This window comes from Oceanobacillus sp. M60 (genome assembly GCF_053839645.1).
Map to the genome: position 1 here is coordinate 287,542 of NZ_JBSSNH010000001.1, position 115,343 is coordinate 402,884.

The 115,343-nt window shown below is 38.7% G+C and carries 112 protein-coding genes, 1 pseudogene and 1 riboswitch (2 of these 114 only partly in view); of the genes and pseudogenes, 40 read left to right on the plus strand and 73 right to left on the minus strand.

Annotated elements, in window-relative coordinates:
• Both ACW0TQ_RS01490 and ACW0TQ_RS01495 read left to right on the plus strand, forming a co-directional pair.
• Nucleotides 1-435, plus strand: the 3' portion of a protein-coding gene (locus ACW0TQ_RS01490; protein ID WP_042532008.1) for a QueT transporter family protein. It extends 48 nt beyond the left edge of the window; 435 of the gene's 483 nt are visible here — the last part of the coding sequence; its start codon lies off the left edge, out of view; the stop codon is at nt 433-435.
• Between the two features lie 129 nt (nt 436-564).
• Nucleotides 565-1,341, plus strand: a complete 777-nt coding sequence (locus ACW0TQ_RS01495) for a DUF3891 family protein (protein WP_226894937.1) — start codon at nt 565-567, stop codon at nt 1,339-1,341.
• A gap of 88 nt (nt 1,342-1,429) precedes the next feature.
• On the opposite strand, the gene metA is transcribed toward ACW0TQ_RS01495, so the two are convergent.
• Nucleotides 1,430-2,344: a homoserine O-acetyltransferase MetA gene (gene metA, locus ACW0TQ_RS01500; RefSeq protein WP_042532005.1), complete on the minus strand. Its 915-nt coding sequence runs from the start codon at nt 2,342-2,344 to the stop codon at nt 1,430-1,432.
• Nucleotides 2,345-2,689: 345 nt separating this feature from the next.
• On the opposite strand from metA, the gene ACW0TQ_RS01505 reads away from it, so the two are divergent.
• On the plus strand, nt 2,690-4,288 hold the full coding sequence (locus tag ACW0TQ_RS01505) for a catalase (protein ID WP_042532002.1): 1,599 nt from the start codon (nt 2,690-2,692) through the stop codon (nt 4,286-4,288).
• Nucleotides 4,289-4,336: 48 nt separating this feature from the next.
• Here ACW0TQ_RS01505 and ACW0TQ_RS01510 read toward each other — a convergent pair whose 3' ends face one another.
• Together ACW0TQ_RS01510 and ACW0TQ_RS01515 are read right to left on the minus strand one after the other, a co-directional pair.
• A complete protein-coding gene (locus ACW0TQ_RS01510) occupies nt 4,337-4,831 on the minus strand; it encodes an SRPBCC family protein (protein ID WP_042532000.1) in 495 nt (164 codons plus the stop codon).
• Nucleotides 4,832-4,920: 89 nt separating this feature from the next.
• Nucleotides 4,921-5,526, minus strand: coding sequence for a TetR/AcrR family transcriptional regulator (locus ACW0TQ_RS01515; RefSeq protein WP_042531999.1), 606 nt, complete (start codon nt 5,524-5,526; stop codon nt 4,921-4,923).
• A 171-nt stretch (nt 5,527-5,697) separates the two neighbouring features.
• Here ACW0TQ_RS01515 and ACW0TQ_RS01520 point away from each other — a divergent pair, with 171 nt between their 5' ends.
• Entirely contained in the window at nt 5,698-7,404 is a 1,707-nt protein-coding gene (locus ACW0TQ_RS01520; protein ID WP_212928593.1) for an FAD-dependent oxidoreductase, read from the plus strand.
• A 482-nt stretch (nt 7,405-7,886) separates the two neighbouring features.
• Here the strand turns inward: ACW0TQ_RS01520 and aroD are convergent, their stop codons facing one another.
• From aroD to ACW0TQ_RS01540, 4 genes are read right to left on the minus strand one after another with little or no spacing between them, the layout of a single operon-like run.
• Complete coding sequence (gene aroD, locus ACW0TQ_RS01525) at nt 7,887-8,657, minus strand: type I 3-dehydroquinate dehydratase (RefSeq protein WP_042531995.1); 771 nt, start codon at nt 8,655-8,657, stop codon at nt 7,887-7,889.
• Between the two features lie 41 nt (nt 8,658-8,698).
• The gene (locus ACW0TQ_RS01530) at nt 8,699-9,061 is read right to left on the minus strand and encodes a hypothetical protein (RefSeq protein WP_042531992.1); all 363 of its coding nucleotides are present in this window, start codon (nt 9,059-9,061) and stop codon (nt 8,699-8,701) included.
• Nucleotides 9,062-9,095: 34 nt separating this feature from the next.
• Nucleotides 9,096-9,263, minus strand: coding sequence for a hypothetical protein (locus tag ACW0TQ_RS01535; protein WP_175297032.1), 168 nt, complete (start codon nt 9,261-9,263; stop codon nt 9,096-9,098).
• Nucleotides 9,235-9,765 (minus strand): MFS transporter, encoded by a 531-nt coding sequence (locus tag ACW0TQ_RS01540; protein ID WP_175297031.1) that lies wholly within the window; start codon nt 9,763-9,765, stop codon nt 9,235-9,237. Before ACW0TQ_RS01540 ends, ACW0TQ_RS01535 begins: the two co-directional genes overlap by 29 nt.
• A 467-nt stretch (nt 9,766-10,232) precedes the next feature.
• Between ACW0TQ_RS01540 and ACW0TQ_RS01545 the strand changes: the two genes are divergently transcribed.
• Genes ACW0TQ_RS01545 through ACW0TQ_RS01565 form a run of 5 tightly spaced genes read left to right on the plus strand, consistent with a single transcriptional unit; the run spans nt 10,233 to nt 13,793 of the window.
• Nucleotides 10,233-11,111 (plus strand): ATP-binding cassette domain-containing protein, encoded by an 879-nt coding sequence (locus ACW0TQ_RS01545; protein ID WP_042531990.1) that lies wholly within the window; start codon nt 10,233-10,235, stop codon nt 11,109-11,111.
• Nucleotides 11,108-11,803: a hypothetical protein gene (locus ACW0TQ_RS01550; RefSeq protein ID WP_042531988.1), complete on the plus strand. Its 696-nt coding sequence runs from the start codon at nt 11,108-11,110 to the stop codon at nt 11,801-11,803. The genes ACW0TQ_RS01545 and ACW0TQ_RS01550 overlap by 4 nt, the downstream gene beginning before the upstream one ends.
• A 30-nt stretch (nt 11,804-11,833) precedes the next feature.
• Nucleotides 11,834-12,211, plus strand: a complete 378-nt coding sequence (locus ACW0TQ_RS01555) for a GntR family transcriptional regulator (protein ID WP_042531986.1) — start codon at nt 11,834-11,836, stop codon at nt 12,209-12,211.
• Nucleotides 12,208-13,089 carry an ATP-binding cassette domain-containing protein gene (locus ACW0TQ_RS01560; protein WP_193064022.1) on the plus strand — a complete coding sequence of 294 codons (882 nt, stop codon included), beginning with the start codon at nt 12,208-12,210 and terminating at the stop codon, nt 13,087-13,089. The genes ACW0TQ_RS01555 and ACW0TQ_RS01560 overlap by 4 nt, the downstream gene beginning before the upstream one ends.
• The gene (locus tag ACW0TQ_RS01565; RefSeq protein WP_193064023.1) at nt 13,086-13,793 is read left to right on the plus strand and encodes a hypothetical protein; all 708 of its coding nucleotides are present in this window, start codon (nt 13,086-13,088) and stop codon (nt 13,791-13,793) included. Before ACW0TQ_RS01560 ends, ACW0TQ_RS01565 begins: the two co-directional genes overlap by 4 nt.
• Nucleotides 13,794-13,869: 76 nt before the next feature.
• Here the strand turns inward: ACW0TQ_RS01565 and ACW0TQ_RS01570 are convergent, their stop codons facing one another.
• Together ACW0TQ_RS01570 and ACW0TQ_RS01575 are read right to left on the minus strand one after the other, a co-directional pair.
• Nucleotides 13,870-15,603, minus strand: coding sequence for an ABC transporter ATP-binding protein (locus tag ACW0TQ_RS01570; protein WP_256705715.1), 1,734 nt, complete (start codon nt 15,601-15,603; stop codon nt 13,870-13,872).
• The gene (locus ACW0TQ_RS01575) at nt 15,604-16,416 is read right to left on the minus strand and encodes a MerR family transcriptional regulator (protein WP_212928591.1); all 813 of its coding nucleotides are present in this window, start codon (nt 16,414-16,416) and stop codon (nt 15,604-15,606) included.
• A 385-nt stretch (nt 16,417-16,801) separates the two neighbouring features.
• Here ACW0TQ_RS01575 and ACW0TQ_RS01580 point away from each other — a divergent pair, with 385 nt between their 5' ends.
• The 3 genes from ACW0TQ_RS01580 to ACW0TQ_RS01590 are packed head-to-tail and all read left to right on the plus strand — an operon-like array spanning nt 16,802 to nt 18,953.
• Complete coding sequence (locus tag ACW0TQ_RS01580) at nt 16,802-17,254, plus strand: helix-turn-helix transcriptional regulator (RefSeq protein WP_212928590.1); 453 nt, start codon at nt 16,802-16,804, stop codon at nt 17,252-17,254.
• Nucleotides 17,251-18,168, plus strand: coding sequence for an ABC transporter ATP-binding protein (locus tag ACW0TQ_RS01585; RefSeq protein WP_256705713.1), 918 nt, complete (start codon nt 17,251-17,253; stop codon nt 18,166-18,168). Before ACW0TQ_RS01580 ends, ACW0TQ_RS01585 begins: the two co-directional genes overlap by 4 nt.
• Nucleotides 18,168-18,953, plus strand: coding sequence for a hypothetical protein (locus tag ACW0TQ_RS01590; RefSeq protein WP_193064025.1), 786 nt, complete (start codon nt 18,168-18,170; stop codon nt 18,951-18,953). The genes ACW0TQ_RS01585 and ACW0TQ_RS01590 overlap by 1 nt, the downstream gene beginning before the upstream one ends.
• A gap of 137 nt (nt 18,954-19,090) precedes the next feature.
• Here the strand turns inward: ACW0TQ_RS01590 and ACW0TQ_RS01595 are convergent, their stop codons facing one another.
• The 11 genes from ACW0TQ_RS01595 to ACW0TQ_RS01645 all read right to left on the minus strand — a co-directional run bounded on the left by ACW0TQ_RS01595 (nt 19,091) and on the right by ACW0TQ_RS01645 (nt 32,569).
• Nucleotides 19,091-20,302: an MFS transporter gene (locus ACW0TQ_RS01595; protein WP_256705711.1), complete on the minus strand. Its 1,212-nt coding sequence runs from the start codon at nt 20,300-20,302 to the stop codon at nt 19,091-19,093.
• 224 nt (nt 20,303-20,526) lie between these two features.
• Nucleotides 20,527-21,456 (minus strand): prenyltransferase, encoded by a 930-nt coding sequence (locus tag ACW0TQ_RS01600; protein WP_212928587.1) that lies wholly within the window; start codon nt 21,454-21,456, stop codon nt 20,527-20,529.
• 114 nt (nt 21,457-21,570) lie between these two features.
• Nucleotides 21,571-22,188, minus strand: a complete 618-nt coding sequence (locus ACW0TQ_RS01605) for a DUF6944 family repetitive protein (protein WP_256705710.1) — start codon at nt 22,186-22,188, stop codon at nt 21,571-21,573.
• Between the two features lie 284 nt (nt 22,189-22,472).
• Nucleotides 22,473-22,724, minus strand: coding sequence for a hypothetical protein (locus ACW0TQ_RS01610; protein WP_256705709.1), 252 nt, complete (start codon nt 22,722-22,724; stop codon nt 22,473-22,475).
• Between the two features lie 381 nt (nt 22,725-23,105).
• A complete protein-coding gene (ilvD, locus tag ACW0TQ_RS01615; RefSeq protein ID WP_256706275.1) occupies nt 23,106-24,776 on the minus strand; it encodes a dihydroxy-acid dehydratase in 1,671 nt (556 codons plus the stop codon).
• Between the two features lie 380 nt (nt 24,777-25,156).
• Complete coding sequence (locus tag ACW0TQ_RS01620; RefSeq protein WP_042531967.1) at nt 25,157-25,468, minus strand: hypothetical protein; 312 nt, start codon at nt 25,466-25,468, stop codon at nt 25,157-25,159.
• Between the two features lie 272 nt (nt 25,469-25,740).
• Complete coding sequence (locus ACW0TQ_RS01625; protein ID WP_042531965.1) at nt 25,741-27,078, minus strand: CitMHS family transporter; 1,338 nt, start codon at nt 27,076-27,078, stop codon at nt 25,741-25,743.
• Between the two features lie 159 nt (nt 27,079-27,237).
• Complete coding sequence (locus tag ACW0TQ_RS01630) at nt 27,238-27,966, minus strand: response regulator (RefSeq protein ID WP_256705708.1); 729 nt, start codon at nt 27,964-27,966, stop codon at nt 27,238-27,240.
• Nucleotides 27,935-29,614 (minus strand): ATP-binding protein, encoded by a 1,680-nt coding sequence (locus tag ACW0TQ_RS01635; protein ID WP_256705707.1) that lies wholly within the window; start codon nt 29,612-29,614, stop codon nt 27,935-27,937. The genes ACW0TQ_RS01630 and ACW0TQ_RS01635 overlap by 32 nt, the downstream gene beginning before the upstream one ends.
• Nucleotides 29,615-30,077: 463 nt before the next feature.
• A complete protein-coding gene (locus ACW0TQ_RS01640; protein ID WP_193064028.1) occupies nt 30,078-31,670 on the minus strand; it encodes an ABC transporter permease in 1,593 nt (530 codons plus the stop codon).
• The gene (locus ACW0TQ_RS01645) at nt 31,670-32,569 is read right to left on the minus strand and encodes an ABC transporter ATP-binding protein (protein WP_042531953.1); all 900 of its coding nucleotides are present in this window, start codon (nt 32,567-32,569) and stop codon (nt 31,670-31,672) included. The genes ACW0TQ_RS01640 and ACW0TQ_RS01645 overlap by 1 nt, the downstream gene beginning before the upstream one ends.
• Nucleotides 32,570-32,842: 273 nt before the next feature.
• Here ACW0TQ_RS01645 and ACW0TQ_RS01650 point away from each other — a divergent pair, with 273 nt between their 5' ends.
• Entirely contained in the window at nt 32,843-33,430 is a 588-nt protein-coding gene (locus ACW0TQ_RS01650; protein ID WP_042531951.1) for a TetR/AcrR family transcriptional regulator, read from the plus strand.
• Between the two features lie 45 nt (nt 33,431-33,475).
• On the opposite strand, the gene brnQ is transcribed toward ACW0TQ_RS01650, so the two are convergent.
• Nucleotides 33,476-34,813, minus strand: a complete 1,338-nt coding sequence (brnQ, locus tag ACW0TQ_RS01655; RefSeq protein WP_042531949.1) for a branched-chain amino acid transport system II carrier protein — start codon at nt 34,811-34,813, stop codon at nt 33,476-33,478.
• A gap of 257 nt (nt 34,814-35,070) precedes the next feature.
• Here brnQ and ACW0TQ_RS01660 point away from each other — a divergent pair, with 257 nt between their 5' ends.
• The 6 genes from ACW0TQ_RS01660 to ACW0TQ_RS01685 all read left to right on the plus strand — a co-directional run bounded on the left by ACW0TQ_RS01660 (nt 35,071) and on the right by ACW0TQ_RS01685 (nt 40,495).
• Nucleotides 35,071-36,240, plus strand: a complete 1,170-nt coding sequence (locus ACW0TQ_RS01660; protein WP_368901523.1) for an aminotransferase class I/II-fold pyridoxal phosphate-dependent enzyme — start codon at nt 35,071-35,073, stop codon at nt 36,238-36,240.
• 61 nt (nt 36,241-36,301) lie between these two features.
• Nucleotides 36,302-36,399, plus strand: a riboswitch (SAM riboswitch).
• Between the two features lie 142 nt (nt 36,400-36,541).
• The gene (locus ACW0TQ_RS01665; protein ID WP_193064031.1) at nt 36,542-37,561 is read left to right on the plus strand and encodes a methionine ABC transporter ATP-binding protein; all 1,020 of its coding nucleotides are present in this window, start codon (nt 36,542-36,544) and stop codon (nt 37,559-37,561) included.
• The gene (locus ACW0TQ_RS01670) at nt 37,557-38,225 is read left to right on the plus strand and encodes a methionine ABC transporter permease (RefSeq protein WP_139089063.1); all 669 of its coding nucleotides are present in this window, start codon (nt 37,557-37,559) and stop codon (nt 38,223-38,225) included. Before ACW0TQ_RS01665 ends, ACW0TQ_RS01670 begins: the two co-directional genes overlap by 5 nt.
• Before the next feature lie 14 nt (nt 38,226-38,239).
• The gene (locus ACW0TQ_RS01675) at nt 38,240-39,385 is read left to right on the plus strand and encodes an alpha-hydroxy-acid oxidizing protein (RefSeq protein WP_368901521.1); all 1,146 of its coding nucleotides are present in this window, start codon (nt 38,240-38,242) and stop codon (nt 39,383-39,385) included.
• A gap of 92 nt (nt 39,386-39,477) precedes the next feature.
• Nucleotides 39,478-40,248: a 2-keto-4-pentenoate hydratase gene (locus tag ACW0TQ_RS01680; protein ID WP_042531939.1), complete on the plus strand. Its 771-nt coding sequence runs from the start codon at nt 39,478-39,480 to the stop codon at nt 40,246-40,248.
• A gap of 28 nt (nt 40,249-40,276) precedes the next feature.
• Nucleotides 40,277-40,495: a hypothetical protein gene (locus ACW0TQ_RS01685; RefSeq protein WP_042531937.1), complete on the plus strand. Its 219-nt coding sequence runs from the start codon at nt 40,277-40,279 to the stop codon at nt 40,493-40,495.
• 156 nt (nt 40,496-40,651) lie between these two features.
• On the opposite strand, the gene ACW0TQ_RS01690 is transcribed toward ACW0TQ_RS01685, so the two are convergent.
• Nucleotides 40,652-41,776 carry a tyramine oxidase subunit B gene (locus ACW0TQ_RS01690; RefSeq protein WP_042531935.1) on the minus strand — a complete coding sequence of 375 codons (1,125 nt, stop codon included), beginning with the start codon at nt 41,774-41,776 and terminating at the stop codon, nt 40,652-40,654.
• Nucleotides 41,773-43,119 carry a sodium/glutamate symporter gene (locus ACW0TQ_RS01695; protein ID WP_455725275.1) on the minus strand — a complete coding sequence of 449 codons (1,347 nt, stop codon included), beginning with the start codon at nt 43,117-43,119 and terminating at the stop codon, nt 41,773-41,775. Before ACW0TQ_RS01695 ends, ACW0TQ_RS01690 begins: the two co-directional genes overlap by 4 nt.
• A gap of 147 nt (nt 43,120-43,266) precedes the next feature.
• Between ACW0TQ_RS01695 and ACW0TQ_RS01700 the strand changes: the two genes are divergently transcribed.
• From ACW0TQ_RS01700 to ACW0TQ_RS01710, 3 genes are all read left to right on the plus strand, one after another.
• Nucleotides 43,267-44,112 carry a MurR/RpiR family transcriptional regulator gene (locus tag ACW0TQ_RS01700; RefSeq protein ID WP_042531931.1) on the plus strand — a complete coding sequence of 282 codons (846 nt, stop codon included), beginning with the start codon at nt 43,267-43,269 and terminating at the stop codon, nt 44,110-44,112.
• A gap of 345 nt (nt 44,113-44,457) precedes the next feature.
• Entirely contained in the window at nt 44,458-45,714 is a 1,257-nt protein-coding gene (locus ACW0TQ_RS01705) for a phthiocerol/phthiodiolone dimycocerosyl transferase family protein (RefSeq protein WP_212928640.1), read from the plus strand.
• A gap of 5 nt (nt 45,715-45,719) precedes the next feature.
• Nucleotides 45,720-46,379: a DUF6320 domain-containing protein gene (locus ACW0TQ_RS01710; protein ID WP_042531926.1), complete on the plus strand. Its 660-nt coding sequence runs from the start codon at nt 45,720-45,722 to the stop codon at nt 46,377-46,379.
• A gap of 69 nt (nt 46,380-46,448) precedes the next feature.
• Here the strand turns inward: ACW0TQ_RS01710 and ACW0TQ_RS01715 are convergent, their stop codons facing one another.
• On the minus strand, nt 46,449-46,901 hold the full coding sequence (locus ACW0TQ_RS01715) for a hypothetical protein (protein WP_455725276.1): 453 nt from the start codon (nt 46,899-46,901) through the stop codon (nt 46,449-46,451).
• Nucleotides 46,902-46,949: 48 nt separating this feature from the next.
• Nucleotides 46,950-47,603: pseudogene (locus ACW0TQ_RS01720) on the minus strand (Rpn family recombination-promoting nuclease/putative transposase).
• A 194-nt stretch (nt 47,604-47,797) separates the two neighbouring features.
• On the opposite strand from ACW0TQ_RS01720, the gene ACW0TQ_RS01725 reads away from it, so the two are divergent.
• Together ACW0TQ_RS01725 and ACW0TQ_RS01730 are read left to right on the plus strand one after the other, a co-directional pair.
• Nucleotides 47,798-48,163, plus strand: a complete 366-nt coding sequence (locus ACW0TQ_RS01725) for a YugN family protein (RefSeq protein ID WP_212928643.1) — start codon at nt 47,798-47,800, stop codon at nt 48,161-48,163.
• A gap of 58 nt (nt 48,164-48,221) precedes the next feature.
• Nucleotides 48,222-48,578: a DnaJ family domain-containing protein gene (locus tag ACW0TQ_RS01730; RefSeq protein WP_042531921.1), complete on the plus strand. Its 357-nt coding sequence runs from the start codon at nt 48,222-48,224 to the stop codon at nt 48,576-48,578.
• Between the two features lie 41 nt (nt 48,579-48,619).
• Here the strand turns inward: ACW0TQ_RS01730 and ACW0TQ_RS01735 are convergent, their stop codons facing one another.
• The 7 genes from ACW0TQ_RS01735 to ACW0TQ_RS01765 all read right to left on the minus strand — a co-directional run bounded on the left by ACW0TQ_RS01735 (nt 48,620) and on the right by ACW0TQ_RS01765 (nt 56,333).
• A complete protein-coding gene (locus ACW0TQ_RS01735) occupies nt 48,620-49,642 on the minus strand; it encodes a serine hydrolase domain-containing protein (protein WP_042531920.1) in 1,023 nt (340 codons plus the stop codon).
• 302 nt (nt 49,643-49,944) lie between these two features.
• Complete coding sequence (locus ACW0TQ_RS01740) at nt 49,945-50,796, minus strand: DUF72 domain-containing protein (protein ID WP_212928644.1); 852 nt, start codon at nt 50,794-50,796, stop codon at nt 49,945-49,947.
• A 19-nt stretch (nt 50,797-50,815) separates the two neighbouring features.
• Nucleotides 50,816-51,853, minus strand: a complete 1,038-nt coding sequence (locus tag ACW0TQ_RS01745; RefSeq protein ID WP_042531916.1) for an AbrB family transcriptional regulator — start codon at nt 51,851-51,853, stop codon at nt 50,816-50,818.
• Between the two features lie 199 nt (nt 51,854-52,052).
• Entirely contained in the window at nt 52,053-52,541 is a 489-nt protein-coding gene (locus tag ACW0TQ_RS01750; protein WP_042531914.1) for a PTS sugar transporter subunit IIA, read from the minus strand.
• Between the two features lie 37 nt (nt 52,542-52,578).
• Nucleotides 52,579-53,322, minus strand: a complete 744-nt coding sequence (locus tag ACW0TQ_RS01755; protein ID WP_042531912.1) for a Cof-type HAD-IIB family hydrolase — start codon at nt 53,320-53,322, stop codon at nt 52,579-52,581.
• A gap of 42 nt (nt 53,323-53,364) precedes the next feature.
• Entirely contained in the window at nt 53,365-54,747 is a 1,383-nt protein-coding gene (locus tag ACW0TQ_RS01760) for a class-II fumarase/aspartase family protein (protein WP_455725277.1), read from the minus strand.
• Between the two features lie 20 nt (nt 54,748-54,767).
• Entirely contained in the window at nt 54,768-56,333 is a 1,566-nt protein-coding gene (locus tag ACW0TQ_RS01765; RefSeq protein ID WP_042531908.1) for a PTS transporter subunit EIIC, read from the minus strand.
• A 201-nt stretch (nt 56,334-56,534) separates the two neighbouring features.
• Here ACW0TQ_RS01765 and ACW0TQ_RS01770 point away from each other — a divergent pair, with 201 nt between their 5' ends.
• Together ACW0TQ_RS01770 and ACW0TQ_RS01775 are read left to right on the plus strand one after the other, a co-directional pair.
• Nucleotides 56,535-58,082 carry a helix-turn-helix domain-containing protein gene (locus ACW0TQ_RS01770; RefSeq protein WP_212928647.1) on the plus strand — a complete coding sequence of 516 codons (1,548 nt, stop codon included), beginning with the start codon at nt 56,535-56,537 and terminating at the stop codon, nt 58,080-58,082.
• Nucleotides 58,083-58,212: 130 nt separating this feature from the next.
• Nucleotides 58,213-58,875: a PepSY domain-containing protein gene (locus ACW0TQ_RS01775; protein WP_212928648.1), complete on the plus strand. Its 663-nt coding sequence runs from the start codon at nt 58,213-58,215 to the stop codon at nt 58,873-58,875.
• Nucleotides 58,876-58,964: 89 nt separating this feature from the next.
• Here the strand turns inward: ACW0TQ_RS01775 and ACW0TQ_RS01780 are convergent, their stop codons facing one another.
• From ACW0TQ_RS01780 to ACW0TQ_RS01840, 13 genes are all read right to left on the minus strand, one after another.
• Nucleotides 58,965-59,576: an ABC-2 transporter permease gene (locus tag ACW0TQ_RS01780; RefSeq protein ID WP_256705697.1), complete on the minus strand. Its 612-nt coding sequence runs from the start codon at nt 59,574-59,576 to the stop codon at nt 58,965-58,967.
• Between the two features lie 45 nt (nt 59,577-59,621).
• On the minus strand, nt 59,622-60,233 hold the full coding sequence (locus tag ACW0TQ_RS01785; protein WP_042531902.1) for an ABC-2 transporter permease: 612 nt from the start codon (nt 60,231-60,233) through the stop codon (nt 59,622-59,624).
• Complete coding sequence (locus tag ACW0TQ_RS01790) at nt 60,226-61,095, minus strand: ABC transporter ATP-binding protein (RefSeq protein ID WP_256705696.1); 870 nt, start codon at nt 61,093-61,095, stop codon at nt 60,226-60,228. Before ACW0TQ_RS01790 ends, ACW0TQ_RS01785 begins: the two co-directional genes overlap by 8 nt.
• Before the next feature lie 83 nt (nt 61,096-61,178).
• On the minus strand, nt 61,179-61,469 hold the full coding sequence (locus ACW0TQ_RS01795; RefSeq protein WP_042531898.1) for a YfzA family protein: 291 nt from the start codon (nt 61,467-61,469) through the stop codon (nt 61,179-61,181).
• 318 nt (nt 61,470-61,787) lie between these two features.
• The gene (locus ACW0TQ_RS01800; RefSeq protein WP_256705694.1) at nt 61,788-62,399 is read right to left on the minus strand and encodes an ABC-2 transporter permease; all 612 of its coding nucleotides are present in this window, start codon (nt 62,397-62,399) and stop codon (nt 61,788-61,790) included.
• Nucleotides 62,392-63,261 carry an ABC transporter ATP-binding protein gene (locus ACW0TQ_RS01805; protein WP_256705693.1) on the minus strand — a complete coding sequence of 290 codons (870 nt, stop codon included), beginning with the start codon at nt 63,259-63,261 and terminating at the stop codon, nt 62,392-62,394. Before ACW0TQ_RS01805 ends, ACW0TQ_RS01800 begins: the two co-directional genes overlap by 8 nt.
• A gap of 5 nt (nt 63,262-63,266) precedes the next feature.
• Nucleotides 63,267-63,638: a GntR family transcriptional regulator gene (locus tag ACW0TQ_RS01810; protein WP_042531893.1), complete on the minus strand. Its 372-nt coding sequence runs from the start codon at nt 63,636-63,638 to the stop codon at nt 63,267-63,269.
• A gap of 158 nt (nt 63,639-63,796) precedes the next feature.
• Complete coding sequence (locus ACW0TQ_RS01815) at nt 63,797-64,093, minus strand: YfzA family protein (protein ID WP_042531891.1); 297 nt, start codon at nt 64,091-64,093, stop codon at nt 63,797-63,799.
• Between the two features lie 475 nt (nt 64,094-64,568).
• A complete protein-coding gene (glpK, locus tag ACW0TQ_RS01820; protein WP_042531888.1) occupies nt 64,569-66,071 on the minus strand; it encodes a glycerol kinase GlpK in 1,503 nt (500 codons plus the stop codon).
• A 103-nt stretch (nt 66,072-66,174) separates the two neighbouring features.
• Nucleotides 66,175-66,984 (minus strand): MIP/aquaporin family protein, encoded by an 810-nt coding sequence (locus tag ACW0TQ_RS01825; RefSeq protein WP_212928654.1) that lies wholly within the window; start codon nt 66,982-66,984, stop codon nt 66,175-66,177.
• Between the two features lie 535 nt (nt 66,985-67,519).
• Nucleotides 67,520-68,710: an AI-2E family transporter gene (locus ACW0TQ_RS01830; RefSeq protein WP_139089061.1), complete on the minus strand. Its 1,191-nt coding sequence runs from the start codon at nt 68,708-68,710 to the stop codon at nt 67,520-67,522.
• 212 nt (nt 68,711-68,922) lie between these two features.
• On the minus strand, nt 68,923-70,827 hold the full coding sequence (gene abc-f, locus ACW0TQ_RS01835; protein WP_276540066.1) for a ribosomal protection-like ABC-F family protein: 1,905 nt from the start codon (nt 70,825-70,827) through the stop codon (nt 68,923-68,925).
• A 107-nt stretch (nt 70,828-70,934) separates the two neighbouring features.
• Nucleotides 70,935-71,129: an RAxF-45 family protein gene (locus ACW0TQ_RS01840; protein ID WP_306432761.1), complete on the minus strand. Its 195-nt coding sequence runs from the start codon at nt 71,127-71,129 to the stop codon at nt 70,935-70,937.
• A 177-nt stretch (nt 71,130-71,306) separates the two neighbouring features.
• On the opposite strand from ACW0TQ_RS01840, the gene ACW0TQ_RS01845 reads away from it, so the two are divergent.
• From ACW0TQ_RS01845 to ACW0TQ_RS01875, 7 genes are all read left to right on the plus strand, one after another.
• Nucleotides 71,307-72,092 carry a helix-turn-helix transcriptional regulator gene (locus tag ACW0TQ_RS01845; protein ID WP_455725278.1) on the plus strand — a complete coding sequence of 262 codons (786 nt, stop codon included), beginning with the start codon at nt 71,307-71,309 and terminating at the stop codon, nt 72,090-72,092.
• Nucleotides 72,093-72,176: 84 nt separating this feature from the next.
• The gene (locus tag ACW0TQ_RS01850; RefSeq protein WP_139089059.1) at nt 72,177-72,524 is read left to right on the plus strand and encodes a nuclear transport factor 2 family protein; all 348 of its coding nucleotides are present in this window, start codon (nt 72,177-72,179) and stop codon (nt 72,522-72,524) included.
• 12 nt (nt 72,525-72,536) lie between these two features.
• Nucleotides 72,537-72,968: a VOC family protein gene (locus tag ACW0TQ_RS01855; protein WP_042531879.1), complete on the plus strand. Its 432-nt coding sequence runs from the start codon at nt 72,537-72,539 to the stop codon at nt 72,966-72,968.
• A gap of 202 nt (nt 72,969-73,170) precedes the next feature.
• On the plus strand, nt 73,171-73,563 hold the full coding sequence (locus ACW0TQ_RS01860) for a DUF3592 domain-containing protein (RefSeq protein ID WP_042531877.1): 393 nt from the start codon (nt 73,171-73,173) through the stop codon (nt 73,561-73,563).
• Nucleotides 73,564-73,679: 116 nt separating this feature from the next.
• Nucleotides 73,680-74,522, plus strand: coding sequence for an aldo/keto reductase (locus ACW0TQ_RS01865; protein WP_042531875.1), 843 nt, complete (start codon nt 73,680-73,682; stop codon nt 74,520-74,522).
• Between the two features lie 150 nt (nt 74,523-74,672).
• Nucleotides 74,673-75,194, plus strand: coding sequence for a VOC family protein (locus tag ACW0TQ_RS01870; protein WP_042531873.1), 522 nt, complete (start codon nt 74,673-74,675; stop codon nt 75,192-75,194).
• Nucleotides 75,195-76,310: 1,116 nt separating this feature from the next.
• Nucleotides 76,311-77,195, plus strand: coding sequence for an AraC family transcriptional regulator (locus tag ACW0TQ_RS01875; protein ID WP_193064046.1), 885 nt, complete (start codon nt 76,311-76,313; stop codon nt 77,193-77,195).
• 6 nt (nt 77,196-77,201) lie between these two features.
• Here the strand turns inward: ACW0TQ_RS01875 and ACW0TQ_RS01880 are convergent, their stop codons facing one another.
• From ACW0TQ_RS01880 to ACW0TQ_RS01900, 5 genes are all read right to left on the minus strand, one after another.
• Nucleotides 77,202-78,482: a TRAP transporter large permease gene (locus ACW0TQ_RS01880; protein WP_455725279.1), complete on the minus strand. Its 1,281-nt coding sequence runs from the start codon at nt 78,480-78,482 to the stop codon at nt 77,202-77,204.
• Nucleotides 78,483-78,971, minus strand: a complete 489-nt coding sequence (locus ACW0TQ_RS01885; protein ID WP_193064048.1) for a TRAP transporter small permease — start codon at nt 78,969-78,971, stop codon at nt 78,483-78,485. It lies immediately after the preceding gene.
• A gap of 69 nt (nt 78,972-79,040) precedes the next feature.
• Nucleotides 79,041-80,054, minus strand: coding sequence for a TRAP transporter substrate-binding protein (locus ACW0TQ_RS01890; RefSeq protein ID WP_455725280.1), 1,014 nt, complete (start codon nt 80,052-80,054; stop codon nt 79,041-79,043).
• Nucleotides 80,055-80,067: 13 nt separating this feature from the next.
• On the minus strand, nt 80,068-80,487 hold the full coding sequence (locus ACW0TQ_RS01895) for an HIT family protein (RefSeq protein ID WP_455725281.1): 420 nt from the start codon (nt 80,485-80,487) through the stop codon (nt 80,068-80,070).
• On the minus strand, nt 80,480-81,529 hold the full coding sequence (locus ACW0TQ_RS01900; RefSeq protein ID WP_193064051.1) for a zinc-dependent alcohol dehydrogenase: 1,050 nt from the start codon (nt 81,527-81,529) through the stop codon (nt 80,480-80,482). The genes ACW0TQ_RS01895 and ACW0TQ_RS01900 overlap by 8 nt, the downstream gene beginning before the upstream one ends.
• 354 nt (nt 81,530-81,883) lie before the next feature.
• On the opposite strand from ACW0TQ_RS01900, the gene ACW0TQ_RS01905 reads away from it, so the two are divergent.
• The gene (locus ACW0TQ_RS01905; protein WP_455725282.1) at nt 81,884-82,429 is read left to right on the plus strand and encodes a D-lyxose/D-mannose family sugar isomerase; all 546 of its coding nucleotides are present in this window, start codon (nt 81,884-81,886) and stop codon (nt 82,427-82,429) included.
• A gap of 61 nt (nt 82,430-82,490) precedes the next feature.
• The gene (gene xylB / locus ACW0TQ_RS01910) at nt 82,491-83,993 is read left to right on the plus strand and encodes a xylulokinase (protein WP_193065199.1); all 1,503 of its coding nucleotides are present in this window, start codon (nt 82,491-82,493) and stop codon (nt 83,991-83,993) included.
• 284 nt (nt 83,994-84,277) lie between these two features.
• Here xylB (ACW0TQ_RS01910) and ACW0TQ_RS01915 read toward each other — a convergent pair whose 3' ends face one another.
• The 8 genes from ACW0TQ_RS01915 to ACW0TQ_RS01950 form a co-directional block, all read right to left on the minus strand.
• Nucleotides 84,278-85,225 carry an AEC family transporter gene (locus ACW0TQ_RS01915; RefSeq protein WP_193065198.1) on the minus strand — a complete coding sequence of 316 codons (948 nt, stop codon included), beginning with the start codon at nt 85,223-85,225 and terminating at the stop codon, nt 84,278-84,280.
• A gap of 69 nt (nt 85,226-85,294) precedes the next feature.
• Nucleotides 85,295-86,806, minus strand: a complete 1,512-nt coding sequence (xylB, locus tag ACW0TQ_RS01920; RefSeq protein ID WP_042535988.1) for a xylulokinase — start codon at nt 86,804-86,806, stop codon at nt 85,295-85,297.
• Between the two features lie 92 nt (nt 86,807-86,898).
• On the minus strand, nt 86,899-87,726 hold the full coding sequence (gene nadE, locus ACW0TQ_RS01925; protein ID WP_042531870.1) for an NAD(+) synthase: 828 nt from the start codon (nt 87,724-87,726) through the stop codon (nt 86,899-86,901).
• A gap of 135 nt (nt 87,727-87,861) precedes the next feature.
• Complete coding sequence (locus ACW0TQ_RS01930) at nt 87,862-89,313, minus strand: nicotinate phosphoribosyltransferase (RefSeq protein ID WP_042531868.1); 1,452 nt, start codon at nt 89,311-89,313, stop codon at nt 87,862-87,864.
• A gap of 183 nt (nt 89,314-89,496) precedes the next feature.
• The gene (locus ACW0TQ_RS01935) at nt 89,497-90,279 is read right to left on the minus strand and encodes an NUDIX domain-containing protein (RefSeq protein WP_455725283.1); all 783 of its coding nucleotides are present in this window, start codon (nt 90,277-90,279) and stop codon (nt 89,497-89,499) included.
• Between the two features lie 175 nt (nt 90,280-90,454).
• Entirely contained in the window at nt 90,455-91,102 is a 648-nt protein-coding gene (locus tag ACW0TQ_RS01940; RefSeq protein ID WP_455725284.1) for a hypothetical protein, read from the minus strand.
• A 258-nt stretch (nt 91,103-91,360) separates the two neighbouring features.
• Nucleotides 91,361-92,122 carry a MerR family transcriptional regulator gene (locus ACW0TQ_RS01945; RefSeq protein WP_289584979.1) on the minus strand — a complete coding sequence of 254 codons (762 nt, stop codon included), beginning with the start codon at nt 92,120-92,122 and terminating at the stop codon, nt 91,361-91,363.
• A 120-nt stretch (nt 92,123-92,242) separates the two neighbouring features.
• Nucleotides 92,243-92,581, minus strand: a complete 339-nt coding sequence (locus ACW0TQ_RS01950) for a hypothetical protein (RefSeq protein ID WP_052484972.1) — start codon at nt 92,579-92,581, stop codon at nt 92,243-92,245.
• 254 nt (nt 92,582-92,835) lie between these two features.
• On the opposite strand from ACW0TQ_RS01950, the gene ACW0TQ_RS01955 reads away from it, so the two are divergent.
• Nucleotides 92,836-94,152 carry a lysine N(6)-hydroxylase/L-ornithine N(5)-oxygenase family protein gene (locus ACW0TQ_RS01955; RefSeq protein ID WP_042531860.1) on the plus strand — a complete coding sequence of 439 codons (1,317 nt, stop codon included), beginning with the start codon at nt 92,836-92,838 and terminating at the stop codon, nt 94,150-94,152.
• A 45-nt stretch (nt 94,153-94,197) separates the two neighbouring features.
• Here ACW0TQ_RS01955 and ACW0TQ_RS01960 read toward each other — a convergent pair whose 3' ends face one another.
• Complete coding sequence (locus ACW0TQ_RS01960) at nt 94,198-94,653, minus strand: GNAT family N-acetyltransferase (RefSeq protein ID WP_212928660.1); 456 nt, start codon at nt 94,651-94,653, stop codon at nt 94,198-94,200.
• Between the two features lie 116 nt (nt 94,654-94,769).
• On the opposite strand from ACW0TQ_RS01960, the gene ACW0TQ_RS01965 reads away from it, so the two are divergent.
• Nucleotides 94,770-95,708: an AEC family transporter gene (locus tag ACW0TQ_RS01965; protein WP_042531856.1), complete on the plus strand. Its 939-nt coding sequence runs from the start codon at nt 94,770-94,772 to the stop codon at nt 95,706-95,708.
• Nucleotides 95,709-95,787: 79 nt separating this feature from the next.
• On the opposite strand, the gene ACW0TQ_RS01970 is transcribed toward ACW0TQ_RS01965, so the two are convergent.
• The 14 genes from ACW0TQ_RS01970 to ACW0TQ_RS02035 all read right to left on the minus strand — a co-directional run bounded on the left by ACW0TQ_RS01970 (nt 95,788) and on the right by ACW0TQ_RS02035 (nt 112,182).
• The gene (locus ACW0TQ_RS01970) at nt 95,788-96,153 is read right to left on the minus strand and encodes a hypothetical protein (protein WP_052484971.1); all 366 of its coding nucleotides are present in this window, start codon (nt 96,151-96,153) and stop codon (nt 95,788-95,790) included.
• A gap of 177 nt (nt 96,154-96,330) precedes the next feature.
• A complete protein-coding gene (locus tag ACW0TQ_RS01975; protein WP_455725285.1) occupies nt 96,331-97,221 on the minus strand; it encodes a cupin domain-containing protein in 891 nt (296 codons plus the stop codon).
• Between the two features lie 133 nt (nt 97,222-97,354).
• Nucleotides 97,355-98,107 (minus strand): class I SAM-dependent methyltransferase, encoded by a 753-nt coding sequence (locus ACW0TQ_RS01980; protein WP_193065192.1) that lies wholly within the window; start codon nt 98,105-98,107, stop codon nt 97,355-97,357.
• Nucleotides 98,108-98,332: 225 nt separating this feature from the next.
• The gene (locus ACW0TQ_RS01985; protein ID WP_256705681.1) at nt 98,333-98,851 is read right to left on the minus strand and encodes a GNAT family N-acetyltransferase; all 519 of its coding nucleotides are present in this window, start codon (nt 98,849-98,851) and stop codon (nt 98,333-98,335) included.
• A gap of 123 nt (nt 98,852-98,974) precedes the next feature.
• Nucleotides 98,975-99,652: a flagellar brake protein gene (locus ACW0TQ_RS01990; protein ID WP_256705680.1), complete on the minus strand. Its 678-nt coding sequence runs from the start codon at nt 99,650-99,652 to the stop codon at nt 98,975-98,977.
• Nucleotides 99,653-100,157: 505 nt separating this feature from the next.
• On the minus strand, nt 100,158-100,859 hold the full coding sequence (locus ACW0TQ_RS01995) for a LutC/YkgG family protein (RefSeq protein ID WP_455725286.1): 702 nt from the start codon (nt 100,857-100,859) through the stop codon (nt 100,158-100,160).
• The gene (locus tag ACW0TQ_RS02000) at nt 100,859-102,283 is read right to left on the minus strand and encodes a LutB/LldF family L-lactate oxidation iron-sulfur protein (RefSeq protein WP_455725287.1); all 1,425 of its coding nucleotides are present in this window, start codon (nt 102,281-102,283) and stop codon (nt 100,859-100,861) included. The genes ACW0TQ_RS01995 and ACW0TQ_RS02000 overlap by 1 nt, the downstream gene beginning before the upstream one ends.
• A complete protein-coding gene (locus ACW0TQ_RS02005; RefSeq protein WP_332093890.1) occupies nt 102,280-103,023 on the minus strand; it encodes a (Fe-S)-binding protein in 744 nt (247 codons plus the stop codon). Before ACW0TQ_RS02005 ends, ACW0TQ_RS02000 begins: the two co-directional genes overlap by 4 nt.
• A gap of 42 nt (nt 103,024-103,065) precedes the next feature.
• A complete protein-coding gene (locus ACW0TQ_RS02010; protein ID WP_042531843.1) occupies nt 103,066-103,779 on the minus strand; it encodes a FadR/GntR family transcriptional regulator in 714 nt (237 codons plus the stop codon).
• A 70-nt stretch (nt 103,780-103,849) separates the two neighbouring features.
• Nucleotides 103,850-105,439 (minus strand): L-lactate permease, encoded by a 1,590-nt coding sequence (locus ACW0TQ_RS02015; protein ID WP_289584977.1) that lies wholly within the window; start codon nt 105,437-105,439, stop codon nt 103,850-103,852.
• A gap of 505 nt (nt 105,440-105,944) precedes the next feature.
• Nucleotides 105,945-107,033, minus strand: a complete 1,089-nt coding sequence (locus ACW0TQ_RS02020) for a glycosyl hydrolase family 18 protein (RefSeq protein ID WP_455725288.1) — start codon at nt 107,031-107,033, stop codon at nt 105,945-105,947.
• 70 nt (nt 107,034-107,103) lie between these two features.
• Complete coding sequence (locus ACW0TQ_RS02025) at nt 107,104-108,849, minus strand: polysaccharide deacetylase family protein (protein ID WP_256705677.1); 1,746 nt, start codon at nt 108,847-108,849, stop codon at nt 107,104-107,106.
• A 75-nt stretch (nt 108,850-108,924) separates the two neighbouring features.
• Complete coding sequence (locus tag ACW0TQ_RS02030) at nt 108,925-110,736, minus strand: glycosyltransferase (protein ID WP_455725289.1); 1,812 nt, start codon at nt 110,734-110,736, stop codon at nt 108,925-108,927.
• A gap of 48 nt (nt 110,737-110,784) precedes the next feature.
• Nucleotides 110,785-112,182 (minus strand): polysaccharide deacetylase family protein, encoded by a 1,398-nt coding sequence (locus ACW0TQ_RS02035; RefSeq protein ID WP_341172540.1) that lies wholly within the window; start codon nt 112,180-112,182, stop codon nt 110,785-110,787.
• A 518-nt stretch (nt 112,183-112,700) separates the two neighbouring features.
• Here ACW0TQ_RS02035 and ACW0TQ_RS02040 point away from each other — a divergent pair.
• From ACW0TQ_RS02040 to ACW0TQ_RS02050, 3 genes are all read left to right on the plus strand, one after another.
• On the plus strand, nt 112,701-113,690 hold the full coding sequence (locus ACW0TQ_RS02040) for a LacI family DNA-binding transcriptional regulator (RefSeq protein ID WP_042531836.1): 990 nt from the start codon (nt 112,701-112,703) through the stop codon (nt 113,688-113,690).
• Nucleotides 113,691-113,701: 11 nt separating this feature from the next.
• Nucleotides 113,702-114,718, plus strand: coding sequence for a Gfo/Idh/MocA family protein (locus ACW0TQ_RS02045; RefSeq protein WP_193065184.1), 1,017 nt, complete (start codon nt 113,702-113,704; stop codon nt 114,716-114,718).
• Between the two features lie 172 nt (nt 114,719-114,890).
• A protein-coding gene (locus ACW0TQ_RS02050) for an ABC transporter substrate-binding protein (RefSeq protein WP_455725290.1) crosses the window boundary here: on the plus strand, nt 114,891-115,343 show its start. It continues 546 nt past the right edge of the window; 453 of the gene's 999 nt are visible here — the first part of the coding sequence; it begins with the start codon at nt 114,891-114,893; its stop codon lies beyond the right edge, outside the window.

The following is a 115,343-nucleotide window of genomic DNA, read 5'->3' on the forward strand; positions in this document are numbered from 1 at the left end:
GTCGCCGTATCCCTACTGGTCTCCCCAGTTGCATTTGGGGCGATTCAATTTCGAATATCAGAGATGTTTAACCATTTGATTATCTTTGATAAGCGTTACTTTTTCGGCATTACGATTGGTGTATTTGCATCTAATTTATTTTCAATGGCAGGCGGATTGGATCTTTTATTCGGGACAGCACATACCGCCATATCTTTAGGAATTATTATTTTCTTAAAAAAATATATTAAAAACAAGCTGACACTGCTATTTCTAAATACATTGATTTTCAGCTTTAATATGTTTATTATTGCCTTTATGCTAAATATAGCTTTACAATTACCGTTCCTGCTGACATGGCTTACAACCGGAATCAGTGAATTGATTGTTTTACTGATCGGCATTCCGATCTTCTATACTTTATATAAACGGATACATTTTGATAAAATGATATAATACAGAGAAAAAGACGGTGGAGAATGTAATCCATCGTCTTTTTTAAGAATGGAGAAGTAATTTTTTTAATGATATGAAAAGCTTCCTGGGGCTCTTTCGTTCTCCATGCAATCAATCACAAGGAAGGGAATGAGTAAAATGATTATCCGAAATCAGAACGGCCATTTTATTTTTATAACACAGGTAGACCATGCTTCTGTATCTGGAGAAATAGTTAAAAATCTGGCCTCGGGTTATTTCGAGCATACGCCTTATAAAGATTCTGTTATCTATGCAGCTTATCAGCATGACTGCGGCTGGGAGGCCTTTGACAAGCAGCCTTTTTGGAATGATCAGGCAAATCGTCCCTATTCCTTTATCGATTTTCCAGACATACCAAAAACCGTCTTGTACACGCAGGGTATTGAGCAGGTCCAGGAAAAGGACAGGTATGCCGCATTATTATGCAGTGAACATTATAAGCGTTTTCTCGTAACATCCACGCTCCCTGAAGCAAAAGCGTTTGTTCAGCAGGAAGCAGAGCGGCAGGAATGGCTGATCAGCAGGATGGATCATTTTAATCAAGCGACGTTTGAAATGGATTATACGCTTTTACAGTTTTCCGATAATCTATCTCTGTTCGCATGTATGAATGAGCCGGGAGCCGCGGATAAAGACCTTCATCCTTTTTTTAAAAACGGGATATCCGTTTCAAACACCGCATCCTCCTTTCCATCTGCTTTTTCTGTCAGCTGGGAAGATAAGGAGACAATAACCATGGAACCTTTTCCATTCTCAGCAAACTTTCCAATTACTTTGCTGTATAAAAGTATTCCTAAAACAACCATTCAGCAGCAGGGATTGATGAATGCTTATGAGCATGCCTCTGTTTTATCAAAAACGATTAGGATAAACACCAAAAAATAAGGCTGGCAGCTGCTTCAGCCTTATTTTTTGGTGTTTTAAAAAAGGACCAGACGCATCCAGTCCCTTCTCTGCTTCATTCAATCTATTTTTACTCTTCTCCCCATACATAAGGGGTTTCTTGATACACATAATAATTCAGCCAGTTGGAAAACAGCAGGCTGGAGTGACTCTTCCAACGATGCTTCGGCTGTTTTTCCGGATCATTATTGGGATAATAATTTTCCGGCATAGCTGTATCGATTCCTCGTGCATGGTCTCTTTCATATTCTTCCTTCAATGTGTTTGCCATGTATTCTAAATGCCCGGTTGCCATAATATGCTTTCCATCCTTAGAAGCAAGTAAAAAGACTCCTGCGTCATCGGATACAGCAATCAGCTGCAGTTCAGGATGATTTTCGATTTCTTCCAAAGAAACCGTTGTATAGCGGGAATGCGGGGCTAAGAATACTTCATCAAACCCTCTTACCAGGCGTTCTTTTGGTGTTAACACATCATGTTCAAAAATCCCAAAGCATTTTTTCGGAAGCGGATGCTTATCAATGCCATAATGATGATATAAAGCAGCCTGTGCTCCCCAGCAAATATGCAGGGTGGATGTCACATGATCATTCGTCCAGTCCATAATTTCCTGCAGTTCCTCCCAATAATCCACATCGGTAAAAGACAGATGCTCTACCGGGGAGCCCGTAATAATCATACCGTCAAATGTTTTATCCCGTACCTCCTCAAAGGTCTTATAAAAAGTATCCAGATGATTCTGGTTTGTTGTTTTTGATTCATGTGAAGCCATTCGTAAAAAAGAAATGCGCACCTGTAACGGTGTATTTCCTAAATATCTTAACAATTGCGTTTCTGTTTTTTGCTTTTCCGGCATTAAATTAAGAATAAGAATACTAAGCGGACGAATTTCCTGTGCATCCGCGCGCTGTTCATCCATCACAAATATATTTTCCTCTTCCAGAATTTCTTTTGCAGGCAACTCTCTCGGAATTTTAATCGGCATTGTCTGACCTCCACTTTTTAAGCTTAACTTATTTCAAACGTTCTATTATCAATATGGAATATAACCGTACTGAATGTACAGCTTTTCCAAATTATTCGTCTATTTCTATTGTAATAGCTGGCAAGAAAAGTTCAAGTCCTCTCCCTTATTTTCCTTTAGAAAATCAAAAATGAATTGGATTTGAAAACATCAGGAGGAGCATTTTGTTCTTTTTGAAAATAGTCCAAACTCCCTTACGCTGCATTTTTTCCATCTCAGATAATAATCCTCCAAAGATACGATTAATTTTATTTGGATTGGCAATGCTAATGAGAAGAAATTTATAATGGAAATGAGGATAAATCTATGGCTGATAAAGAAAAATCCACGCACCAAACCAACATGGAAAATGATAAAACCTTAACTACCCGTCAAGGGCATCCGGTAACCAACAACCAAAATATCCGGACCGTCGGCAATCGTGGTCCTGGAACGCTGGAAAACTATGATTTCATTGAAAAAATTAGTCATTTTGACCGTGAAAAAGTTCCAGAACGTATTGTTCACGCACGAGGCGCAGGAGCGCACGGCTATTTTGAAACCTATGGAACGGTCGGTGATGATCCGGTTTCCAAGTACACCAGAGCAAAAGTTTTTCAGGATAAAGGGAAGCAGACCCCTGTATTCGTCCGCTTTTCAACAGTGGTACACGGCAACCATTCGCCGGAAACCGTTCGTGATCCGCGTGGTTTTGCAGTCAAATTTTACACAGAGGATGGCAACTGGGATCTGGTCGGCAACAATATAAAAATATTCTTTATTCGTGATGCAATGAAGTTCCCGGATATGATTCACGCTTTCCGTCCAGATCCCGTAACAAATATTCAGGATTCCGAGCGTTTCTTTGATTTTTGTTCCAATTCTCCAGAGTCCTTTCATATGGTGACCTTTATTTACTCCCCATGGGGCATTCCTGCCAACTACCGCATGATGCAGGGATCTGGTGTAAACACCTATAAATGGGTCAATGAAGCAGGTGAAGCAGTGCTGGTCAAATATCATTGGGAGCCGAAGCAAGGGATTAAAAATTTAACCGCCAAAGAAGCAGCGGAAATTCAAGGTGAAAATTTCAACCATGCGACACAGGATTTATATGACAGCATTGAAAATGGAGATTATCCAGAATGGGAGCTGCTGGTGCAAATCATGTCAGACGATGATCACCCGGAGCTTGATTTTGACCCGTTGGATGATACCAAACTATGGCCAGAGGATAAATTCCCATGGCTGCCAGTCGGGAAAATGGTATTAAATAAAAATCCGGAGAATTATTTCACCGAGGTAGAGCAGGCGTCATTCGGCACCGGTGTATTAGTTGACGGACTGGACTTTTCGGACGATAAAATGCTTCAGGGACGGACCTTCTCTTATTCAGACACACAGCGCTATCGTGTCGGAGCGAACTATTTGCAAGTGCCAATCAACGCAGCGAAAAAACGAGTGGCAACCAATCAGGAAGGCGGACAATTACGTCAGGAAAATGATAAAGCCCCGGGACAAAACCCGCATATCAATTACGAGCCGTCTGTACTCGGCGGTCTGGAGGAAGCAGAGCAGACCGGAAAAGAATATAAACCTTTTGTAGAGGGTCATCTTGTACGCGAATCCATTGACCGCAATGATAATACAAAACAGGCAGGCGAAACCTTCCGTCAGTTTGAAGACTGGGAAAAAGATGAATTATTGTCCAATCTGATTGGCGATTTATCGACCTGTGACAAGCGTATTCAAGATAAAATGATTGCACTCGCAGAAGATGCAGATGAAGAATATGGACGCCGCCTGCGAAAAGGATTAGAACAGGCGAAAAAGCATGGCACCAGTCAAAATCCATTAGGAGCAACGGATGCCGAGCAGGCTCCGAAGCACGCAGAAGAGTTAGGACATGACGCCGACCCTTATTAAAATAAAACAACAGTACCTCGACAATTTCAGTTTTGAGGCACTGTTGTTTTATTTCTCTTCATTCAGAAATGGATTAATCTTTTTTTGATATGCTTTATAATGTGCTTCCCATGATTCCTTTGGAAAATCCATTGGTTTCCCTTCCAGCGCTGCCTGGAACATCTCTAAACATACCTGCCATCCGGCTAAATCCTTCGGGATATGATCGTTCAGATCCGGAACATATTCCTTTAATAAAAGAACACATTCATTTTCTACTGGCTCCAGTTCAAACCGGACAGAACCGTCTCCCCATTCAAATTGCCAATAGGACTGCGCCTGAAAATCTAGAATAGCAATCTCAAAGGAGTTACCTGTTCCATCATTCATATTGAATTTCATTGTTCCGTTTTTACGCAGGTCTACCACTTCTAAGTTCGGCATCCACTGCTGCAGTTTATCATTTTGTGTTAATGTGCTCCACACTGCTTCAACAGAGCTTTTAAATCTTCGTTCAAAGGTTGCTAAATAGCCTTTTTCTGTTTTTTCTACAATGGCTAACATCTATTTTCCTCCAGTAACTAAGTATTAATTCAACTTGTATATATTATAACCGTTTTCCAGCTGTCTAACGATATGCTTCACTCATTTCATCAGGAATCCCCAGTAATAAATGATTCCGCCGGATAGTAATTGATTATTTTACAAAGCTGATTTGCCATATAATCCGGCGATTGTTCAAAATCGTTTTTAATCCAATCTAAAATAATGCCTAAAATCCCATAAGCGTAAAACGAGGTATACATATTATTATCCAGCCCATCATGACACGGGGTAATCAGATTAATATCCTGTTTGAAAAATTGCGTGATAGATTCCAAAAAAGTTTCATAGAATCCTGGAATATCCTCAAATTCCTTCCAAAGCCCATAAAAATGCTTGTTTTCGAGAATATGGTTAAAAATAACAATCTCTGAAGGAGCTAAGGAACTTAAGTGAATATAGTTATTTTTCTTATAAGGAATGCTGAAGGCTTGAATAAGCCCATTTGTCTGGTCCGTGATTATTTCCTTCACTAAATCTGCCTTTTGATTATAATGCCGATAAAAAGTAGCCCGGTTATAATCCGCATAATCAACGATATCTGTCACTGTTATTTGCTCATAATGCTTTTGCTGCATCAATTCAAGCAGCGCATGCTTCAGTAATTTTTTCGTTCTTCTTACCCGCCTGTCCATTATCATATCCTTCGTAACCACACAAACCACCCCAAATCCTTTTTGTTTTTAAACATATTGCAGCAATCTGTTGTTTATGTGTACAGACCATAATATATTACTGATTGAAAGCGCTTTATTAAAAATTTATACTTAGGTTAACTCGTACTTATAGCTTATCATAATTTTAAGATTGATTGGGAGGTCATAACATTGGAAAATCAGTGGAATGAGCAATATGATGTCGTTGTTGTGGGTTCAGGCGCTGGCGGATTAACAGCTGCTTTAACAGCTTGCTTGCGCGGATTATCAGTAATTGTCATTGAAAAAACTGCACTATTTGGCGGCTCCACTTCCAAATCCGGCGGAACCATCTGGATTCCCAACAACCTTTATCTGGAGGAGGCCGGGGTGAAGGACACGTATGAACAGGCAAAATCGTATCTGGATGCTACTGTCGGAGACCGCGTTCCAGATGTATTAAAATCGGCTTATCTGCAAAAAGGACCCGAAATGGTAAAGTATCTGCATGAGAATACAGCACATTTCCGGTGGGAATACACTCCTAAATACTCCGATTATTATCCTGAATCACCTGGAGGTTTAGCATCTGGGAGAGCCGTAGAAGCTCAGCTTTTTGACCTTCGCAATTTAGGAGATGATTTGAAATATTTACGTACTTCCGGCTTGCCAACAAAAGGGATGGTACTAAAATCAAGTGAATTCCACAAAGTAAATATGATCATGAGAACGTGGATTGGAAAAGTAAAGGCAATGAAAGTAGGAATGCGCCTAATTCGCACACTCCTTTCCGGGTATAAACCTACTACCTTAGGAGAAGCTGTTGTTGCCCGCCTGTATACCTCGCTCAAAGAGGCTGGCGGGGAAGTTTGGCTTAACACCCCATTTAAAGATTTGATTTATGAAAATAATCGCGTTACAGGGGTTATCGCCGAAAGAGATGGAAAGGAACTCAACATTCAGGCCCGGGAAGGTGTGGTTTTTGCTTCTGGCGGGTTTTCCCATAGTCCGGATTTACGGGAGAAATATTTACCGCAGCCTTCCAATACGGAATGGACACTGTCAGCTGAAGAGCAGACAGGTGATATTATTGCAGCAGGAGTCAAACTGGGCGGACAATTGGATTTAATGGATAAAATGTGGGGAACTCCTACATCAGCACCACCTGGAGCACCTGCATTTATGCCGGTCGCTGAACGCGCCACGCCCGGCTTGATTATCGTCAACAGCAATGGCGACCGCTATATCAACGAATCAGTTCCGTACCATGAATTTGTTGATCAAATGTATGAAAATAATCATGAAAAGAGCTCCACGATACCATCATGGATGATTTTTGATCAACGGGTGAAGAATCGTTATCTGGTATTCGGAATCATGCCGTTACAGCCGCTTCCTAAAGAATGGTTTGAGACAGGATATGCCAAAAAAGCAAAAACTCCGGAGGTATTAGCCGAGCAGATCAATGTGTCTCCAGAGAAGCTGGCTAATACCATTTCCAGATTTAATACATTTGCAGCCAATGGGCAGGACGAGGATTTTGGACGCGGGAATAGTGCTTATGACAGATATTATGGTGACCCGACACTGGATAACCCTAACCTTGCTCCGCTGAACAAAGCACCATACTATGCAATCCCAATCTACCCGGGCGATATTGGCACCAAAGGCGGTTTGGTCATTGATGCAGCAGCCAGAGTCGTCAGAAAAGATGGCAGACCAATTACAGGATTATATGCTACTGGAAATTGCACCGCTTCTGTCATGGGAGAAACCTATCCCGGACCTGGCGCAACGATTGGGGCATCGATGGTATTTGGTTATGCGGCTGCAGTGGATATAGCTGAAAATATGGGAAAGCAAGACAGGCAAATCCCTAAAGTAACCATGACAGTTTAAGTGTATTTCTGATTTCAAGATGCAGATACAAGATTTTTTGAAAGGTATCCTAACTGAATTACAGTCTAATGTAAAAAGAGGATTCCGATTTACAGATTGCTAAATCGACATCCTCTTTTTTCCTGTATTTCATTCTACTTCATCTCTCCCTTCAAACGAGCAGCGGAAGTTTTCCAGATCTTTTCTTTCTTCTTTTTTGGTTTATTTTTACAAAGCTTCCCTGACTTCCTTACATCCTCCATCCGATAATCAATATGACTTTTCATAGACTCATACGTAAAAAACATGGGATAAATCAGCTCCTGAGAATAAGTTATTTGATACATTTATTGTATCGGCTTACCCTCTCCCGCACATCGGGTCGGTGACTGATTTATCCCTTGAAATTTCCGCTGCTTCAGATGGAAGAAAAACTCCGACTTCCGGCTGAGGGCAGATCCATCCTTCTCAAATTCACGTAGATCTACCTTTCATTAAACCAGTTAGCTTACATCCATCGATTTCTCAATTACCTCCAACACCTGTCGCAGTTCCTGAACTGGAACCTGCCCGGGTGCTGAAGTTCTTTCCCCTGCCCCAAAGGTTAAAACAGATCCGAAAACCTGGCCGGACAGCCGGCTGATTACACCAAGCGGCCCCATCGCCATTGTAATCATGGGCTTCGTGGTATATTCTTTCATCTCATTAGTTGCTGTGAGCAGCTCTAAAACATCCGCAGTCTGATTCGGCATCACGGCAATTTTTAAGATATCACCGCCAAGCTCCTCTGCCCATTTTAAACGGCGGACAATTTCCGATTTAGGCGGTGTTTTTTGAAAATCATGATTGGAAACAATCACATATGTATGCTGCTGATGCGCTGCAGAAATCAGATTTTTAACTGCATCCTCTCCCTGATACAATTCCACATCTACCAAATCTGCAAGCCCTGTCTGGATCACAAATTGATTCAGAGCGATATAATCCGCCTTGGAAATCTTCTTCTCTCCTCCCTCTTGATGGCTTCGGAAGGTAAAAATAAGCGGAATTCCCTTTAAAACTGCCGTTAAATCTTTTAACATCTGTTCCACTGCTGTATGATTTTCCACTTCTTCAAATATATCGGCACGCCATTCAACAACATCTGCTCCTTCTTGCTGATAACGCTCCACCTCTTCCATAAGTGCTGCTTTGTTAGAAGATGTTAAAGGAATACAAATACTTGGTTTCCCCTCTCCTAAGGTTACGTTTCTAATTGTTAATGCTTCTGTCATCATACAACCTCCATTCTTTATTAATTAAAAACCCGATTCTATCACGCAAGATAGTTATCTTTTTTCTTCCCAAAAAAGTGAAAAACTCCCCATGCTCCTCCTACAAATAACATAACCATACTTGAAAGATAAAATACGGCAGAAATTCCATTTAAATCAATAATAATAAATGACAGTAAAGGACCAATTGCTGCGCCTAAATCAACAGCTACTGTATGCAGCGTCATCATCTTAACAGGATTTGTTTTAGCTGCAGCATCTCCTGCCAAAGTATCTGTTATCGTTATAAAATCGTTGTTATCACTTGAAAAAACATGATGATGATTAACAAAGAAATAAAAGATTCCACACTGCCTAACATTAAAAAAGCAGCGCTGCCAAGGAATAATGGAATAAGAATCCAATGATACTTTTGCTTTTGTTTATCGACAAAGCTTCCTATAACAGGGGCAAAAAAGGATCCCAAGCCCAGCGAACTGCTTGAATGATTCCAGCCAGTGTTGCTGCCCCGATAACCATGCCAAATACGGACCAATGCAGATGATACGACTGTTCAATCAAGGGGCTCAAGGTAGAGTTAAAAATACCCATGGTAATATAACCCATCGTTCCTCCGGTAATAATGATGAGAATAATATATGGCTAGACGTATCGATTGCTTCTCCTTTTCCGGCACATGACGATTTACAGCAACCGTATCTTTCTCTGCAGTCGTATTGTTTTTAGGCACCAGTTTGAAGATAAAAGGAAAAACCGCCACAGCTGCCAGCGCAAACAATGTCGTCACAAAAGATATCGGCAACTGATCTGCTAAAAACCCTCCTGCCAGCATACCGGCTAAACCTCCTAATCCCCACAAACCATTATACAATCCCATATACTTTCCTCTCGTTTGTTCCGTAGAAAACGATACAACGGTAAGCATCCCACCCAGCTTCACAAATGACCAGGCGATTCCCCATAAAATTCTGGCAAGCAGAAGGAGCCAAAATCCTTGAAATTGGCCATAGAAGAACGTGCTTAATGCTGCAAAAACCACAGAAATCAATACACCCGAACGGATATCGAACTTGTTGTAAAATATTCCTACAAATGGGGTAATCGGCAAACGGACAAAACGATTAATAGATAACAGGACACCGATTTGCCAAATAGCTGTTAATCCAAAATCCTGTCAGTGTAAGGGCAAGACGATAAAAAGCATGGCATCCCCCAGCAGCGTGATTGCTGTAATCAGGGCAATCCCGATAACTTTTCCTTTATCACTCATGCAAATTGCCCGCTAAGATTAAATGACAGCGACCTTTTTTCATCATCCGTCCCTCCTGCCTTTCTTTTAACATTTCTGCTTCTTATATGTTTAACTTATATTCCAATATATCATAAGTTCCAAAAAAATTTCTTTGTAAATTTATTATTTTTAGAAAAGCCTCGTTTCGTTTTATCGAAGCCTATTTTTCAGAAAGATTTCTATATTTTATTGACAACTAACTGTAACACTGTTATGGTTATACACATAAGTATATAACCATAACACAGTATGACTTAACTATTAATTTATAAAGGAGAATGTATATGGCTTATCCCATTGAAGTACGCCATTTAACGGTACATTATAAGAAATACAAAGCGTTAGAAGATGTAAGCTTCACGCTGTCTCCAGGGAAAGTTCACGGAATACTGGGAAGAAACGGAGCCGGAAAAACAACCCTGTTAACATATCTTGCTTCTTTCCACAAGGTAAAGCGGGGCACGATTGTCATTGACGGCGAAGACCCTTTTGAAAATGAACGAATTTTGCAGGGAACATCTTTTATTTATGATAAAGATAATACCTATGACTACGATAAAATCGCTAAAATACTCAAGGGTATGCTTTATTTCCGTCCGAATTTTGACGAAGCTTATGCCAAAGATTTAGCAGCTAAGTTTAACATTCCGATGGATAAAAGTGCCGACCAATTATCCAAAGGGCAGTATTCCGCTCTACAGGTTACCATTGGCCTGGCAAGCAGAACGCCGCTCACCATTTTTGATGAAGCCTATCTCGGAATGGATGCGCCGGCAAGAGAGTTATTTTATAAAGAAATCTTATTAGAACAGGAGAGACATCCGCGTACAATTTTATTTTCCACCCACCTTGTTTCCGAAATGGAGTACCTTTTTGATGAAGTGCTTATTATCGATAACGGGAAGGTTTTATTGCAGGAAACAAGTGAGCAGCTTCTGGAAAAAGGCTTCTCTATTACAGGGCCTGAAGAAGATGTCGATTCATTTACAGAAACATTGGAAGTGATTCATGAGAAGTCGCTCGGCGGCACTAAATCTGTAATGGTGTATGGAACGTTGACAGAACAAGAACAGCGGGAAGCGGCTGAGCTTGGCTTAGAGGTTGGTACATTATCTTTAAATAATCTATTTATTCATTTGACAAAGGAAGGTGAGGAAACATGAAACAATCTCAATTAGGCTGGTCTTTATTCGTAGAACAGCTAAAATGGGCAGCTTGGTTTTTTGGTATTATGATTATTTTGACGATTGGAATTACGGCATCAACTCAATGGGGTTTCTTGGATAATCTCGATGTCAGCAATACAACTTCGAATGTATTTTTGTTGATTATCGGATTGCTTTATTCTTATGGTTTTTTAGACTACTACTTTAAATTGGGGATCTCCCGGAAAAAGTTCTTTAAAGCTTCCTTATTCGCGTCCGTGTTGCTTTCCGTTATTTTAGCTTTTGCCATGAGTCTCATGATTGGTTTATTTGAGACACTTGTTCCAGCTTTAGGCTTTACTGTCCCATGGTCAGATTTATTGAGCAGCGGCGGCGTATTATCTTTTATAAAAAGTATAGCCGATTATTCTGTCAGTCATTTTTTCTATCTTTTAATTGGCTGGTTTATGGGGCTTGGTTTTTATCGTTTTCGCTGGAAGATTGGATTATTGTTTATCCTTCTTTCCTTTCCATTTTTCGGCGTGTCCGCATTGTTGCAGGATCAGGATGACATTGCACATACGATTAACTTTTTCACCTCTAACTCGCTCATTATCAGTATGGGACCCTATGTTATTTTCTTTATCATGATAGTCATTTTAATTATCTGTAACTACCGTCTGACCAAGGACGCACCAATTCGATTATAAAACCCTGCCAGAAAGGAGGCTATACACACGATGTCTACACAATTTCGAAGTGATAAACCTATCTTTGTTCAAGTTCGTGAACAGATTGAAGACCAGATAGTTAATAATCAGCTAAAGGAAGGTGAACAGGCTCCTTCCACCAATCAGCTGGTTCAATTTTACAAAATTAATCACGCCACCATCTCCAAAGGCGTCACACAGCTTGTAGATGAAGGCATTCTATACAAAAAGCGAGGTGTCGGCATGTTTGTCGCAGAAGGAGCAAAACAAAAACTCGTTCAAAAACGGAAGCAGGCGTTTATGAATGATTACGTTATCGGTTTAGTCCAGGAGGCAGAAAAGCTTCTTATCACTGAGGACGAAATTATTGATTTAATCAAAAAAGCAAGAAAGGGGGATAAAGCATGAGTTATGCCATCGAAGCAAAGGATGTCAGTGTACGATATAAAGATTTCACCGCCATCGATCAAGTCAGTTTTCAGCTGGAATCGGGAAAAATCCATGGTTTGCTAGGTAGAAACGGAGCGGGAAAAACCTCCTTATTATCGGTTCTATCCGCTTTTCGAAAAACAGATACAGGCAATCTTATCATCGACGGCGAAGACCCTTTTGAAAACCCAAGAATCATGCAGGACACGATTTTCATATTTGATCAGCACAAGGATTTGGAATACAGCTATGATAAGGTTGGGGAAACATTAAAGGAAATGGCTTACTTTCGTCCAAATTTTGATGAAACCCTTGCCCTTCAGTTAGCTGAAAAGTTCAAGCTTCCTTTAAATAAAAAAGTGAATCAGCTGTCAAAAGGAAAAAAATCAGCATTTCAGGCTATTATCGGCTTAGCGTCTAGAGCTCCTCTAACTATTTTTGATGAAGCTTATCTCGGTATGGATGCGCCGACAAGAGAAACTTTTTATAATGAAATTTTAAATGATCAGGAAAAGCATCCAAGAACGATTATCTTTTCAACCCATCTCGTTTCGGAAACCGATTATCTTTTTGATGAGGTGCTGATGATTCATAACGGAAAGGTTTTATTGCAGGATACCAATGAGCAGGTTATTTCCAAAGGATTCTCCATTACTGGTTCATTGGAGCAGGTGGATGATTTCACAAAAGAATTAGAAGTCTTAAACAGTCAGCTCCTTGGCGGAACAAAATCTGTCATGGTATACGGCGAACTCTCTGAACAGCAGAAAAATGCAGCAAATCAAGCCGGGCTGGACATCGGTCCCCTCTCTCTTCATGATTTGTTTGTGCATTTGACAAAGGAGGAAAAGGAATGAGTGCGATTATCTTATCACCTGCAACAATGGCTAGATTCTTATTTATGGAACAATTGAAATGGACCATGTGGTTTCTTTCCTTTATGTTTGTAATTTATATTGTTGTCGTCAGCTTTGCTTCTGGCCCCCATTCCAGTTTTATTGATTTGGTAAACTTTTCTAATGGGTCATCATCTATTTATATGTTCGTCCTTGGCATTCTGACAACATCCTCCTTCTTTTATTATTACATGCAGCAGGGAATAACCAGGAAAAATTTCTTTCTCGGTACGATGTTATCATCTGTTCTGCTCTCTATTGCCATAACGATCATCCTGGTTGTGTCAGGCTTTATCCTTCAATTCATTTCTGGGTGGGCAGGCTGGAATATCCATACACAGGAATTTGATTATACAAGCAGCTTTTCCGCATTCCTTTATGTCTTTGGCAGCCTGGTTATGTTGCACCTTATTTACTTTTTAATCGGCTGGATGATAGGTCTGACTTTCTATCGTTCAGGCTGGCGATATGGACTGCTCTCTATTGCATGCAGCATTCTTATTATCGCAATAGCAGGCATTTTTATAGAGGCCACTCATTTTTCCTTTTTCACAAATATCATCACGGTGCCGACGTTTATAGCGATGCCAGTGAGTATTGTATTAATTGTTCTGCTTCTTGGCGTTAATTATCGTTTGATTAAAGATATCACGATAAAAATATGATTTGGTACCTGTTTAAATACAGCACTAAAAAGAACAGCGCATTTCTTCGATGAAGAACTATGCGCTGCTCTTTTTTCTATTTCAACTGCTGTTCCGCAAAAGAACGATACAGTTCATGTGACTCCAGTAATTCCTGATGTGTTCCTTTCCCGGTAATCTCTCCATTTTCAATAAAGATAATTTGATCCGCATCAATTATCGTTGCTAAACGATGGGCAATCACAAATGTCGTTCTTCCCTCCATTAATCGCTGCAGGGCTTTTTGAACCACCTGCTCCGATTGACTGTCGAGACTTGCCGTTGCTTCATCAAGCAATAAAATCTTCGGATCACGTAAGAAGGCTCTGGCAATATTAATACGCTGGCGTTGTCCGCCGGATAATTTCGTACCGCGCTCGCCGACTTGCGTGTCCATTCCATTTGGCAGCTCTTGAATAAATTGTGCGGCATAAGCCATTTCCGCAACGGCCCAAAGCTTTTCATCAGCAATTTCTTCTGCATCTTCCAGGCCATAGGTTAAATTATCTCGAATCGTACCAGACATCATCGAGCTTTCCTGGGACACATATCCGAGCTGGGAACGCCAGGACGCCAATGAAATATCCTGAATTGATTCGCCGCCAAGCAGGATAGCTCCCTCATTGGGCTCATAATAGCGTTCAATCAGACCAAATACAGTGGTTTTTCCTCCGCCGCTCGGCCCGGCAAATGCCACCATTTCTCCTGGTGCCGCAGAAAATGATAAGTTGTTTAAAACCTGCTCGCCCGCTTCATACGAAAAGCTCACTTCTTCAAATGCCAGCGGAAGCTCGCTAATTTGTTTTGCAGAACCAGGCAATACTTCTTCCTCTTCTTCCCGTAAAATTTCTGAAATTCGTTCCGTAGCACCTTTTGCCTTTTGCAATTCTGTAAAGAACATCGCAAAGGTTGTAATAGGAAAGACAATCTGGAATAAATACAAGAGAAATGCGACAAGCGATCCCGTTGTCATCGTTCCCTGCTCCACGCGAATACCGCCGTAGCCGATAATCATCACGATGACAAGCATCACAACCATATACATAAACGGTGCAATGACTGAGAATATCTTCGCTTCTTTCAAGCCTGTCTGCAATAGCTTAAAAATCCCCTGTAACCCCCGCGTTTCTTCCTTCTGTTCCGCCGTGGAAGATTTCATCAGTTTGATTTCACTGACGGTCTGCTGGATCTCTCCTTGAAAATTAGCTGTTTGATCCTGCAGACTCCGGGATACTTTTGCCATCTTATTCCCAAGCGGCAGCATTACAATCAGCGTAATCGGGACAGCGATAAACATGATCAATGTCATTTTCCAGTCCATAAACAGCAGGATAATGACCGCTCCAATAATGGAAATCAGACCGGAAATAAATTGCGGAAAATGCTGAGAAACCAAATCCTTTACAATCCCCGTGTCATTGATTACACGACTGACGGATTCCCCGCTCGGCTGCTTTTGAAAATAAGAAACCGGCAGGCGAATCAGCTTTTTCCACAATATTTCTCTGAGTCTTGCCACTACTTTTTGCCCGACATAAGCCAGTGCATAAGCTGACAGCCCATCCACCAGCGCATGTACGATAAATACGCCGATGATTAGAACAATAAAGCGCCAATCTAAATCTGCAATCGAAAAACCGTCCACAAGCTCCCTTGTCAACAGTGGGATGGTCAGCCCTACCAGCGTAGTCAGCACACTTCCAATTAACCCTAAAATTAATACAAGCTTCGGTATCCTAGTAGATAGTAACAGCTTGATAAAATTACTTGATGATTGTTTCGATGCTTTCATTTAATTCTCTCCTTCTTCCTCATCCCATAATGGACCCATATAATCTATTATCATTTGCTGCAGCCAAGCTTCTTCCTCTTCTGTGATTGGTGTCGGGACAAGACGCTCTATCTCTTGAATATACGTATTTATGCGTTCTTCATTCTCTTTGTCCCCCATATCCAAGGAAAAGATATCCGCAAGTTCTTTCAACGAATTCACATCCGTTACCTCCATGATAAAGCGGTAAAAATCATCCAGCATTTGTTGGACTTCAGGATGATTTGCCGGTTTTCCACAATGTTTCCTGACTCGTTTGTAAAATGTCAGTAATCTTTGTTCAAAGAACATTTTCTCCTTCGCTGTCTGCGGAAACATTTTCTTTATAATATCATCCTTAATAATTCCTTTAGCCAGCTCTTCCTGCTTTCTCTCATTTTGCATACTTGCCAGTAAGCTGATGAGAACAGCCTGATCCACTTCTTTTTCATTTTCCAGAAGATGCACCGTGCGCTGGATGGCCTCCAAAGCAATATCAATCTGTTCCCTATCCTTGATCAGCTTCGATTCCTGCAGCCTTAACGTGTCGATAAAGCTTAAATCGAACGTATCTGGCTGCATATGATGCTTGATGTCATCCAAGCTCATCCCTAAAAATTTCATCGTCATGATTTTATGCAGCTGGATCATATCCTCTTTTTCATAAATACGATGACCTCTATATTTATCCCGTTTTGGCTTTAATATATCCTTCTCATCATAATAATGCAGTGTCCGCACAGATACGCCTGTTGATTTAGCAAATTCGCTGATGGAGAATGTTTCGTTTTTCATTTCCGCTCTAATCTCCTCTCACTTGATAGCTCTATCATACCACCTCACGTAACGTCAGGCGCAAGCATAAAATAAAACTTCATTCAGTGGGAATTTTTGCTTTTTTCCCGCTGAATGAACCTGAATGATTCAGGGAGCTAGCTTACCTGATCTCCCGCCTATATAAATTTATTTTTACGCTTTATTTTGAGGCGGGAGTTTTACGGACGATTCTCCGTGATAAATTTTTTATTATAAAGAATTGGCGGGAAAACTGCTCGAGAAGGAAGTTCGTTTTATTTATAATACGCAACTAACGTTAACATAAATCGTTACCCTGCGTTGGTTGTTTCCTTTTCGTTAACGGGTAAAATAGAAGTATACCCAAACGAAAGGGATGCATGAAATGAATAAAATCACTTTATCACGAAATCTTTCTTTTTTAAGAAGGGAAAATAATTACTCTCAAGAAGAATTAGCAGAAAGAATTGGCGTTACCAGACAATCCATTGCGAAATGGGAAAATGGAGAATCTTTACCCGATATTATCAATTGCGATGCGCTTGCCTCTCTATTCGATGTCTCTTTGGACAATTTCATTCATTACGATCAAAAAGACAGCGGCTTTCCCATCCCTCCAAAGGGAAAGCATATGTTTAACACAACCCCTTTGGAGAAGGATGGTTATGTCAAATTACCGAAAAAGGCTTTGGATATGGTTCGTATGCAGGAGGGCGATCAGTTTATGGTGTTAGGCGATGAAAATCCAGAAAGTATTGGCATCGCCCTGGTCCCGGCAGAATTTTTTACCACCATGGCAGCCGGGATTTTGAATCGTACAAAGGATACTAAAAAATGACGGAATATATTCTGGAAGCAAAAAATATCTCCAAAGCCTATAACAGCTTTCAAGCATTAGAAAATGTATCAATATCCTTGGAGAAAGGGAAAATCTATGGATTGATTGGTCAAAACGGAGCTGGTAAAACAACATTTATGCGGATTATTACCGGCCTTTCCTTCCCTACTTCAGGAGAGCTATATCTCTTTGGTCAATCCAGCCCAAAAGCATTGCTGAGCGGCCGGAAACAAATGGGGAGTATGATTGAGAACCCGAGTATTCTCGGGCATATGAGCGCAAAAGATAATCTCCGTGTCCACAAAACGATGAAAGGAATAAAAGATGAAAATGCGGAACAGCGTGTGCTCGATATTGTTGGATTAGCGTCCACTGGCAAAAAGAAAGCAAAAGATTTTTCCTTAGGGATGCGCCAGCGCTTAGGCATCGCTATCACATTGCTAGGCAATCCAGAGATATTGATGCTTGATGAGCCGATTAATGGTCTCGATCCAAGCGGCATTGCTGAGGTTAGACAGTTAATAAAGGAACTAGCAATGAAATACCAAATGACGATTCTGCTATCCAGCCATCATTTAGCCGAGCTTCATCAAACTGCGGATGAATTTATTATTGTAAACGAAGGGAAAATCCTGAAAACGCTCAGCCATGACAAATTAGACCAACAAATCGATAAGCATCTTCTAATTGCTTGCAACGAACCGGAAAAGTTGCAAAAGGTGCTGAGAGAATCGCTTCATACAGAGAATTTTATCTTGCAGCCTGATCAAAGCATTAAATTATATGACTTCACGGATAAAAAAGAGGAGCTGTCCAAATCCCTGATAGAACATGATATTATCATTACCACTTTTACAACACAGGAAGAAACGTTAGAAAGCTATTACCTCCAATTAATAGGAGGTGTAAGCTGATGCAGCTGTTAAAAGCCGATTTCTTTAAATTAAGCCGGTCGATTTCACCATGGGCACTATTTCTTTTAGCTCTTATCAGTGCCATTATTTTTGCTGCCTGCTCCCATTATGTTGCGACAGACAGCTTAAGCATAGAAACTGCGTCCGGCAGCTTGTCTTTATTTTCCGAAACGCAGATGATGGCATTATTAGGAAGTATTGCAGCAGGGATTTGCCTGACGACTGATTTTGAAAATAAAATCATCGAAAATGCCGTTTCTGGCGGACATAGCAGGAACGCGATTATTATCAATAAAATGATTTCCTTTTTTATTTTAATTGCATTATTATATCTGCCTTACGCTGCCATTACACTTCTCTTTGCTTTTACAGATGCAGCATTCAGCGGCTTTCTCCCCACACCGGCCTTAAACATATTATCTGGAGCAGCAGAACAGATATCAACAGCCGGTTTATTCGGGAAAATCTTATTGATAAACGGCTTATCCCTCTTTATTTTTATCAGCCAGCTGATGGTCAGCATCTTCTTTATGTTCCTGTTTAAAAAGGCTGTTCTTGTTATCACTGCTACGTATATGACAAGCTTGATTCTTGGACCAGTCTCCAGTTTGAATGAAACCATTCATTCCGTAATGGCTTATACTCCTTATGGAATTGATTTATCTCAGCTGACATTTCACATGAGTGGTAAATTTATCGGGGAAAGCTTTCTTATCAGTTTCGTATTTATCCTTGTTTTCTATCTGGCGAGTTTTCTTATCTTTCGGAAAGCAGAAGTAAAATGACGTTACTATTTTATCTGCAATCTTTTCATATTTGTTTTCTAGAAATCCGGACATCTGCTTTGTCCGGATTTTTTAAATGGAGCTTTTTCTATTTTCAGAGTGCTTTTGCAATACTGGAATCTATTAAACACGATGCTTTATCTGCCGGAAACCGAAGTTGATTTCTTCATTCTTTTCTGCACCATTGTTACAATGACTAAATAAGCCACAGGCAATATCCCCGCCAGCCAAACAATGGCATGCCAGCCCGCTTGATTCCAAACAGGGCCTACTGCCGTACTTCCGAATGCTACGCCGATATAATAGGAGACAAGGTATAAGCTGGATGCACTTCCTTTATGGTGTGCTGCCTGCTCAGTTACGAAGGTTGCCGTTAAAGAATGCGCTGTAAAAAAGCCGAGACAGATCACACATAAACCGGCAATGATCCAAGGGAATGAGACAATGCCTGTCATCAAAATACCTGCGGACAGGACAATAATTCCCGCAATACGAACTCTGTTCAATCCTAAAGAGCTGGCAAGCCAGCCGGCAATCGGCGCGCCGACGACTCCAAATCCATATGCCAGAAATGTATACGAAATAGCCTGCGACGAAAGAGAAAATGGCTCTCCTTCCAAATAAAACGGCAAATAAGTCCATACGGAAGTAAACGAAACCTGAAAAATAATTCCCATACCAAAAAACAAGAGCATTACCGGACTTTTGATATGAAAAAGCATCCCTTCAATATCTTTTTGGAACGGAAGATAACTGCGTTCAAAAAATTGCGATTTAGGCAGAAAGAGGATTACTGCTATTGCAATTATCAGCCCTATCCCTGCAAAGATATAAAATATCGTCTGCCAGGCTTGCTCTTCAGCTAAAAAACTCGCCAAAAATCTGCCGACCATTCCTCCAAAGGCATTACTTGCTATGTATAAAGCTGTTGCAATTCCAATACTCGAACGGTCAATTTCTTCATTGATATAAGCAAGTGATGCTGCAGGCAGACCCGCCATAGCAAATCCTTGGATAAATCGCATCAGAATGAAAAAAGTAAAGGAATCAGTCATCGGAATCAATAGAAATGGAATAACCGAAATAATTAAGGAACATTTGATAAGCGGGACCCTGCCGATTCGGTCAGAATAAAACCCAAGAATAATCAAGCCGAGAATCAATCCAAACACATTCACAGACAAAGGTAACGTGGCTTCTGACACAGACACATTAAAATCTCTGACAAACAAGGGCGCTAACGGCTGCACCACATAAAGACTAGCAAATATAAAAAAAGAAGCTGCGGCTAAGCATAAGGTGATTTTCCAAAAGTAGAAATCTTTTTTATTGTACTTTCGCTTTTCCATTCCATAACACTCCCTATATTTCATTATACTAATAAAATGGAAATATTCATCCTATTTCAAATGAAATATTTATTGAATACTTTTATATAAGAAGTGTATTTACAGTCTACTATTATGATGAAGTGGTTTACTCTTGTTTTAAAAACTTTTCCGTAAAAAAATCGCATCTTAAAAGCTGAATTTTTTGTCCAGCTCTTAACATGCGACTAAATATAATCCTTCTTTTAAACAAAGCTCCCCAGCCATATCGCGGTTACAAAAGCAAGAATAAGCAGCTTTTTCTCATCATTTGTTACTTTTTCTACGTCGTCAATATCCATTTTTATCACGAGATAAATTGCATAAGTCAGTAGAATGCCAGCTCCTATTGCTCCAGCCGGCCGTGTAAAAGCTGTCCAAATAAGCAGCAAACCAATCAAGATAAAATAAAGCATGGCAGGCAGTTTAGCACCGCTTGCTCCAAACTTATTCTCTGCCCACACCACAGAGGTTTGCTTCAGGGGCACTGCTTTTCTATCCGCATGCCGGTCTGGAATATGATGAACCATTACCCACGCCATACACCAGATTGCATTGATTATTGCATTTTGCCATGTCCAGGCAGGAACTTGTCCGAGTAAAATCCAAGGAGCAGCGATTCCCAGCATCAGCATAGTTGGGAATAAACTGAGCCATTCTCCTGCAAATGGATAGTAGGCTAACTGAAATGGTTTTAGTGAGTAAGATACTGCTCCCCAGATACCGACCAAGGTTAATACAGCAAATTCCGTAAGGCCGAGAAAAGCAAACAGGATAGCCATCAGCAATAAGAATATCGTCATCCAAATACCTAATTGCTTGAGCATTCCTACAGACATTGTGCCTGTCTGCAGCACTCTGCTGCCTCCGGAAAGTACACCGGGGCTGTATTGATCTGTGCCTGATTGATAATCTGCAATATCATTCAAGGTGTGAGTCAGCATGCCATGAATAAATACAGCGCCGATTAGTAATACGGAAGCAACGGTCATCACAGCGCCGGCCGACAAATCCGTATAAAATAAAAGCGGCAATACCGTTGATAAAATAGCTGCTATACTGGAAAAAACAACAGCAACAAGACGTAATAACATAACAATACTTTTTCGGGTGATAGCTGGTTGTGCTGGAATCATTATCATCATCCTTTTATAAGAAATCCGTTGATATTCATTTCCTTTTCTCTTAGCATACTAAACTTTTCTATCTTTTATACTAGTTCACTGCTAATAAAACAGCAACGTATCTTCTCAGGTTTCCATCCTTAACGGAAATTCAAATTTACTGCGCTGGATGTGCATACCCGAAAATGACTTTTCATAATCAATATATGATGTTTTGCTTTGTACAAGAGCTTGGATAAAGGCGCCAATGGTTTGTATCCAGCTGCCAACAAAATCAATATGTTCTCCCCGCTCCCCTTTTAGTTCAATCATGCCTGACAAACCCTGTAACGCATTTCCGATCGATTGAAGCAGTGCTCCATAGATTTCATATAGCGTATCCATAGTTATCTCAGTGGTATCCAATAAATCAGGAAGAGCCATGCTGCTTCCGACAGCTTGAAATAAATTACCTTTGATGGTTACTTTTCTCTTTGTTTCTTCAGTAAATGAAATGACTATCCCGCTAATCACAACGGAGTTTCCAATCGCTTGAACTTGGTTTCCGAATTTGTTTAAAGTGAGCTTTTTTTCACTGTCGGCTGCTAAAGCACTGCCTGTAGCCTGCATGACATTTCCTGCTAAATCCAAATTCGTTTGCAGCGTTTCATTCAGTTTAGAGGAAGGCGTACTGGCTATAGCAGAAAGAAGGGTGCCTATGGCAGCCTCCCACGAACCGAATAACGCTTTCAGATTATTATCCATATTAAACGTCCTGCCTTGGGATTATTTAATAATCTATTCTAATGAACATAATTGGCAACGACAAATAGCAGCTATTTAAGCGGCGCTCCTATCCCCCTTATTTAGGTCCCCGGCTAAATAATTGTCAGCTGTTTAAATCGTAGTCACAAAGCTTCCGAATCATTCACTTGTGCAGTCATCAATAATAAAAAAGAGATGCTGCCGCTTTCTATACACTGTTCCCTGATTAAACATGGCTCGCCTGAAAATTTATTACTCATCCAACTTCTTTAACCGTTCATTTTTCATTCCGTTTTGTTCTGAAATGCATCTAATTTCCTTTCTATTGCAGCCAGTCTTTCCTCCAGCTGCTGGTCCTTCTCATTTTGCTCTTCCGATTCCTGTAAAAATTCATCGATTGCCAAGCTGGCAGCATAGGTGCTGATAGCATCACCCAATGTAGCTAACAGACCGCCAATCAAAGCTAATTTTAAGCTATAAGAAACTTGTATATCTTGATCTGAATGGTTAGAATGATTATCCTTTTTTTCATCCATTTCCCCTCAACCTCTCGCTTCAAATCATCTTCCGTTATTTATCGCAGTGTAACTGGCTGGGACTGGGACTGCGGTTACTCGCCCCACCGAAAACCATTGCGATTACTTGCCTCATCGAAGGGCTTTTGTAAGGCTTCCACTTTAAGAATAGAAGGAACTGGAAAATTCTAAGTGGGAGACCCAACAGCCAGTAACGGCCCGATTCATTCAGCTAACAACTCTTTATGATGGGGCGGGTAATCGCAACCCCAATCAGTGGGGATGAAAAGAAAACCCCCACTGATTGAAGTTTCACTTTATATTATTCAAACTAGACGTTTATCGTTAACATCCTATCAAGAAAAAACGTCACAGCGATTAAACTGTGACGCAGATTTTCAATTATATTTCCATCACTCCGCCAGTGTTCGCAGAAGTGACAAGTTTAGAATAGCGGCCAAGCCACCCTTTTTTCACTTTTGGCTCAAAGCCTTTCCAATTTGCTTTGCGTTTTTCAAATTCTTCATCCGAAACAAGTAAATTCATTTCACGGTTTTCGAGATCTAATTCAATTATATCTCCATCCTCTACAAAGGCAATTGGACCGCCTTCTGCAGCTTCTGGTGAGATATGGCCGATAGAAATCCCTCTGGATGCGCCGGAGAAACGTCCGTCAGTAATTAAACCAACCTTCGCACCAAGCCCCCGTCCTACAATCTGTGAGGTCGGCGCAAGCATTTCCGGCATTCCCGGACCGCCTTTAGGGCCTTCATAACGTATTACCACAACATGCCCTTCTTCTACTTTGCCGGATTCAATTCCTTCTAATGCTTCTTCCTGTGAATCAAAGCAGACAGCCGGCCCTTTGAAATACCCGCCTACCTCTGGGTCAATAGCGCCTACTTTGACGATAGAGCCATTTGGAGCCAGATTCCCAAACAATACGGCCAGTCCACCTCGTTCGGAATGCGGGTTATCTAATGTATGAATAACATCTGTGTCCAGAATTTCCGAATCCTGAACGTTTTCCCGGATTGTTTTCGCAGATACACTTAAATTGTCTCCATGAAATGCCCCTGGCTTTTTCAATAATTCATTAATAATTGCACTGATTCCACCCGCTCTGTCAACATCTTCAATATGATAATTTGATGCCGGAGCAACCTTAGCCAAATGCGGCACACGATTTGCGATTTCATTAATACGTTCCAGCGGATAATCTACTTCTGCCTCATGGGCCAAAGCCAATGTGTGCAATACTGTATTCGTCGATCCGCCCATTGCCATATCTAATGCAAAGGCATTATCGATTGCTTCCTTCGTTACGATATCGCGCGGTTTGATATCTTTCTTGATTAATTCCATTAATTGTTTTGCAGAACGTTTTACAAACTCTTTACGTTCTTCTGCAACAGCAAGAATTGTCCCGTTTCCTGGAAGCGCAAGTCCAATTCCTTCTGCCAGACAGTTCATTGAATTCGCTGTAAACATTCCCGAACAAGAGCCGCATGTCGGACATGCATTTTGCTCTAACTCTAGTAATCTTGCTTCATCAATTTTTCCAGCTTGATAGGCTCCTACTCCTTCAAAAACAGAAGTCAGGGAAAGCGGATTACCAGCACTGTCTGTACCAGCCTTCATCGGACCGCCGCTGACAAAAATAGATGGGATATTTACACGAAGAGACCCCATCAGCATCCCCGGTGTAATTTTGTCACAGTTGGGAATACACACCATTCCGTCAAACCAGTGCGCATTTGCCACCGTTTCCACAGAATCGGCAATCAGCTCCCGGCTCGGCAGGGAATATCTCATTCCAATATGCCCCATCGCAATGCCATCATCTACCCCAATCGTATTCATTTCAAATGGTATCCCGCCAGCTTCCCGAATTGCTTCTTTTACAATTTTTCCGAATTCTTGTAAGTGAATATGTCCTGGAACAATGTCTATATAAGAGTTGACCACCAGAATAAATGGTTTTCCTAAGTCTCTTGTTTTTACTCCTGCAGCATGTAGCAGGCTTCGATGCGGTGCACGATCCACACCTTTTTTTATCATATCGCTGCGCAATTCCGCCAATTTCCTTACCTTCTTTCTAAGATTTTTACTAAAAGATTAGAGAATAGCTCTCTTCCCTTGCTTATTCTGGAATGCCTCAGACACATCACTTATCTGAAATAATTTTCAACAAATTAAGTTTTCTAACTATTTCAAGCTACTGCTTCTAAAAATGATTGTATCGAAAATAAACATTCTAATTTTTCTTATTTTACTACTTCTGGATAGAAATTTATATACTAAATGACAAATTAAATGAAAATATTAAAAGATTTTGGCAGATTATGTAACAAAATAGCGAAATCTTTACTTTTTATCGCAGTGTAACTGACTGGGACTGCGGTAAAGTAAATATATTCTTTAAAACCTGAATATTCTATCCGGATCAAAATTCAAACAAAATTCTTTATCGTATATTCTATTTCATCTATCCATTTCCGTCTGCCGAAAACAACAAATTGATACCTCTCCCCATTCCTTAAGGTGACTGTTAAGCCATTTGGGATAGGAATAAATAAAAGCTTATTTGCGGTTGCTTCTACCTGCTCAATCTCGTCTAAACCGATTGAGATGACACCGGATTGAATATTTACAGCATGCGGACGATGCGTTAATTCTGTTTCCGATAGAAATAACGTTCCTCCAGCTGCTTCGTACCCTTTCCAAAGGTTCGCCTTTCCTTTTTTGATTATATGTTCTGACATGCTAAACCTCCCATTTTGATTCCTCCATTTATAAAATGCAGGAATTGTATATAACTAAACAATTCCTGCATTCTGAGTAAACTAAACCCTTTCGATTCCCTTTCTTTATCGCTTAAAAAATTTATTAATCAGATAAAATTTTTCGTCTTCTGTTTCGTAATCAACGTCATTCGGTTTCACCTAATAATAAGAGGCACAAACTTCCCCATATAAAAGAGACAATCTCTGGTAAGCGATTGTCTCTTTTATATATAGTGTCAAATAGTGCCTTCCTAAATAACACCCATGAATACTGCAATAATTACTAAAACAATACTTAACCCCCACAACCAAGGAAGAGAATATTTGATATGGCGTCCCATTTCCAAACCTGACAAACCAAGCGCCAGCCAAACTGCAGGAGCAAGCGGACTAACAAAGGTCCCTACGATGTTTCCAATAATCATCGCGTATGCAGTAGATACGGATTCTACGCCAAAACCTGATGCAATCTGTTCCACAACTGGAAGTATTCCGAAATAATATGCATCTGTACTTGTGAGCAAGTCAAGAGGTACTCCTAGGAAGCCGATAATCAGATGTAAATATGGCCCGACGGCTTCCGGCATGATGGACACACCATCTTCCGCTATAGCATCCATCATTCCTGTCCCTGTTAAAATCCCCAAAAATGTTCCAGCAGCTAAAATAATCGTTGCCATCGTTAAAGCACTTGAGGCATGTGCTTTAATTCTCTCCGTTTGATCATTCATTTTTGGATAATTGATTGGTAATGCAAAACCAAGTCCAATCATAAACGCAAGTCCAGCCGGGATAATCCCAGTTACTAACAGTGCAATAACACCTAATGTAATAATCGTATTTATCCAAAGCAATTTGGGACGCGCGTTCGGATTTTTATTGGGGGAACTTTTCTCCCCGTCAGCGCTGTCAATATCTATATTTTCTGCAATATTCTCCAGTGCTGCAGCAGCCTCCATTTTCCCAAAGCGCCGTTCAATTCTCTTTTTTTCCCTAAATCCAAGAAATATAGCTATACCAATCATTAATACCATTCCAATGATTTGTACTGGTATAAGAGGATACCATAATTCCGTAATATTCATACCTAAAACAGAAGCAGAACGCCCTAAAGGCCCTCCCCACGGAACCATGTTCATGATGGCTGCACTTCCTGCAATCAAAAGAAGCAGCAAATATGGATTCATGTTCAAACGTTTATATAGCGGAAGCAGTGCGGGAATCGTAATGAGAAATGTCGACGCTCCAGAACCATCCAACTGTGCAACAGCTGCAATAAATACAGTAGCTACACTAACGGCAATAACATTCCCGCGGGAAATCGCAACCATTTTATTAATTAATGGATCAAATAATCCAGCATCCGACATCACCCCGAAGAAAAGAATTGCAAAAATGAACATAACAGCAACGTCGATTACAGTAGCAATTCCTTCATTAAAAAATTCTCCAATTTCTCCTAAACCAAAACCTGCAATAAATGCACCTAAAATAGGTATTAATACCATCGCAATAATCGGCTGAACCTTACCTCGAATCAATAAAATAACAATTGCCAGTATTGTTAAAAATCCTATTAAGCTTAACATCCCTATCTCCCCTTATTTCATACTATTGATTATCCCTCGTAATTACTAGCTAGTTACGCCCTTTTTTGAAAGCGTTAACAAATTTTTCGATTAATAAATAAAATAGCATGAAAAAAAAGAAGGCGGAACCTTCTTCTCATAAGTTGTTTATTTGTTATATTATTCATTTTGTTCATAAGTTTCACGAAGTATATATTCTCGTTCTGGTCTGCCGACAGTACCGTATTTTAATGTTGTTTGGACCTCTTTCGCAGATACCAGGTATTCCAAATAACGGCGTGCCGTAGACCTGCTCGTTCCAATTTTACTGCTCAGTTCCACGGCAGTAATCCCATTCCCTTGATCTGCTTCCAAAAGTTGTTTAATATCATTCAACGTAATCGGATCAATTCCTTTAGGCAAAGTCGTATTAATGCTGTTCAAATTAGATGGATAGCTGGCGTCTGCAGCACCTGTAAAAGCGTCAATTTCCATTTGTCCTAACGTCTCTTTAGCAGAAAAAAATTTCCGATATTGCTTATACCGCTCCAAGGACTGCGCAAAACGCTCCGCATCGACAGGTTTTACAATATAATCAAAAGCACCTCCCCTTAGTGCTTCTTCAATGGTTACTGTCTCATTAGCAGCAGTAACAGGAATCAAATCAATTTCATGATAGAGATGACGTATTTGCCAAAGCAGATTCAATCCTTTTACATCAGGAATGTATATATCAAGCAGAATCAGCTGTGGAAGATACGTACACTTTTTAAGAAAAGCAAGCGCCTCTTCTCCTGTTTTCACTACTTCCTGGACCATATATCCTTCTATCCTCTCTACATATCTCCGGTTGATTTCAGCAATTCGAAAATCGTCTTCAATAATAAGAACCTGTATGCTGTCCTTCATCCGAGTCGCCCCCATTTTTAGGTATAATCATTACAAAACAGGCACCGCCCATTTCTCCTTCTTCCAGCATGATTTGACCGCCTTGCTTTTGGACGGCATGCTGTGTCAACGCTAATCCTATTCCACGATTTTTCTCTCCTTTTGTGGAATACCCCTGTTCAAAGATATGGGCAGCTGCCTCCTCTGATATACCCTGACCAGAATCATCCACCTCTACCACAATATCGTCCCCAATATCTGTGAAAAAAAGATTAATCTGCCGCTCCTTCTCCTGATTACCTTTTACGGCTTCCAGCGCATTTTCAAGCATATTTCCAATTCCAGTAATTAATGTCTCCTGTTTATCCCCGCCGTAAACATGATTGAGTTGACTGTCCGGGTGGATGGAAATAGTCACCCCAAGCTCATTCGCCTGATTGATTTTCCCTTGTAAAAGTCCCTGAACTACCGGATTGGCTGCATGCTTCGTTAAGATTTGCGATTGCTTCTCTTGAATATTTCTTTTCTTTTTAATAAAATCGATGGCTTCTTCTCGCTCCCCTAATTGAAGCAAGCCGAGAATGGTATATAAACTATTGGAAAATTCATGTGTTTGAGCACGCTGGGCATTTGCATACTGTTTAATTTGCTGAAGCTCCTGCGTCACATGCTCTATTTCCGTTTTTTTCCGGAAAGTAGAAACCGCCCCAGCTATTTCCCCTTCCATATAGACAGGTACTTGATTTACTAAAACAATGGATTCACCAAATATCATTTCTTTGTCGTACTGGCTCTTCCCGCTTTTCAATACTTCAAATAAACCCGTATTGGGAATGAATTGATCAATTGATTTCCCAGAAACATGCCCAAACTGCTGATCCTCACGAAACAGGATTTGTTTTGCTGCTTTGTTTATCATCGTTATCATTCCATTATGATCAACCGCTATCATTCCTTCATGCGTGGATTGCAATATTGCTTCCTTTTGCAAAAGTAAATAAGAAATATCTTTTGGCTCCATATTGAATAATAGCTTTTTGATATGATGGGCAATAAAAATGGCACCTGCAATACCTAATACAACAATTCCTATCATGGTAAGCCACAGGGACTTGCTCTGATTCGCTATAATGCTTTGGACATCCTCATTTAGAAAGCCTACGGATACTACGCCGATGATATTCCCTGTCTCATCTCTTACTGGCACTTTTCCGCGAATAGACAATCCAAGTGATCCCTCGCTCTGAGATACATAAGCTTCTCCTTCTTGTAAAGCACGAGCATTATCTCCGCCAATCATTTTTTCCCCGATTCTTCCTGGGTCTGGATGGGAATAGCGGATTCCTTCCTTATTTCCCACAACAATAAATTCAGCAGCCGTTTCTTCCTGAATCGGAGCAACAATTTCCTGAATGACTGAAGCAGGATGATTTAACTCGAAGGCCGAACTGATTTCTGGTATATTAGCGACACTTTGAGCTACGCTTAGCGCACGTTTCCCAACCTGGTCTTCAATGGTGTTAGAAATAAACGAGTGGAGAAACCAAGTAAGAAGAATAAAAATACCCAAAATCAACAGGCTAATCAGAATAATCATTTTGCTTTTTAAACTCAATGTTGCTTTAGGTTCCAAATTTCTCTTATTATTTGGCTTATGAAAATGAAACATATTGTTGATCTCCTCGTTATGTAAAGCTTGCAGGAAAGATTGTGTATAGGCAGCTTTAACCAAATCTCCCTGTCTCAAGCTTTTCTAATTATCTCTGCCATTCTATTATAAGGGGAAAGAGATAAGTATGTCACTTTTTCGATAAACATACTAGCCTTGTATAATCCCCATTGCATTTATCTGATCATTGATTGTAAGTCCTTATCTCTAACTTCTTCCACAGAGTGTCCTTGACTATTTTTTCAAGGCGGCAGATGTCCTTTTCCTATGGTTTTCTCTTTCTTGACAGTACACATCATTTCGAATGCATATTGATTTCCTTTTTCACATTCTATTATTTTGCAAATAAAAAAAGTAACCCCTTACGGCAATCGAGTTAAAGAGGTTACTTTCCATTAAATTATCATTATATACCGGATTTAAACGTTGTATGAATTTTCTGCAGACATGATTTTTCTATCTATTATCCTTCTATATCACGTCGCTTATACCCCCATGCACCAATAAATATCAATAATACACCTATTCCAGAGAGAATCAATAGAGAGGCATAAGACAGTTCCTCACTGGGGTAAACTGGAACATGTTCATAGACCGATAGATTTCTTACCCAATCCGGAAGCTCTAAAATATCTCCTAAATAGATGACGATAAACCCGTAAACGAGGAAGAGCCACACAAGTGAAGTTGCTCTGGGAAGCCAGCCGATTAATAAAACAGCCAAGCCTAACACAAGCAGAACCGCTGGAATATACACAACGGAAGCTCCCATGACATCTCCAAGAGGCATCATGTCCTCACTGATAACCGTTCCCACACTCCATAATGCAAACGCCTGTAATATCGGCAGCAGAATCGCAATTAGAATAGCCGGAACAAGATAAGCCCTCAGCAGCTGCATCCGTGACACTGCCCTGCTGAATACAAGTTCTGTCCGATTGGATTTTTCTTCTCCGCGCAGCCTCAAAAAACTGATAATTACCGGCGCCGTAATAAATAATGTCATGATAGCCATCAATAAAACAATAAATTGCTCCATGACATTTCCTTCGCCTGTTAAAAAGGCTTGCATCGCTTCATTCTCTAAAAAGAAGGCTTCTAAATCTCCTAATATAAGCGCAAAAACAATATGAAGCAGCAAGATGCCAATCGTCCATATGAAAATCATTGTTTTCTGTAAGCGGATGACCAGCCCGACCTTTGTTTTTAAAAAGGCAGAAGCACGCACTGAACCTGCCCGTTCAGGTAATAACCCATCCCCTATATCACGTTTTGCCTGCAGTATAAATGCTATAATACCTAGTCCCAGACTGCTTACCAGCAATAAACCGATTGGAAAGATGTTATTGTCCACAAAAACATACGCTCTTGATAACCAGCCAAGCGGACTGATCCAAGATAAAAACGCCGCTTCCACATCCCCGACAGCTCGTAAAATATAGAAGAAAAACAACGCACCAAACCCCAAAATACTAGTTCCTCTTGAAGTGACCGAAAAATGAGCAAAGAATGCTGTCATAGTACCAAACAGCAGTCCAAAGCTCCCCAAAAGACTGCTATAAAGGACAACTCCAGAAAATCCAAAGCCGTCTATCTGCATAAAGCCCATTGCTGTCGCAAGCAGGATAACGAATAAAACATTCGCAGACAGCATGACCATAAAGGAAGCCGTTAGATAGCTTAAACGTCCGACAGATCGAGATTGAACAAGCTCTAAGATGCCATTCTCCTCATCATCCCTTGTCAGCTTCGACATGAGTAAAATATTCATAATAGCCACCGCAATGGCAGAAAATAATAGCATCTCCAGCGCAAATAAGCTGCCAATCTTCTGGTAATGATCATACCCTATTCCAAGCATGGCAATCATGGCCGGATTTTCCATCGTCATGGAATAAGCTTCTCTGGATGCCTGATCAGGATACAGGTCTGGGTACGCATAAGCTACAGAGCAGCTTACCAGAACAAGTCCAGACAGCCACAGCAGCAGCCGCAGTCGATGCTGTCTCATTAAAATAGGGAACAATATCCCCGTTCCTTTGATATGTTTTCTCATCACGCATTCTCCTCGCTGCTTCGTCCCTCGTAATGACGCATAAATAAATCTTCCAGCGTCGGCGGAGTGCTTTCTAGTTTCCGTACGCCATATTTATTTAAATAGTTGATAATCTCCTCCATATGATCTGTATCTGCCTGAAAAGTAATTTGTCCTTCTGCTTCTTCTAACTGGTGTACACCGGACAGATTTGCGAATCCTTCTGGAATTTCTCTGGTTTCTACCTGCATCTGCATTCTTGTTAAATGACGCAAATCATCCAGTGTACCTCTTTCAATGATTTTTCCTTTGCGAATAATTGCAACACGATCACAAAGCTTCTCGACCTCCGATAAAATATGACTGGATAAAAGTACTGTCTTCCCTGCTTCTTTCATTTCTCTTACACCCTGCTGAAAAATATGCTCCATCAGAGGGTCAAGTCCCGAGGTCGGCTCATCCAGGATAAATAAATCAGCTTCTGAAGCAAAGGCAGCTATCAGAGCAATTTTTTGCCGGTTTCCCTTCGAATAAGACCTTGCTTTCTTCGTCGGGTCAAACTGAAATCGTTCTACCCATTCATCACGTTTTTTCTCAGAATAGCTCCCGTTCATTTTCAGTAAAACATCAATCACTTCTCCGCCCGTTAAATTGGGCCATACATACACATCTCCCGGTACATAGGCACAGCGTTTATGAATATCTGCAGCGTCCTTCCATGCATCCTTCCCAAATAAGGTTGCGCGCCCCTCTGTTGCCTTTAACATTCCTAATAAAATACGTATCGTTGTTGACTTCCCCGCTCCATTCGGTCCGATAAATCCATAAATTTCTCCTTCTCTTAATTCCATTGACACGTGATCCAGTGCTTGAAAATCACCAAATCGTTTTGATACCCGGTCCAGCTGCAGTACAGTCATAAGAAATCCTCCCCTGAAAGTTTTGAAATATTTAACCTGATATATTTCATAATATAGATAAAATAATTTTACGTCAATAAGTTTTGAAATATTATTATATTTATATTTCATTTCTAAATGTGATATGATAAAGTAAAACCTTATTCAGTGAGGGCTTTTCGACACACAGCTCTATACGATGGGACGAGTAATCGCAATGGTTTTCGGTGGGGCGAGTAACCGCAGTCCCAGTCCCATCCAGTTACACTGTGATAATTACGGGGGTGACAGGCTATGGATGGATTTGAACGCAGAACATCAATCAAAAAAGAAAAGATTTTAAATACAAGCGCAGCATTATTTAAAAAAAATGGCATCAAAAAGGTTTCCATCTCAAAGATTGCAAAGGAAGCAAATGTGTCGCAGGTAACCATTTATAATTATTTTGATAGCAAGGAAAAATTATTGCATGAAGTGCTTGTCTACTATACGAATCAAATGTGGGAAATATATCATAAACTCATTGAAAAGCCGATATCGTATGAAGAGAAGATGAAGCAGCTTATCTTCTCTGAAGCACAAATCGTAAATGATGTACACGAAGAATTTTCCAATTATATGATGGAGCAATATAAAATACCAGGTAATTTTATCGAGCGTCTCTACCAGGAAAAGGCACTTCCAGCAATGATGCAGCTCGTTCAACAGGGCAGGGATGAAGGTTTTATTGATCCTGCTATCAGCGATACAGCTATCTTCGTCTACCTTCAGATGTTTAGCGATTATTTACAAAAAGGAGATGCCATCGAACAGCTCGTTCCGCTGACAGAAGAATTAATGAAGTTGTTTTTCTACGGAATTGCAGGAAAAAATGATAATTAAAAAACCTGGCTGTTAGATAAAAAAATCCAACAGCCAGGTTTTATTTTATTTTTTTACTTTCGAGACAATAATCATAATGACTGCGACAATAACTGCCGGCAAAAGCCAGCCCAAACCTTCTGCATAAAGCGGAAGAGTATCGCCTAGTGTCTCAATAAGCGTATCTAACCATCCAGGCAGCTCTAATTCTAATGACTGATAAAGCGCTACAAGACCGTCTATGATACTAAATATGAACGTAACTGCAATAGTCGGGATGTAGACAAGACGTGAATGGTTGAAAAACGGTGATACGAACGTCAGCAAAACTAATACCATTGCCAGCGGATATAAGAACATAAGTACCGGCGTAGAAAAAGCAATAATATTTTCTAAACCAAAGTTAGCTATGACAAAAGTTAAAATGGAAAAGAAGAATACCCATGGCTTATAAGCAATCGCCGGAAACAAGGTATGGAAATACTCTGCATTTGCTGTAATCAGACCAATAGCAGTGGTCAAACAAGCTAATATAATAATAGCAGCCAGCAAAATCGTTCCAAATGTACCGAAGTAATACGCTGCAGCACCGCTTAACACAGGCCCTCCATTTTCCAATACACCTAATTCTGTCACACTTGTTGCACCCAGGTAAGAGATTCCTACATAGATGATAACCAGCAGTGCTGTCGAAGTTAAGCCTATCTTCGTCACCGCAGAGAGAATTTGATTATTATCTGTAATTCCAAACCCTTTGATAACATTAATAATAATAATCCCAAATACCAGTGCTGCCAAAGCATCCATCGTATTATAACCTTCTAAAAATCCGATAAAAAAGGCGGAAGTCTGGTATGCTTCCTCTGGAGCCTGAATCGTCCCCATCGGATTAAAGAGGGCAACTGCCAATAAAACAAGCAGTAAAACAACCAACACTGGCGCTAAAAATTTCCCAATATTATCAACAATTTTAGATGGAAATAACGAGACAAGCAGGGCAATTAAGAAAAAGACTCCGGTAAAAATCAAGAGAACCGTTGATTGAGATCCTTCGCTTACATATGGACCAATACCAACCTCATAAGCCACTGTTCCTGTTCTTGGAGCTGCAAAGAATGGTCCGATTGTTAAGTAAAGTAACGCCGTAAACCCAAGACCATAAACAGGATGGACACGGCTGGCAAGCTCCTGCAGATTATTTTTTCCAGAGAAGCCCATTGCCATAATACCCAGAAAAGGCAACCCTACTCCAGTGATTAAAAAGCCAATCGTAGCCGGGGTAATATTATCTCCTGATAATTGTCCGAGCTGTGCCGGGAAAATCAGGTTCCCCGCTCCAAAAAATAAAGCAAATAACATAAATGCAATTGCTAAATAATTTCCTATACGCAGTTTGGTATTCATTTTTATTCCTCCTACCTCCAAACCAAATAATTCTTGGAATTATCTAATTATTTAACATAATTTGACACGATTTCTATCTTACTACTTTCACATATGAAATGCAACGGAAAAAGGGATGAATAAGAGACACGGAAAAAATTCCCATCCTGCCTTGTTTTGCTGTTTTCTCATATTTTTTATAGACAATCGCACTGCAAACTTATACTATTAGATGTAATTATAAAATTCACAAACTAGTATAAAGAGGTCGATAGATGATGAAGTTATCCCGTCGTGTAGAAAAGCTTCCTGCTCAATTTTTTGCATCCCTTGCCGGCAAAGTCGCTGCAGCCCTGGAAGAAGGAAGAGATATTATCAATCTCGGACAAGGCAACCCGGATCAGCCGACACCGCCGCATATTATCCGTACACTTCAGGAAAGCGCCGAAAATCCGGCTGCCCATAAATATTCCCCTTTCCGCGGTACCGATGAATTAAAAGGGGCTGCAGCACAGTTTTATAAAAGAGAATATAATGTCGATTTAGATCCTGCTTCAGAAATTGCTATTTTGTTCGGAAGTAAAATTGGCTTGGTAGAACTCCCTTTAGCTGTTATGGATGAAGGCGAATTAATGCTCTTGCCAGACCCTGGATATCCAGATTATTTGTCCAGTGTTTCATTAGCAGACGTTACTTATGACACGTTTCCATTATTAGAGGAAAACAATTTTTTACCAGATTATGCTGCCCTGACGCCGGAACAAAAGAAACTTGCCAAGCTATTATATCTCAACTATCCAAACAACCCGACCGGAGGTGTCGCAACGAAAGAATTTTTTGAAGATACCGTTGCGTTAGCGAAGGAAAATGATATCGGTGTTGTTCATGATTTCGCTTATGGAGCCATCGGTTTCGACGGCTATCAGCCAATAAGCTTCCTACAGACAAAAGGAGCGAAAGATGTCGGCGTTGAGCTGTACACCCTTTCCAAAACCTATAATATGGCCGGCTGGCGAGTCGGTTTTGCTGCTGGCAACAAAGATATGATCGAAGCGATTAATATTCTGCAGGACCATTTATTTGTCAGTCTTTTCCCAGCTATTCAAAAGGCAGCTGCGGAAGCATTATTAGGGGACCAAAGCTGTGTCACCTCGCTTGTGGAACGCTATGAACAGCGCAGAGATGCTCTCATAGAAGAATGCAGACGTATCGGCTGGGAAGTCACTGCACCGAAAGGCTCTTTCTTTGCCTGGCTCCCTGTACCAGCGGCATTTACAAGTGAAACATTTGCTGATTATTTATTACAAGAGGCGGATGTAGCCGTTGCAGCCGGGAATGGTTTCGGAAAGAATGGAGAAGGTTATATACGCGTCGGATTACTCGTAGAAGAGAATCGTATTCGCGAAGCTATTCGACGTATTGAGAAACTGCAGCTGTTTCAAAAATAAATATTGACGAAACTTGTAAAATAAGATACTTTTAAAGAATACAATTCAATTACTACCACACCTCTTATCCAGAGCAGCTGAGGGACTGGCCCGTTGAAGCTCGGCAACCTTAAAAAAAGGTGCTAATTCCAGCAAGACACCCGTCTTGAAAGATGAGAGCAGAAAATAAGATTACATTTTCGAGCCTCTCTTACCCTAGAGAGGCTCTTTTTTAGAAATTGTATCGATTCTGACAAGACAGCTGCAAACAATATTACCTATCAACTGCAGCATAATGATAGAAAGGCAGGAAAAACAGCAGATGATCAAATTAGAGAATGTCACAAAAGTTTTCCCCTCCAAAAAAGGAAAGGATGTTACTGCACTGGACGATGTGACGATTTCTGTCAATAAAGGAGAAATCCATGGCGTAATCGGCTACAGCGGTGCAGGAAAAAGTACATTAATTCGCTGTGTCAATTTACTGGAGTCTCCTTCGAAAGGAAAGGTTTGGATTGATGGAACCGACTTAACGAAGCTGTCAAAAGAAAAGCTCCGGCAAACAAGACAAAAGGTCGGCATGATTTTTCAGCATTTTAATTTATTAAGGACTGCCAGTGTCTATGATAACATTGCGATTCCATTAAAATTACTCGGCGTACCGAAGGCAGAGGTTAAGGAAAGAGTCATGAAATACTTAGATATTGTCGATTTATCTGAGAAAAAAGATGCTTATCCTTCCCAGCTTTCCGGCGGTCAAAAGCAGCGTGTCGCTATTGCCAGGGCGCTGTCACAGGAGCCACAGGTCCTCCTGAGCGATGAGGCAACCAGCGCACTCGACCCAGAAACGACAAATTCCATTCTCGAACTATTATTAAAAATTAATGCAGAGCTTGGGATCACAATACTATTAATCACGCACGAAATGAACGTTATCCAAAAAATATGCGATTATGTCTATGTTATTGAAAACGGAAACCTCATTGAACAAGGTTCGACGATAGAACTATTTACAAAACCTAAACAGCCGACGACTAAAAAGTTCTTAAATACCATTTCACAACGAAAATTATCGGATCGTTTAATTGATGAATTGAATTTAGAAGGCAAAGTAATTCGTTTAACCTTCCTTGGTGAAAATACAGGTCAGCCGCTGTTGTCTAAGGTAACACAGCAATTTTATGTAGAGCCGAATATTCTGACTGCCAATATTATCGAATTAAAAAATGGCATTGTCGGCAACCTTGTCGTTCATTTGATTGGCAGTGAGCATCAAGTAGAACATTCTCTCTCCTTCTTAAAAGAACAAGGCGTAGAAGTAGAAGAATTGGGGGTGAATTAACATGCAGGCATTTATTGATCAATGGGGTTCAGAGTTTTATGATGCCATAATAGAAACTCTTCAAATGGTTTTAATCTCTTTGTTTTTCGCTGTTATTATCGGCGTTATTTTAGCTATTCTATTAGTTTTGACACGTCCGGGACAACCCTTGCAAAATAAGTTTGTTTATCAGTCTTTAAACCTGCTGATTAACGTCATCCGGTCCATTCCATTTATTATTCTTTTATTCTTTATGCTTCCTTTCACCAAATTGATTGTAGGTGTAACCATTGGTGTAAAAGGAGTTATTGTGCCGCTCGTTGTCAATGCAGCTCCTTATATCGCCAGACTGATTGAATCCTCCCTGTTAGAGGTCAACCAAGGTGTTATCGAAGCATATCGAGCGATGGGAGTAAAGACACATCAAATTATTTGGAATGTGATGCTGCGTGAAGCGAGACCAGCCATTGTTCTTGCATTAACCATCGCAACAATCAGCCTTATCGGGGCAACTGCTATGGCCGGATTAGTCGGCGCTGGAGGCCTGGGTGACTTAGCTTACCGATTTGGACACTTGCGTTATGAAACAGACGTCATGTACGTTACGGTTATTATGCTCGTTATTATCGTTCAAGGTCTTCAGTCTCTTGGAAACCGACTCGCCGAACGATTGAAAAAAGATTAATTGGAGGAAAAAATATGACAACCTCATCCAAGAAAGGCTCTTTCTTAGAGCATATAACCATACAAGATTCCTTTCCAACTGGCACTGCACAGCTTGAAGCTGCAGCAAAGCATGCCCTGCCGGCAGAAGTATTTGGCCACATCCGCTCTGGTGCCGGCGGGGAAGAAACGTTAAGAAAAAACAGAGAAGCCTTTGAGAAATATTCGATTATTCCCAGGTTTTTACGTAATGTCTCCGAAGTGGACACATCTATACGTATTTTAGGAAAAGAATATGCTTCCCCATTAATGGTCGCTCCGATAGGACATTTAAAAATGGTTCATGAAGAACCTGACTTTGCCATTGCAAATGTTGCGGCTTCGATGAATATTCCATACATTCAAAGCACTGTTACAGCAAGATCTATCGAAGAAGTCTCGGAAGCTGTTCCTCATGGACCAAAATGGTTTCAATTATACTGGTCCAATAATGATGCTATTTCCTACAGTATGGCAGAACGCGCAGAAAAAGCCGGATATGAAGCGATAGTGGTCACCGTGGATACTATGATTCTCGGGTGGCGTGAAGATGATATGAGGCATCAGTACTCCCCATTGAAAAAAGGGTATGGAAAAGCAAACTATGTCCAGGATCCTGCATTTCAAGAAGGCTTAAAGGATGGACAGGATGAAGTTGAATCAATTATTGAAAACCTTCATCACCCATCCCTTCATTGGGACAATATAACGGCATTACGTCAACGTACGAAGCTGCCAATTTTTCTAAAAGGCATCCTTCATCCTGAAGATGCAAAACAAGCAATAAAAGCCGGAATAGACGGGATTATTGTCTCCAATCATGGCGGCAGACAAATGGACGGAATCATACCAAGTCTGGAAGCATTACCAGCTATACGCGAAGCTGTTGGTCCAGATTTCCCCTTGCTGCTTGATAGCGGCATCCGCCGGGGAGCAGATGTCATCAAAGCCCTGGCGCTTGGCGCAGATGCGATTTTATTTGGGCGTCCGTATACCTACGCGCTTGCACTTCAGGGAGAAGCAGGCGTTCAGAAGATATTCGCTAACCTTGCGCAAGAAGTTGCTGTATCGATGGCATTATCTGGAGCTAAGACAATAGAAGAAGTAAAGCAGCTCACATTGAAAATTGCTGCTGATAACTAAGTATATATACAGAGCGGCCTCTTGACGGAGACGCTCTTTTCTTTCATCATAATCATATAATATTATGAAAAAGCTATAAGGAGATTTTAAGCATGAGCGTTATTCCCGAAATTTTAGCACATATCGAAACAGCTTACGAGGCGCATAAGCCCGTTTCATTTATTCGTGAAAACTATACAATCAGCGAAGACGAAGCATATCAAGTGCAGCATGCGTTTATTAACAAACGTGTTCAGGAGGGTGATTCGGTCGCGGGCTATAAAATCAGTATGACCAGCAAAGAAACACAGGCAATTGCTGATACACACGAGCCTGCCTACGGAACCATTCTGACATCACAAGTGTTACAGGGAGATGCTGAGTATGCCCTATCCCATTTATTCTCTCCCTTGATTGAACCTGAATTGATGTTTTTCATCAATGAAGATATCTCAAACAACGCAGATGTTCAGGAAATCATCGAAAAAACTTCTGTTGCTCCGGGAATTGAAATTCCAGATGCAAGATATATCAACTGGTTCCCGAATTTTTCATTAATGGATTTGCTATCTGACAATACAGCAACAGGCAGAATAGTTACAGGCAGCCCTGTTCCTTCTCCCAGCATAGAAAAGCTCGGTGCAATTGATCTCGATTTAAAATATAATGGAAAAACAACACATACCGGATGCTCTGATGCGGTATTAGATAATCCTGTCAATGCGGTTAAATGGCTTGTGGAGAAATTAGCCAGTCATAACTTGTCTTTGCAAAAAGGCATGGTGGTTTCTTCTGGAACATTTATTTCGCCATTTGAAGCAGAAGCAGGTGAATATCTTGCCAGCTACCGTGATATTGGCAGTGTGAAAATAACCTTGATTTAAGCGTGATATAGAGAATATGGGGTGACTTATGATAAATAGGAAAGAGAATATTATATCAGGGGTTTTATTTATTATTGCAGGGATTTTAATTACTTTTTTCTTAAATACAGCAACTATGATTATTGCACTTTTTTTAATTACTGTACCTGCAATTTACGATTGTTACAAGAAGCCGACACTTGCTAAAATACTTTTTTATATTATTGTATTTGGAGCCTTTTCTGTTTACCTTGTTTTCTATATTTAGAATAAGAAGTAACATCAGGCAGTGGATGGTGTTACTTCTTATTCAAGTCTTAAGTTAAAGATGGGATTGCTATTCATAATCAATCAGAATAGCAATCCATTATTTTTTCTATTATTCAATTTAGCTGCAGAATTCAATGAAAACAGGAAAACTAATTTATTTTGTTAAATAGGAGCTCTCCCATAACGGAAGCGCTGTTCCAATATTGTTCTTTAATGCATTTTGATATACTTTATATGCCCAGGCAACGTCTTCTGTAGGAAGACCTCCAGTCATACAAATAATAACTTCATCTTCTGTATTTCTTCCCGTCTTTTGACCTGAAATAATATCCCCGATATCATCAACCGTGCTGTCATCAAATTCACCGTTATGGATGAGCTCTAATAGTTGACCTGACATCGTCCAATCACGAATGCTGGCTATACCATCAGGATGTGATAATCCATCTTCCAGCCATTTTTTATGCATAGACCATAAATCTGAAACGATTCTTGATTGATTGTAAACTTCTTGAGATAAATCTGCTGCTCCTGTAAGAATGATAAGCGCCCCAGGCTTTATACTTTCCTTCTTTATTTCTGGCTTAATTTTCCCAGATGTAGCAACAGTTACAATATCGGATTGCTGAATACAGTGATCCAAATCATCGACTACTTCAACGAAAAGATTCAATTGCCTTTCCAATTTATCAGCAATTTGTTTTCCTTTTTCTAAATTAATATCAAAAAGGACAATCTTTTCAAGCGTACTAACGGAACTTGCTATTGCTTCGATACAAGACTGATTGATTGCACCGCCTCCAACAGCACCTAAAACTTTTGCGTCTTTCTTAGCAAGATGTTTTGAAATAACTCCAGGCACTGCACCCGTTCGCATAGAACTGATTAAGTTCCCCGCCATGATTGCCAGCGGTGCTCCTGTTTCTTTATCATTAAGTGTAAAAGTATGAATGGAACGCGGCAGTTCTTTATCCATATTTTCAACATTAGAGCCATACCATTTATTACCTATTACATCGAATGCTCCTCCGAGATAGGAAATAAGTGACATAAACCTTCGATCTGGACCTGCTTTTGGTATATTTTCAAATGGCTCCTCTTTATTAAACCAAAGCATTAAACCATGATCATTTCTGTTTGGTCCTCCCAGCATATAATCGCCTTTCCCTATAAGATGAAACATTTCCTCAATGGTGCTGACACATTCTTTCATATCAAGAACACCAGCCTCAATTAATTCTTCTTCCTGTAAGTATAAAAATTCTACCTTCTCACTCACTTTGATCTCTCCTTTGAATTTAATATAATCCATTTTTTATAGTAGGATACTGTTAATATCACGAAACTAATAACTATCGTAATCACGACAAAGAGCCAATGATGCCCATTTAATATAAGCAGCGGTGAAAATGTAATAATTGCGATTTCCACTGGCGCTATTGGTATATACGCCAACCCAAATTCATCTAACGTATTGCTTTTTAATTTTGGGTCAACGATTCTTAATAATGCAATTGCTGTTGCAACAGCCCCCGTAATCCACCCGAATGTAAAAATTCCTTTTTCAAACCAATTTTCCTGGAAATAATACCTTGATAAAACTTTATAAAAAATATAGCTGAGAATGATGCCAAATATAATAAGAATGCTAAATGGCACAATATTATCAGCAACTACCGTCAAGTTGATAGATGCAATGCCAAATGCAACTAGAAAATCAGTTGCATTCCCCCCTATACTGCTCATGATTTTATGATCAACATAATCGTCTGCTTTAATCCATTCTAAAAAATATCTCAGTAATAGACCGACTAAAAAAGCAAGAGAAAATGCTGGAATGGATAAACTTGCATAGAGTGATTCGCCCAGTTGGCTTAGATAATACCCAATTGAAGTAGCAATCAAAACAAGAATCAGATGAAATGCAAAAGGATCAATTAAAATACTTGATACTGTATTTTCTCCTAGTGGATCTCGCTTATCTTTCGGTAATAAACCAGATTTCAATTCATTGGGAAGCTTATCAAAACTGCTAATATAATTTGTATTTCCTTTATTTGCATTAGATTTTATTAATAGCAACCCTATTCCAATCGCTAAGATAGCTCCTATGGTTGCTGAAGTCATTGCTAATGTAGTAGCTTCTTCCCATCCCTGACTCTGGAAGGCTTCTCCTATTGCGGCTGCGGTGCCATGCCCTCCGACAAAACCTGCTGCAAGCAGCAAACCAAATCCATTAAGCACATCAAATATCGGTACTAATAACGCTAATGCAAATAATAATCCCCCTCCCCACATAAGAAGCATAATAACCTGAGAATAAGACCATAATCTTCCTACTTTATCAAACATATCTGACCATTTAAATTTTGGTGTTGATAAAGGAAGCGCAGCAAATACTACTGCAATCAATAAAGAAGGATACGTGCTGATTAGTTCTGAAAATGGCAATATATTCAATCCATGGCTTCCTAAAAGCAAACCAAGGATTCCGGCAATAATACTTGCAGGCATAAACGACCGTTGAAATATTCCCACTTTTGCTCTCAGAAAAGTTCCAACCAGCAATAGTGCAGAAATGATACCAAAGTCGATTAAAATATCCCAAACATTAAACTCCATATTGTAACCCCTTTCATGTTGTTTTATAACACTATATCATTAATTTAGGAAAAAATAAACCAAAATATTTAAAAAGGAATTATTTTTCCTTAATTATAATATATTCTCCAAACTGGTATAATTATAATTACAAAGGAGGAATGAACTTTGGACTTAAAAGATAGATTAATAGCTATTCAGAATAATTTACCCCGTCAACAGCAAAGTCTGTGTAAATATGTTATTCAGAATATAGATGATGTATCAACAATGACGATTAATGAATTATCAAAAAACAGCCAGGTAGGGACAACAACCATCCTAAGGTTTATTGATAAAATTGGTTATAAAAAATATCCAGATTTTAAAAAGGACATCATCAAATATGCTTTCAATAATAAAAAAAATACATGGTGGCATTTACAAAAATCATTAGAGGAAATAGACGAATCAGAGAACTCCATGATGAAGGTTGGATATAGCAGCATACAAGATATTGAATCCATGTTAAGAGAGCTTGATTTAAAGCAATATACTCAATTTCTAAACATGCTCCTCCAATCAAAAAAGCTGTACTTTCTAGGCATGAGAACCTCGGTATCCATTGCGCTTTATTTTGAATTGATGCTTCGGGGAATCAGGGACAATATAACACAATTAAGCGGCAACAATGATTTCTTATATGATGAATCTTTAAAATTTCACCAAAATGATTTATTAATTGTAATTGCTTTGTCTCCTTACACAAAACAAAGCGTTGATTTTGTTAAATACTGCCGTAACCATAAAGACATCTCTATCGCTCTGATTACCGATATCGAAACATGTCCTATTATTCCTGATAGTGATGCACACTTAGTAGTCGGACAGAGTAAAAATCGCTACAGTATTATTCCTGCTATTGCTTTAATCGAATCACTCATCATTGACTTAGGAAAAAAAGATCCGGATTCTGTTGCTAAAATTTCAGAATTAAATAAGGTGCATCAAGATAATCATATTACTACAATGTAAATGAGCGGGTTGTGAAAACATCTATATAATATTTTTTGTGTTTAAAACTTAACTCCATTTTTTTATATCGATATTTTTCATAGTATAAAAAAAGAGCGTCATCTGTTAAAGTAAAAAATAAAGCTTATAAACACACTTCAAACAGTAGGTATTTTTGTTTTTCTCCCACTGATTGATTAGTTGAGCGGTTCAGGGAGTTAGCGCCTTTATCTCCTGACTAAATAATTTTATTCACTCTTTATTTTAAGGCAGAAGTTTTTGGACGCTCTCTGTAATAAAAGAATTGGTTTTTACTCAAATTAACAATATACAAGCAAAGCAGTACGTAACAGGGGTGTGCGTAAGATGAATGAATGGTACAAACTTGATAATGCGGGGAAAATGTTTCACGCTGTGTCTGAACAGACGAATTCTTCCGTCTTTCGGATGGCTGCGGTAATGAAGGAGCCCGTACAACCTGATGAGCTTCAGCACGCACTCGACGATGTTCTTAAGCGTCTGCCTATGTTTGCTGTAAAGCTCAGCAAAGGCGTGTTCTGGGATTTTCTTGTGGAGAATAAAGAAAAGCTTTTTGTGCATTATGAAAATCAATATCCATGCGCTCCCATTGACCCATTGGAAACAAATGGATTTTTAATGCGCGTTACTTATTATAAAAAAAGAATTGCTGTGGAATTTTTTCATTCTGTAACAGATGGCACTGGCGCTTTAGAATTTATTAAAGCACTTGTTTATCAGTATCTCGTTCATTTAGGGAAAGATGTAAGCTATGCAAGTACATTAATTGATATTCACGATGAACCCAGCTATTACGAAAGCGATGACAGCTATCAGAATTATGTTACGGATGAAAAACCCGAAAAATTTAAAGAAGCACCTTCCTATCAAATTCGCGGCGGAGCAATTGATCAGACAGTTGCCGTCCACGGAAAAATGAGTGCGGAAAAGGTACACCAGCTTGCTAAAGCGCATGGAACGACTATTACTGCGTTTATTTCAGCACTTCTTATTGCAGCTATTTATAAAGAGAGATTGAAATTCCGTGCTTATCAGGAGGAAATAAAAATCGCCATTCCTGTCAATTTAAGAAATCTTTTTCCTTCAAATACACTTCGTAATTTTTTTGGTGTGGTTAATATCGGGATGGCAGTAACAGAGAAAACAACTTTAGAAGAAATCATTACAGAAATATCAAAGCAATTACGGGAAAAAGTACGGAGAGAAAGCTTACAGCAAAGTATTAATGACCGGGTCAAATGGCAGACTAGACTGACAGCAAGGTTCATTCCGCTTCCGTTAAAATACCATGCCATACGTTATGGATATAGAAGCTTTAGTGAGCGTACCAAAGCAATGACGATGACAAACGTCGGAAAAGTACAGCTTCCAGAATCAATGAAATCACATATTTCACATATGGAACTCATTTTATATCCAACCAAGAAAAGTCCCATTAATGGTGCGATGATTGCAGTTGGCGATGAACTTGTAATCACATTTTCCAGAATGATTAAAGAAGCGGATATTATTCGTACCTTTTTCAGAGAACTTTCTAAGACATATAACCTGGAGATAGAGGTCTATTCCAATGACAGCAGGTGAAAACAATGCAACATTATTGCAATAATTGCAATACCTATACAAAACAGCAATATTGTCCACTCTGCAAGAATAAGCTTTCTCAGAAATCAGGAGACAATGAATATTATCCTATTTATGAAACCAAAGTCAAACGACGCCGTTTTGCGCAGCGGCTTGTCTTATTTGTTGCTATTTTTATTGTCAGTACCAGTATATTAATTAATTTACTGACTAACCCGGATAAATTATGGTTTTTATATGTGTTAAGCCCAGTACTATACAGTCTGTTAACCATAAATCATACCATTCTTTCCAGAGCGCACATTGGGTCCAAGGTGGTTCTTCAAGTTATTGCACTCTCTGTTATGCTATTTATTTTAGATGCAGCTTCCGGAAGCTCTAAATGGTCCATTCACTATGTTATTCCGTTTCTTGTTACGCTGGCAACGTTACTTGTAACAATCATTGTGCTGCGGAAACCTATGAAGTGGCGTGAATACATCGGTTATATGACTACGATGGTTATTCTCGGCTTCCTTCCTGTTATTCTGTTCTTAAGTTCGTGGTCCACTGTATTATGGCCAAGTGCTGCAACAGCTCTCTATGCTTTGATGACACTGATTGGTATGGTACTGTTTTCGGAAAAAACGATGAAAAATGAAATTGTTCGGCGATTTCATTTTTAGCATAAAGGCACATGCTGTCTCTTCATTTATCAGCATGTGCCTTGTTGTTTTATACTAGTACGTTACAATCTATTTATTCTTATTTCCCAATTCCTGCTGAATAACCTCAAATTGCTGTAGAGTTAAACCCGTCACCTGTAAAATAGCCGTTTGGCTTATCCCCTGCTCTAACATTTTGAGTGCCATTTGTTTTGCAGATTCCTTTAGTGCGGACTCCGTTTCAAGCCTTTTGCGTTCTGCTTCTTCTTTCTCCGCTTTCATTGTTTTCCTCTGTTCTTTTATTTCTTCTTTCTCCGCCTTTATTTCTTCATTCTCTGCTTTCAGCTCTTCTTTCTCCATTTTCATTTCTTCTCTTTGCTCTTTCATTTCTTTCATTTCCTGCTCTAACAACTCTCTATCCCGCTTCTTAGATTGCTCATCTAAAATTTGCTTCAAACGGATTTCATATTCCCGCCGTTCTTCTTCTGTACGGCTTAAATCTTCCCAGACCCGTATCGCAACATTTAACGTTTTATCGACCATCGCAATCTCCTCCAGTGGGAAGATGTCTTAACGCGCTGGCTGCTGCTGTTAGGAACGGTAGACCGACGAAAGAATCACTTCTATAATGATATCTATCAAGAAATGAAATTCAACCATATCGGTTAATGGATATTTCTGTTTCATCTCATATAAACGAAAGATATTATGAAAGGCGTCCGTTTCATCCAGCAGGTTAAAATGCATGATATTAATACTAATAACAGGGTACAATTCTTTATAGCTTTGCTCTTCTTTCAGCTGTTCCGAAAAAAGTCTCGACCAATAATACAGCGATCTTTTAATCATATTATACGCATTATTGATTTGAATTTCTATGTTGACCTATTCTTTATTCTCCGTCCTAATTAAGAGGTCTAAACTGGACTTTTTGTCCTCTTCATATTCGCCGCCGATTTCGATATTTTGAAAGTAAAGCTGCTGAATCGGGCTGCTTCCTGATTTGGCTAAAATGGCATTGAGAAAGACGACAGTGATATCCTTATTCTTTTCGTTTCCAAATAGTTGTTTAAAAGCATAGTCTACTTTTAAATCCATTAATTGAATATCCGGTATTCGATGCAGTGCTTTGTTAGTCCGCTCTTTTCTTCTTTGATATTTGTTGTATGACCTGGATTCTTCCTGTACATGCAGAGAGGGTGTTTCTGATGAGGAGTATACTTTTCGGAGACATATTCGGGGCATAAAAAACACATCCTTTTATTTTGATAAGGTGAGTTTCTGAGATGGCTATCTAAATAAAGTGCACAGAACAAACGTTCCTCAATCAAGTCCTTATTTATTTAATTTCCACAGATGGAATAGTCTCTTATTAACGTATGTTTCGCTTTCCCAAAGGCAAAACTAGTCATAACAGAATGGAAAAGGAGAAACTAAAAATGATCGCATTGCATACGAATTTGCCGGGTAAGCAAGGAGTTTTCCTAAAATTAAAGCTGTATTTAAAAGAGCTTGGATTTACGATAGCAGAAAATAGTAACTACCACGGATATTTTAATGGGCTGCTTTCCAGTCAGGCAGAGAGAAAACTATATTTGTATCTTCCCTACCGGGTGCTGCAAGAAGAACATAACCAGCCACCTGTTCAAATTGAATTTGGAAATCCTCAAATTATCCATCACGCTGACATTCGGTATTTCGATTCATTTCAAGCTTATCTTCATAAACCAGATTTATATGATTGGAAACTTAAGGGGGAACAGGCTGTGCAGCAGATTATCAACCATATCGATAACAATCTTTAGTTGAACTTTTCTTTTTCATCCAGCATACTTAAAGATAGATTGCATAAGGAGGAGCTTTATGTATCACTTTGTAGAAGAGCAAATTAAAAAGGCAGTGGATGATGGAGAATTCAATAATTTGCCGGGCAAAGGAGAGCGTCTAGATTTGCGGGATGAATTTGCAGGATTGCCCGAAGAAGTGAAACAATCTTTCCGTATTTTAAAACGGGCAGGCTATCTTTCTGACGAGCAGGAAAATCAGAAGCAGTATATATCGCATCACGACTTAATGAAAATAGCAACAGAAGATAAAATGCAGGCGGATTATACAGAGAAGCAGGCTGCATTTCAAACTTTAACCAAAGAACGAAAACTTGATAAAAGCCGTATTTTTCATAGATATGCAAAAAAGATCAGAAATAAACTGTTTCGCTAGAAGAGGGGTCAACCTGCTGTGGTTAATCCCTCTTTCTTTGTTTATATGATGCGCTCCATCTCTTTTAAAAGCTCATAAGCTCCCTCGGATTCGTTTGAACAAACAATCATCGTCTTCTTCTCATACGGATAATGAACCGCCCGGAAATTGACTCCCGGATCATAGCCCATTTGAATATGCTTTATAATGTTTTTATTGTCGTCTAATTCCATATAACCAGCGTAGCCGTAGAAGATGTTTTCTTCTGCATACACACATTCATGCGGCTGACACACCTGCTTCGTCATTTCTTCAGATAACAGCTGAAAGCTCTTCAAAGCCTTCCAGAACTTAGCCATATCAGCTACAGTAACATATGCGCCCCCATCCGGGCCGCCCTTAGCCGGAAGGGAATACATATTTGTTTTCCATTTGCCCTCTGAGTCTTCCATATAACCTAATGCTGTCCGTTCCGGCAAATCATCCATTTCAAAATATCCTGAATCGCTCATGTCTGCCGCTTTAAAAATATGTTCCTCTACAAAAGAAGAAAAACTGCAGCCGGCAACCTGTTCTACAATCAAGCCTAATAAAATATAGCCTGAATTATTATATTGAAAGGAATCACCTGGATGTTTCTGCATCCTTTTATGTTGAAAAAGCGGGAGAAAATCTTTTGGCGACCTGACTTTATACATTGGCAGATACTCCCACAGCTGCTCATAATCATCCATCTCTTCCTCATCAAAATAATCCGGCACACCAGAAGTATGCGTCAGTAAATGGTGAATGGTAATATTCTTATCAAAATAAGGAAACTCCTCCATTACACAATCATGCAGCTTTGTCGCAAAAGTTATTTTTCCCATTTCCACCAGCTTAGCTACAGCAACTGCAGTAAACAATTTGCACCCCGAGGCAATACCAAATCGTGTATCTGTCTGATTCTTTAGTTTCTCAGCTCGATTTCTATAGCCGCTGCTTCCTGTGATGACTTCAGCCTGTTTTTTAGCATAGAACGCTCCTGAAAAATGATATTTCTTTTGCGCTTCCATCAGTTTGTTCCGCTTATTTTCTATATTCATTTTTTGTCCCTCCTGAAATCTTTGTTTAATTATGATTTTAAAAGGGAGTCCGCTAAGATGTTCATACCATATAACGAATCATATGAGTTTCCTCCGTTCGTCTTAAGGTTAAGGTTAAGGTTATTATATACTTATTTTCTGAAAATTTAAAGAGGCGGCTGTTTCTGTTAACTTAACCAAAAGCATTTCTTTCTTGTTAATTCTTGTTTCGTAATAAAGTACAATATGTTGCAGCTCAAAAAATAACCAAATCTATGGTGGTTGAAACCTCATAAATTTGGTTATCTCTTTCATACATTTAATTAAAACAGCCCCAGCTGCTGTGAAGCCAGTCCATCAAATTCAATTCCTAACATCTGCTGCAGCTGCTTCGCGTTTCCAGCTGCATGTCTTCCAGAATTGTTGTTAAACAATACTATAACCTCTTCACATTGCTTTTCTAACCTTTTTACCTCTTCGGCTATCGTTGTTAATTCCTGCTCGTTATATTCATATAAATAACGGACCTTCCGCCAATTCACATTTCCCGAGTAATTCCAGCCGTGGACGTTTCTTCCGTGCAGCCGGATAATGACTTTATCTTTTACTGTCACAACAGGCACAAAAGGAACCGACTTTTCACCAGCCTGCGGTTCATCTGCAACAGTATGAATCCAGCCTTCTTGTTTCATAAATTGCAAGGTTTGCTGCTGAAATCTTTCCTCATACCAGGATTGCTGTCTGAACTCCAAAGCAACAGGAATATCCTTCATTTCCTTTTTACAATAGCGTAAATATTGCACATGCTCGTGTGTACAGTCAAACCACGGCGGGAATTGAAACAGCACAGCTCCCAATTTTCCTGCTTTTTGCAGCGGTACAATCGACTCCCTGAATGCTTGGAACATTTCTGCCTTCGTTTCAAAAGGGTTATCCTTTTCCTCCCGATCATGCCCGGTCATTCCCTGATAGGCTTTCACGATAAATTGAAAATTCTCCGGCGTCTCCCTCGCCCATTTTTCCATATTACGAATCGGCTGTACCGCATAGAAGGAGGAGTCTAATTCTACCGCCGGAAAATGACTGCTGTATTCCTGTAATTTTTCATGCGCTTTTGTATCATCTGCATAAATAGAATCGTGGTCTCCCCATCCCGTTAAGCCAATTTGAATCACTTTAAACACCTCTCTTACATTACTCTCTTACCTTCTTCATTTGATCCCGCCGCACCATATATTTAACAAATGGAATGATGATAATGGATAAAAATAAAATCCGAAACAGCTGAAACGAGGTCACCACCGTTACTTCCGCCTGAATCGAAGCAGCGATAATCCCCATTTGATCTACACCGCCTGGAACTACGCTCAGAAAGCTGGTCGCAAAATCCATAAAATAATGGGCCATCCATTCACTAATTAAAAAAGCCACGCTAATTAATATGACACACGAACCCACCGCATACACAATATGTGATTTCATTTTCCTCAGCTTATCCCGTTCTAATAATAAGCCTACATAAATCCCAATAAACAGCTGGGCAACATGCAGTAAATTTTCAGGCATCCTTGGGACCTGAATAGACAACAGATTGCATATCATGATAAAGAAAACAGGTCCTAATAAGTAGGCGGTAGGTACTTTGATCAGCTTGCAGGCCATTCCCACTATGTAGCATAGAATCAATAAACCAAATAAAATCAATGAATAGCTTTCTGTTGTGTTATCGGGGGCCGCACCACCATTATTACTGGAAACAATAAACGGAACCAATGTAATAATCGCCAGCAGCCGAATGACTTGATAAAACGTCACTACGGTTATATTCAAGGTTTTCTGCTCTTCCGCAAAGACGATTACCTGCTGCAATCCCCCCGGAGCACAACAAGCCATTGCTGTTCCAATATCCAGCCTCGCCCACTTTGAAACTGCAAAACTGACACCAATAAATAAAAGTAAAAAGATAATGTTAATAATAATCATCATTGGAAAATAATTTACCATATCCTGCAGCGCTTCTAATGTAAAAGCATAACCAATCGTATATCCGGCAATAACCAGTCCGATATTACGAAAAGTTGAATCCCAAACGATTTTCCAGGATGATTTTAATTGGAATAATAGTGTCACGATCATAGATCCAAGCAGCCAAGGCAGGGGCAGGCCAATTACGGTAAAGATAACAGCTCCAAAGAGACCAATTGCAATCGTTCTCAGGAATAAAAATATCATATAATTCCCTTCCTTCTTTCTCTATTATAACGTTTCTACACAAATACGAAAATCGATTATTTCGAATTTGGAAGTAAAATTGAAAAGAAATATAAAAAAGCAGCAGCTTTCCACTTCAAAGCGAAAAGCCGCTACTTTTTCCGGTTATATGCTCTTGTCTTTTTTTGTACTAACAAAATCAACTTATTAGTATATCCGTTTATTTAATAGTAATAACTACATCCTCACTAGCTCGAACTTGCTTCACATCCTGTTTATCTAAAGTTTCGATATCATTCATATTTGTAATTAGCATTGGTGTAACAGTACTTGAAGCTTTTTCGCTTACAACTGCTAAATCTATATCAACAAGGGGATCTCCTTTTTTCACTTTATCTCCTTCCTTCACGCGAACGGTAAATCCTTCTCCATCCAATGCCACTGTTTCTAAGCCAATATGGATTAAAATTTCTGCTCCATTTCCAGCCTTAACTCCTACCGCATGCTTCGTCGGGAATACTTGTACAATGTCTCCGTCAACTGGCGATACCACCTTGCCATTAGATGGTTTAATAGCAATTCCATCGCCCATCATTTGTTCAGAAAACACCGGATCAGGTACTTCCTCTAAAGGAACTATTTCTCCATCAACAGGCGCAAATAATTCTATTTCGTTACTTCCTTTCTTTTTAAAAAGCTTTCCAAGCATAATCTCACCCACCTAAGTTTATATTGATTTTATTTCTTTAAAACAATTTATTATCATGTAAAATATATTTATTCAACGCAAATGCTACACCGTCATTGTTATGATCTTTTGTTACAAAGTCTGCTATTTCTCTAACACTTGGTTGAGCATTCCCCATCGCAATACCCAGCTTAGCCTTTTTAATAAGTTTGACATCATTGAGTGCATCTCCTATTGCCATGACTTCATTCATCTCAATTCCAATTTGTTTACCAACAAATTCAATACCAGTTGCTTTATTTATACCTAAAGGATTTAACTCAATATTCGTTGGCAGTGTATTTGAGACCTCATATAGATTCGTTTCTGTTAAATATTTGCGAAGACGATCGGCTTCTTTCTCTGTGTCCAGCCGAATCCCAAATTTCAACCAGTTTTTATCCATATAATTGACTGGAAACTGATTTTTAAAGAGTTCTTTCGTAGTTAATGCCCAATACCTTAATTTTTTTGTTTCACAAAAGTGAGTAAGTCTTAATAAATGATTGGCAGAAAGAAAGTGCTGGGAAATCACTTCTTTTTCCATATTTAATATTTGTCCCCCATTTGCTGTAACAAAAAAATTATTCAGTTTTAATTCATCCGCGTATGGTTCTACATGGCTAAAAGGCCTGCCTGTGCTCAGAACGATTCTAATTCCCTGGTCTATACAAGCTTTAATAGCGCCTTTATTTGCACTGGATATTTGTTTATTCGTATCTAAAAGTGTTCCATCCATATCAACAGCAACAAGTTTAATCATACTGCATACACTCCTAAAAAGGGACAGTCTTTTCTTTCTTCATCAAGCATCCTGTTCTGGTAAATCTTTTTTAATTTTTTCAGAGATACGGAATGCTCTTTTAGCTTGTTCTTCAGCAATAATGTTTCCTGCACCTACATACCTTTCCGGAAGCAGCATACCTTTGATTTCATCCTTAGAAAACATTTGGTTTACATCCTTATCTTCTAATAAAGCATCTACAAATGAACTTCCCTCTGTCTGCACTTGTATCGCTTTGTTGTAAACAACCGTATGTGCTTTATCCTTTCCAAGCTTCTTTGCTAATTCCATCATAATAAATTCACTATTATCTAACCCTTTATTCAGAGAAGCATTTTCCTTCATTTTATTTACATGAACAGAAATCCTTTTCGTCAATTCTTCTGTCCGTAAAACCACTTCTGTAATTAATTCTATTGCTTCTTCCAGTGCAGCATCAAACACCATATACTGGCTGCTATCAGCTTCATAGGGCCTTGCAGCAGCATTTAAACAAAGCTGTGGAAGCGTATAGAGTTTTTGGGCGTTAGCGATAATCCCTTTTGACAGCTTGGGATTAATTTTATGCGGCATCGTGCTGGAACCAATCGTACCACTTTCAAAGCTTTCGGAAACTTCTCCGATTTCTTCAATAGATGTAGAATATACTTCTTCAGCAATTTTATGAAAACCATTTGCTAATAAAGCAAGCGCATGAATATACTCCGTTTTATGACTCGTTATATTTCTTGACGGTACCGGCATGGTATTCATATTTAACAGTTTAGCCACTTCTGATTGCAGTGTTATCCCCTTTTCTCCAAAGGTATTAAATGAACCGACAGCTCCACCCATCATTACTTGAAACGTCCGTTTGGCCGCTTCGGATAATCTCTCTATCGAATCAATCGTCTCACTAATCCACACAGAAACTTTGTATCCGTACGTAATGGGAATGGCATGTCTTCCATGTGTACGTCCAGACATTACTGTATTTTTATGTTTTTCTGCCAATTCTCCTAAATGAGATAAAATATCAGCAAGTACGTTCATTACGCGATCATGTATTTTTGATGTAACTAATAGCTGTGCAGTTTGTTGAATATTTTGCGTTGTAACCCCATAATGCACGTACTTCCCGCTTTCTTCATGACATGCTTTAATGAAAACTTTTAAAAAGGGTACAAAGCCATGTCCAACACTTTCTTTTAATCGTTCCATCTCTTCTAAATCTATATTTTCTATTCGCGCTGCTTCATTAATATTTTTTGCTGCTCTTTGAGGAATGATGCCCAATTCTCCTTGAGCAGTTGCTAAAGCTGCTTCAACGTCCAGCCACGATTGATACTTTTGGTTGGAATCTAATAATTCTCTTATCCCGTAATCATACATTGTTTTTGTTTTGGAATCATATAACGCTCTCATACTTCCTGCTCCCTTATGCTTTATTTTGAATATAGTTTTTCATCCACTGCATTTCTGACAAATTCAACGTGTGGTCCAAATACGACATGAATATGATTTTTTTGAGCCATAAAGGAGCCGGATGAACCAGAATCTTTTAATCTTTCCAGGTCAACTTTTTCATCGTCATATAAGTCTACTCTTAATCGGGTAACACAATTGTCTACATTCTTAATATTTTCTTTTCCGCCAAGTCCTTCAATAACAATTCCCGCAATTTCAGGGTATCGTTTTTCTTTTAATAGACTCACATTTTTAATTTCTGCTTCACGTCCAGGTGTTTTTAAATTCCATTTTGTAATCGCAAACCGGAAAACAAAATAGAATACAATAAAGTTTACGATACCTAAAAGAACAAGCTGGTACCAATTCGTTCCTTCATACAATAAGCCAAATATACCAAAGTCAAATATCGTACCCCGGATGTAGCCGATTGAAATATCTAGAAAGTTTAATGGTAACGCCATAATACCACTTAATATGATATAAACAACAAACAACAAAGGAGCAATAAATAAGAATGAGAACTCAAGCGGTTCCGTTACATTCCCTAAGAATGCTGTTAATACGACTGTCAGAATAGTTCCTTTAGCAATTGTTTTATTTGATGCAAAAGAGGTATGATACATTGCTAAACCGATGGCCGGAATCCTAAACAAGGTAATCAACATCTGACCAGACGCCAAATACTTTACTAAATCAGGCATTAAGCGATCCCATGCTTCATGCGATGGACCTAAATCAAATAAAATCTTATTTGTAGCATTTAAAATACCAATATAATTTTGACCGTCAATCAGGTAAACGCCTCCCGCTTCCGAAAAACGAACAACAGAAGCAAGTACGTGATGGAGTCCAAAAGGAATTAATGCACGATGCGCAAACCAATAAGCGCCGACGCCAAAATGCTGGTTCATAAATATAAATGAAATACTTAATAAAAATTGAGTAAATAATCCCCAGATAACAGGGATAATCAATCCGACTGGAATCATCACCAAAAATGTAATGATTGGAACAGATTTTTTTCCGCCAAAGAAAGCAAATGCCAGCGGTAATTCTAATCTATAGAAGCGATCCGCAATTTTGGCAGCTATTAAACCAGCGATTATCCCTCCAAAAGCATCAATTCGCAAGGTTTGAATTCCTAATACGACGCCTTGTCCTACTTGCGACATCGTTTCGGGATCTTCAGCTAGTGTGCCTGTCACTGTCAGATATACATTCATTACAACAAGCATGGTTAAATAACCTAATACAGAGGCAAATACAGCGATTCCTTTTTCATTCTTCGACATCCCGTATGCGACACCCATAGCAAAGAGAAGCGGTATATTTTCAAAAATAATTGCTGTAATATCCTGCAAACTATGAATAGCTGTTTGGACCACCGTATTATCTAAAAAAGGTAATCTCTCAATCATATAATCCTGTCCTAAAGCTCCACAAATCCCCATAAGCATCCCAACAGGTGCCATTACACCAATCGGTAATAACAAAGATCTTCCAAACTTTTGAATTGTATCTTTAACGTTATTTAATTTCATACCTTCTCTTCCTTCCTTATTTCTTAAACTAAGTGTAGAATTATATCAGGGGTATAACAAGGAAGTTTTTCAATAGAAATCTATTCAAAAAATTACCCCTCATTTTAAAATGGACAGGCCTAATTAACTTTCACCTGTGCTTTTAAAAGAAGAAAGAACCAATATACTTTTTGAAGATACTTCATGAGGAGGAAAGGAACTATGGACTCACTTGATTTAAAATTACTTAATCACCTTCAAGAGCATGGTGAGATTGATTTATCAAATACAAAAGCTTTCAATCGAAGCGAGGGAAGTATTTATAGAAGAATTGATTTAATTAATGCCTATTTAGCCAAGCATCAGCAGCTTGTCCCTAAAAACCACAAGATTCAAAGTAAGATGACGTATAAAGAATATATCCAAATCGTTCAAAATATTCCTTTTTATGAATATGTCCCATCACAAAAGGAGCGATTATCTTTTATTATTGTGCAATCCCTTTTAAAAGAAGTTGTCAATACCTCCAGATTATATCAGCATTTAGGATTAAGTATGAGCACCAAGAAAAAAGATAACCGTCATTTGACAAATCAACTAAAACAAGCAGGGCTTTCCAAAGAAATTGTTCGTAAAAAAGGGATTCGTATTACTGGTCAAGAAACCCTAATTCGTATAGAAGGCACAAAAATTTTAGTCAAACTATTTGAGCTGGATGAGAATAATACGTTATATCTTCGGCAAGCTAATAATCCAATGGAAGTATTAATTTCAGAATACGTTTTAACCGAAACAAATTTTATTCACAGCCAAGTTAAAAATATGATTGAAAATATAATCCATCAACAGAATATAGAATTATCTTATCCTTCTAAGAAGTTTATTTTTCTATATGTAATGATTGCACTTTATAGAAATCATCTAGGTTACTATGAAAATAAAAAAGTTCATACAAGCCTGACCTTCTCGTCACCATTTAAATTGGTTGAGCATTCAACGGAGAATCAGGTTATGAATCATATATTATTCTCTTTGGATACCATGAACAGGGAAAATAACGTATCTATTCAAATCCGGTGGCTGGAAGAAAAAATAATACAATTTGTTTCCGGCATTCAATCAACTATTATTACAGATATATATTCGTACCATGAATTATTCCAAGAAATATACCAGTTCATCTTTAAATGTATACTGCGTTCCGATTATCACTTTGATTTTTATGATAATAAGCTGGATCAAACTGCAGAGAAATTTCCAAATTTATATCATTTAATTGAACAAGATTCATTTATTTCCAATGAGCTTCAATTATCTTCAGATCAGATAGCAACACTCACGCTTATTTTCCGAAAACATATTAATGAAAATAAAATCTTGGGTAGAAACACAAAAAGAATTATCGTTGTTACGAATTCTTCCATCGAAAAAGCAGATTTTTTTGGAGCTTCCCTAAACCATTTTTTAGATATTAAAATTGTTAAAATACTACACATTAACGAATTACATGAATTAGCTAAACTTGATTATGACTACGTTCTTACTTTTTCCAACCGGATTGCTACGCTTATTGAGGAACAAGGATATACATGCCTAAAAGTAAAATTCTATATGAATGATGAGGATATTAATAAGCTGTTGGACATCGGTTTTTCCAGCAGTTCACGCAGAAAAATACTAGCTGATGATATTGTGCCTGCTTTGCAAAAGAAAACAGCTGAGGAAATGAAAGAGTTCTTGATTAAAAACTATCCTTCTCACTTTCTGTAAGAGTAACCTGCATCGCTTATAGAAAAATATTTATACATACTTTTTTATATTTGTGGTTTGATTATTTTTAAAATGGGTATTATGATTTTAAATAAATTTCTTTTACAGAGATTGGAAAGGGTGAATATTCATGAAAAAAATGTTACTTCTATGCCTGACACTGCTTCTTTCCATTACTTTAGCAGCCTGCGGGACAAGTGATGACAGCAACACAGAAGATAATGCAGCAAATGATTCAAACTCAAATGAGACCGCAGAAGATAATAATGAGGATACAAATTCAGAAGGGGAAAACGAAAACACAGATACGAATGACAACACTGACACAACAGAGAATAAGGATGATTTAGACTTAACAAGTGTGTCGTTAAGCGCGGAAGATGCTATGGACGCCTTTCTTGAACATTTCCCTGGTTCAAGTCTTTCTTCTATTCAGTTGGATGAAGAAAATGGAGAGCTTGTTTATGATATAGATGGTTATGATGATTCGATGGAATACTCTGCTGAAATCGATCAAAGTGGTGATGTTATAGCAGAAGAAAGGGAACAAATAGAATCAGATGAACAGTATAACGAATTAGTACTCGGCGATTATATCACTGCTGAAGAAGCACTATCTATAGCTTCCGAAGCTTCCGAAACAGAAGGCATAACCGCAAGAGGCTGGTCCTTAGAATTTGAAAACGGCAGCCCGGTATATGAAATCAATTTTGAAGATATGGGGTCCCAAGAAGTAGATGTTTATATTGACGCAGAGTCAGGAGAACAGCTGCACGTAGAAGTAGATGATTAATGGTTTTAGAAAGCAGGCTAAGCCTTGGGCTTGAGCCTGCTTTTTCACGTCCATCCTGAACCCTACAAACATCATCTTAAATACATTCGTTAAAATACTTTTCGCTGGTAAATAAATTGGCTGACTGTCCATGACAAGATATATAAACTGATGGCGATAATTGCACCGCTAAGATAAAGTGTTAATGTTGAAAAGCCTGCTAGAAATTGAATGATTACTGTGAAATTTTCGGTCACAAAGGGTACAATAAAGGATAAGGCAAATGAAAATACGAGAAATCCAATCATAATTGCGGTTCCTATATAACCAGGCCTCAGTATATAAAATAACGGAAAAGTGAAAGCAGCAAAAATGAAGAATAACCCCGCACCAATCGCCATATCCCTTATTGTATAGTTATAATTAAAGATATATAGAATGATACCAGCTGCTCCGATTGATAAAATCATAAATAGCACTGCTCCAAGATATTTTGCAGTAACAATCTCTTTTCTTGTGTATGGAAGCGAGTTCCATAATATATTTATTTTTGTCTTTTCTTCATTTATATAAGCATTGAGCGGCAAAAAAATACTCGCCACCAAAAAAATAAAAAATGGACTGAGCTGTCTGGCAAAGATGGCATAAAAAACAACTATAGCAACAGATACAAGCAGCTCCCATTTTTGTATAATTAAATCCTTTTTTATCAAATTAAGCATATTCATGACTCCATTCTTTCAAGTTTATTGATAATGTACAAGGTATCAGAATACTTTTCGCTGATAAATAAATTGGCTGACTACCCAGGATATCAGATATAAACTAATGGCAATAGCTGCACCGCTAAGATAAAGTGTAGAGGTTGATAAACTTGTTATAAAATCCGTAATGGTTGTAAGGTGTTCTGCTAAAAACCGAAAAACTGGCGGTAACATAATGGTTGAAGCAATAAATCCAATAAAAGCCGCTATAAAAATATACTCTGCCTTTAAGAAATAAAATAATGGAAAAGCAAAGGCCGCAATGAGACAGAATAACCCAGCAGCAATTGCCATATCTCTCATGGTATAGTCAAACTGAAGTACATATAGAATAACTCCTGCCAGAATAATGGATAGAATCATATATACAATTGCCCCAATATATCTGGCAGCAACGATTTCTTTTCTTGTGTATGGCAAAGAGTTAAGAAGAATATTTGTTTTAGATTGATGATCAAAGATATATGCATTCAAAGGAATAAAAACAGCCGCCATCAGGAAAATAAACGATGGGTGTATATCCTTAATGAAAATAGCAAAGATCATAATAAGGGGAACAAGAAAGCCTATTTGCGTTTTCTGTATAAAAACATCTTTTTTTATCAGGTTAAACATTTTGCTTCTCCGCTCCTTTTGCATAGAACATAATATCTTCTACAGTAGCAGGTTCCATAGCAACACGATCTCCAAGTACCGCCTTCACTCCAGCTACATCATTTGTTAAAGCTGTGAATCCATAGGAGGAACGCTCTATCTTGATAAACATTTTTTCTACATCCCGATTGATGACATCCATACTTCCTTTAACTAAAGCATAACGATTCTGTACATCTTCTATGGAATCATTAAACAGAATTTTTCCCTTTTGAATAAACGTAATATAATCGGCAATCCGCTCTAAATCACTCGTGATATGCGTAGAAAAGAATAATGTTCTTCTTCCATCTTCCATGATCTCCTGCAAGATATCCAAAAGCTCTCTCCGGAAAACGGGATCTAACCCTGCAGTCGGCTCATCCATCATAATAAATTCGGCATCATGCGATAATGCCATTGCCAACGAAGCTTTCATCTGCATCCCTTTGGAGAAGGTTTTCATTCCTTTATTTAAAGGCAATTCAAACTTCTTGATATAATCGAAAAACTGCTTATCATTCCAATTTTTATAAGCTGGTGCAACAATCCGCCGGATATCTTTTAAATTTAAACTTTCGTAAAACACATTGCTGTCATAGACAAAGCCCATCCGCTCCTTGATTTCTTTTTCGTTGCTGGCATAATCCAGTCCAAATACATTGATGTCTCCTGCATCAGCCTTTAACAAATTCATCATCAGCTTCATCGTTGTTGACTTCCCAGCTCCGTTGGCTCCGATAAAACCAGTTACACAACCTTGTCTGATTTGCAAATGAACATCTTCTAAAGAAAAATCTTTAAAGTGTTTGGTTACCCCTTTGAATTCTACTACATTTTTCATATTTTTCACCCCTTCATTAAAATTCGTAATAACTTAATCCGATTCATTCCTATCCATGAACTTCTGCTTTCAGGATCATTTCTTTATTTACTTTTCTTAAAAATAAAACTCCAGATATCCGCAAACACACATAAAATTACCGAAATCAAACACAGAAAAGTGGCGAAATTAAAAAATGGATAATCATAAAAATGGAAATACTCCGTAAATAACTTCGCGTTTAAGATTCGGTTGATGAAATCTGTATCACGAACCTTCGGCTCCCAGCCAGTTCCATCCAAAAGCATAAAAATAATTTGGGCAAGGAGAGAACCTCCTATAGTTATTAACGTTTGTTTCCCTGTTCCCTTTGTTTTTTCAGCCTTCTCCGTCATTCGAATTCCCCTTTAGATAATTCTTATATGATAACTAATATTGTGTATATACTATATTTACACTATATACAATATTAAACCATCTTTTTATTATCTTTTCAACTGTTAAAATGATTTTTCCATAAAGAAAACTTGGCAAGCCAAGCCTAAAAGGCGTAAGATTGCCTTAGTTACGCTTATACTTGGTACCTAAAAATTTTTACTATGTCGAAATTCTTCTTCGCTAAAATTTTATACTTTTCTAAAGTGCAAAAAAAAAGACCTCAGCTTTATGCTTAAGATCTCTAATCCGTATCTCTTCAAGATTTACTATAATTTTTAAAAAGCTTTCCGCTGATAAATCATTTGGCTAAATAGCCAAGAAGCTGCATATAACATGATAATGATACCCGCACTGCTTATATAAAGCGCAGGGGTGGACGCACTGGAGAGAAATTGAACAATGGAAGTCAGATGCTCTTCTAAAAATGTCATTGTCACCTGGCTTAAAACAACCACCAAAACAAATCCTATCACAATCGCCGTTCCAATATGTCCCGGCTTCAATAGATAGAACAACGGAAACGCAATTGCAAACAAAGTAAGTGTAATCCCTATCCCAATTCCAATATCCGCCCATGTAAAAGCACGATTAAACAATGAAAAAAGGACAATTGCTATGCCGATAGATACTGCCATATAAAAAATCGCACCAATATACCTAGAAGCAATAATTTGCGTGCGTGTATACGGTAATGAATTCAACAAAATGTTGGTTTCTACCTTTTCATCATATGAGTAGGCATTTATCGGAATGAAAAATCCCGCAAATACAAAAATGAAAAAGGCAGGTAAATGGGTTCCTGCAAAAATAAAGAAAAGAATACATGGAATAAATAAATATAGCTGAGATTTCTGTATAATCAAATCTCTTCTAATTAAATTAGTCATACGGGTGGTCTGCTCCTTTCATATAGAACATGATTTCTTCTAAGGATGCTTCTTCAATCACAACATGCTTGCCAAACACTTCTTTTACAGTTGCTACGTCCTTTGTCAACGCCTGAAAACCGTTTGGAGAACGTTCTATTTTTATAAAATAAGCTTCCGTATCTGCGTCTAGCAATTCGGTGCTTCCCTTCACTACCGCATATTGTTCTTGCAGCTCATAAACTGGTTTATCAAAAAGAATTTCTCCTTCATCAATCAAAACTATATAATCAGCAATCCGGTCCAGATCGCTGGTGATATGTGTCGAGAAGAGAATCGTTCTTTTCCCGTCTATCATTACTTCCTGAAAAATATCTAATAGCTCCCTGCGAGATGTCGGATCCAGTCCTGCTGTCGGCTCGTCCATAACAATCAACTCCGCATCATGCGAAAGAGCCATTGCAATGGAAGCTTTCATCTGCATTCCTTTGGAGAATTTCTTCATTGGCTTATTTAAAGGAAGTTCAAACTGGTTCACGTACGCTTTAAATTGCTTTTGGTTCCAATGCTTGTATGCAGGTGCCACAATCCTGCTGATATCCTTCAGGTTCAAGGATTCATAAAAGATATTGCTGTCGTAAACAAAACCGATGCGATCTTTTATTTCTTTTTCATGGCTGGCATAATCCAGTCCAAATACGCTCACTTCCCCATTATCCGGCTGCAGCAGATTCATAATGAGCTTCATTGTCGTTGATTTGCCGGCGCCATTTGCCCCAATAAATCCAGTTACATATCCTTGCTTTATTTGTAAATCCATATGATCTATCGTAAATGCTTTCAACGATTTAGAAACATCATGGAGCTCTATCACATTTTCCATCCCCATCACTCCTCATACAACAGCTTTAATAATTCCTGCAGTTCTTCATAAGGCAATCCGATTTCCTTACTATTCGAAATAACCGCACTCAGCTGCTCTTCAATCACTCTTAATTTCTTCTCCCGGATAACATCTAAATTTTGCTCCGCTACAAACGAACCTTTTCCGACAATGGAATAGATGAACCCTGACTTCTCCAACTCTTCATAAGCCCGCTTTGTTGTAATAACACTTATTTTTAAATCCTTAGCCAGCTGTCTGATGGAGGGCAATGCATCGCCTTCTGCCAGTTCACCTGAAAGAATTGCTGTTTGAATTTGCTTTAATATCTGCTCATAAATCGGCTCTTTAGAGCTGTTTGATATGATAATTTGCATGTCTATACCTCATTTTTCTGATTGTATATCTTCATTATACACAATACAAAAAGTATTGGATAATCTCGTAATGCTAAGCTCCAAGAACGTCGTTTCATTTAGAAAATTTGGGAGAGAGTAATTTTATTCGCTGCAGGATAAGTAAAAATGATGATGAATCAGTCTCTTTTCAACACACTTGAAAAAAGCAGAAAAACCGTCTGCATCACTATGATAACTATACTAAGAAGGGTAATAAAATTATAGATATCAGATGTGTAAAAGTTGAAAATATCGGTAAACCATGCTGACTCCATGATACTGTCCCGAATTCGCATCAAAAGCGAATTATCATCACGCAAATTCGGGCTCCATCCTGCCCCATCAAAAATAACAAGCAAGATTTGTATTCCAATCAAAACACCTACAGTATTTAACCAGTCGCCCAGTGCTTTATGTTTTGACGTTTTTTTCATTAGAACACTTCCTCTATCAGTGTATATATACGATATAAACAATATACACGTATTAAACCATCTTTTTATACTTTTTTCAACCATAGAAAAAGACCAGGAATTCTCCTGGCCCTCACATTTCTTTTTTTCAAGCTGTAAAAAAATGAAACACCATTACAAGCAAAACGATTCCTGAAATCTCGTGGTCTCAAATTAATGATTATATCTCGTGTTAAATACTTAAATTTTCGGGGATTTTTACAGGAGAGTTAGTCATTCCGGCGTTTGTTACGAATTATACAATAGTGGGAATACGGTGATTCCATCCTTCTGATTTAGACGATGAAATAAAGGTTTCATGTTCTTATTGATTGAACTTTTGTGGGGAAGTTAATGTGATTACGGTTATATCCGTATAATCTCGCAAGGCCGCAGCTCAGCAGTATATTCTGCTGAGCCGATTAGCACTTACGCTTACTTTTGCCTGCATCAGCAACTATTCTTCCAGCTTAAACACTCTTGTCGCCTCGACAGCTTTTTGCCATCCTTTATATAATTTTTCACTTTCATTATTATCCATTTTATCCTCGAATGTTTTCTCTACTTTCCATTGCTTCGCGATTTCCTCCTGGCTTTCCCAGAAGCCGACAGCTAACCCAGCCAGATAAGCGGAGCCAAGCGCGGTTGTCTCCTGAATTTCAGGGCGTTCTACAGTGACGTCCAAAATATCGCTTTGGAACTGCATTAAGAAATCATTTTTCACAGCTCCTCCGTCTACGCGCAGGGTTTTTAATTCAATATCTGAATCTGTCGCCATCGCTTCCATCACATCTCTGGTCTGATAAGCCAGTGACTCTAATGTCGCGCGGATAAAGTGCTCTTTTTTTGTTCCTCTTGTCAAGCCAAATACGGATCCGCGAGCTTCACTATCCCAATATGGCGTTCCTAAACCAACAAAAGCAGGTACGACATAAACACCATCTGTTGTTTTGACCCGTGTTGCAAAATCTTCACTTTCCGGACTTGATTCAATCATTCTTAAACCGTCCCGCAGCCATTGAATAGCAGAGCCAGCTACAAAAATACTTCCTTCTAACGCATAGGTTACTTTTCCATCAACGCCCCAGGCAATGGTTGTTAATAATCCATTTTTTGATTCAACTGGTTTTTCTCCTGTATTCATTAGCAAGAAGCCGCCGGTCCCATACGTATTTTTTGCCATTCCCTGTTCAAAACAAGCCTGCCCAAATAAAGCAGCCTGCTGATCACCGGCAATGCCGGCAATCGGAACTTCCTCACCAAAGAAATGATAGGATACGGTTTTTGTATATTCCTCAGAAGATGGACGTACTTCTGGAAGCATCGATTTCGGTACATCTAAAATGTCTAGCAGTTCTTCGTCCCATTCTAAATCATGGATATTAAACATCAGTGTTCTGGCAGCATTAGAATAGTCTGTCACATGAGTTTGTCCGCCTGAAAACTTATAAATAAGCCACGAATCAACTGTTCCAAATAACAAGTCTCCTGCCTCCGCTTTTTCTCTTGCACCTTCTACATTATCCAGAATCCATTTAACCTTGGTTCCTGAAAAATACGGATCAATCAGGAGTCCTGTCTTCTCCCGGAATGTGTCCTCATAGCCTTGTTCTCTTAACTCCTTACATATAGGCTCTGTCTGACGGGATTGCCAGACAATCGCTTTATAAATTGGACGTTTCGTGTTTTTGTCCCACACGATTGCGGTCTCACGCTGATTGGTAATTCCAATCCCCTCTATTTGATTCGCTTCAACACCTGTTTTATTTAAGACTTCTGCGATACAGCCTAATACAGATGTCCAAATCTCATTGGCATCATGCTCTACCCAGCCTGGTTTTTCAAAGTACTGTTCAAATTCTTTTTGTGCGGTATCGATAATTGCCCCTTTATTATCAAATAAGATCGCACGCGAACTCGTTGTTCCTTGATCAATTGAAAGAATATATTTCTCTGCCATCCCTGTTTCCTCCGTTTATTCATTTAAAATTCACCTGTTCCAAAAGTTCAGGCGTAGTGATTCCATTTATTGCATACCCTAAAATGCTATCTTCTATTCTTATTTATGAGACAGCATGCTTATCTCGATGCTGTTCAGTTACAAAAGCTGTTGCCAGAATAATGGCTACTACAGCAGACATGATCCAAAAGCTTGCACCCATATTTCCATCAAAAAAAGCATGATAGAAAATGGCACCGTATACACCACCGATAATCGGACCAATCACAGGTATCGGTGAATAACTCCAATCCGATCCGCCTTTGCCTGTAATCGGTAAAATAGCATGTGCAATTCTTGGACCCAAATCTCTGGCCGGGTTGATTGCATAACCGGTCGGTCCTCCCAGAGACATCCCAATCGCAACAATTAGTAAACCAACAACTGCCGGATTTAATCCTTCTGTGAATTCGTTTGCACCAATAAATAATAAGCCCATAACCAAAACAAATGTCCCGATTATCTCACTTACTAAATTGGATGGATAGCTTCTCACAGCTGGACCTGTCGCAAATACTCCCAGCTTCGCCCCTTTATCTTCCGTTTCTCTCCAATGTGGAAGATACTGAAAGTAAACAATCATTGCGCCGATAATAGCTCCGAGTATTTGACCAGATATATATGCCGGCACCTTTGCCCAAGGAAATTCGCCAATTGCAGCAAATCCTAATGTTACCGCAGGATTTAAATGGGCATCGGAGATATTCCCTGCCGCATAGACTCCCATCGTCACACCTAAACCCCAGCCTATTGTAACCAATACCCAGCCGGCGCCTGCAGCTTTCGATTTTTTTAATTCTGTGCCAGCGACAACTCCTGCCCCTAAAATGATTAGAATCATTGTCCCAAGCAACTCAGCTGCAAATTCAGACATGTTTATATCCCCCTTGTTAAATAGAATGTTCTATTGATTTTCAACAAGTATGAAGTAAAAATGACAAATAAAAAAGTCCACACAGATACAACCGTCCCTTCTCTCACGAAAAAACGATTTACTGTGTGAACTTTATCTCCGACACAATCCTTAACTTGTCATCCAATACCTTATAACAAAATTAAAACGCTGTCAATAATTTCAATTTTTATATTTGGCAGGCATCATCATTATGTTAATTAAACGCTATCGTCATTTGTCCCAAGTAAATCGCTTTTGATTGGTCTTTTCCGTCTTCCTATCATACATTTCTGTATAATATCTTATTTCATAAGGATTCCCTATAATTTAATAACCATTCACATTTTATGAAACCTTTAAGCAACAGACTTGTATTCCTTTTCATTTTACCCTAATTCAATAAATTAAAAACGCTCCTGCTTTCCTTGAAGAAAGGCAAGAACGTTTTTTACTTTTATTTCTATATTCATCAATACCTGTAGATTTCTTAATTGACGCAAATTACTGCCTTCAGCTACTCTTTTTCATCCCGATTGTCTGACTCCAAATCGGCTTCATATAAATGACTGCGGATTTTAAAGAACTCAAAGGCATGCGTCACAAATACTTTAAGAAGTGCGTAGCCGGGGACAGCTAACAGAATACCAACGACACCAAATAAATTCCCAGCCGTCAGAATAATAAAGATAATCGTAATCGGATGCACACGGAGATTTCTTCCCATAATCTGCGGGGAAATAAATTTCCCTTCAATAAGCTGTACAATGGTCCATACAATAATCAGCTTGATTACCATAAATGGAGAAGTCACAACTGCAACAATCAATGCTGGAGTAATCGCAATTGCTGGTCCGAGGTAAGGAACAACATTTGTAAAAGCAGCAATTAACGCCAACACCGGCGCGTATTCCAATCCAATGATGGTAAATCCGATATACATCAGTACACCTATACAGAAAGCAACAATAATTTGTCCGCGAATAAAACTGCTGATTTGATGATTCATTTCTTTCAAAATCACGTAGGTCGGTTTTCTCATGGAGACTGGTAAAAATTCAAGAAAATAGTGTGGCAGCTTTTCCCCGTCCTTCAATAGATAAAATAAGATGAATGGCAGCGTGACAATTGCTAAAACAATCTCTGTGACGGCACCGATTACACTGCCAATATTGGAAAAGGCGCTGTTCACTAAATCAAGTGAACGGTCAGATAACTGTGTAGCAAATCCTTGCAGATCAATATATTCTACTAATTGAAATTGATTAATGAAATTCCCGCCAATAAAATTATTTACCATTTTTTCAATATCTGAAATAAACGGCGGCAGGCTTGTTATGAAACTTGTAATCTGCTCTCTTAAAAAAGGAAAGACAGAAATGATTAAAATCGTTAAAATTCCAGTAATAACCAGATACAGCATAAAGATAGAATAAATCCGCTTCACATTTTTCTTTTCTAAATAATTAACGATTGGATTTAATAAATAATATAAAATTGCTGATAAAATAATCGGCAGCAATACGGTTTTTAAAAGTACAACAAATGGTGTGAATACAAAGGAAATATGCGTGAAAATAAGTATGTTTAAGCCAATCAACAATAAAATGACTAAAAACACAACGAAGCGGTTATTTAAGAAAAAACGTTTAAATAAATCTATTTTATCGTTAACGGATTTCAATGCAGCACCTTCTCTTTTCCCCATATTTCTAAGTTACTCCTATTATATCGCAAAAACTGACAGGAATCTCTACCCAGCTCACCATTTTTTGCATATTTAGATACGTTAAAATTTTAGTAAACGTTTTTCATGGAGGCGAATAAAACGCAAAAGTTTTTTGATGGGCGAGTAATCCCAGTCCCATCCTCATCTTATCAAAGGCATTCACCGAATTGGTTGATGAATGCCATCATGCCTTAATCCCCATTCTCTAAAACTACCAGCTTTTCATAGGCGTGTTGTCTTTCACTATCTTTATTTTCCTTCTGCTCTTGTAACCTTTGCAGTTCTTCTGCATCAGCTATTCCTGCCATACGCAGCTCTATCGCATAAATTTCCGCTTCTAACGCTTCAATATGCTGTTCCAGCTTCTCTATCATTATTGACGGGTCTTCTATGGTTCTATACGATTTTTTCATTTTTTTATCTGTTTTTTTGTCAGAGGAAAAGACCGTTTCTTGCTTTTCCGATAATTGTTCTTTCCGCTTTTTCTTTGCCCAAGAATAATTCCCCAGATACGTTGATATTTGTTTGTTTTCTATCCAATACAGATAATCAAATTGTTTATCTAAAAAGTAGCGGTCATGGCTGACAGCAATCAGACTTCCTCCAAACCCTTCCAACGTCTCCTCTAATACTTCTCTGGAATCAATATCTAAATGGTTCGTCGGTTCATCCAGTATAAGCGTATTGATGTCCTGATGCATCAGCTGTGCTAAGCGCAGACGCATTTTTTCACCGCCGCTCAATTGTGTAACTTTACGAAAAACATGCTCTCCGTAAAAAAGAAACTTTGCCAGAATATGTCTTGCCTTTCCCTCCGTAACGGAAATTGCTTCACGAAAGGTTTCAAGCACCGTCTGATTCGGGTCAATATCATGAAATACATGCTGTGACAGGTAACCAAATTTCACATTGCTGCCAATCATGACTTCTCCACTATCTGGAGATACATTACCGAGCATCAGCTGAATCAGCGTTGATTTTCCTGTCCCATTTTCCCCAATAATGGCAACACGATCCTGATAACGAATATGCATAGATACATAATTAAAAAGCAGTTTTTCTCCAAATTGCTTCCGCACATCGGTCATCACAACTACATCTTTACCGCTTCGACCCGAGCTGTCTAATTCCATTTGCATCTTTTTTCGGTTTAGCCCCGGCTTATCTATTTTTTCCATTCGCTCCAGCGCGCGTTCCATATTTTTTGCCCGCTTATGCAGTCCTTCATTGGGCGGATTGGCCCGGTTCGCCCACTCCTTCAAACGCTTAATAGCTTCCTTCATTTTCTTAATTTTCTTCTGTTGTTCTTCATAGGCCTGAAACTCCCGGAGCAGGCGCTCTTCCTTTTCCTTCACATAACCGGAGAAATTCGTATGATACACAGCCAGCTCTCCATCCTCTAAATCTAAAATCCGCTCCACGACTTCATCGAGAAAATAGCGGTCATGGGAGATGACAACCACAGTTCCCTTATAGTTATTTAAAAATTCACCAAGCCATTCCACTGCCTGCAGGTCTAAATGGTTTGTCGGTTCATCCAGTAATAGTAAATCTGGATTCTGAAGAAGAATCTTCGCTAAGCCAACCTTTGTTTTTTCACCGCCGCTGATTTGGTCAAAAGGCATTTGTAATAAATCATGAATGTGCAAGCCCGTCGTAATCCGATCAATATTTGCTTCTAATTCATATCCGCCAAGCACAGTGAATCGTTCCTGCGCTTCACCATATGCCTTAATAGCTGCAGTCATATCCTGTTCTGATTCCGGGCTCTGCATCGCCTGCTCCAGATGCTTCATTTGTTTTTCCAAAGCTACTATTTCCTCATTAGACTGTTTTAGCACTTCAAATACACTGATGCCTTCCCCCGGATGAGGTATCTGTTCTAAATAACCGATGGTCGTCGCTTTTTTCCAATGAATATTTCCTTCGTCCTGCTTTGTAATTCCTGCCATTAACCGTAACAGTGTCGTCTTGCCGCCTCCATTCCTGCCGACAATTCCGATTCGCTCCTTTTCTTTTACTTCCAATGTTAAATCTTCAAATATGATATTTCCTCCGTACATTTTCTTAACCTGATTCATTTGACAAATCATTATTTATTCCCCTTTACCTTCTCTGCCGAAGATAAAGACAGCAAAAAGCACACAAAGAGCGTACCTCTCTGTGTGCTTTCAGACGTCACTTTATTTCACATAACCGTACTTTATCCGATGCAGAGATGCTTTTTTGCTTTCGTATTTGCTATTAAATTGCTAAAAAAGGACAGACGTATCCCGCAGGCAGCAAATAGCGCAAATTTCGCACGGCAGTAATATAAGAATTCCATCCAGTCTCCGCACGATTTCTCAAGCCCTAAAAACATCTCTACACCTCCATTTCTCTCATAAATTATATTCATTATATAGAATTTTTGTGCTCCATGCAAACTTTTCCCAGTGTATTGTTTCACAGTTCAGGATCCATTGTGAAATTTATTAAATTTAGATTAACCATTTAAAATAATTTAAAATTCTAATATTAGTATAGATATTCTCTTATTTTCAGCTATACTCAGAATAGAAGGAGGCTTTTAAAAATGCTGACACCAAATAAGACCATTCAGGATTCCATTGTATTTATTCAGCAGAATTTAGATCAGGACCTCTCACTCAACGTTCTTGCTGATGAAGCAGCTTACAGTCCATTTCATTTTTCCCGTATGTTTAAACGGCAGATCGGCGTATCACCGATGTACTTTATTTCCAGTTTACGCTTGCAGCTTGCCAAGACATTATTATTAGACACCGCTTTTCCTATCCGGGATATCGGTCTTGAAATCGGCCAGCAAAGCCTCGGTACCTTTACAACACGCTTTACCAAAAGTATTGGAATGACACCTGCCTCCTTTCGTGCTTCTCTTCAGCACCCGGAAGCATATATGACTGATTTAAAGCAAAATAAATGGGAGCCTCCATCCATGCATACTGCTTCTACCCGCCAATTATCTGGATCGATTCAGACAGATGAACCATTCAACGGTATTATTCTGGCGGGGCTATTTCCAAAGCCGATTCCAGAAGGACTGCCAGTCCGCGGCACCTTATTAATACATTCTCATTCTTTTCATTTAACGAATATTCCTGTTGGCACCTATTTTCTGATGGCAACGGCTATTTCATGGGAAATGGATTCCAAAAAGATTCTTATCCCGCAAGAAACATTACGTGCACGCCATCCCTATCCCATCAGTATTGATGGAAAACGTTCACTGCCCGAAACCCGCCTGATTATGAGAAAACCGGAAATTACAGACCCGCCCATCCTTATTTCGTTACCATTACTCATGAAACATTTCCTGCAGCAGTCACCGATTTCACATTAAATTATTTTAAATGGAGCAATCGAGAAGAAATCAGTGTAAACAACTGCTGCTATACTAAAAAAAAGAGAAAAGGAGTGAAGAAAATTGACCGTTACTAGGCAATTAATGGAAAAGTTTAACACTGCTTTCGCCAACGGAGAAGTTGATTTTATTTTTGAAGCAGCCGCAGACGATATTATCATGAATGAAGTTGGTCAAGGTATTAGTGAAGGAAAAGCAGCTTTTATTGAAAAAATGGAGCCGATGCGCGGTTATAAGGCAGATGTCTATAAGGTTTACCGAACACTCATTGAAGGAAATACAGCTGTTGTGGAGGGTGAAATGCAGTTTACAGATGAAGATGGGTCTGTCACTTATTATTTTAATGACTGGTATACGTTTGAGAATGAAAAATTAAAAAACCTTACTGCCTATATGATTAAACAGACCTAGGAGGAGAATACGATGCCTGCAGGAGTATACGCTTATATAACAATGGATGGTACCGGAAAAGAAGCAATCGATTTTTATAAAGAAGCACTGGATGCTGAAGTATTAGGGGTACAAACATTTGGCGACCTGCCTGAGAATCCGGAATTTGCTCTTCCGGTTGAAGCAAAGAACCGTATCCTGCATGCCCAGATACAAATAGGAAATACGTATTTTATGCTGTCTGATACTTTTCCAGGGCAGCCCCTTGAGACGGGTTCACAGGTCCACGTTTGTGTTACATTAGAAGACGCCGGCAAATCTAAAGATACATTTGAGAAATTGCAGCAAGGAGGCAAGGTGCTTATGCCGCTTCAAGAGACACATTGGAGCCCTGCTTATGGACAGGTGCAAGATAAATTCGGGATTACCTGGCAAATATCAACGAATCTGCAGGAATGCATGTAAGTTAGATTCTAAAGCAGATGAAATGTATCTCCACCTTCTCTTACCTTTATCAGGTAGGAGTTTTTTCTTTAAGGAGAAATTTTAAAAACAACGGATAAAAAGTGGTTACCGGATAAAATTTTATATTGTTCAAAACAGGTGAAAAATGCAATAATACCAGATAAATACTATTTATAATAAACGAAAAAAGGATGGGAAATCGTTGGCTTTTATTGGTTTATTGCTTTGCATTGCAGCTTTGTTTGTTATTTTCTTAAAATTAAAGAGTGTTTTAACTGGTGAATTAGTAGAAGGAAAAATTGTAGGATATAACCGCGGTGCGAAAGGCCGCTATAGCATCGTCGCCTACAATTATAGAGTTTTACTGGAATATAATGACGAACTGTATTATGTTACCTCTATTGATACTTTTACTGCAACAGACGGTGTAATACCCAGAAAGTATTTGGGAATGTATTGCTGGGCTTATTTTAACCCGAAGGCACCAGATAAAAGAGTGGCTTTAAAAGGTTTTCATCGTTTAGAATGGATGGCCTTCTCTCTATTTTTGCTGGGAGCTTTGATTATTATCATCGATTTGGCCAGGATGCTTTAAACCAAACGCCGCCGAATACATAGATGGAAACGATTGAACGGTAAAGACAAATTGTTTGAATTTTCCGGAGCAGACAGGTAGGATTTTAAGTATAAGCGAAGGGAGAGTATATACAGATGACATATCAAATTCCAGAAATCACATTACATGACGGTGTTCAAATTCCTGCTGTCGGCTTTGGTACGTACAAGCTGAAAGGACAGCAAGGCGCACAAGCAATCAATACGGCAATCACAAATGGCTACCGCTTGATCGATACAGCGTACAACTATGAAAATGAAGCTACCGTTGGAGAAGCCGTACGTCGTAGCTCCGTACCACGTGAAGAATTAGTTATCACATCAAAGCTTCCCGGACGTTATCATCATTATGATGATGCCATTGTTACGATTCAAGAATCCTTATTCCGCGCTAATCTGGATTATTATGATTTATACTTGATTCACTGGCCAAATCCCATTCAGGATAACTATGTGGAAGCCTGGCAAGCGTTAATTGATGCACAGAAATTTGGTTATATCCGTTCCATCGGTGTGTGCAACTTCTTACCAGAACATTTAGAGCGGCTTGAAAAAGAAACAGGGATTTTGCCGACTGTGAACCAAATTGAATTACATCCGCGATTCAATCAGGCAGAGCAGTTGAAATGGGATACGGACCATCAGATTGTAACAGAATCCTGGAGCCCTTTATCCAGAGCAAGCGACCTCCTGCAGGATGAAACCTTACAAAAAATTGCTGAAAAGCATCACAAAACAATCTCACAAATTATTCTCCGCTGGCACTATCAGCTGGGAGCGGTGGCAATCCCTAAATCAGCGTCACCAGTCCGCCAGAAGGAAAATATTTCTATATTTGACTTTGAATTAAGTAATGAAGAGATGACGATAATCAACAATTTTACCAAGACAGATGGGCGTTTGAAGGATCAAGACCCGGCTGTTTATGAAGAGTTTTAAAAGATTAAAAAATAGAAGACAAGTTTCACCTGTAAATAAAGAAATCACTTATACGAAAGGAGGCTGTTGTGCAATGAGGTAATCGATTGTACGGCAGCTCTTTTTATTTCTTACTTCCATTTATTCATTTCATAAAGGAGTGGCTAACTCATGGCAAATTTGACACGCGGTATTGACCATATAGGAATTACAGTACCAGATATTGAAGAAGCAACAACATTTTTCAAAAAAGCTTTCCATGCAAAAATTGCTTACGATAATAAGAAATTAGGCGACGAACCGCAGCAGGGAGAAGCTGTTGAAAAAACGTTAGGTCTGAAAAATGGGGCGAAGGTGATCCATATACGGATTCTTTCTTTTGACAATGGTTCCAACATAGAGCTTTTTCATTTTAAAGATACCGAACAAAGAGAACCTGTTATTGCCTCTGATTTTGGAGTCCAGCACGTTGCATTCTATGTTGATGATATCCAGCAGTCAGCTGACGCTTTTGTGGAAGCAGGCGGCGAATTATTAACAGAACCTGGCGAGCTATTAGGGGATGTAGAAAACGGATCTGGAGAATTTGTTTATGGCCGTGCACCATGGGGCATGCTGATTGAGTTAATAAGCTATAATCCGAATCAATTGGATTATCCTGAAGATAGTGAAGCAAAAAGATTTACACCGTGAAAATCTATTTTATTTATATATCCAGTTTTAATTTGGAGTTTTGAATGAAATGTAGTCATTTTGATAAAGATGCATTTAGAACTATTTCTCCAGTCTTTTAAAGATTACTTTCTGAGAGACCCACAGCTAATACAGTGGGTCTCTCAGGTACTCATACACTTTTTTCACAGTGCCCTACTATTTCTATAAAAAAGAGTTTGCACTGAAATACTGATGTATATTCCCTTAAAACATTAAAGGACGTATTGCAAAATTGCATCGAACTTCACCAAGCCAGTCTAAAAACACTTCTTGTTTGTGTCCTTGTCATTCCGCACTCTCTTGGATGTTACCATCATTATGATGATAACATTGTTACGATTCAAGAATCCTTATTCCACGCTAATTTGGATTATTATAATTTATATACTTGATTCACTGGTCAAATACCATTCAGAGTAACTATCTGGAAGCCTGGCAAGCATTGATTGGAGAATAGAAATTAGGTTATAACCATTCCATTGGTGTATGCAATTTCTTACTAGAGCATTTAGAATGGCTTGAAAAAGAAACTGGGATTTTGCTGAACTGAACCAAATTGAATTACATCCGCGATTCAATCAGGCAGAGCAATTGAAATGGAATACGGATTATCGGGTTATAACAGAATCTTAGCGTCCTTTATCCAGAGCAAACGACCCCAGCAGTATAAAACATTACAAAAAATTGACGAAAAACATCACATAGCAATCTCACAAACTATTCTCCGCTACACTATCTACTTGGAGAAATGACAATCCCTAAATCACCGTCACCAATTCACCAAAAGGAAAATATCTTTATCTATGACTTTGAATTAAGCTAGGCGTTTGAAAGCTCAAGCTCCGACTGTATATGAAGAGTTTTAAGGTGACATAACAAGAATAGAGGTCTTCCTCAATAGTAGAGAAAAGACCTTTTTTCTTTTGAAAACACATGAAGGCACAGTTTAAAAGGGACTACTCATGTCAAAATATTATTTGATATATATCACATTTCAAAAAGCTATCCTATCCATTAATTGAGAATAATAGTTGTAACAATCTGACCTAAATACTATAATTTAATTTAATATTCTTCATAAAGGGGATTACTTCTATGTTAAGAGATGACCAGTTAAATGTATTATGGATTTCCAGAATTGATTATGAGAAAAAAACAGGCGTGGCTATGCATACTCATAATGATATTTTTCAACTATTATTCGTTATTGATGGAAATGGCAAAATTATTTTAAACAATCAAGAATATGAATTACTCCCTCAAAATGTATATTTAATGTTTCCTGATGATGAACATAGCTTTTATTTTCAAGAACCTTCATCTACCATTGATATTAAATTCTCCATCACCGATTCTAAATTGTACAATTTTATTACAAATAGTAAGGTTCCATTCCCCTATTTTTTAAATGATTATTCCAAAATTAAAGAACTTTTTAAAACATCCCTTTTTAAAGAACATAATGATTGCAATCTAACTTCCTTTCGAGTAGATATGCTTTTTAAAGATTTTTTAGTATCACTTATACAAAAGAATCATTCTCAACAGCAAACATCTGAAGTAACAAATCAGATAAGCATTGAATTCCATACGGATTTTCCAATACAAAATTATATACTACAGAATTTACACGAATCTATTTCCCTAGACGATATTTCCAAAGAGTTTGGATATCATCCTCATTATATTATTGATTTGTTTAAGAAAAAGTTTAACGTTACGCCAATGAAATATTTACAACATTTACGTATTGAAAAAGCGAAAGAATTTTTGGAGTTGAGCAGTTTACCAATTAGTGAAATAGCTGAAAGAATTGGTCTATCAATCCCCTATTTCTCAAGGCTATTCAACTCTATTGAAGGTACATCTCCCTCTGACTACCGCAACCAAACCCGGACGGTAGTTGGTAAAGACATTGTACTTGACGATAGTTTCTATTTGTCTTTATCACAGCAACCAGATATCATTGATGAAAAATAAACTAAATTAATTTAATAAACTTGGTATAAATAATGTAAGTTGTGGTATAAAAGCGACTATAAGTAATATCACAAACATGACTATATAAAACGGCACTAAGGCTTTAACCACTTTTTCAACAGGAATATTTGCAACAGAACTACCAACAAAAAGTGCTCCACCAACGGGAGGCGATACAAGACCAATAGCCATACAAATCATCATCATAATTCCATAGTGAATGGAATCTATTCCTATATCATGAGCAATTGGCAAAAGAATTGGTGTTGTAATTAATATAATTGGTGCTACATCCAATATCATTCCTAACAGGATCAAGATTAATAATATAATTAATGTAATCATTATCGGGCTCTTAGTCAGTGATAATAAAAATTCTGATAACATTGTCGGAACACGCAGTAATGCTAATAACCATGCAAACCCGCTGGACGTTGCTATTAGAAAAAGAACCAATGCAAGCGTTTTAAATGTTCTTAATAATACGGGAATCATTAAAGAAATACGGTTTTCCCGATTAAATACAAAACTGATTAAAAAAGCATAAATAACGGCAATGGCTGCTGATTCTGTAACTGTAAAAATTCCTGTCACAATCCCGCCAATAATAATAACACCCGTTATAATCGCTGGGACCCCATGAATAAATGCCATGATAAACTGTTTAAATGTAGAAGCAGTTTCTTTTGGATAATTTCTTTTTACTGCAATAATGTAGGCCACAAAAATTAATCCTAAACCTAATAGGATTCCCGGTATAACACCTGCCAAGAATAAAGATGATATCGAAATACCACCACCTGCAGCAAGTGCATAAATAATCATATTATGGCTTGGTGGAATAACAATACCCTGTGTGGAAGATGCTACTGTGACAGCAACAGAATAATCTGTATGGTATCCTTTCTTTTTCATCATTGGCACAAGAATGGAGCTACTGGCAGAAGCATCCGCTAAGGCTGATCCTGATACTCCACCAAATAACATACTAGAACCCACATTGGCCATTCCCAGACCGCCACGAAAGCGTCCGACAACTGTATCTGCTAATCGAATAAGACGGTCTGTAATTCCACCAACATTCATAATTTCTCCTGCCAAGATGAAAAAAGGTATTGCTAGAAGTGGGAAACTATTTACTCCGGCTACCATTTGCTGGATTAAAATGGATAAAGAAATATCCATTTGCAACGTAACGACGATAGAAGTTATTCCCATCGCCAAAGCTACTGGAACACCAAATATTAATAAAACTAGAAATAACCCGATTAACGTCAATAAAACCATTTATGTCACCTTCTTTAATGGGGTAGGTCTCTTGTTTTTCTTAGAAACCAATTCAATAATGATATATACAACGACAATTACTCCAGCAACTGGCATCGATACATACAACATAGCGGATGATACATTTAGTCCCGAAATCATCGAATTCTGCATTTCACCGGAAAATTTATATCCTTCAAAAAGCATAAAAATCCCAAATAATAATGCAAGAATTCTTTGAAAAAATACAATCACTTTTTGTATTTTTTCCGGGAACTTTTCCACGATTAAATTTACTCTTATATGTGAGTTGTCTACTATTCCAATTGCTATTCCAATAAATCCAATCCAAACCATTAACATCAGTGATAAAGGTTGAACCCATGGCGGGGTATAATTAAATCCGAAACGGACAACGACTTGATAAAAAATAATAATCGTCATCAAAACTAAGAATACACACACAATAAACTCAATAGCTTTTTTTATTTTATTTAAAATGCTAAACATATGTTGTCCCTCTTTCAATTTGATAGAAAGGGAGAAGTTAATTTTTAATTCTTCTCCTTCTATCGTTAGTTATCTCGCACTTTCAATGTCTGTAAACATATCACCATACTGTTCTTCATAAGCATTATACAATTCTTGTACATTCTCTCTAAATTGTTCTCTATCTTTCTCAGACAATTCGATAATATTATTACCTGCTTCTACTGCAATGTCCTCTGCTTCTTCTGTATATGCATCAAATTCTTCCATTTGAACTTCTTCTGATTCCAACGCTGCTTGTGCAATAATCTCTTGCTGTTCTTCAGATAATGTATCCCATGAATCCTTGCTCATAAATAGAACACCAGGTATACGTAAATGTTCAGATAGCGTGAAATTTTCTGCAATCTCATAATGTCCATCTGCTACATAAGTGTTAATATTATTTTCTCCACCATCTACAACACCTGTCTGTATCCCACTATATACTTCAGATGCAGCCAACGGTGTTGGAGAAACATCTAATTCATTAAATGCTTCAATTAATATATCATTTTGCATTACTCGAATCGATTTTCCTTTTAGATCATCCAAGTTTTCTACAGGATCTGTCGTATAAAAGTTTCTTGCTCCTGCATCGTAAAAAGCGAGCCCAACGAGATTTGCTTCTTCTAAACTATTAAATAACGTGTCTCTTAAAGAAAAATCCAGCGCATCCCATAAATGTTCTCTACTATCAAATAGGAACGGGAAACTGAAAATACCAAATTCATCTGCAAACTGTGAAATTGGTCCTGCATTAGCTCTACCTATATCAATAATTCCAGTTTGTGTTTGTTCAATTGTTGTCACTTCATCCCCTAGCTGCCCCCCTGTATAGACATCAATTGTTATTGCTCCATTAGACAACTCAGCTACTCGATCAGCAAAGTCATAAATTGCAACAGCATCTGGATAATCATTTACTTGTGTCTCTGACAAACGCAACGTGATTTCATCTCCACTCGATTCTTCTCCGTCGGCGTCTCCAGACGAACAAGCTATTAAAACCATAGATATTAATAGAATGAACAAACCTACAAGAATGGATTTTATTTTAAACATACATATCTTCCTTTCATAAATTGTATTTTATTTCGCTAACAATCTCTTGATATGCTTCATTATTGATAAAATCTTTTTGTTTCGGACTATTTACAAAAGCATCTCCCCAATTTACCCCATTCTCATATTTAGGAACAATATGCATGTGAAGATGAGAAACAAGATCACCGTAAATACCATAATTAATTTTTTTTGGTGCAAAAGCATTTTTTAATGCTCTTGCACTCGTAGATATATCTTCCATAAAGAACTTTCTTTCTTGTTCTGTTAATTCATAAATTTCTTTCTTATGTTGATTAAAGGCGAGGATGCATCTACCTGTATGTGTTTGATCTCTATTGAGATATAATGTAGAGACTTCCAGAGATTTTATCTCAATCATTAAGTCTTTCAACTCTTCATTTTTTGTACAATAGAAACAATCGTTATGCATTCTTTTCATCCGTTTCTGGATCACAATCTATCATGACATGAATCGTATCCGCTTTGTGCGTATTTCTCGTTTCAAAAGCTTCATCCACTCTTTTTAAAGGATAAATATGCGTTATCGTTTCTTCTGTATTTACTAACCCATCTAAAACAAGCTGTAAACCTTGCTCAAAGTATCTTCTATTATCAATATCCCGCTTAGGTTCCGTAGAATAAATATCTAATCTTTTCTTATGCATTTTAAAGAAATCAATTGGTGCATGGCATGTTCCGATGCATCCATACATCACAATTCTTCCATTTTGTGCAGCTGCATCAATAGCATCTACCATACCAGAGCCTTCTAATAAACAAGGAATAACAATATCAAACCCTTCTGGGAAATCATCTCCTACAATATCCATTGTTTTTGAATCTGAACTAGGGAGTTTATACGTATGTGTTGCTCCATATTTTTTTGCTAATTCTAATTTTTCATCAAATAAATCAGTTACTACTAGATTTTTAGGGCTATATAATTTAATTACTTGAGTTAATGCTAAACCGCTTACACCTTGTCCCATAATTAATACATTCTTATTAGGAGAAATATTTGCATTCTCTGCAGCTGAAATTAACGCTGGAATAACTTCAATTAACGAACCTTCAATAAGCGGCAAATCTTTAGGAAGAACTTTCACTGAAAATGGTTCACAACAAACATATTCTGCAAATGCTCCCCATACATATCTTAAAGCAACATGATCCCCTTCTTTCAAGCCAAGAATGTTGTTACCAACTTTATCAATCACTCCAGCAACCTCATGTCCTAGTCTAGTAGGATACGTAACAAATTCTGGCTCTCTATTTCCTCTAAAAACTTCTACATCACTTCCACAAATACCAACCCACTTAATTTTTATTCTTACTTCTCCTTCCGCAGGTTCCGGTATCTTTGCTCTTTTTACCTCTATTTTTTTCTTATCAGTCATCACAGCACACATTTGTGTCCCCGGACCATCATGTTCTACTAAATCCATTTTAGGTACTGTCATCTTTGTAACCATTTTAAAAAACTCCTTTCAATTTTTGTAAGCACTTTCAATTACATGTTTATCATAAGATAGTAATTATCTGTTTACAATATCGAGAATTCAAGTAATTTTAACGAAAATTCAGATTGGAACTGATTTATATATTCCTTCATAAAATTAGCAGCTATATTTATACATGGAGATTACATATTTTTTGATTCTATAATCCCTTTATTGGTTACTTAACTATTGTATTTAACGGTTATACAGCTGAAATATAGACATTATAGTTGAGTTTTCGTTAAAAGAATCTTTATTATCATCATTCAGTTTGTATTATTTTTTCTGTATAATATTAAAAAATATGTATAGAAAGGAATGATTTAGATGGTGAGTCGACAAGAATATGAGGAAATTCGCAGTGAGGTTTTAAATTATTTTAGAAAGTGTAATATTACATTAAATTCTCAAGAAAAAAATCAGATAGAGGTTGCAGATTTTGGACTAGGTAGAATCAAAGAATTAGGTCTACAACTTATAGAGTATGTGAACACAGAACGAGTCTGTGCAAAAGATTTAGTTTTATTACCTTATCAAATTTGTCCAGAGCATCGTCACCCGCCTATAGGAGATACAGAAGGCAAAGAAGAAACATTTCGGTGTCGTTTTGGAACCGTTTACCTTTATCTGGATGGCAAAAAAACAAAAAACCCTAAGATACAAGTTCCTCAAGACAAACAAGATACATTTACCGTTTGGAACGAAATTATTCTTCACCCTGGTGATCAATATACAATTTATCCAAACACATCACATTGGTTTGCATCCGGGCATGAAGGCGCTGTTATAACAGAATTTTCAACAAAAAGCACAGACGAAAATGATATATTTACTGATCCTGCGATTAAACGATTGCCTGTTATTGAAGATTGATAAATAACGGATAATTGAGACTTAATCACGCATGACTAAAAGGAGGGTAAATAAAAAAGATATGAAATATGTCATTGGAATAGATTTAGGAACCAGTGCAGTAAAACTTTTATTAGTAAACATTGATGGCAATGTTATAAAAGAAATATCAAAAGCATATCCTTTAGCTCAAGAAAAATCTGGATATAGCGAACAAGATCCCGAAGATTGGGTACAACAAACCATCTCTGGCTTACAAACTTTACTGGAACAATTTGATGGAGACGTAAAAGATATTGAAGGAATTAGTTTTTCCGGTCAAATGCACGGTCTGGTTTTATTAGACCGGCATAAAAAGGTTATCCGTCCAGCTATTTTATGGAATGACACACGAACCACAAAAGAGTGCAAAGAAATCATGAAACGTATAGGTCATGATAAACTTTTGCAAACAACAAAGAATATCGCTTTAGAAGGATTTACTCTTCCAAAACTACTGTGGGTAAAAAAGAATGAACCTGACCATTATAGGAAAGCATCACTTTTTGTTTTACCAAAAGATTATCTTCGCTTTCGTATCACAGAAAAATTGCATATGGATTATTCCGATGCTGCCGGTACACTTCTTTTGGATATTGAAAATCAAGAATGGAGTAAAGATATTTGTCATGCATTAGATGTTGATAGCAACTTATGCCCTCCACTTGTCACAGCGGATGAAAATATTGGAACCATCTCAAGTTCCTTTGCTGACATGACTGGATTAAGCGAACATACAAAAGTCTTTGCAGGAGGGGCAGATAATGCTTGCGGGGCCATTGGTGCAGGGATATTAGAAGAAGGGAAAACAATGGTTAGTATAGGAACTTCCGGGGTAGTCCTTTCCTATGAGGAAAGCGAGAAGAAAAACTTTGATGGAAAAGTTCATTACTTTAACCATGCTGCTCCAGATGCTTATTATACAATGGGAGTGACATTAGCAGCCGGGCATAGTTTTTCTTGGTTTAAGAACACTTTTGCTAAAGAAAAAGATTTTGATTTTTTAATGAAAGAAGCGGATGCTGTTCCTGTTGGAGCAAATGGACTGCTCTTTGCTCCATTTCTCGTTGGCGAAAGGACACCTTATATTGATTCAACGATAAGAGGTAGCTTTATCGGCATTGATAGTAGTCATGAAATGAAACACTTCGCAAGAGCAGTAATTGAAGGAATAACTTTTTCTTTGAATGAATCTATAGAGATATTTCGAGAAAACGGAAAAAGGATAGATACAATCATCTCAATTGGTGGCGGCGCGAAGAGTCATACATGGTTACAAATACAAGCGGATATATTTGACACCAAAGTTATCAAGTTAAACAGCGAACAAGGCCCTGGTATGGGTGCTGCAATGCTGGCTGCTTCTGGTGTTGGGTGGTTTTCAACATTAAAAGAGTGTGCGGATACATTTTTAGAGAGACAAATCACTTTTGAACCTATTCAAGAAAATGTAAAAAAATATCGAGCACTCTTTCAACAGTATCGATGCATCTATCCATCTACTAATGAAATCAATTCCGAACTGATGACTTATCGAAATGAATAAAAAGCAGATTCTTTTTAAACCTAGCTTGTAGAGAATGAAATATTTTCTCTTCAAGCTTTTTCTATTGTAGAACTAGAGTAAGGATAATTTTAATTAAAATCCATAAGTTAAAAAATCTATCCCAACATGGGATTGAAATTTTAAGTTGTCCTGAACCGTGTGTTAACATTCATTTTCTGAATAAAGTGCACCTTGTTTCCCAGAAGTTTTTACTAACTTTTTATCCCACGCCTTAGCCTACATTGGTTCTCCTTGTATTACTGATTTAGAAGGCTCACAGCCAGTTAACTTGCGGTGAAAATCAAAAACACCAAATAAACAATCGGAATACTGACAACCGAAAGAAGTGTAGAGAAAAAGACAACTACCGCCGAAAATTCCATATCTCCCCCATATACTTGTGCGTACATACTTATTGTTGCCGGACTCGGCGTCGCGGAAAGCAAACATGCTATCATAAATAATTCAAATGGAAGCTTAAATAACAGCAATGGCAAAAAAAAGACAATGGGATAAATAAACAATCGAATCATTACAGCAATATAAACAAAAATATCCTTCATATAGGCAAGGACTTTGGCATACGTTACGGTGGAAATCATCATGCCAATCATAATCATGGATAAAGGTACTGTCATTTGCCCAATAGTAGCTATAGGATCCATGATAAAAGCCGGAAACTGAACAGGGAAAATAAATAAGATAAAACCAGCTATCGTTGCTAAAAAGCCGGGATTTTTTAAGATAAACATCGTTTTGGAAACAGGAAGTCCTTCTGGATTCATAATATAAATCGCATATGTCCACATCAGGACATAATAAATCAGATTAAATACCGAAGCGAACAGGACTCCCTCCTGCCCAAATAGCTGCAGGATAATCACCATGCCGATAAACCCTTGATTCCCAAATAAAATTACATTTTCGAATACAGCGCTTCGGTTCACCGGCAGCGTTAGTTTTTTCGTGATAAACCTGCTTACAAAAAGGGTCCCTCCCATGATATAGATGGAAAGGACGAACATAATAAGGGCGCCATAAGCTTGTTCATATTGGAAGGGCATATGCATAGAACTAATTATTAGACAAGGTAAAGCAATATATAATAATAAGGTCGTGAATGAACGCTGACCCTGTTCAGAAATCAGTCCCTTACGTCTGATTATCCACCCGATGGCGACAATAATATAAAGCGAACCAATTTCATACGCTAGTGTAAATAAAGTATCCATGCCCCTCCGCCTTCCTCTTTAACGTATCGTTACAGATTATTCATCTAGAGAGGAAGGTGTGATAGGTGACTATGCTTTACCGCTATTCCGGTATTGCATTAAATCCTTATTTACTTGTCTCGTAGAACCATAAACAGACTTATACAGTTTAAACAATTCCTTATACTTCTCTACATTTTCCGGAATAGGCTCCACCCTTTTTGCATCCTCCAGAAAAACAGAAGCACATTCCTGCAGTGTTTCAAACCACCCTGCTCCATAAGCTGCCAGCATCGCCGCTCCCATTCCCGGTCCTTGCTCACTATTCGGCTTTATTACTGCAGCATCGAATACATCTGCCTGAATTTGCAGCCATAGCTCACTTTTGGCTCCGCCGCCAATGGCGATAACCTTATCAATCACTTTTCCATGCTCCCGGAAAATTTCTACCGATTCATTTAAAGAAAATGTAATTCCTTCAATTACTGCTCTGGTAAAATGCTTGCGCTCATGTGAGCTGTCCATGCCAATAAAGCTGCCGCGTATGGAGGCGTCCACATGGGGTGTACGTTCTCCAGCAAGATAAGGTGTGAATAAAAGTCCGTTTGCTCCTGCCGGTACATCCTTTGCTTCCTTTATAAGGTCGTCAAACGTCCGTTCTTTTGCAAAGGTGTTCTTAAACCAGGATAAACTGTGACCTGCAGAAAGTGTCACCCCCATCGTATAATAAGCATCTGGAGCAGCATGGTTCATGTAATGCACTTTTCCTTCAAACGATTTATCTCCATTCGCTTCATAGGAGACAACAACACCGGAAGTACCGATACTGACCATCGTTTTTCCTTCTTCCAATATACCGGAACCAATCGCTCCACAAGCATTATCAGCTCCTCCTGCAAACACTTTCATTTCTTCTGACAAACCGGTTTTTTCTGCTATTTCTCTCTTGAAGCTCCCAACCATTTCATGAGAAGGAACCAGCTGCGGACACAAATCAGGATGAATATCTAAGGCTTCACAGATTTCCTTGCTCCATGAGCGCTTCTTTATATCTAATAAAAGGGTGCCTGCAGCATCTGAATAATCCATATGTAATTGACCAGTCAGGCGAAAACGCAAATAATCCTTCGGCAATAAAAACAGCTTTGCTTTTGCGTAATTTTCAGGCTCATGCTTTCTAACCCATAAAATTTTAGTTAATGTAAAACCTTCTAAGGCCATATTTTTTGGTATTTCTAAAAGCGTATCCTCTCCAACACACGTTGTAATTTCCCGGCATTCTGCAGTAGTGCGCGTATCGTTCCATAAAATAGCCGGGCGGATTACCTCGTGACTATCATCCACTAAAACAAGACCATGCATTTGCCCGGAAAAGCTGATTCCTTCAATATCAGATAAATTCCCAGAAAATCGATCTGTCAGCTCCGTCAGGCCGGCTATTGCCTGCTCTACCCAGTCTTCCGGATTTTGTTCACTATACCCTGCTTTTTCCTGCATCAATGGATATTCCTTCGATACCTCTTGAACTACTTTTCCCTTCTGATTGACCAAAAGCAACTTTACCGCACTGGTCCCTAAATCCACACCGATAACATACTTCACTGCTTCATCACCCTTCCTCTCCCTTATAACAAAAGCCACTTCTTTATTAAAAAAGAAAAAAGGACGAATCATTCATCCGCCCTCTGCAATTCTTATTTCCACCAATCATTATAAATAGAAGCAATCGGCTCCCGCTTATGCATCGTTTTGATATAGTGGCCTTCAATAACTTCTCTTGCTTCTTGAGATATTTCTTTTCCTTCTAAATAATCATCCACTTCTTCATACGTAACACCTAATGCTTCTTCATCAGCTAAGGCCGGACGGTCATCCTCTAAATCTGCAGTCGGTTTTTTCAAATAGAGATGCTCCGGACAGCCTAACGCTTTCAGCAGTTGTTTTCCCTGACGCTTATTTAACCCTTCCAGGGGTGCCAGATCACAAGCTCCGTCTCCATGCTTGGTGAAGAACCCGGTAATTGCTTCTGCGGCGTGATCGGTTCCTAATACAAAGCAGTTATGCACCCCTGCGATGCTATATTGCGCCTTCATGCGTTCTCTTGCTTTTTCATTCCCTTTTAGAAAATCGCTGATAACGACTCCTCCAGCACGCAATGCTTTTTCACTTGCATCTACTGCTTCCTTAATATTAACTGTCAGCACTTTCGAAGGCTGAATAAATTCAATCGCATCTGCTACATCATCTGCATCGCCTTGCTTTCCATATGGAAGCTCCACACCAATAAATTGATACGTTTCTCCTTCCTCTTCCTGATTCAATTCATCTATTGCCAATTGAGCCAGTTTCGAAAGCAAGGTAGAATCCTGTCCCCCCGATATTCCAAGGACAAAGCCATTGGCAAAACTAAATTTCTGCAAATATTCCTTCATAAAATCAATACGGAGACGAATTTCTTCCTTCGGGTCGATTTCTGGCTTTACATGTAATGCGTTGATAACGGATTGCTGTAATTCACTCATTCCTAAACACTCCTTTATTCGAAAACGTCGAATTCACTTATTCTTAGCAAACCAGCAGCTTTCACTTGGCATACAAACATTTCACTGCGGTAAAAAAACAGAAAGTTTATCCGTATTCCGATAAAATCAATGATTCTAATCTTGTTTTAGCTGTTTCTTCACATTTTCAATATGCTCCATCTTACTATTCCATAGTTTGATACTTAAATCGACTGGATATTCAGCCGGATAGTTTGTCCGCTTATATTCATCCCAGAAAAGCTGAAGCTGGCTCTTTGCGTAATTCTGTACTTGGAGAAGACTTGGACATTCATAGACAAGGTCACCGTCGACAGCAATATCAAGATGCAGGTTTACTGCGTCAAAATTAGAAACCATTTTTTTATAATACGTATGAATCGGGTGGAAAAGCATAATTTCCTCTTCCTGATTCGGATCTTCATCCTCTAATGTCAGGTAGTCCCCTTCTGTATGGTGGTTTCCCTTATTAATAATCCGATACACTTTTTTCTTGCCTGGTGTGGTCATCTTTTCCGGGTTTCCGGACAATTTAATGGTATCTACCATTTCTCCATGCTCATCCTCAATCGATACAAGTTTATAAACCGCTCCCAGCGCAGGTTGGTCATATGCCGTAATCAATTTTGTGCCGATTCCCCATACATCGATTTTCGCATGCTGAGCTTGCAGACTGGCGATGGTATATTCATCTAAGTCATTGGAGACGTAAATTTTTGCATCCTTGAATCCAGCCTCATCCATCATTCTTCTGGCTTCCTTCGACAAATAAGCTAGGTCGCCGCTGTCAATCCGGATCCCTTTAAAATCAATAGTATCCTCTAATTCTTGAGCAACTTTAATCGCATTCGGCACGCCCGAATTGAGTGTATCGTATGTATCTACTAAAAAGACACATTCACGATGACGCTCTGCATATTTTTTAAAGGCGGTATATTCATCTCGATAAGCCTGAACCATCGAATGGGCATGTGTTCCGGATACAGGGATTCCAAATAGCTTGCCTGCCCGGACATTACTGGTTGCATTGAATCCGCCAATATACGCCGCTCGCGTTCCCCACACGGCTGCATCCATCTCCTGTGCTCTGCGTGTTCCAAATTCCATCACCGGGTTATCTCTGACCAGCTGCCTGATGCGCGAAGCTTTCGTCGCAATCAGTGTTTGGTAGTTCACAATGTTTAATAAAGCAGTCTCTAATAATTGTGCTTCTGCTAACGGCGCCTCCACACGGATAATCGGCTCATTCGCAAAAACAACCTCTCCTTCATGCATGGATTTCAACGATCCGGTAAAACGAAGCTGACGCAAATAATCGAGAAAATCTTCTTTATAGCCGAGTTCCTGTAAATAGGTTAAATCCGATTCACTGAAGCGGAAATTATGTAAATACTCGATAATTCTTTCTAAACCGGCATATACGCCATAGCCGTTTCCAAAAGGGAGCTTGCGAAAGTATAAATCAAACACAGCATTACGCTGATGTACATCATCATACCAATACGTTTCAGCCATGTTTATTTGATAAAGATCTGTATGCAGCATTAAGCTGTCATCTATATAATTCATTTCCGATTTCCTCCTGTGGTTTATCACGGATGACTGTCCGTAAATCTCCCTCCTCCAAGTAGAAGGGGAATAATTAAATCTGCTTAGGCGAGACCTCATTTTCTGAACAACTCCGCCTGATCCAGTGAGAGAAAAGCAAAGCTCTCACGGAATGAAGTTTCGTTTTATACGTCTTCTATTTTATTACCAAATAGTTGAGAAAACAACATAATCGTTAAATTGATATAACTGGGACGGCCTGAATGAATTCCGTTCCGTTTTCTTTAAGTTTCCATGCTGATCGACAACTTTTTCTAAAAAAGGTAATTTGGGAGCTTTTCCAAAAAATACAGATGTGTTTGTGATTCTGGAATGATTGGATACCGTCATCAGTACACGCTGTAATTCAGATAAAGTAAATTCATTAGGCAGAAAGTTTTTAGCAATGGTGGAATGAAGCATATCCCATTCAATTAAGGATACAGCATCTGCAATTATTTGTTCGTGATCGAACGCTAATGCAAGCTCACCTATCTCATCCAATGAGAACAACCCAACTTCCGCTGCATCATCCGCCGCTTCTCGTTTTTCAAGCTGAAATTCCGGTACAATGGCATAATGCGCATTGGATATAATCCAGCCGCGCGGGTCTCTTCCCCATGCATCGTACGTGCCGAAATGCTTTAAGAATACATTTTCTACGCCTGTTTCTTCCTTTAATTCTCTCGTTGCTGCCTGTAAAGCAGTTTCCCTTTTTTCCGCATCCACAAACCCTCCGGGCAACGCCCATTTGTCGGGTTCAATATTAGGTTTTCCCTCTGCATTCATTTTAGCCCGTTTGATTAATAAAAGCTTTAATCTTTTTTGAGGCGGCTCTTTTTTGCGTTGTTCCCTGGGTTCAGCATTCTCTGAAACAATGGTAAATACGGCAATATCACTCGTATAACCGTCTGGTGTAATATACTTTGATTTCTCCTCCACCATCATTTTTCACCTCCAATGGATATCATTATCAGTAATTTGTAATTTTATAATTACTAAATATTATAGCTAAAAGAATACCGATGTCAACTGTTGAAGCTCCAGACTTATTTTCCATAACAAAAGCTGAAAAGAATGGCCCCTTCATAAGATCCTGCTTCATTCTCTCCAGCTTTTTTAATTATGCTTTCGTTTTTTTCGGGAAAAAGGTATACGACCAGGAATAAATAAAATCAACGATAAAGATAAGCCCCCAAAGCTTGGACATGCTAAACGCTGTTTCACTGGCATACGGGGACTGCCGATAATCATCCACTTCCACCCAAGTCAAATCCGTTAAATAATCCACAATTCCTGCTGTCCCACCCAGTCCATAAATCCACAACACTGCTTGTACAATGATAAAAATAACCAGATGAATCATTGCACTCATACGATTTTTACGGGCAATATATTTTGTATCCTGCTGGCGCTCCATTACCTGCATATCTTTTTCCGTTAATAAGGAAACACCGCGCCACTTACCAATCGTTTGCCGCATCCAGCGGTCAAGACGTTTAAAATCTGCGATACCAAAAGTACAGGCATAGAGCACAAAAAGCATAACGATAATCTGGAAAGTGCTGATTTCTCCGGTGATTTGATAAATGTAGAGAGCCAGCCCTGCTTCAAAAATAAACAAAGCTAAAAATAAACTGATGAAGATGACGCTTAACTTTTTCTGATTCAGCAAGTATCTCGTTAATCCAAATAATAAGAGCATAACAACAGAAAGAATCTCCGCTGCGATAAATAATTCCCACTGGTAGGTTAAAAGTGCTTCTTGCATGGCTTATCTCCTTTTTGTAAATACCTTTTATCACGAGGAATCGTCCGTAAAATTCCCGCCTCAAAATACAGAGTAGAAATCAATTTATTCTGACGGGAGATGAACAGCCTCTGAATCACTCATCTACTTTCTGTGAGAAAAAACCAAAAATTCTCACAGAATAACGTTTCGTTTTATAGTATTTACGCAAGAGCACCAGAAAAGATTCATGTATATAAAAAAATCGGGAAAACGCTTCCCCGATTTTTTTCAGCAGAATCAATCCGCTGCATATTTAACTACTGCATCATGCAAGAGAGAAACAACCTCTTTTTTCGCACGATTATTATAATATTTCGCAAATCGTTCATCTGCCATATACATTTGTACCAAGCCTTTATGAGCCTCAACGGAATAATTCGGCCAAGAATACAGCAGCCATTCTTTATGAAGTTCATACACTTCCTTTGCTTCTGGTGTATCTAAATCCTTCGTCTCTGCCAGCTGCTCCAGCTTCCTAAATAATTCATCTTCTATCCGCTGCATTTCCTGAAAATCTGTCTCACTGAGGTTCATAAATTTTTTATTCGATTTTTCTATTGTTTCCTCTCCATATTTTTCTCTGATTTCTTCGCCATATAACCGTTCATTCTCTTCCAGGCGTTCTTTCTTAAATCCTTCAAATTTTTCTTCCGCTGTCATCGTAATCTCTCCCTTTGTATGTTGAATTGTTTTTTTCACGGTAGCTAACAATCGGTTTATCTTTTCTTTTTCATCCTCTAATTTTTGCTGATGCTCTTCCAAGGCAGTGAGCGTATGAAATGCAGGATTATCTAATACAGATTGAATCTGCTCCAGCTTCATCCCTAAGGAACGATAAAGAAGAATCTGCTGCAACCGATTTAATTCCTTGTCTTCATAGAGACGATATCCTGCATCCGAATGCTCCGCCGGCTTTAATAAATCAATTTGATCATAATACCGGAGTGTGCGTGTGCTGATACCAGACATGTCAGCTACTTGTTTGATGGTGTATTTCATCTCGTTTGCCCTCCTTTCATTTTTTAGTATAGAGATTTACGCAGCGTCAAGGTCAATACCTTTTTTACTTATTTAAAAACCCATCTCGATCAATTTGAGATGGGTTTATCTTACCTTATTTTAGATGATTTCATTAAAAATTTGTCCGCCATTTAAGTCAATAATCTTTAAACGGCTTGTTTCTTTGATAAAAATTGTTTTGTATTTTTTCTGATTAGCGTCATCACCAATAAATAGAATACGCTTATGCGGGTTATCCTCCACTACTTGGACAGATTCATTTCCAGATGGAATTTGATCCTGGATAATATCCATTTCTTCCTGCGTATTTGCACCTGTTTGCTCTTCCATAGTCACTGCTTCCTTATCTGCTGTGACTTCTTCCGCTTCTCCGGTATTAGCGTAGATTCCACTAAACAGTAATGCTCCTGCTGCCGTTGATAGTAAAATTGTCTTCATTGGTAAAAACCTCCTTAATTTCTTAACAATTACCAGTTTACTTGATGACTGCTTATAATGTCCTTAGAGAAAAATGAGAATTTGATGAGAAGCCTCAGCGTTTATTTTCATGGGGATAGGGGAAAAAAGATAGTAAGCTGCTTTTCTTTAACAAGCTTTTTATGTAACAGTCCTCTCAACAAAGCATAATTATTTCTTACGTACCAAAGCGATATAAATCATTCAAATTAAAAAATACAATCGGAGGAACGACAATGAACAAAGTATACGATGCAGTCGGTATTGGAATTGGTCCATTTAACTTAAGTCTTGCTGCTTTAACAAATGATCTTCAGGATGCAGACATCTTATTTTTGGAACAGGAAGCTTCTTTTGACTGGCATCCTGGAATGTTGATTGAGGGGATGGACCTGCAGACACCTTTTATTGCAGATCTGGTAACTTTAGCAGACCCGACCAATCGTTTTTCTTATTTAAATTATCTCCATGAGCATAATCGGATATATCAATTTTACTTTTTTAACCGTTTCACCATCCCAAGAGAAGAGTACAATACTTATTGTAAATGGGTCTCTTCCAGACTAGATAACTGTCAGTTCGGACAGCGTGTAACGGATGTATCAGCTATGCCGGATGAATCTTGTTATAAGGTTACAGCCCGATCTACAGAAGATGAAAGTGAACGAAGCTATTATGCAAAACATATTATTTTAGGGACGGGCAGCATCCCGAATATTCCAGAAGCGCTGCAGGGCTTTCCAGAAGAGGATATCACACATACCAGCCGTTACATGTATCTTAAAAACACCTTAAAGCAGGGGAATTCCATTACGGTCGTCGGTTCTGGTCAAAGCGCTTCAGAGGTGTTCTATGATTTGTTACAAGACCAAAAAGAAGGGGCTTATGATTTAACCTGGTTTACCCGTTCCAGCGGAATTTTTCAAAAAGAGGATACAGGACTCGGAAAGGAGGTATTCTCTCCAGAGTATGTTGATTACTTTTATAACCTGCCGTTAAGAGACAGGATGGAGTCGCTTGAAAATTTAAGCACTATCCGAAACGGCGTCGATCCTAAACTCTTAGAAAAAATTTATGAGCTGCTTTATAACCGTTCCATCGAATCGCCTTTACAGCAAATCACGATTCAAACAAACACAGCAGTAAACACGATGGAGCCCGGCGACAATTCTCAAAACAGAGCCTATAGCCTGCAATGTGAACAATGGCAAAAAGGAGAAAAATTTACTTACCCGGCGGATAAAGTAATTCTGGCAACTGGATATAAGCCGCATCTTCCTGATTGGCTCGAGAACTTCTATGAATACATAGAGTGGGAGGATGAAAAAAGATTTCGTGTAACTGCGGATTATCGGCTTGTTTTTAAAGACTCCCGTAAAAATCAAATATATACGTTGACCAATATTGAACATTCTCATGGTTCCAGTGCAACAAACTTAGGTTTATCGGTATTGCGAAATCAAAAAATCATTAATTCGATTGCCGGCAAAGAAATCTATCCTATACCGCAGCAAGCAGTCTTTCAGCAATTCGAAATGAAAAAATTATACTAATATCAAAAGATGCCAAACGCGTTGGAACAGCGTTTGGCATCTTTTTCACTGCTCCAAGTCCATTTCCAGACGTACCATATCGATGACCTGTATCCCATTTTCAAAAATCGGCTCTTCATAATGCCGCAAAAAGAAATTACGGTCAATGGAAACCATCCGGAATCCGCATTTTTGATATAGTGCCAGCTGCGCAACTCCTGAGTTCCCTGTTCCAATTTCTATCGTACGGTACCCTTGCTGTTTCGCTGTCTGAATCGCATGCAAGACCAGTTTCTTTCCCAAACCTTGTCCATGACAAGCTTCCTCCACAGCAACATTGACTAGCTCCGCGGTATCTGGTCTGGTCGGCAGAAGAACGTATACACCAACCACCTTTTCCTCTTTCTCCAGCACATAGCAAGCTCCTCTGGTAGTATAATCACGGATCAGCCTTTCTGATGGATCCGCAAGCAATAATAAGTTCATAGGCAATGCTTCCCCGCTATGCAATAGACGAATCATATTTTCACTTCCTCTTTTGATAAAATAAGCTTGTTTCTTTCTTGTGATTCTTCTAGTATTAAGAATTATACACTGAATTTAAGTATACCAACTTTTCAGATTCAAAGGAGATTAAAATGGATGTCACCACTGTCATATTGACCGTCATAATGATGGGGCTTATTTTATTTATTGGAGCCTTGGTAGCTCTTAAAAACACGATTACATATGAAGCAAAACAGCTGTTCATGAGCGTAATTATCAATGTCGCCGTTCCATTTATTATTTTAAACGGCGTCTTCAATACCGATTTAACAGACGATGTATTGCATCAGGTTATTCTGATGTTTATTTGCAGTGTCAGTTTTAACGTTTTGGCTGTCGGTATTTGCTTTTTGTTTGGAAAAATTATCGGCTTTTCCATGACAAAATCAAAGCAGCTTGCTTTACTTGCGGCTATTGGAAATTCCGGTTTTATCGGCATTCCGTTATGTGCTGCCATCTTCGGTCCAACCGGCGGGCTGCTTGCTGCTATTTTTGATGCAGGACTGGACGTTGTTGTCTTTTCGCTGGGAATCTATCTATTGCAAAACAATAATCATTTTGAATGGAGACACTTAAAGGCGCTCGTGAATATGCCGTTAATAGCTATCAGCTTCGGGCTTATTTTTGCCTTCAACGGCTGGGGAGCCCCTGTTTTATTTAAAGATTTAGCCAGCATGCTCTCTGCACTGGCGGCTCCCATGGCGATGCTCTATGTCGGTTTTAGTCTGCCAGACCTTTTCCGCAGCAAGCAGCCGTTATTTTTTCGTGAATTATGGATGCCTTTGGTGTGGAAATTGCTTATTCTTCCAATCATGGTGATGATTATTCTGTCCTTCTTGCCACTGGAGACATTACTCAAAAATATCTTAGTCATCCTTGCTTGCATGCCAACCTTTATGCTTTCTGCGGTTCTCTTTTCCCGCTATACGGATAAAGAGCAGGAAGCTGTCGTTACATCGGTATTTTCTACCATACTCGCTTTAGGAACAATTCCGTTTATCGCCTGGCTGTCCGCCTTTTGGATTGGTTGATACGCAGGCTAATATATACTGCAGCACCTAAAATAAATGAAAGCAGACGAATATGCCTCCATGGACGTCTGCTTTCATTCTATTTTTTCGTCATGATAAACCAATTGGAAGACACGATGAGGATGATGAAAATACAAATCAATCCAACCACATGAAAACCGGGAACCTTCGATATTATGCCCAGTATAATAGCAAAGATTCCAACGATATAAATAGGAACACATTTCGGATTTGCAGTCACTTCTACGTTATCTCCATCACTTACCGTCAGAGGTTTGCTCCGGAGAAAGGATTGATTAACAGCAATTTCCGCTGTATCTCCCTCGAAGATGGCAACAGTAATATCATTGTTTTTTAGTTTGCCCTGAAATTCCCCATTCACTTTTACCTTTACACTGGACAGTCCGCCCAATAAACCGGTACTTCTACTTATGTAAACCTCCATTCATGTACTCCTTCCACTATTTTTGAATATACTGGGAATTCTAACAAGGAATACATGTCGTCAACAGGTACAATAGAACTAAGCTCTTTCTCTAGAATGCAAAAAATAGAAAGCCGCTCTTTGAAAAGAACGACCTTCTAAGTTTAAAAAATTAGCAGGCTTACGAAGACACCAGCTCTAACCTTCCGCCTGCATCGCCTCTTCTTTTGTAGCTTCCACCGTGCCAAACGGATGATGAGGCGGGGCATAAATCGTATAAAGCTTTATAGCTTCATCCCCTGTATTCGTAATATTATGCCATGTGCCAGCAGGAACCATTATCGCACTGTCTTCTTCCACCTGCTGTCTAATTGTCAGATTATCCTGCCGATTTCCCATCTGTACCGTTCCGCTTCCTTCTTCAATCCGTATAAATTGATCGGTATCCGGATGGACCTCTAAGCCAATATCTCCTCCTGCCGGGATGCTCATTAATGTAACCTGCAGATGTTCTCCTGTCCACAAAGCAGTCCGGTAATTCGTATTGTCTTCCGCTGCGTTTTCAATATCAATCACGAAAGGATTTCCGCCATGATCAGTAACTCTGGAAGCTATTGTATTCCCTTGATTATTTTCTAAATATCCGGCTAAATGGCTTGCAATTTGGTAATCTGTCATCGCGAGCTGATAAAGCAGCTGCCGGGAATACGGTTCATTTACTTGCCCGCTTTTATGATAGTTTTCTTCATAGCCCTGCCTGGCATGATCATACACGTCCTCGATATGATTATTTCTCTCCTGATGATGCTCTGACTGTCTCCTATCTAGCTGTTTCCCGGTAAAATAGTGATAAACCTGCTCCAGACCTGTAGCGATTTGATTTCTGGATTGGACAGCATACACAAGTCCTTGTGCCGATGCGTCATTTCTAAACTGATCTGCTATTTGAAAATACATTGGTAGTGCTGATGCCTCTCGCTGTAAGGTTTCCTCTATGATATTAGCTGTCTGTTCATCATACGGATGTCCTTGGTTTCCATTCGAATCCATTCGATCCATTTGCTGCTGGTAAATAGGGTGATAATACATATGGGTCTGTTCCCTGCCTTTCCTTAATCTCCTATCAGCATATGACCATAAATGAAAAATGGAACCCAAAAAAAGAAGACATTGACAAATATCTTCTTCATCCATATTTCATTACACTATACCCAACTATTCTTTATACGCTCTGCTTTGCTTTCTTCTCCGCAGCAATCATCAAAAACATCGGTCTGCGCCATTCATGCTTCATCGCCGGCTCCCTCTCAAGCATTTCCTTTGAAGGTACTGACTCTTCCACACGTAAAATCTCAAATCCTGTTTGGATTAAATCGTTCATAAAAACAGACATCGGACGATGATATTTTATGACTGTTTCATTTAAAAAAGATGCTTCTCTTTTTCCTTCTATTTGATAATTATCCACTGGCCAATATAATGGATTCTTACTCGTTTGATCATATATCCAGTCCTGTTCTTTTCTTGCCGTAAAAATGGGATGCTCCACAGAAAACACAAAGCTTCCGCCTGGCTTCAATATCGTATGCACTTTTTCACATACACTGGAAAAGGACTTAATATAATGCAGGGCAAGCGAGCTGATAACAGTATCCATCGAGCTTTTAGAAAAATCGATGTCCTCTATAGCTTGATGCAGATATACAATCCCTGAATCATTGGTCAGTTCCTCTGCATGCGCAAGCATCCGTTCAGATATATCTGTTCCTGTCACAGATGCTGCGCCCTTCTCCCGTGCATAACGACTATGCCAGCCAAATCCACAACCTAAATCTAAGACATTTTTTCCCTGGAAATCCGGCAGCATTTCTTTTAATATATGCCATTCACCGGCTCCTTCCAGCCCTTGTTTCGACCGGTCCATTTCCGCATATGCTTGAAAAAATGATTTATCATCATATTTGTTTTGTTTCAACGTGTCACTTCCTTTCCACCCTGTATATTATAATCGTCTATATAACGAAAAAAAAGCATATCTATTTAAAAACATGCTTTATTCTTGAAAATTATGTACCTGACAGCAACCTTATACAAATCTAAAAATAGATAAGGTGTACCGCCAGATTAAATATATTGAAGTTAATTGATTCTTATGAAATCCAAGAAGAAAGTAATGAGGATGGAAAACAACGGTTACAAATTATAAAATCTTTTCATACCTGCAATGATCATGATTTGTGCCCTTATAATCATAGCCAAAGTTTTTATAAATTTGGTTTAGTTTCTTATTGCTTTCTACACAGTCTAAACGAATCCGGCGCATTCCCTGCGTCTTCGTATATGCTTCCATCCATTCGACAATAGGTCTTCCTAAGCCGCGTCCAATATGATCATAGTCTACGGACAAGCGGTGCATATAAAACGCATCTTCGCTGGATTGTCCCCAAATGTTTTTATCCCAAGGGGTCTGCATTTCATTTAGTGTGAACGTAGCAATAATCTCATCGCCTTCTTTAACAACAAAGGTAGCTCCATCTTCAACAGACTGTCTTACTTCCGGATCTTCCTCATCCTGATCAAGGAATTCCCACTGCTTTAAACGGCTTTTCTTCAGCCATGTTGTTACACCCTTTAGCAGGCGGAGTATAGCTTTCATATCTTCCTTTTGTGCAATATACACATCTAGCTCCTGATTAATAGATCCAACTTTATTCGACATACCTCTACCTCCTTATACCCTTTGCTATACATTCGACATGAAAATTAAAAATTCCTCCTTTTTTATAAAAAAAATTCAAATTAAAGTAATCATTATCTCTTTCCAGATATTCCAATCCGTCATTTATCCCTTGGTTTTATTGCGAATCTCAATTTGTTTAGCAATACAGAATTTCACAATATGTGACCTGGTTCCTTCTCGCATATCAATAAATTGCAGCGCATTTTTATACATGCTATTCGATTGTTTTATCACATTCACAACACTGCCTTTGAATACAATTTTCTGCTGGGTATCCTTTGTTTTCAAATACAATGTTCCTTCGACCTTATCGCCTATTTCAACGATTTTAGACTGCGTCAGAAAAGCAGCTCCCCCGCCGCTTATATCGTGGGTAGTAACGGTTATACTTTCCCCTTCGGCTTCCTCTTCGTTCGGATTTGCATCTTCTGCAGAAGGCAGTGTCAAATCCATATCCAGCATGACTTTCACACGGAAAAATTGCCTTCTTTGCACTACTTTAATTGCATCTAAAGAGGGGTTCGTAATGGCGATTTTTCCGTTTTGCTGAAGATGTAATTGGGAAGAGAAGTTACAGAGCCCTTTTTTATCATCATGAAAACAGACTGTAACCATCATGCCGTTTTCAATCAGCATAGGTACATTCTGTTTATTGACAGGTCTTTGAATCAGCAGCTCAGACTCATTGCGAATGAGCTGTGTATAGTATGTTTTTCCCTCTGATGTTACCAGTTCAAGTAATTGGCCATTCCAAAATTCTGTATATGCTTCGTTGCTCATAATAAATCCCCCTTTTCTCCGTTACTTTAAATAGATCATGTTCATCCTTCAATTCATTTCATTCTATGTAGTCATACAAGGAAACATTCAATCCAACCAAAAACCAATTTTTGTATTATTTTTAGAACTAATAAACGAATCCTATTTCTTACCACTATTTTTACCGAACTTTTCTATGTGTTATATCTATCATGGTGCCAGCGTCTGTTTTCTCCTCTGTTAAAGGGGAGACGAAAATAATTATATCCAAACAAAAGAGTCCTCCCAAAATAAAAACCCATACTATATTTAGGTATTTAGACAGGACTACTTTATCCTAATTATAACGTTTTTTCTGATTTTTGTAATGGTAATTCTTATTATTCTTGATAAATATAACTCTTCCAGCTTAGTAATCACAAAAAAAACACCTTTCCGTTCCGCGCGATTAAAAAACGCTTAACAGAAGAGATGTTTTTTTGACAGAAGCGGCTGTTTTAATAAAAAAGCTGCCATAAAAGCTATATTAATCTACTACAATATACGTTACCTTTACCGGTCCATGCACACCAACAATCAGATTCATTTCAATATCAGCACTGTTACTCGGACCTGTTACAAAACAAACACTTGAAGGAGGAGCAATGCCTTTTTCATTATCCTGATGAATCTTACCTGATGCCTGTGTCATCCTGGGCACAATTGTTTCTTTAGGGATAATGGCAACATAGCATTTCGGCATTAAGCTGATGGATCTGCCATTATCTTTATTCGTCATCAATGCGACTGTTCCTGATTCAGCAAGCGTGATATCACTAAAGGAAATACCGACATCTGTTCTTTCGGCAATCACTTGGTTTTCCTTACCAAGGCTTGCATCCCAGATATGGACATCGACCTCTTTTGAAAATTCCTCATAAGCCTTATCCAGTCCATACTCCTGGTTACGCTTATCATTCGATGCAATAATCGAAGCTGCCTCATATCCATCTAATACTCTTTTCAGTGTTGCTTGCAAATCGCTTTTATCTGTCCGGACAAAATCGGTATGGATCACCTTACAATGCTCCTTTAGCACTCCAATCAGCTCTTCGGCAGAATAATCTTTAAAAACCTCATGCTGCGGCTGAACACTGTACTCCGGCCGGCTTACACCTTCTCTTCTTTGCGGACGTCCCAGGTTTGCGGCAAGATTGCTTAAAAAGGAGTCACGGTTTTGAATAGCCATTATGCCTCTCCTCCCTTCTGACGTTTATTCCACCAGCTGCGGAAGGATTGTTTCCCCGGTGCCGGAAAATCTCGGACATCCGTCCATTCTTTTAATGGTCCCGGACCATTTTCAACGTATTCCTCTTTTATCCACGGTTTTAATGCGCTTCTAGCAACTTTTGTACTTAATTTATACGCCGCCGGATTCGATGCCCATTGCGCAAAACCTTTCATCATGATTTTTTCAGAAGCAGGAGATTTTTTCTCTTCTTCTACAATAATTTCACGATGACGGATTAACTGTTCATGTAACGGAATTTTTACCGGGCAGGCTTCCGTACAAGCAGCACATAAAGAGGATGCATACGGCAATTCTTTATGATCCTCGTAGCCGTCAAGCAGCGGGGTTAATACAGCTCCAATCGGTCCCGGATAAATCGAGTTATACGCATGACCGCCGACATGACGATATACCGGACACACATTAATACAAGCTGCACAGCGGATACAATGAAGTGCAGACTGAAATTCTGTTCCCAGGATTTTAGAACGCCCATTATCCACAATTACCAGATGATAATCATCCGGGCCGTCGATTTCCTCTTCTAAGCGCGTTCCTGTAATGGTTGTGATATAACTGGTCAGCTTCTGCCCGACAGCAGCTCGTGTCAATAGGCTGACTAATACTTCCATGTCCTCCCAGGTTGGAACAAGTCTCTCCATCCCCATGACACTGATTTGTGTATCAGGAAGGGAAGTAACCATTTCCGCATTCCCTTCATTGGTTACCAATGTAACAGAACCAGATTCTGCAATCGCAAAGTTACATCCGGTAATCCCGACATCTGCGGTTAAGAAATCCTGCCTCAGCTGTTCTCTGGCAAAGGAAGCCAGTTCCTCGGGAGTATCTGATTTATCATAGCCTTTTTTATTTTGAAAGGTATCTTTGATTTGCTGCCTATTTTTATGCAAAGCCGGGGTGACAATATGGGATGGAGGATCTTCATCTAATTGCAGAATCCATTCCCCTAAATCCGATTCGACTACCTCTGCTCCGGTTTCCTCTAATGTTTTATTTAAACCAATTTCTTCGGTAACCATGGATTTGGTTTTCACGACTTTTTTCGCGTTTTTCTTTTTGACGACATTTTCAATATAGGCATTTGCTTCTTCTGCCGTCTCCGCAAAAAAGACATTGCCGCCGCGTTTTTCCACTTCCTCACTGAGCTGATATAAATAATAATCAATGTTTTCTAATGTATGGGACCGTATTTCCTCTCCAAGTCGGCGCCAATCTTCCCAATTGCCGAGCTCTTCCGCCTGCGTCAGGCGGCCATTTCGGAACCTTCCTTGTGCAGAAGAAACGGCCTGCCGCATAAAATCATTGTCAATCCCTTTTCCAATCCGTTCTTTATAAGGAGTTTCGCTAATTTTTATGCTCATACGGTTACTCCTTCTTGTTCTTTGACATGTGTATTTAAAATTTCTGTGATATGCATGACTTTTACATGTTTACCTTCCCTGCGCATACGTCCGCCAATATTCATCAGACAGCCCATATCTCCGCCGACAAGGTACTCTGCTTCTGTTTCCGAGACGTGCCGGGATTTTTCTTTTACCATTTCTGCGGATATATCTGCATTTTTCACAGCAAATGTACCGCCAAACCCGCAGCAGTCCTCTTTCACCGGCAGCTCAACAAAGTCAATTCCTTTGACATTTTGAAGCAGCTTGGTGGGCGCTTCCTTTACTCCTAAAATACGGGTCATATGACAGGATGGATGATAGGTTACCCTTCCCTCAAAGGTAGAACCGACATCAGTGATCCCTAATACATCCACGATAAACTGGGTTACTTCATAGGATTTACTAGCCAGCTCAATCGCCGGCTGTTCCCACTCCGGGTCTCCCTTGAATACGTTCGGATATTCTCGCAGCATCCCGACACATGAACCAGACGGGCCGACCACATACTCCGAATCTTTAAAGGCCTTTATCATCTGCTTCATTGCTTTTTTCGCTTCACTCAAGTAACCGCTGTTATATGCGGGCTGCCCGCAGCAGGTTTGAGCTGCCGGGAAATCTACTTCACAGCCCAGCCGCTCTAATAATTCCACCGTATTCTTACCTACATCTGCAAAAACAATATCACTTACACATGTAATGAACAAAGATACTTTCATTTTTTCCACCTCTTCTATTGATACCGGACATGAACGAGGTACTTAATTTTTATCAAGCTCCTGAAACAGCAACTGCTCTACATTCTCCAAATGCTCATACATTTTTTCTCTTGCCTGATCCGCCTGCCTATTTTTGATTGCTTGATAAATACGTTCATGCTCTTCATATAAAATATGTGACCGGTCTTCTGTATATAATAATATCCGACGTGCTTCCCGAATCGTCTCTGACATTAATTCGGAAACACTGCCCATTAAATGAATCAATAAATTCATCTGCGTTGCCTGAGCAACAGCCAGATGAAAATCGGTGTCTGCCTGCTCAGAAAGCTGATCATTCCCTTTCGCATCTGCCATCAGCTGTAACGCCGCTTCCATTTTCTCAAGGTCTTTGTCCGTATAGCTTTCTGCAGCATATGCGGCAGTGCCGACTTCTAAAATTTTGCGGACCTGATACAATTCTTTAACGTCATTCTGTTTCATTAAAAATGCCGTGCTTACAGGCAAGGTGAAAAGCTCTGCATCAAACGCTTTTACGTAGGTGCCTTCTCCCTGCCGCATTTCGACCAGCCCCATGGAACGGAGTCCGCTGAGCGCCTCTCTGATTGCGGAACGGCCGACGCCAAAGCTTTTTGCCAACTGCTCTACAGAATCCAGCTTGTCTCCTGACTTCAACCTTCCATCCTTAATCATGCCAATTAAGGAATCTGCTACTTGCTCATATATTTTTTCGGTTTTTATACGCTTATATTCCATCATGTCAACTCCTCTAGTACGTGAATCTATTTTAATTCATTCCCAGAGGTTTTTAAAGCCCATCAGCTTATCAGTCGAAGAATTGAATAGCAATAAACCCAGCCAATCCAATCATCAATCCATAGACAACGGCCGGAATCAGCGTTTTCCGAATAATATCCCCTTCTTTACCGCTCAAGCCAACGACCGCGCTTGCTGCAACGACATTATGCACACAAATCATATTTCCCGCTCCAGCTCCCATTGTTTGGGCAGCTAAAACCGTATTTATATCTAAACCCAATTGATTTGCTACGCTGTATTGAATAGGTGAGAAAGTTAATGTAGAAACCGTCGCACTTCCAGTAATAAACGATCCTAACTCTCCTAAAAAGGGTGCGACAAACATCCACATAAACCCTAAATGCTCCGCCATGCTTACGGCGATATACTGCGGCATGCTGATTAAATCTTCTGTATTTATTCCCGAATTTGTAAACACATGCACCATCGCTAACGTTGCCACTAAAGCAATCGCGGTTGACCGCATCGTCATCAGAGAATCCTTGGATGCACTAAAAAACGTGCCAATTGATTTTCGATGAACAAATACAGATAAAACTGCCGCAAATGTTAGAATTGTTCCTGGCGAATATAAAAACTCCCAGGCAGAGTCCACACCTTCTACACCAAAAATAGTTGTCCAAGAGAAATCAATGGCTGTCTGTGTGAACTCCTGCAGCCAAGGTATAATCCTGGTCATTAACAACAAGGCAACGACAATAACATAAGGTGTCCAAGCCGCCCCTATGCTCATCTTTGACTTCTCCGTTTTTACTTCAAAACCAGGGCGCAGCGCCTCTTTCCATGTCGTTTTTGGTAACAGCCAGCCTTTTTTAGCTGTGATTGTTGCTACTACCAATCCAGTTAAAGATGCTAAAATAGAGATAAATTCCTGACCAAATACCGAAGCATAGAATAAAGCAGACAACGTATAAGTAAACCCTATAAGAATGGTCCACGGAAGCATCGGCAAGGCATACTTAAACCCTCTTTTTTTACCAAAAAATAAAGTCATAATAACAATGACAATAAACGGTATAAATGATCCGGCGAATATATCTAACGTGGTTATCCGCACTCCAATTGCATTAAAGAACTCCGCATCTGCCCCCGGAATATTACTTAACCCTACTGCCAAAGGTGTCCCTACAGCTCCAAAAGCCACCTGTGTGCTGTCTGCAATCAACGCCAATGTCGCAGCAACAATCGGACGAAATCCTAAAGCTACCATTAATGGAGCTGTAACCATTGCCGGAGTTCCGAACCCGGCTGCCCCTTCAATCACTCCGCCAAATAAAAAAGCAACAATGACAACCTGAACACGCATATCTTCAGAAATGCTCTGAAAACCTTGATTGATTCTGTCCACTGCTCCTGTTTTGCGAAGTGTATCCAGTAAAACTAATGCCCCAAATAAAATCCATAGAATCGTTAATGTTTTATGGGCCCCTTGAAAAATCGATGATAGAATAACATTTCCTTCCATCCCCCAAAAAATCATAGCTATTGCAATAACGATTGCTGCGCTTAACGACATCCCCTTCATTGCCGGCATACGTAACAGAACTAAAAACACAAACGGCGCAATGATTGCACTTAAAGCTAATAATAAATACAAACGAATCCCCCCTTGCCGCTCTTATAAAACGCTTTCATTAGGTATGTATAAGTAAGGTCATCAGATGACCTTACTTATACATACTACTTTATAATTCTATTGATGACAAGATAAAATTATAAATTTTATCAAAATGAAAGAGAGAGTGCTCCATTGTTGTAGAAGCACTCCCTTTATTCTATTTATAAATAAACCCAAAATTGTAAAACTAAACCCTACTAATATCCAATGTTACACTATATTGAATTTGTCAAAAGTTTTAGTTAGATATCATCATTCTGCGTATTATAACCAAGCTATTTTATTTTTACAAAAATTGAATTGTTCTCCTGAGTATCTATTCAGTAGCTAAGCTTACAACTATTCCATCCCTTATCAAAAATTTTCATCGAGTAACAAAAAAACAATAAAATACAATCTTTCAAGGCTAAGTCAAAAACGCTTTTCTCCAGCTATGATTCTACTTATTTTCATCTATTCTAAATAATTTTTTTAGAGTTAGTAATCAAGCTTCTTCTTTATTTATTTGAGTTAAAACTTCTTCAAGATGATTAATTCTTCTTAGTGTATCTTCACTTAACCCCCCGGCTCTCCAAAAAGAAAAAGTATAATATTCTCCTTCCTCAGCCAATATTTTCGCCCATTCAGTCAGTGTTTCAGCATCTGCATACCATACTTCCACCTCTTTTTTTTCCTCTTCATAAATAAAGGTTAGGGCACCGCTCGCATGATCTCTTACCGGTGTTACATTATTTATACTAATCAAATCTTCTACTTCATTTTCAGTTAGGGAAGTAACGTGATCATCTTTCCAACTGAAACCTCCTGTAGACAATGCAAATTCTACACTTGCTGCTTGATTTGAATACATGTCAGCTATACTTTTTAAAAAATTTATATCAGTTTTGGGGCCGGGTCCACTGTGCATTCCATATAAGTTATATGTCATTATGGAATAATCTATATGCTCTGGTAAAGTATATTGTTCAACAGGGAACGATGGTTCAAGCACCACTCTTAACGCTAATCCTTTTCCTGAGAGTTGCTCTGATAATTCTTCTAAAAATTGCAAGTATGAAGATATATTTTCCTCAGGTATTTTTTCATAATCAATTTCGACACCATCTATAGGCATACTTACCGCATAGTTCATAATTTCTTCTATATGTTTTTTTCGCGTTTCTTCACTTTGCATCAAATTTTTTATAAGGTCCGGACTTTTTGGAATGGTAGAGCCATCTTCTAAAAACTGATCGTTCACCAGTGAAAGATATACCTGCTTATTCGCTCTTATCGGCTGTTGCAGTAATTCATCAATTAAATATTGGCCTTCTAGTGTAGTAAAGAGCTTTTCATTTTCATCAAAATAATTTCCAAATAATATAATGTTATCTACATTTGAAAGAGAGGAACTTACATCATCCAGACTCTTTTCAGCATCCCAGTCTACTATCCAAATAGAGGTTTTAACTGAAATGTCATCTACCCCTTCACTCGGTTTTAACATAGGTGTAGCTTTTTCCTCCTCAGCTGCTGAACACCCTCCTATAATAAATATGAAAATTATAACAACAATTATGTTTCTTAGCGGCAAATACATACCCCTCCTTTAAAAAACTATTAAACTATTTGGCATTCGACAGAACACGAGTTGAAATTTATATTTATAGATATTCTATGAAAAAGTCGATTATCTCATCTGTTTTATATTTTATATCTCTTTTCAGCTTTTTTTCTACTGGCGGTATAACCTGATAAATTATATCATCTTCAGAAGTTATTTGAAGCATATTAACAACCGAATCATAGATAGTATCAGTATTTTGTTGATGCTGCGTATTTAAATCTACAATTTTACCGCCAACTGCAAATTGTGTTAAGCCTTCTTCGTTTATCCAATCTATCTGCATCATATTTTTCCCATCAATCTCAACAGTAATTTCCTGCTCATTAACATCCAATACTATTTGGCGATTATTCTGCAAAGTAACTGGATATTCATCATCATCTACTCGAGACCCTTGTTGTGTGTCTTCGTACGTATAAACCATGGCTTTATTAAATGCATAGTCATCTTGATTCCATTTAATCCCGCTTAAATCTGTTTCAAACAGTACCTCTTCTTTATCTGATTTCCGCTGATAAATATATAGTTTATTTTGTTCTAAACTAAATTTCAGCTCTTTATTGTCATTAGACAAATAAAAAGTCTGTTCTCCCATTACATTCCCTTCAAGGTTCATAGAAATACGATAAGATTCAGGTAATACTTCTTTTAAAGTAGCCACTACCTCTTTTTCCGGTTGAGAAGTTAATATAATCTTCTCTCCAACAAATTCTCCAACTCCACCATTTATTGACCACAGGTTTGCAATAGATTCATCACCGTTTTCAAATTGAATACCCCAGTCATAATCCTCTTGTATTTTCATTAAAAGATGGTTAGTCGACCACCAAGGAGCTACTTGCAGTCGATTTAGATTATATATATCTGTTTTTGGACCATTGAAAGAGGTTAAATCACGGTTAAAATGAAGAGAAAAATTATCTGTTATCATTTTCTCATTGATTGATTCTACAGATTGATCCATATTATTGTACATTGAATTCGCGTGCATGATTGCATAAGCATTCGGAATTTCATTAAAATGTTCCGTATAAGATTCATGCATTTTATTATACTGATTCAAAATTCTCTCTTCCATTTCTCTACGCGTCTCTTTTGGAATCATATATTCATCTCGAAGATAGTCCATTAAGTAATGATTATAATATTCAATATCTGGGTGGTCAGGAATTGGTATATTATCTAATTCTCCCAAAGACTCTCCATTCTCATTAAATGTATTGATATAGGATAATTGATAACCATTTGTACCAAGTTCCCAGTAGCCGCTTCTCATCATTGTTTTTAAATCGTTCGGTTTTAAAAACTTTGTATCTCGCTCTTCAAATTTATTGGCGTAGGTATACATCGTTGCTTTATAATTCAGTTCCTCCAATAAAGATTGAGAAAAAATACTTGAATCTGTCCGCCCGTCTTCAAACGATAGATACAATGCCTTTTCTGGCAAAAGTTTTCCCTCATGATAATACTCTAGAATTTGCTGCTGAGAAATCGTTTCAAAGCCCTGTTCTTTTAAAACTGTCAGTTGTTTCTCTAATTGTTCTTTTGATACATGCTGTGTAGAGCCGCTTCGATCTACTCCAAAATATGAGATAGCTAGAAAACCTTCTTCATTTACCATAGTGTCAGAAGACAAAGTTTCATACCTTTCCGTAATAAAAAGTGTACGTATCAACAGAACGGCAAGTAAACTAATTACCACAAACTGAAATAAAGATTTAATCAGTTTAAACGTATTTTTTCTTCGCACATTCAATTTATTCTTATTTGATTGGGACGGCATATGCCAACCTCCCTAAAGTTATTTACTTTTGGCGGTATATAACTGCCATCTATCATTAGGCTTTGACACATTATATTATTGGGCTTTTTTTTGTTTTTTTTCTAATTTCTTTTCCCTAGCTGATACGTCTTGTGGCGTATCTCTTGTCCCCCATGTCGATTTCCAGAAGGTAACCCATGCAACTGGCATTTGCCAAAGTAAAATAAACTCATAGTACATGACAAACACAAAACCAAAAAACCACAGTTTACTTCGTCGAAAAAGAAGGTGTGCAAAGCTAAGCATAAGTGCCATCACTAGTAATCCAATTATGAAGGTTAATGGGAATACTCCATAAACAACCGGAACATATACAAGATTGTAGAGCACAATAATAGGTGCTAATACTGGAACAATAAAGCCTACTATGAAAAACAGCACCATAAATGGCTCTTTTTTAAAGATAAAGGTCATCGCCCTTAATGTTTCTCTCAGCCATGATCTTTTCCAGCGCATCTGTTGTTTTAAAAACATGCTAAATTCTGAAGGAACAATGGTAGAACAAACTGCTCTATCCTGATAGCTTGTTCGATGCGTTTCCAAAATCAAATTAGTCATGCTCCGGTCGTCTCCAAATGTTGCAGGATGCCCTAAAAAGCGCTGGTCTAACCAAGCATCTGCATGCTTTAAAACTAATTCTTTACGATAGCAAGATAAGGGGCCTGACAAGCAAGTAACACAGTCAAAGGTTGCTTCTGCCGCCTTCATGATTCGAAATGCAATATAATATCTGACGGTTTGTAATTTAGTCAGCGTATTAGTGAATTTATTCTCTACTTCGGTTCTTCCTGCCACGCCACCCATTTTAGGATCTTGAAATGGCTGCACAATGTTTCGAATTGCATTTGGCTCCAAAAAGCTGTCCGAGTCAACAAAAGCTACTAGTTCATGCTTTGCTATCTTTACTCCTTCTACAAGAGCCTCTCTTTTTCCACCGTTTTCCGGAAGTTGAACAAATTTTAAACGGTTCTTTGTTTTAAATCTTTTCCCTTCTTGATACATCTTAGAAACTATTTTACGTATTTCTTCCATAGAACGGTCAGATGATTGATCATCAACAATAATTACTTCTAATTTATCAATAGGGTATGTCTGATCAAAACAAGTTGTAATTGTCCGCTGAATCCATTCTTCTTCATTGAATACAGGAATGATAATTGAGACTCCGGGTTCAAAATCCGGGTTTACTTTAACATTTCGATATAACATTCCGAAAATATATCTAGATAGCAAAAATGTTGCGGCTACTAAGCTATATGCGTAGAGAATTTTATTAAACTGAAAATATATGATACTTTCAGCACGCATAAGCATAACAACTAGCGCCATGAAGAATAAAAGAATGCTGGCTACAGCAATGGATAACCCCCATCTCCTACTCCGATGATAGCTTTCCATTGATTGTAAAAATTCAAAAGCATAATAATGTTCCTTTTTGTTTTCTTCTTCTTGAAATTGCCGGACAAGCTTTGCTTTAATATTCACCCTCATTTCAAACCCTTCAGGCATGGCACCTGAGGGTATTTGAAATTTTAACTTTATTTGTTCCCCTTTTTGTAGACCAAGATCTTCAGTGCTGCTCGGCAGTTGAACTAAAATTCCGGTGTTAGATATATCTACACAGTTTGAAGTCTTCTTTTTTCTACCTATTCTCATCACTACTGGAAATTCCGCTATATAACGTTGTCCATCCATTCTTGCTTTATATAATTTATTCGTATCTTGCTCTGCAATTTCTGTATCTGAACCACGGCGATCTAGATTTAACCTGATTCCATCTGGATCAGGAACGTTTGATAATATTCTACGGTCTTTTTTTGGATTTGTTAATATTTCTTTTTTCTTCATTGATGAATGTAGCTGTTCACACAGCTCCCTCCCCTACTTTCCAATTTTTCAATCTCCAATCATTTCCGAAACAGTCTTAAATGTGTATCCACGCATTAGTATATTTTCAATAATTCTAGGCAGCACCCGGATTGTATGTGATTCATCTGAAATGTGCATTCCAATAATACTTCCGGATTCTACATTATCTACAACACGTTTATAAATCTCGTCTTCTGATCTGTTCAAATCCCAATCGAGAGAAGCAATGTCATAAAGGACAATATAATCTATTCCGGTTGCAGCAATTGTATTTGCTGATGAATCATCTAAAAGCCCTTGGGCAGGGCGAAAATAATTCTTCGGTTTTTCTTGTAACGCATTAGATATAACTTGATCCGCCTTCACTAAATCCTCCTGTAATTCAAGGGAATTCATTTCTGTTACAACAAGGTGATTGTAGGAATGGCTTGCCACTTCATGTCCTCTATCTATAATTAAACGTGCAAGTTGAGGATTTGCTTCTACTCCCTTTCCAATAACAAAAAATGTTGCCTTTATCTGATAATCATCTAGAATATCTAATATTATTGATAACGTTTCATCACCTGCCCAGTCATCGAAAGTTAGAACAACTTCTTGTTCATCGGTTTGAAAGTTTTCAATAACCTGAGGGGAAGCCTGATCGTAATCTTGATTAACAGCTAACTTATTTGTTTCAATTTCCTTATTTGGATTAGTATAAGCCGATTCCACAACGGCTTCCAAAGTTGTTAATTCATATCCCGCTTCTTCGGCATCTTTTTTAATTAAAGAAACAGCATCAATAATCTCTGGATTCAGATAAGTATTCAGTTGAATAATGGCTCCTCTGTTCATAAAACCCCTCACATATTCAGCAATTTCTTCTGCACTTTGCATGTCCCCGTCCCTTGGATTGATTGTATTAGTAACTACCTGCATATCTAGCTGTGCAGCAGCACTTTCAAAAAAAGGGGAAGTGTCTCCAGAACGGCTTCTTGCAAATTGTGGAGTAATATCTAAGTTTTCTTGGATTACTTTATTAGTCAAATATAATTCCGTATAAGCTTCTTCATAATCTATCGGTTCAACTAATATATGATTTAAAGTGTTATTTTGAATCGTATGTCCATTTTCTAAAATCATTTCTGCTATTTCTGGTTCCTCAGCTATCTTTACCCCCTGAACAAAAAAAGTGGCATGAATTTGAAGCTGATTCAATCTTTCCAAAAGACTAGTCATCGTTTCTTCATCTGCCATTCCATTAAACGTTAAAGCTATTTTTTTATCTGTTGTCATTATTTTACTTATCGATTCCTCAGACTCTATTTCATTTGGAGGAATTTCAATTTCCGGTTTTACAGCTTCTGCTTCTTCTGCTTTATTACTGCATCCCGTTATAATAACCAATACTAAACAGAGACTCCAGAAAATATACCTTTTCACTACATATCCTCCTTCTTTACTAAACAAACATTCGAAAGCACTTATGTATATTATAACAAATTTCTTATTTAAAAATTAAAATATGGAAAATATTATAATTATATTTTTAATAATCCACTTTTATAATGGAGTCAATTAACAAACTTCAAGGGACAAAGTCTATTTAAAAGTAAAAAAGTTTATTCACTCATCTACTAATAATTCTATATATACCAGTTATTTTATATTTTATGTAATTTTCCCCAACCCTTTTTTCATAGCCCATTATCATGAAATCCATTACATCTTTCAAGCAATTTCCACATTCATATTTAGAATTATCCTGCACTTTTTGAATCTTCATCGCTAAAAAGGAGTATTTTCACAAAAATAAGCTGCTCTTCCAAATTTTTTAGAATGTATTTATAAACCTTCGCATATTAATTCTATAGCTTACAGAAAACGTTTACATCAGAACTTCTTCATTCTTTTCAATTCTACATCGACTGTACATTATTTGTTCTGAAAGAGGTTGTGCCATGGCAAATATACATCAGGTTGCAAAACAGGCAGGTGTTTCCATTGCTACGGTTTCGCGTGTTCTAAATAACACATCCAAGGTCTCTGAGAAAACGCGACACAAGGTTGAAAAAGCCATTCGGGAGTTAAATTATGCTCCCAGTATGCTTGGCAGGAATTTACGAAACTCGGAAAGCAGATTACTTCTTGTTCTTATTCACACGTTCTCAAACCCTTATTACACAGAAATCATTAATGGGATTGAGGATTATGCCATAGAAAACAACTATAATATTCTGCTTTGCGAAACAGATGATAACCTGCAGCGGGAAGATATCTTTCTTCATATGGTTCGTAATAAATTGGCGGACGGTATTATTTCCATGAATCCTACCGTTCATGTTGATAAGCTGAAAGAGCTTTCTGAGTCCCATTCTATCGTGCTTTGCAGTGATTATTATGAAGATGCCAATATCCCTTATATTGCAATTGATAATACAGAGGCTGCTTATCGCGCGGTAAAGTATCTGATTACGATGGGAAATAAAAAAATCGGCTTGATCAATTTCAATGAAAATCTGCTCTATGCAAAGCAGCGGCGCATCGGATTTGAGAAGGCCTTAAACGAATTTCAATTGCCTATTTGTGACGAATGGATCCATTACACTGACGGACTCAGCTTCCAGGACGGTGTAGAAGCCATGCGGCGAATGCTGCGTTCTAAAAACCGGCCAACTGCTGTATTTATTATTTCAGACACTTTAGCGATTGGCGCTATCAAAGAATTACATGCTCAGGGCATTAAGGTCCCTCAAGAGATGGCGATTATCGGATTTGACAATATTGCTTTTTCCAGTATGACCACACCTGCCCTGACAACAGTTTCTCAGCCAAAATATCAAATGGGCTATCGTTCCGCAAAAATGGTCATTGACCGGATTCAAGGGCTGCCTGTTGAAAATGTCATCATGGATTATGAGTTGATTATTCGAGAATCAACATTGGGTTAGGAGGGATCTAAATGAAAGTAGGAATTATTGGCTGCGGCTCGATTACACGCTTCAGGCATGCTCCCGAGTATAGAGCCAATCCATCCGTAAAAGAGATTGTTTTCTATGACAGAAATCCTGAACGCGCAGAGGAAATGAAGCAATTATTTGGCGGCAGAACCGCTTCGTCACTGGAGGCATTGCTTCAAGATTCGACCATTGATGCCATTAGTGATTGCTCTTCCAATGAAGCACATTATTTTCATACAACAAAAGCTTTACAAGCCGGTAAGCATGTTCTTTGTGAAAAACCAATTTCCGCCACTGTGGAACAGGCAGAAAAAATGGTACGTACTGCGAAGGAAACCGGAAAGCTATTAATGGTGGACCACAACCAACGCTTTACAAAAGCACATCAAAAAGCACGTGAAATCCTTCGAGCGAAAGAGCTTGGCGAGATTCTCTCCTTTCAGACAACCTTTGGGCACAGCGGCCCCGAAGATTGGGGAGCAACCAAATCAAAAGAAACCTGGTTTTTTAAAAAAGACCGTTCTCATTCAGGGGCTGCAGGAGATTTAGGCATTCATAAGCTGGACCTGCTCTTCTATCTGTTGGATGACGATATTACAAATCTCCATTCCTATACGGCCACCTTAGATAAAACAGATGAAAACGGTCAGCCTATCGAAGTAAATGACAATGTCGTCTGTATTTTAAAAACTGCTGGAGGAAGCATCGGTACTGCCACTTTCTCTTGGACCTATTACGGGGAAGAAAATAACTCTACAACGATTTACTGCCAGGAAGGAATTATGAAAATATACCAGGATAAACACTATCCACTTCTTATTGAAAAGAAAAACGGTGAAAACATTTACTATGCATTAGAAGGAATTCAAACCAATACGAATCAAACAAACTCCGGCGTAATCGATGCCTTTATCCATTGCATTCAAGAAGAAAAAAAGCCCATTGTCAGCGGAGAAGATGCATTAAAATCATTACGACTGCTTGAAGAAATTCTCCAGCAAAACGAGGAAAGGATGTAATGGATTTCATGAAAGCAGCTGATTTATCTCTCATAGGAAGGAAAGGAGGCGTTTTCCCCATCTATTTTATTTATTTCCATCATTACCTCGTATGCTAATTGCAAACGGTTATTCTGTGCAGAGCCAGTCTATTTTATAAGATTCACTAAAAATCGGGGAGGTTTACAATACGATGAAGAAAAAAAGTTTTGGCTTTTTAATGATTGCTGTCCTCATGCTTTTGTTGGCTGCTTGCGGCGGTGGAAATGATTCTGGTAAGGCTTCAGAGGAGAATAATGCGGACAGCGGAAATGGCAGCGAGGACACTGAAGAACACTATAAAATTGGCATACTTGCGCCAGAAGTGACGCATGGCTGGGTTGCGGCAGTTGCTTACCACGCTGAAGAACGCGTAAAAGAATTAGGAGATCAAGTAGATTATCAAATTCAAACCAGCAGTAACGCGGAACAAATGACTTCCCAATTAGATGATTTAATGACATGGGGAGCTGACGCCATTGTTGCTTTTCCTCAATGGGAGGGCATGGAAGTCCCGATTCAAAATGCCATTGACAGTGGTATAACCGTGGTTAACTTTGACATCGCGATTGATGTAGAAGGAGTTTACCGTGTTGCAGGCGATAAT

What these genes read in the sequence shown, in the direction of transcription:
- ACW0TQ_RS01495 (WP_226894937.1), top strand. Translation starts at nt 565, where the DNA reads ATGAGTAAAATGATTATCCGAAATCAGAACGGCCATTTTATTTTTATA.
- metA (WP_042532005.1), bottom strand. Translation starts at nt 2,344, where the DNA reads ATGCCGATTAAAATTCCGAGAGAGTTGCCTGCAAAAGAAATTCTGGAA.
- ACW0TQ_RS01505 (WP_042532002.1), top strand. Translation starts at nt 2,690, where the DNA reads ATGGCTGATAAAGAAAAATCCACGCACCAAACCAACATGGAAAATGAT.
- ACW0TQ_RS01510 (WP_042532000.1), bottom strand. Translation starts at nt 4,831, where the DNA reads ATGTTAGCCATTGTAGAAAAAACAGAAAAAGGCTATTTAGCAACCTTT.
- aroD (WP_042531995.1), bottom strand. Translation starts at nt 8,657, where the DNA reads ATGACAGAAGCATTAACAATTAGAAACGTAACCTTAGGAGAGGGGAAA.
- ACW0TQ_RS01535 (WP_175297032.1), bottom strand. Translation starts at nt 9,263, where the DNA reads ATGGGTTATATTACCATGGGTATTTTTAACTCTACCTTGAGCCCCTTG.
- ACW0TQ_RS01545 (WP_042531990.1), top strand. Translation starts at nt 10,233, where the DNA reads ATGGCTTATCCCATTGAAGTACGCCATTTAACGGTACATTATAAGAAA.
- ACW0TQ_RS01550 (WP_042531988.1), top strand. Translation starts at nt 11,108, where the DNA reads ATGAAACAATCTCAATTAGGCTGGTCTTTATTCGTAGAACAGCTAAAA.
- ACW0TQ_RS01555 (WP_042531986.1), top strand. Translation starts at nt 11,834, where the DNA reads ATGTCTACACAATTTCGAAGTGATAAACCTATCTTTGTTCAAGTTCGT.
- ACW0TQ_RS01560 (WP_193064022.1), top strand. Translation starts at nt 12,208, where the DNA reads ATGAGTTATGCCATCGAAGCAAAGGATGTCAGTGTACGATATAAAGAT.
- ACW0TQ_RS01565 (WP_193064023.1), top strand. Translation starts at nt 13,086, where the DNA reads ATGAGTGCGATTATCTTATCACCTGCAACAATGGCTAGATTCTTATTT.
- ACW0TQ_RS01570 (WP_256705715.1), bottom strand. Translation starts at nt 15,603, where the DNA reads ATGAAAGCATCGAAACAATCATCAAGTAATTTTATCAAGCTGTTACTA.
- ACW0TQ_RS01575 (WP_212928591.1), bottom strand. Translation starts at nt 16,416, where the DNA reads ATGAAAAACGAAACATTCTCCATCAGCGAATTTGCTAAATCAACAGGC.
- ACW0TQ_RS01580 (WP_212928590.1), top strand. Translation starts at nt 16,802, where the DNA reads ATGAATAAAATCACTTTATCACGAAATCTTTCTTTTTTAAGAAGGGAA.
- ACW0TQ_RS01585 (WP_256705713.1), top strand. Translation starts at nt 17,251, where the DNA reads ATGACGGAATATATTCTGGAAGCAAAAAATATCTCCAAAGCCTATAAC.
- ACW0TQ_RS01590 (WP_193064025.1), top strand. Translation starts at nt 18,168, where the DNA reads ATGCAGCTGTTAAAAGCCGATTTCTTTAAATTAAGCCGGTCGATTTCA.
- ACW0TQ_RS01595 (WP_256705711.1), bottom strand. Translation starts at nt 20,302, where the DNA reads ATGGAAAAGCGAAAGTACAATAAAAAAGATTTCTACTTTTGGAAAATC.
- ACW0TQ_RS01600 (WP_212928587.1), bottom strand. Translation starts at nt 21,456, where the DNA reads ATGATTCCAGCACAACCAGCTATCACCCGAAAAAGTATTGTTATGTTA.
- ACW0TQ_RS01605 (WP_256705710.1), bottom strand. Translation starts at nt 22,188, where the DNA reads ATGGATAATAATCTGAAAGCGTTATTCGGTTCGTGGGAGGCTGCCATA.
- ACW0TQ_RS01610 (WP_256705709.1), bottom strand. Translation starts at nt 22,724, where the DNA reads ATGGATGAAAAAAAGGATAATCATTCTAACCATTCAGATCAAGATATA.
- ACW0TQ_RS01620 (WP_042531967.1), bottom strand. Translation starts at nt 25,468, where the DNA reads ATGTCAGAACATATAATCAAAAAAGGAAAGGCGAACCTTTGGAAAGGG.
- ACW0TQ_RS01625 (WP_042531965.1), bottom strand. Translation starts at nt 27,078, where the DNA reads ATGTTAAGCTTAATAGGATTTTTAACAATACTGGCAATTGTTATTTTA.
- ACW0TQ_RS01630 (WP_256705708.1), bottom strand. Translation starts at nt 27,966, where the DNA reads ATGAAGGACAGCATACAGGTTCTTATTATTGAAGACGATTTTCGAATT.
- ACW0TQ_RS01635 (WP_256705707.1), bottom strand. Translation starts at nt 29,614, where the DNA reads ATGTTTCATTTTCATAAGCCAAATAATAAGAGAAATTTGGAACCTAAA.
- ACW0TQ_RS01640 (WP_193064028.1), bottom strand. Translation starts at nt 31,670, where the DNA reads ATGAGAAAACATATCAAAGGAACGGGGATATTGTTCCCTATTTTAATG.
- ACW0TQ_RS01645 (WP_042531953.1), bottom strand. Translation starts at nt 32,569, where the DNA reads ATGACTGTACTGCAGCTGGACCGGGTATCAAAACGATTTGGTGATTTT.
- ACW0TQ_RS01650 (WP_042531951.1), top strand. Translation starts at nt 32,843, where the DNA reads ATGGATGGATTTGAACGCAGAACATCAATCAAAAAAGAAAAGATTTTA.
- brnQ (WP_042531949.1), bottom strand. Translation starts at nt 34,813, where the DNA reads ATGAATACCAAACTGCGTATAGGAAATTATTTAGCAATTGCATTTATG.
- ACW0TQ_RS01660 (WP_368901523.1), top strand. Translation starts at nt 35,071, where the DNA reads ATGAAGTTATCCCGTCGTGTAGAAAAGCTTCCTGCTCAATTTTTTGCA.
- ACW0TQ_RS01665 (WP_193064031.1), top strand. Translation starts at nt 36,542, where the DNA reads ATGATCAAATTAGAGAATGTCACAAAAGTTTTCCCCTCCAAAAAAGGA.
- ACW0TQ_RS01675 (WP_368901521.1), top strand. Translation starts at nt 38,240, where the DNA reads ATGACAACCTCATCCAAGAAAGGCTCTTTCTTAGAGCATATAACCATA.
- ACW0TQ_RS01680 (WP_042531939.1), top strand. Translation starts at nt 39,478, where the DNA reads ATGAGCGTTATTCCCGAAATTTTAGCACATATCGAAACAGCTTACGAG.
- ACW0TQ_RS01685 (WP_042531937.1), top strand. Translation starts at nt 40,277, where the DNA reads ATGATAAATAGGAAAGAGAATATTATATCAGGGGTTTTATTTATTATT.
- ACW0TQ_RS01695 (WP_455725275.1), bottom strand. Translation starts at nt 43,119, where the DNA reads ATGGAGTTTAATGTTTGGGATATTTTAATCGACTTTGGTATCATTTCT.
- ACW0TQ_RS01705 (WP_212928640.1), top strand. Translation starts at nt 44,458, where the DNA reads ATGAATGAATGGTACAAACTTGATAATGCGGGGAAAATGTTTCACGCT.
- ACW0TQ_RS01710 (WP_042531926.1), top strand. Translation starts at nt 45,720, where the DNA reads ATGCAACATTATTGCAATAATTGCAATACCTATACAAAACAGCAATAT.
- ACW0TQ_RS01715 (WP_455725276.1), bottom strand. Translation starts at nt 46,901, where the DNA reads ATGGTCGATAAAACGTTAAATGTTGCGATACGGGTCTGGGAAGATTTA.
- ACW0TQ_RS01725 (WP_212928643.1), top strand. Translation starts at nt 47,798, where the DNA reads ATGATCGCATTGCATACGAATTTGCCGGGTAAGCAAGGAGTTTTCCTA.
- ACW0TQ_RS01730 (WP_042531921.1), top strand. Translation starts at nt 48,222, where the DNA reads ATGTATCACTTTGTAGAAGAGCAAATTAAAAAGGCAGTGGATGATGGA.
- ACW0TQ_RS01735 (WP_042531920.1), bottom strand. Translation starts at nt 49,642, where the DNA reads ATGAATATAGAAAATAAGCGGAACAAACTGATGGAAGCGCAAAAGAAA.
- ACW0TQ_RS01745 (WP_042531916.1), bottom strand. Translation starts at nt 51,853, where the DNA reads ATGATATTTTTATTCCTGAGAACGATTGCAATTGGTCTCTTTGGAGCT.
- ACW0TQ_RS01750 (WP_042531914.1), bottom strand. Translation starts at nt 52,541, where the DNA reads ATGCTTGGAAAGCTTTTTAAAAAGAAAGGAAGTAACGAAATAGAATTA.
- ACW0TQ_RS01755 (WP_042531912.1), bottom strand. Translation starts at nt 53,322, where the DNA reads ATGATTAAACTTGTTGCTGTTGATATGGATGGAACACTTTTAGATACG.
- ACW0TQ_RS01760 (WP_455725277.1), bottom strand. Translation starts at nt 54,747, where the DNA reads ATGAGAGCGTTATATGATTCCAAAACAAAAACAATGTATGATTACGGG.
- ACW0TQ_RS01765 (WP_042531908.1), bottom strand. Translation starts at nt 56,333, where the DNA reads ATGAAATTAAATAACGTTAAAGATACAATTCAAAAGTTTGGAAGATCT.
- ACW0TQ_RS01770 (WP_212928647.1), top strand. Translation starts at nt 56,535, where the DNA reads ATGGACTCACTTGATTTAAAATTACTTAATCACCTTCAAGAGCATGGT.
- ACW0TQ_RS01775 (WP_212928648.1), top strand. Translation starts at nt 58,213, where the DNA reads ATGAAAAAAATGTTACTTCTATGCCTGACACTGCTTCTTTCCATTACT.
- ACW0TQ_RS01780 (WP_256705697.1), bottom strand. Translation starts at nt 59,576, where the DNA reads ATGCTTAATTTGATAAAAAAGGATTTAATTATACAAAAATGGGAGCTG.
- ACW0TQ_RS01785 (WP_042531902.1), bottom strand. Translation starts at nt 60,233, where the DNA reads ATGTTTAACCTGATAAAAAAAGATGTTTTTATACAGAAAACGCAAATA.
- ACW0TQ_RS01790 (WP_256705696.1), bottom strand. Translation starts at nt 61,095, where the DNA reads ATGAAAAATGTAGTAGAATTCAAAGGGGTAACCAAACACTTTAAAGAT.
- ACW0TQ_RS01795 (WP_042531898.1), bottom strand. Translation starts at nt 61,469, where the DNA reads ATGACGGAGAAGGCTGAAAAAACAAAGGGAACAGGGAAACAAACGTTA.
- ACW0TQ_RS01800 (WP_256705694.1), bottom strand. Translation starts at nt 62,399, where the DNA reads ATGACTAATTTAATTAGAAGAGATTTGATTATACAGAAATCTCAGCTA.
- ACW0TQ_RS01805 (WP_256705693.1), bottom strand. Translation starts at nt 63,261, where the DNA reads ATGGAAAATGTGATAGAGCTCCATGATGTTTCTAAATCGTTGAAAGCA.
- ACW0TQ_RS01810 (WP_042531893.1), bottom strand. Translation starts at nt 63,638, where the DNA reads ATGCAAATTATCATATCAAACAGCTCTAAAGAGCCGATTTATGAGCAG.
- ACW0TQ_RS01815 (WP_042531891.1), bottom strand. Translation starts at nt 64,093, where the DNA reads ATGAAAAAAACGTCAAAACATAAAGCACTGGGCGACTGGTTAAATACT.
- glpK (WP_042531888.1), bottom strand. Translation starts at nt 66,071, where the DNA reads ATGGCAGAGAAATATATTCTTTCAATTGATCAAGGAACAACGAGTTCG.
- ACW0TQ_RS01825 (WP_212928654.1), bottom strand. Translation starts at nt 66,984, where the DNA reads ATGTCTGAATTTGCAGCTGAGTTGCTTGGGACAATGATTCTAATCATT.
- ACW0TQ_RS01830 (WP_139089061.1), bottom strand. Translation starts at nt 68,710, where the DNA reads ATGGGGAAAAGAGAAGGTGCTGCATTGAAATCCGTTAACGATAAAATA.
- ACW0TQ_RS01840 (WP_306432761.1), bottom strand. Translation starts at nt 71,129, where the DNA reads ATGAATATAATTTATGAGAGAAATGGAGGTGTAGAGATGTTTTTAGGG.
- ACW0TQ_RS01845 (WP_455725278.1), top strand. Translation starts at nt 71,307, where the DNA reads ATGCTGACACCAAATAAGACCATTCAGGATTCCATTGTATTTATTCAG.
- ACW0TQ_RS01855 (WP_042531879.1), top strand. Translation starts at nt 72,537, where the DNA reads ATGCCTGCAGGAGTATACGCTTATATAACAATGGATGGTACCGGAAAA.
- ACW0TQ_RS01865 (WP_042531875.1), top strand. Translation starts at nt 73,680, where the DNA reads ATGACATATCAAATTCCAGAAATCACATTACATGACGGTGTTCAAATT.
- ACW0TQ_RS01870 (WP_042531873.1), top strand. Translation starts at nt 74,673, where the DNA reads ATGGCAAATTTGACACGCGGTATTGACCATATAGGAATTACAGTACCA.
- ACW0TQ_RS01875 (WP_193064046.1), top strand. Translation starts at nt 76,311, where the DNA reads ATGTTAAGAGATGACCAGTTAAATGTATTATGGATTTCCAGAATTGAT.
- ACW0TQ_RS01880 (WP_455725279.1), bottom strand. Translation starts at nt 78,482, where the DNA reads ATGGTTTTATTGACGTTAATCGGGTTATTTCTAGTTTTATTAATATTT.
- ACW0TQ_RS01885 (WP_193064048.1), bottom strand. Translation starts at nt 78,971, where the DNA reads ATGTTTAGCATTTTAAATAAAATAAAAAAAGCTATTGAGTTTATTGTG.
- ACW0TQ_RS01890 (WP_455725280.1), bottom strand. Translation starts at nt 80,054, where the DNA reads ATGTTTAAAATAAAATCCATTCTTGTAGGTTTGTTCATTCTATTAATA.
- ACW0TQ_RS01895 (WP_455725281.1), bottom strand. Translation starts at nt 80,487, where the DNA reads ATGCATAACGATTGTTTCTATTGTACAAAAAATGAAGAGTTGAAAGAC.
- ACW0TQ_RS01900 (WP_193064051.1), bottom strand. Translation starts at nt 81,529, where the DNA reads ATGGTTACAAAGATGACAGTACCTAAAATGGATTTAGTAGAACATGAT.
- ACW0TQ_RS01905 (WP_455725282.1), top strand. Translation starts at nt 81,884, where the DNA reads ATGGTGAGTCGACAAGAATATGAGGAAATTCGCAGTGAGGTTTTAAAT.
- xylB (WP_193065199.1), top strand. Translation starts at nt 82,491, where the DNA reads ATGAAATATGTCATTGGAATAGATTTAGGAACCAGTGCAGTAAAACTT.
- ACW0TQ_RS01915 (WP_193065198.1), bottom strand. Translation starts at nt 85,225, where the DNA reads ATGGATACTTTATTTACACTAGCGTATGAAATTGGTTCGCTTTATATT.
- nadE (WP_042531870.1), bottom strand. Translation starts at nt 87,726, where the DNA reads ATGAGTGAATTACAGCAATCCGTTATCAACGCATTACATGTAAAGCCA.
- ACW0TQ_RS01930 (WP_042531868.1), bottom strand. Translation starts at nt 89,313, where the DNA reads ATGAATTATATAGATGACAGCTTAATGCTGCATACAGATCTTTATCAA.
- ACW0TQ_RS01935 (WP_455725283.1), bottom strand. Translation starts at nt 90,279, where the DNA reads ATGATGGTGGAGGAGAAATCAAAGTATATTACACCAGACGGTTATACG.
- ACW0TQ_RS01940 (WP_455725284.1), bottom strand. Translation starts at nt 91,102, where the DNA reads ATGCAAGAAGCACTTTTAACCTACCAGTGGGAATTATTTATCGCAGCG.
- ACW0TQ_RS01945 (WP_289584979.1), bottom strand. Translation starts at nt 92,122, where the DNA reads ATGAAATACACCATCAAACAAGTAGCTGACATGTCTGGTATCAGCACA.
- ACW0TQ_RS01950 (WP_052484972.1), bottom strand. Translation starts at nt 92,581, where the DNA reads ATGAAGACAATTTTACTATCAACGGCAGCAGGAGCATTACTGTTTAGT.
- ACW0TQ_RS01955 (WP_042531860.1), top strand. Translation starts at nt 92,836, where the DNA reads ATGAACAAAGTATACGATGCAGTCGGTATTGGAATTGGTCCATTTAAC.
- ACW0TQ_RS01960 (WP_212928660.1), bottom strand. Translation starts at nt 94,653, where the DNA reads ATGATTCGTCTATTGCATAGCGGGGAAGCATTGCCTATGAACTTATTA.
- ACW0TQ_RS01965 (WP_042531856.1), top strand. Translation starts at nt 94,770, where the DNA reads ATGGATGTCACCACTGTCATATTGACCGTCATAATGATGGGGCTTATT.
- ACW0TQ_RS01970 (WP_052484971.1), bottom strand. Translation starts at nt 96,153, where the DNA reads ATGGAGGTTTACATAAGTAGAAGTACCGGTTTATTGGGCGGACTGTCC.
- ACW0TQ_RS01975 (WP_455725285.1), bottom strand. Translation starts at nt 97,221, where the DNA reads ATGTATTATCACCCTATTTACCAGCAGCAAATGGATCGAATGGATTCG.
- ACW0TQ_RS01985 (WP_256705681.1), bottom strand. Translation starts at nt 98,851, where the DNA reads ATGTCGAATAAAGTTGGATCTATTAATCAGGAGCTAGATGTGTATATT.
- ACW0TQ_RS01990 (WP_256705680.1), bottom strand. Translation starts at nt 99,652, where the DNA reads ATGAGCAACGAAGCATATACAGAATTTTGGAATGGCCAATTACTTGAA.
- ACW0TQ_RS01995 (WP_455725286.1), bottom strand. Translation starts at nt 100,859, where the DNA reads ATGGCTATTCAAAACCGTGACTCCTTTTTAAGCAATCTTGCCGCAAAC.
- ACW0TQ_RS02000 (WP_455725287.1), bottom strand. Translation starts at nt 102,283, where the DNA reads ATGAGCATAAAAATTAGCGAAACTCCTTATAAAGAACGGATTGGAAAA.
- ACW0TQ_RS02005 (WP_332093890.1), bottom strand. Translation starts at nt 103,023, where the DNA reads ATGAAAGTATCTTTGTTCATTACATGTGTAAGTGATATTGTTTTTGCA.
- ACW0TQ_RS02010 (WP_042531843.1), bottom strand. Translation starts at nt 103,779, where the DNA reads ATGGAATATAAGCGTATAAAAACCGAAAAAATATATGAGCAAGTAGCA.
- ACW0TQ_RS02025 (WP_256705677.1), bottom strand. Translation starts at nt 108,849, where the DNA reads ATGCCGTCCCAATCAAATAAGAATAAATTGAATGTGCGAAGAAAAAAT.
- ACW0TQ_RS02030 (WP_455725289.1), bottom strand. Translation starts at nt 110,736, where the DNA reads ATGAAGAAAAAAGAAATATTAACAAATCCAAAAAAAGACCGTAGAATA.
- ACW0TQ_RS02040 (WP_042531836.1), top strand. Translation starts at nt 112,701, where the DNA reads ATGGCAAATATACATCAGGTTGCAAAACAGGCAGGTGTTTCCATTGCT.
- ACW0TQ_RS02045 (WP_193065184.1), top strand. Translation starts at nt 113,702, where the DNA reads ATGAAAGTAGGAATTATTGGCTGCGGCTCGATTACACGCTTCAGGCAT.